Annotated in this window: 112 protein-coding genes, 1 tRNA gene and 1 riboswitch (2 of these 114 cut by a window edge); of the genes, 47 read left to right on the plus strand and 66 right to left on the minus strand. The window is 56.8% G+C overall.

Features of this window, described 5'->3' with window-relative positions; all coding sequences use genetic code 11:
• From BLT38_RS10140 to BLT38_RS10155, 4 genes are all read right to left on the minus strand, one after another.
• On the minus strand, positions 1-143 hold the 5' end (the start) of the coding sequence (locus BLT38_RS10140) for a TolC family protein (protein WP_083345059.1). 1,333 nt of this gene lie to the left of the window's left edge; 143 of the gene's 1,476 nt are visible here — the first part of the coding sequence; the start codon lies at positions 141-143; the stop codon falls past the left edge of the window.
• On the minus strand, positions 140-1,672 hold the full coding sequence (locus BLT38_RS10145) for a multicopper oxidase family protein (RefSeq protein WP_083347035.1): 1,533 nt from the start codon (positions 1,670-1,672) through the stop codon (positions 140-142). The genes BLT38_RS10140 and BLT38_RS10145 overlap by 4 nt, the downstream gene beginning before the upstream one ends.
• Before the next feature lie 112 nt (positions 1,673-1,784).
• Entirely contained in the window at positions 1,785-2,222 is a 438-nt protein-coding gene (locus tag BLT38_RS10150; RefSeq protein ID WP_083345060.1) for a hypothetical protein, read from the minus strand.
• 65 nt (positions 2,223-2,287) lie between these two features.
• Positions 2,288-3,820, minus strand: a complete 1,533-nt coding sequence (locus BLT38_RS10155) for a fumarate hydratase (RefSeq protein ID WP_083345061.1) — start codon at positions 3,818-3,820, stop codon at positions 2,288-2,290.
• Between the two features lie 176 nt (positions 3,821-3,996).
• Between BLT38_RS10155 and asnB the strand changes: the two genes are divergently transcribed.
• The gene (gene asnB / locus BLT38_RS10160) at positions 3,997-5,796 is read left to right on the plus strand and encodes an asparagine synthase (glutamine-hydrolyzing) (protein WP_083345062.1); all 1,800 of its coding nucleotides are present in this window, start codon (positions 3,997-3,999) and stop codon (positions 5,794-5,796) included.
• 27 nt (positions 5,797-5,823) lie between these two features.
• Positions 5,824-7,167 (plus strand): amidase, encoded by a 1,344-nt coding sequence (locus tag BLT38_RS10165; RefSeq protein WP_083345063.1) that lies wholly within the window; start codon positions 5,824-5,826, stop codon positions 7,165-7,167.
• 47 nt (positions 7,168-7,214) lie between these two features.
• Here BLT38_RS10165 and BLT38_RS10170 read toward each other — a convergent pair whose 3' ends face one another.
• A complete protein-coding gene (locus BLT38_RS10170; protein WP_172838223.1) occupies positions 7,215-7,646 on the minus strand; it encodes a carboxypeptidase-like regulatory domain-containing protein in 432 nt (143 codons plus the stop codon).
• A gap of 85 nt (positions 7,647-7,731) precedes the next feature.
• On the opposite strand from BLT38_RS10170, the gene BLT38_RS10175 reads away from it, so the two are divergent.
• Positions 7,732-9,132: an aspartate ammonia-lyase gene (locus BLT38_RS10175; protein WP_083345065.1), complete on the plus strand. Its 1,401-nt coding sequence runs from the start codon at positions 7,732-7,734 to the stop codon at positions 9,130-9,132.
• A 51-nt stretch (positions 9,133-9,183) separates the two neighbouring features.
• Here the strand turns inward: BLT38_RS10175 and BLT38_RS10180 are convergent, their stop codons facing one another.
• On the minus strand, positions 9,184-9,894 hold the full coding sequence (locus BLT38_RS10180; RefSeq protein ID WP_083345066.1) for a hypothetical protein: 711 nt from the start codon (positions 9,892-9,894) through the stop codon (positions 9,184-9,186).
• Between the two features lie 134 nt (positions 9,895-10,028).
• Between BLT38_RS10180 and BLT38_RS10185 the strand changes: the two genes are divergently transcribed.
• Complete coding sequence (locus BLT38_RS10185) at positions 10,029-10,631, plus strand: c-type cytochrome (protein ID WP_083345067.1); 603 nt, start codon at positions 10,029-10,031, stop codon at positions 10,629-10,631.
• A gap of 52 nt (positions 10,632-10,683) precedes the next feature.
• On the opposite strand, the gene BLT38_RS10190 is transcribed toward BLT38_RS10185, so the two are convergent.
• The gene (locus tag BLT38_RS10190; RefSeq protein ID WP_231966404.1) at positions 10,684-11,799 is read right to left on the minus strand and encodes a DUF481 domain-containing protein; all 1,116 of its coding nucleotides are present in this window, start codon (positions 11,797-11,799) and stop codon (positions 10,684-10,686) included.
• Positions 11,800-11,950: 151 nt separating this feature from the next.
• Here BLT38_RS10190 and BLT38_RS10195 point away from each other — a divergent pair, with 151 nt between their 5' ends.
• Both BLT38_RS10195 and BLT38_RS10200 read left to right on the plus strand, forming a co-directional pair.
• The gene (locus BLT38_RS10195) at positions 11,951-12,574 is read left to right on the plus strand and encodes a trimeric intracellular cation channel family protein (protein WP_231966405.1); all 624 of its coding nucleotides are present in this window, start codon (positions 11,951-11,953) and stop codon (positions 12,572-12,574) included.
• 212 nt (positions 12,575-12,786) lie between these two features.
• Positions 12,787-13,527 (plus strand): GvpL/GvpF family gas vesicle protein, encoded by a 741-nt coding sequence (locus tag BLT38_RS10200; protein ID WP_083345070.1) that lies wholly within the window; start codon positions 12,787-12,789, stop codon positions 13,525-13,527.
• A 61-nt stretch (positions 13,528-13,588) separates the two neighbouring features.
• Here the strand turns inward: BLT38_RS10200 and BLT38_RS10205 are convergent, their stop codons facing one another.
• The 3 genes from BLT38_RS10205 to BLT38_RS10215 all read right to left on the minus strand — a co-directional run bounded on the left by BLT38_RS10205 (position 13,589) and on the right by BLT38_RS10215 (position 15,956).
• The gene (locus BLT38_RS10205) at positions 13,589-13,807 is read right to left on the minus strand and encodes a hypothetical protein (RefSeq protein ID WP_083345071.1); all 219 of its coding nucleotides are present in this window, start codon (positions 13,805-13,807) and stop codon (positions 13,589-13,591) included.
• A 28-nt stretch (positions 13,808-13,835) separates the two neighbouring features.
• Positions 13,836-14,522 carry a CDP-diacylglycerol--glycerol-3-phosphate 3-phosphatidyltransferase gene (gene pgsA, locus BLT38_RS10210; RefSeq protein WP_083345072.1) on the minus strand — a complete coding sequence of 229 codons (687 nt, stop codon included), beginning with the start codon at positions 14,520-14,522 and terminating at the stop codon, positions 13,836-13,838.
• 138 nt (positions 14,523-14,660) lie between these two features.
• A complete protein-coding gene (locus BLT38_RS10215) occupies positions 14,661-15,956 on the minus strand; it encodes a Glu/Leu/Phe/Val family dehydrogenase (protein WP_083345073.1) in 1,296 nt (431 codons plus the stop codon).
• 233 nt (positions 15,957-16,189) lie between these two features.
• Here BLT38_RS10215 and BLT38_RS10220 point away from each other — a divergent pair, with 233 nt between their 5' ends.
• The 3 genes from BLT38_RS10220 to BLT38_RS10230 are packed head-to-tail and all read left to right on the plus strand — an operon-like array spanning position 16,190 to position 18,623.
• Positions 16,190-16,528 carry an L-rhamnose mutarotase gene (locus BLT38_RS10220; protein ID WP_083345074.1) on the plus strand — a complete coding sequence of 113 codons (339 nt, stop codon included), beginning with the start codon at positions 16,190-16,192 and terminating at the stop codon, positions 16,526-16,528.
• On the plus strand, positions 16,525-17,709 hold the full coding sequence (locus BLT38_RS10225; protein ID WP_083345075.1) for a TIM barrel protein: 1,185 nt from the start codon (positions 16,525-16,527) through the stop codon (positions 17,707-17,709). The genes BLT38_RS10220 and BLT38_RS10225 overlap by 4 nt, the downstream gene beginning before the upstream one ends.
• A 35-nt stretch (positions 17,710-17,744) precedes the next feature.
• Positions 17,745-18,623: a c-type cytochrome domain-containing protein gene (locus BLT38_RS10230; RefSeq protein WP_083345076.1), complete on the plus strand. Its 879-nt coding sequence runs from the start codon at positions 17,745-17,747 to the stop codon at positions 18,621-18,623.
• A gap of 60 nt (positions 18,624-18,683) precedes the next feature.
• On the opposite strand, the gene BLT38_RS10235 is transcribed toward BLT38_RS10230, so the two are convergent.
• Positions 18,684-18,899: a hypothetical protein gene (locus BLT38_RS10235; protein ID WP_083345077.1), complete on the minus strand. Its 216-nt coding sequence runs from the start codon at positions 18,897-18,899 to the stop codon at positions 18,684-18,686.
• Positions 18,900-19,005: 106 nt separating this feature from the next.
• On the opposite strand from BLT38_RS10235, the gene BLT38_RS10240 reads away from it, so the two are divergent.
• Genes BLT38_RS10240 through BLT38_RS10250 form a run of 3 tightly spaced genes read left to right on the plus strand, consistent with a single transcriptional unit; the run spans position 19,006 to position 21,504 of the window.
• Positions 19,006-20,151, plus strand: a complete 1,146-nt coding sequence (locus BLT38_RS10240) for a dipeptidase (protein ID WP_231966406.1) — start codon at positions 19,006-19,008, stop codon at positions 20,149-20,151.
• Positions 20,148-20,945 (plus strand): peptidylprolyl isomerase, encoded by a 798-nt coding sequence (locus BLT38_RS10245; protein ID WP_231966407.1) that lies wholly within the window; start codon positions 20,148-20,150, stop codon positions 20,943-20,945. Before BLT38_RS10240 ends, BLT38_RS10245 begins: the two co-directional genes overlap by 4 nt.
• A gap of 37 nt (positions 20,946-20,982) precedes the next feature.
• Positions 20,983-21,504, plus strand: a complete 522-nt coding sequence (locus BLT38_RS10250; RefSeq protein ID WP_047488509.1) for a peptidylprolyl isomerase — start codon at positions 20,983-20,985, stop codon at positions 21,502-21,504.
• Between the two features lie 54 nt (positions 21,505-21,558).
• Here the strand turns inward: BLT38_RS10250 and BLT38_RS10255 are convergent, their stop codons facing one another.
• The gene (locus BLT38_RS10255; protein WP_156785081.1) at positions 21,559-22,146 is read right to left on the minus strand and encodes a carboxymuconolactone decarboxylase family protein; all 588 of its coding nucleotides are present in this window, start codon (positions 22,144-22,146) and stop codon (positions 21,559-21,561) included.
• Here BLT38_RS10255 and BLT38_RS10260 point away from each other — a divergent pair.
• Positions 22,145-22,840 carry a TetR/AcrR family transcriptional regulator gene (locus tag BLT38_RS10260; protein WP_231966408.1) on the plus strand — a complete coding sequence of 232 codons (696 nt, stop codon included), beginning with the start codon at positions 22,145-22,147 and terminating at the stop codon, positions 22,838-22,840. The two genes, BLT38_RS10255 and BLT38_RS10260, sit on opposite strands and share 2 nt — an antisense overlap.
• An 82-nt stretch (positions 22,841-22,922) precedes the next feature.
• Here BLT38_RS10260 and BLT38_RS20955 read toward each other — a convergent pair whose 3' ends face one another.
• Both BLT38_RS20955 and BLT38_RS20960 read right to left on the minus strand, forming a co-directional pair.
• Positions 22,923-23,450, minus strand: coding sequence for an alpha/beta hydrolase (locus BLT38_RS20955; RefSeq protein ID WP_231966409.1), 528 nt, complete (start codon positions 23,448-23,450; stop codon positions 22,923-22,925).
• Positions 23,450-23,809, minus strand: coding sequence for an alpha/beta fold hydrolase (locus BLT38_RS20960; protein WP_231966410.1), 360 nt, complete (start codon positions 23,807-23,809; stop codon positions 23,450-23,452). The genes BLT38_RS20955 and BLT38_RS20960 overlap by 1 nt, the downstream gene beginning before the upstream one ends.
• A 24-nt stretch (positions 23,810-23,833) precedes the next feature.
• Between BLT38_RS20960 and BLT38_RS21040 the strand changes: the two genes are divergently transcribed.
• Positions 23,834-23,956: a hypothetical protein gene (locus BLT38_RS21040; RefSeq protein WP_269456812.1), complete on the plus strand. Its 123-nt coding sequence runs from the start codon at positions 23,834-23,836 to the stop codon at positions 23,954-23,956.
• A 56-nt stretch (positions 23,957-24,012) separates the two neighbouring features.
• Here BLT38_RS21040 and BLT38_RS10270 read toward each other — a convergent pair whose 3' ends face one another.
• The 4 genes from BLT38_RS10270 to BLT38_RS10285 all read right to left on the minus strand — a co-directional run bounded on the left by BLT38_RS10270 (position 24,013) and on the right by BLT38_RS10285 (position 27,160).
• Complete coding sequence (locus BLT38_RS10270; protein ID WP_083345080.1) at positions 24,013-24,744, minus strand: SDR family oxidoreductase; 732 nt, start codon at positions 24,742-24,744, stop codon at positions 24,013-24,015.
• Between the two features lie 86 nt (positions 24,745-24,830).
• Positions 24,831-25,211 carry a VOC family protein gene (locus BLT38_RS10275; protein WP_083345081.1) on the minus strand — a complete coding sequence of 127 codons (381 nt, stop codon included), beginning with the start codon at positions 25,209-25,211 and terminating at the stop codon, positions 24,831-24,833.
• Positions 25,212-25,397: 186 nt separating this feature from the next.
• Complete coding sequence (locus tag BLT38_RS10280; RefSeq protein WP_083345082.1) at positions 25,398-26,165, minus strand: heme-binding domain-containing protein; 768 nt, start codon at positions 26,163-26,165, stop codon at positions 25,398-25,400.
• Entirely contained in the window at positions 26,162-27,160 is a 999-nt protein-coding gene (locus BLT38_RS10285) for a metallophosphoesterase family protein (protein WP_231966411.1), read from the minus strand. Before BLT38_RS10285 ends, BLT38_RS10280 begins: the two co-directional genes overlap by 4 nt.
• A gap of 214 nt (positions 27,161-27,374) precedes the next feature.
• Between BLT38_RS10285 and BLT38_RS10290 the strand changes: the two genes are divergently transcribed.
• The 3 genes from BLT38_RS10290 to BLT38_RS10300 all read left to right on the plus strand — a co-directional run bounded on the left by BLT38_RS10290 (position 27,375) and on the right by BLT38_RS10300 (position 30,049).
• A complete protein-coding gene (locus tag BLT38_RS10290; protein WP_083345083.1) occupies positions 27,375-27,908 on the plus strand; it encodes a sigma-70 family RNA polymerase sigma factor in 534 nt (177 codons plus the stop codon).
• The gene (locus tag BLT38_RS10295) at positions 27,908-28,708 is read left to right on the plus strand and encodes an anti-sigma factor family protein (protein WP_172838390.1); all 801 of its coding nucleotides are present in this window, start codon (positions 27,908-27,910) and stop codon (positions 28,706-28,708) included. The genes BLT38_RS10290 and BLT38_RS10295 overlap by 1 nt, the downstream gene beginning before the upstream one ends.
• Positions 28,709-28,840: 132 nt before the next feature.
• Positions 28,841-30,049, plus strand: a complete 1,209-nt coding sequence (locus tag BLT38_RS10300) for a lactonase family protein (RefSeq protein ID WP_083345085.1) — start codon at positions 28,841-28,843, stop codon at positions 30,047-30,049.
• Here the strand turns inward: BLT38_RS10300 and mqo are convergent.
• The 5 genes from mqo to BLT38_RS10325 form a co-directional block, all read right to left on the minus strand.
• On the minus strand, positions 30,012-31,505 hold the full coding sequence (mqo, locus tag BLT38_RS10305) for a malate dehydrogenase (quinone) (RefSeq protein WP_083345086.1): 1,494 nt from the start codon (positions 31,503-31,505) through the stop codon (positions 30,012-30,014). The two genes, BLT38_RS10300 and mqo, sit on opposite strands and share 38 nt — an antisense overlap.
• 86 nt (positions 31,506-31,591) lie before the next feature.
• Positions 31,592-32,755, minus strand: coding sequence for a threonine synthase (locus BLT38_RS10310; RefSeq protein ID WP_083345087.1), 1,164 nt, complete (start codon positions 32,753-32,755; stop codon positions 31,592-31,594).
• 20 nt (positions 32,756-32,775) lie between these two features.
• Positions 32,776-33,327, minus strand: a complete 552-nt coding sequence (locus tag BLT38_RS10315) for a DNA-3-methyladenine glycosylase I (RefSeq protein ID WP_083345088.1) — start codon at positions 33,325-33,327, stop codon at positions 32,776-32,778.
• Positions 33,324-34,598 (minus strand): MFS transporter, encoded by a 1,275-nt coding sequence (locus BLT38_RS10320; RefSeq protein ID WP_083345089.1) that lies wholly within the window; start codon positions 34,596-34,598, stop codon positions 33,324-33,326. Before BLT38_RS10320 ends, BLT38_RS10315 begins: the two co-directional genes overlap by 4 nt.
• Positions 34,599-34,632: 34 nt before the next feature.
• Positions 34,633-35,787: a cystathionine beta-lyase gene (locus BLT38_RS10325; RefSeq protein WP_083345090.1), complete on the minus strand. Its 1,155-nt coding sequence runs from the start codon at positions 35,785-35,787 to the stop codon at positions 34,633-34,635.
• Between the two features lie 99 nt (positions 35,788-35,886).
• Between BLT38_RS10325 and BLT38_RS10330 the strand changes: the two genes are divergently transcribed.
• Both BLT38_RS10330 and ada read left to right on the plus strand, forming a co-directional pair.
• Positions 35,887-36,540 carry a flavin reductase family protein gene (locus tag BLT38_RS10330; protein ID WP_083347039.1) on the plus strand — a complete coding sequence of 218 codons (654 nt, stop codon included), beginning with the start codon at positions 35,887-35,889 and terminating at the stop codon, positions 36,538-36,540.
• 14 nt (positions 36,541-36,554) lie between these two features.
• Complete coding sequence (ada, locus tag BLT38_RS10335; RefSeq protein ID WP_083345091.1) at positions 36,555-37,658, plus strand: bifunctional DNA-binding transcriptional regulator/O6-methylguanine-DNA methyltransferase Ada; 1,104 nt, start codon at positions 36,555-36,557, stop codon at positions 37,656-37,658.
• 13 nt (positions 37,659-37,671) lie between these two features.
• On the opposite strand, the gene mqnE is transcribed toward ada, so the two are convergent.
• From mqnE to BLT38_RS10370, 7 genes are all read right to left on the minus strand, one after another.
• Complete coding sequence (gene mqnE / locus BLT38_RS10340) at positions 37,672-38,820, minus strand: aminofutalosine synthase MqnE (RefSeq protein ID WP_083345092.1); 1,149 nt, start codon at positions 38,818-38,820, stop codon at positions 37,672-37,674.
• A 71-nt stretch (positions 38,821-38,891) separates the two neighbouring features.
• Positions 38,892-39,599 carry a helix-turn-helix transcriptional regulator gene (locus tag BLT38_RS10345; RefSeq protein WP_083345093.1) on the minus strand — a complete coding sequence of 236 codons (708 nt, stop codon included), beginning with the start codon at positions 39,597-39,599 and terminating at the stop codon, positions 38,892-38,894.
• A gap of 21 nt (positions 39,600-39,620) precedes the next feature.
• Complete coding sequence (locus BLT38_RS10350) at positions 39,621-39,995, minus strand: VOC family protein (protein WP_083345094.1); 375 nt, start codon at positions 39,993-39,995, stop codon at positions 39,621-39,623.
• Positions 39,996-40,169: 174 nt separating this feature from the next.
• Positions 40,170-42,236, minus strand: a complete 2,067-nt coding sequence (locus tag BLT38_RS10355; RefSeq protein WP_083345095.1) for a WD40/YVTN/BNR-like repeat-containing protein — start codon at positions 42,234-42,236, stop codon at positions 40,170-40,172.
• Between the two features lie 300 nt (positions 42,237-42,536).
• Positions 42,537-44,177: an OmpA family protein gene (locus BLT38_RS10360; protein WP_083345096.1), complete on the minus strand. Its 1,641-nt coding sequence runs from the start codon at positions 44,175-44,177 to the stop codon at positions 42,537-42,539.
• A 236-nt stretch (positions 44,178-44,413) separates the two neighbouring features.
• Entirely contained in the window at positions 44,414-45,028 is a 615-nt protein-coding gene (locus BLT38_RS10365) for an NADH-quinone oxidoreductase subunit B (RefSeq protein WP_083347040.1), read from the minus strand.
• Between the two features lie 105 nt (positions 45,029-45,133).
• Positions 45,134-45,796, minus strand: a complete 663-nt coding sequence (locus BLT38_RS10370; protein ID WP_083345097.1) for a hypothetical protein — start codon at positions 45,794-45,796, stop codon at positions 45,134-45,136.
• A gap of 270 nt (positions 45,797-46,066) precedes the next feature.
• Between BLT38_RS10370 and BLT38_RS10375 the strand changes: the two genes are divergently transcribed.
• The 4 genes from BLT38_RS10375 to BLT38_RS10390 all read left to right on the plus strand — a co-directional run bounded on the left by BLT38_RS10375 (position 46,067) and on the right by BLT38_RS10390 (position 52,108).
• Positions 46,067-47,428 carry an ammonium transporter gene (locus tag BLT38_RS10375; RefSeq protein WP_231966879.1) on the plus strand — a complete coding sequence of 454 codons (1,362 nt, stop codon included), beginning with the start codon at positions 46,067-46,069 and terminating at the stop codon, positions 47,426-47,428.
• Positions 47,429-47,542: 114 nt separating this feature from the next.
• Positions 47,543-47,881 carry a P-II family nitrogen regulator gene (locus BLT38_RS10380; RefSeq protein WP_083345099.1) on the plus strand — a complete coding sequence of 113 codons (339 nt, stop codon included), beginning with the start codon at positions 47,543-47,545 and terminating at the stop codon, positions 47,879-47,881.
• Between the two features lie 149 nt (positions 47,882-48,030).
• Positions 48,031-50,604, plus strand: a complete 2,574-nt coding sequence (locus BLT38_RS10385; protein ID WP_083345100.1) for an HD domain-containing protein — start codon at positions 48,031-48,033, stop codon at positions 50,602-50,604.
• Between the two features lie 148 nt (positions 50,605-50,752).
• Complete coding sequence (locus BLT38_RS10390) at positions 50,753-52,108, plus strand: Gfo/Idh/MocA family protein (protein ID WP_083345101.1); 1,356 nt, start codon at positions 50,753-50,755, stop codon at positions 52,106-52,108.
• Between the two features lie 61 nt (positions 52,109-52,169).
• Here the strand turns inward: BLT38_RS10390 and BLT38_RS10395 are convergent, their stop codons facing one another.
• The gene (locus BLT38_RS10395) at positions 52,170-53,186 is read right to left on the minus strand and encodes an acetamidase/formamidase family protein (RefSeq protein ID WP_083345102.1); all 1,017 of its coding nucleotides are present in this window, start codon (positions 53,184-53,186) and stop codon (positions 52,170-52,172) included.
• 215 nt (positions 53,187-53,401) lie between these two features.
• Between BLT38_RS10395 and BLT38_RS10400 the strand changes: the two genes are divergently transcribed.
• Entirely contained in the window at positions 53,402-55,438 is a 2,037-nt protein-coding gene (locus BLT38_RS10400) for a beta-N-acetylhexosaminidase (RefSeq protein WP_083345103.1), read from the plus strand.
• Between the two features lie 62 nt (positions 55,439-55,500).
• Here the strand turns inward: BLT38_RS10400 and BLT38_RS10405 are convergent, their stop codons facing one another.
• Positions 55,501-55,764, minus strand: coding sequence for a hypothetical protein (locus BLT38_RS10405; protein WP_231966413.1), 264 nt, complete (start codon positions 55,762-55,764; stop codon positions 55,501-55,503).
• Between the two features lie 34 nt (positions 55,765-55,798).
• Here BLT38_RS10405 and BLT38_RS10410 point away from each other — a divergent pair, with 34 nt between their 5' ends.
• Complete coding sequence (locus tag BLT38_RS10410; protein WP_083345105.1) at positions 55,799-56,500, plus strand: ABC transporter ATP-binding protein; 702 nt, start codon at positions 55,799-55,801, stop codon at positions 56,498-56,500.
• Between the two features lie 335 nt (positions 56,501-56,835).
• Entirely contained in the window at positions 56,836-59,322 is a 2,487-nt protein-coding gene (locus tag BLT38_RS10415; protein WP_083345106.1) for an ATP-dependent Clp protease ATP-binding subunit, read from the plus strand.
• 64 nt (positions 59,323-59,386) lie between these two features.
• Here BLT38_RS10415 and BLT38_RS10420 read toward each other — a convergent pair whose 3' ends face one another.
• The 7 genes from BLT38_RS10420 to BLT38_RS10450 form a co-directional block, all read right to left on the minus strand.
• The gene (locus BLT38_RS10420; RefSeq protein WP_083345107.1) at positions 59,387-60,598 is read right to left on the minus strand and encodes a hypothetical protein; all 1,212 of its coding nucleotides are present in this window, start codon (positions 60,596-60,598) and stop codon (positions 59,387-59,389) included.
• Positions 60,599-60,644: 46 nt separating this feature from the next.
• On the minus strand, positions 60,645-61,916 hold the full coding sequence (locus tag BLT38_RS10425) for a hypothetical protein (protein ID WP_083345108.1): 1,272 nt from the start codon (positions 61,914-61,916) through the stop codon (positions 60,645-60,647).
• Entirely contained in the window at positions 61,892-63,472 is a 1,581-nt protein-coding gene (locus BLT38_RS10430; protein ID WP_083345109.1) for a UbiD family decarboxylase, read from the minus strand. Before BLT38_RS10430 ends, BLT38_RS10425 begins: the two co-directional genes overlap by 25 nt.
• Before the next feature lie 128 nt (positions 63,473-63,600).
• Positions 63,601-63,990, minus strand: coding sequence for a hypothetical protein (locus tag BLT38_RS10435; RefSeq protein ID WP_083345110.1), 390 nt, complete (start codon positions 63,988-63,990; stop codon positions 63,601-63,603).
• Between the two features lie 308 nt (positions 63,991-64,298).
• Positions 64,299-64,763 (minus strand): flagellar export chaperone FliS, encoded by a 465-nt coding sequence (fliS, locus tag BLT38_RS10440; protein ID WP_083345111.1) that lies wholly within the window; start codon positions 64,761-64,763, stop codon positions 64,299-64,301.
• 15 nt (positions 64,764-64,778) lie between these two features.
• Complete coding sequence (gene fliD / locus BLT38_RS10445; protein WP_083345112.1) at positions 64,779-66,140, minus strand: flagellar filament capping protein FliD; 1,362 nt, start codon at positions 66,138-66,140, stop codon at positions 64,779-64,781.
• 124 nt (positions 66,141-66,264) lie between these two features.
• Entirely contained in the window at positions 66,265-67,464 is a 1,200-nt protein-coding gene (locus BLT38_RS10450; protein WP_083345113.1) for a flagellin, read from the minus strand.
• 218 nt (positions 67,465-67,682) lie between these two features.
• Between BLT38_RS10450 and BLT38_RS10455 the strand changes: the two genes are divergently transcribed.
• Genes BLT38_RS10455 through BLT38_RS10465 form a run of 3 tightly spaced genes read left to right on the plus strand, consistent with a single transcriptional unit; the run spans position 67,683 to position 69,595 of the window.
• Entirely contained in the window at positions 67,683-67,934 is a 252-nt protein-coding gene (locus BLT38_RS10455; RefSeq protein WP_083345114.1) for a flagellar FlbD family protein, read from the plus strand.
• Positions 67,935-67,958: 24 nt separating this feature from the next.
• Positions 67,959-68,720 (plus strand): flagellar motor protein, encoded by a 762-nt coding sequence (locus tag BLT38_RS10460; protein WP_083345115.1) that lies wholly within the window; start codon positions 67,959-67,961, stop codon positions 68,718-68,720.
• Between the two features lie 2 nt (positions 68,721-68,722).
• On the plus strand, positions 68,723-69,595 hold the full coding sequence (locus tag BLT38_RS10465) for a flagellar motor protein MotB (RefSeq protein ID WP_083345116.1): 873 nt from the start codon (positions 68,723-68,725) through the stop codon (positions 69,593-69,595).
• 18 nt (positions 69,596-69,613) lie between these two features.
• Here BLT38_RS10465 and BLT38_RS10470 read toward each other — a convergent pair whose 3' ends face one another.
• Positions 69,614-70,255 (minus strand): DedA family protein, encoded by a 642-nt coding sequence (locus tag BLT38_RS10470; RefSeq protein WP_083345117.1) that lies wholly within the window; start codon positions 70,253-70,255, stop codon positions 69,614-69,616.
• Between the two features lie 72 nt (positions 70,256-70,327).
• On the opposite strand from BLT38_RS10470, the gene BLT38_RS10475 reads away from it, so the two are divergent.
• Both BLT38_RS10475 and nth read left to right on the plus strand, forming a co-directional pair.
• On the plus strand, positions 70,328-71,143 hold the full coding sequence (locus BLT38_RS10475) for a chlorite dismutase family protein (RefSeq protein WP_083345118.1): 816 nt from the start codon (positions 70,328-70,330) through the stop codon (positions 71,141-71,143).
• Between the two features lie 99 nt (positions 71,144-71,242).
• Complete coding sequence (nth, locus tag BLT38_RS10480) at positions 71,243-72,010, plus strand: endonuclease III (RefSeq protein ID WP_083345119.1); 768 nt, start codon at positions 71,243-71,245, stop codon at positions 72,008-72,010.
• A 48-nt stretch (positions 72,011-72,058) separates the two neighbouring features.
• Here the strand turns inward: nth and BLT38_RS10485 are convergent, their stop codons facing one another.
• The 5 genes from BLT38_RS10485 to BLT38_RS10505 all read right to left on the minus strand — a co-directional run bounded on the left by BLT38_RS10485 (position 72,059) and on the right by BLT38_RS10505 (position 77,914).
• Positions 72,059-73,678: an amino acid permease gene (locus tag BLT38_RS10485; protein WP_083345120.1), complete on the minus strand. Its 1,620-nt coding sequence runs from the start codon at positions 73,676-73,678 to the stop codon at positions 72,059-72,061.
• A gap of 30 nt (positions 73,679-73,708) precedes the next feature.
• Positions 73,709-75,250, minus strand: a complete 1,542-nt coding sequence (locus BLT38_RS10490) for an APC family permease (RefSeq protein WP_083345121.1) — start codon at positions 75,248-75,250, stop codon at positions 73,709-73,711.
• Positions 75,251-75,351: 101 nt separating this feature from the next.
• On the minus strand, positions 75,352-76,368 hold the full coding sequence (gene gnd, locus BLT38_RS10495) for a phosphogluconate dehydrogenase (NAD(+)-dependent, decarboxylating) (protein ID WP_083345122.1): 1,017 nt from the start codon (positions 76,366-76,368) through the stop codon (positions 75,352-75,354).
• A 164-nt stretch (positions 76,369-76,532) separates the two neighbouring features.
• Entirely contained in the window at positions 76,533-77,615 is a 1,083-nt protein-coding gene (locus tag BLT38_RS10500) for an NAD(P)H-dependent flavin oxidoreductase (protein ID WP_083345123.1), read from the minus strand.
• A 207-nt stretch (positions 77,616-77,822) separates the two neighbouring features.
• A tRNA-Ser gene (locus tag BLT38_RS10505) sits at positions 77,823-77,914 on the minus strand.
• Positions 77,915-78,080: 166 nt separating this feature from the next.
• Here BLT38_RS10505 and BLT38_RS10510 point away from each other — a divergent pair.
• The 3 genes from BLT38_RS10510 (at position 78,081) to BLT38_RS10520 (ending at position 79,942) form a co-directional block, all read left to right on the plus strand.
• The gene (locus tag BLT38_RS10510; protein WP_083345124.1) at positions 78,081-78,710 is read left to right on the plus strand and encodes an RNA polymerase sigma factor; all 630 of its coding nucleotides are present in this window, start codon (positions 78,081-78,083) and stop codon (positions 78,708-78,710) included.
• A 52-nt stretch (positions 78,711-78,762) separates the two neighbouring features.
• Complete coding sequence (locus BLT38_RS10515) at positions 78,763-79,023, plus strand: anti-sigma factor family protein (protein ID WP_083345125.1); 261 nt, start codon at positions 78,763-78,765, stop codon at positions 79,021-79,023.
• A 79-nt stretch (positions 79,024-79,102) separates the two neighbouring features.
• Positions 79,103-79,942 carry a hypothetical protein gene (locus BLT38_RS10520; RefSeq protein ID WP_083345126.1) on the plus strand — a complete coding sequence of 280 codons (840 nt, stop codon included), beginning with the start codon at positions 79,103-79,105 and terminating at the stop codon, positions 79,940-79,942.
• Between the two features lie 290 nt (positions 79,943-80,232).
• Here BLT38_RS10520 and BLT38_RS20510 read toward each other — a convergent pair whose 3' ends face one another.
• Positions 80,233-80,409 (minus strand): hypothetical protein, encoded by a 177-nt coding sequence (locus BLT38_RS20510; protein ID WP_156785083.1) that lies wholly within the window; start codon positions 80,407-80,409, stop codon positions 80,233-80,235.
• Between the two features lie 134 nt (positions 80,410-80,543).
• Here BLT38_RS20510 and BLT38_RS10525 point away from each other — a divergent pair, with 134 nt between their 5' ends.
• Positions 80,544-81,248 carry a hypothetical protein gene (locus BLT38_RS10525; protein ID WP_083345127.1) on the plus strand — a complete coding sequence of 235 codons (705 nt, stop codon included), beginning with the start codon at positions 80,544-80,546 and terminating at the stop codon, positions 81,246-81,248.
• Between the two features lie 84 nt (positions 81,249-81,332).
• Here BLT38_RS10525 and secA read toward each other — a convergent pair whose 3' ends face one another.
• From secA to BLT38_RS10545, 4 genes are all read right to left on the minus strand, one after another.
• The gene (gene secA, locus BLT38_RS10530; RefSeq protein ID WP_083345128.1) at positions 81,333-84,215 is read right to left on the minus strand and encodes a preprotein translocase subunit SecA; all 2,883 of its coding nucleotides are present in this window, start codon (positions 84,213-84,215) and stop codon (positions 81,333-81,335) included.
• Between the two features lie 96 nt (positions 84,216-84,311).
• Positions 84,312-84,608: a hypothetical protein gene (locus BLT38_RS10535; protein WP_083345129.1), complete on the minus strand. Its 297-nt coding sequence runs from the start codon at positions 84,606-84,608 to the stop codon at positions 84,312-84,314.
• A 55-nt stretch (positions 84,609-84,663) separates the two neighbouring features.
• Entirely contained in the window at positions 84,664-85,653 is a 990-nt protein-coding gene (locus tag BLT38_RS10540) for a tyrosine-type recombinase/integrase (RefSeq protein ID WP_083345130.1), read from the minus strand.
• Positions 85,650-86,591, minus strand: coding sequence for a tyrosine recombinase (locus BLT38_RS10545; RefSeq protein ID WP_083345131.1), 942 nt, complete (start codon positions 86,589-86,591; stop codon positions 85,650-85,652). Before BLT38_RS10545 ends, BLT38_RS10540 begins: the two co-directional genes overlap by 4 nt.
• A 78-nt stretch (positions 86,592-86,669) precedes the next feature.
• On the opposite strand from BLT38_RS10545, the gene BLT38_RS10550 reads away from it, so the two are divergent.
• A complete protein-coding gene (locus BLT38_RS10550; protein ID WP_231966415.1) occupies positions 86,670-87,158 on the plus strand; it encodes a metallophosphoesterase family protein in 489 nt (162 codons plus the stop codon).
• A gap of 5 nt (positions 87,159-87,163) precedes the next feature.
• Here the strand turns inward: BLT38_RS10550 and BLT38_RS10555 are convergent, their stop codons facing one another.
• From BLT38_RS10555 to BLT38_RS10565, 3 genes are read right to left on the minus strand one after another with little or no spacing between them, the layout of a single operon-like run.
• On the minus strand, positions 87,164-87,814 hold the full coding sequence (locus BLT38_RS10555) for a hypothetical protein (RefSeq protein ID WP_083345132.1): 651 nt from the start codon (positions 87,812-87,814) through the stop codon (positions 87,164-87,166).
• Between the two features lie 24 nt (positions 87,815-87,838).
• Positions 87,839-88,789 (minus strand): ABC transporter permease, encoded by a 951-nt coding sequence (locus BLT38_RS10560; protein WP_083345133.1) that lies wholly within the window; start codon positions 88,787-88,789, stop codon positions 87,839-87,841.
• The gene (locus tag BLT38_RS10565) at positions 88,786-90,207 is read right to left on the minus strand and encodes a hemolysin family protein (protein WP_083345134.1); all 1,422 of its coding nucleotides are present in this window, start codon (positions 90,205-90,207) and stop codon (positions 88,786-88,788) included. Before BLT38_RS10565 ends, BLT38_RS10560 begins: the two co-directional genes overlap by 4 nt.
• A gap of 85 nt (positions 90,208-90,292) precedes the next feature.
• Between BLT38_RS10565 and BLT38_RS10570 the strand changes: the two genes are divergently transcribed.
• Positions 90,293-90,655: a hypothetical protein gene (locus BLT38_RS10570; protein WP_156785084.1), complete on the plus strand. Its 363-nt coding sequence runs from the start codon at positions 90,293-90,295 to the stop codon at positions 90,653-90,655.
• A gap of 90 nt (positions 90,656-90,745) precedes the next feature.
• Positions 90,746-93,328, plus strand: coding sequence for a TonB-dependent receptor (locus BLT38_RS10575; protein WP_083345136.1), 2,583 nt, complete (start codon positions 90,746-90,748; stop codon positions 93,326-93,328).
• A gap of 73 nt (positions 93,329-93,401) precedes the next feature.
• On the opposite strand, the gene BLT38_RS10580 is transcribed toward BLT38_RS10575, so the two are convergent.
• Positions 93,402-94,379, minus strand: coding sequence for a glycosyltransferase family 2 protein (locus tag BLT38_RS10580; RefSeq protein ID WP_083345137.1), 978 nt, complete (start codon positions 94,377-94,379; stop codon positions 93,402-93,404).
• 97 nt (positions 94,380-94,476) lie between these two features.
• On the opposite strand from BLT38_RS10580, the gene BLT38_RS10585 reads away from it, so the two are divergent.
• Positions 94,477-95,067, plus strand: coding sequence for a hypothetical protein (locus BLT38_RS10585; protein WP_083345138.1), 591 nt, complete (start codon positions 94,477-94,479; stop codon positions 95,065-95,067).
• A 75-nt stretch (positions 95,068-95,142) separates the two neighbouring features.
• Here the strand turns inward: BLT38_RS10585 and BLT38_RS10590 are convergent, their stop codons facing one another.
• From BLT38_RS10590 to BLT38_RS10615, 6 genes are all read right to left on the minus strand, one after another.
• Positions 95,143-95,904, minus strand: coding sequence for a sulfite exporter TauE/SafE family protein (locus BLT38_RS10590; RefSeq protein ID WP_083345139.1), 762 nt, complete (start codon positions 95,902-95,904; stop codon positions 95,143-95,145).
• A 67-nt stretch (positions 95,905-95,971) separates the two neighbouring features.
• Positions 95,972-96,805: a phosphoadenylyl-sulfate reductase gene (locus BLT38_RS10595; RefSeq protein ID WP_083345140.1), complete on the minus strand. Its 834-nt coding sequence runs from the start codon at positions 96,803-96,805 to the stop codon at positions 95,972-95,974.
• Positions 96,805-98,394 carry a sulfate adenylyltransferase subunit CysN gene (gene cysN / locus BLT38_RS10600; protein ID WP_083345141.1) on the minus strand — a complete coding sequence of 530 codons (1,590 nt, stop codon included), beginning with the start codon at positions 98,392-98,394 and terminating at the stop codon, positions 96,805-96,807. The genes BLT38_RS10595 and cysN overlap by 1 nt, the downstream gene beginning before the upstream one ends.
• Entirely contained in the window at positions 98,395-99,342 is a 948-nt protein-coding gene (gene cysD / locus BLT38_RS10605) for a sulfate adenylyltransferase subunit CysD (protein WP_083345142.1), read from the minus strand. It abuts the gene before it with no gap.
• A 260-nt stretch (positions 99,343-99,602) separates the two neighbouring features.
• Positions 99,603-99,965, minus strand: a complete 363-nt coding sequence (locus BLT38_RS10610) for a YtxH domain-containing protein (RefSeq protein WP_083345143.1) — start codon at positions 99,963-99,965, stop codon at positions 99,603-99,605.
• 113 nt (positions 99,966-100,078) lie between these two features.
• Entirely contained in the window at positions 100,079-100,810 is a 732-nt protein-coding gene (locus tag BLT38_RS10615) for a uracil-DNA glycosylase (protein ID WP_083347042.1), read from the minus strand.
• A gap of 89 nt (positions 100,811-100,899) precedes the next feature.
• On the opposite strand from BLT38_RS10615, the gene BLT38_RS10620 reads away from it, so the two are divergent.
• The 3 genes from BLT38_RS10620 (at position 100,900) to clpP (ending at position 104,264) form a co-directional block, all read left to right on the plus strand.
• Positions 100,900-101,997: a hypothetical protein gene (locus tag BLT38_RS10620; RefSeq protein WP_156785085.1), complete on the plus strand. Its 1,098-nt coding sequence runs from the start codon at positions 100,900-100,902 to the stop codon at positions 101,995-101,997.
• Positions 101,998-102,139: 142 nt separating this feature from the next.
• Positions 102,140-103,504: a trigger factor gene (gene tig / locus BLT38_RS10625; RefSeq protein WP_231966417.1), complete on the plus strand. Its 1,365-nt coding sequence runs from the start codon at positions 102,140-102,142 to the stop codon at positions 103,502-103,504.
• 163 nt (positions 103,505-103,667) lie between these two features.
• Entirely contained in the window at positions 103,668-104,264 is a 597-nt protein-coding gene (clpP, locus tag BLT38_RS10630; protein ID WP_083345146.1) for an ATP-dependent Clp endopeptidase proteolytic subunit ClpP, read from the plus strand.
• A 45-nt stretch (positions 104,265-104,309) separates the two neighbouring features.
• Here the strand turns inward: clpP and BLT38_RS10635 are convergent, their stop codons facing one another.
• Both BLT38_RS10635 and BLT38_RS10640 read right to left on the minus strand, forming a co-directional pair.
• Positions 104,310-104,930 carry an FMN-binding negative transcriptional regulator gene (locus BLT38_RS10635; protein WP_083345147.1) on the minus strand — a complete coding sequence of 207 codons (621 nt, stop codon included), beginning with the start codon at positions 104,928-104,930 and terminating at the stop codon, positions 104,310-104,312.
• A gap of 26 nt (positions 104,931-104,956) precedes the next feature.
• The gene (locus BLT38_RS10640; protein ID WP_156785086.1) at positions 104,957-105,418 is read right to left on the minus strand and encodes a nuclear transport factor 2 family protein; all 462 of its coding nucleotides are present in this window, start codon (positions 105,416-105,418) and stop codon (positions 104,957-104,959) included.
• 252 nt (positions 105,419-105,670) lie between these two features.
• On the opposite strand from BLT38_RS10640, the gene clpX reads away from it, so the two are divergent.
• Entirely contained in the window at positions 105,671-106,951 is a 1,281-nt protein-coding gene (gene clpX, locus BLT38_RS10645) for an ATP-dependent Clp protease ATP-binding subunit ClpX (RefSeq protein ID WP_083345149.1), read from the plus strand.
• Between the two features lie 155 nt (positions 106,952-107,106).
• The gene (gene lon / locus BLT38_RS10650; RefSeq protein ID WP_083345150.1) at positions 107,107-109,533 is read left to right on the plus strand and encodes an endopeptidase La; all 2,427 of its coding nucleotides are present in this window, start codon (positions 107,107-107,109) and stop codon (positions 109,531-109,533) included.
• Between the two features lie 56 nt (positions 109,534-109,589).
• On the opposite strand, the gene BLT38_RS20515 is transcribed toward lon, so the two are convergent.
• Positions 109,590-109,733 carry a hypothetical protein gene (locus tag BLT38_RS20515; RefSeq protein ID WP_156785087.1) on the minus strand — a complete coding sequence of 48 codons (144 nt, stop codon included), beginning with the start codon at positions 109,731-109,733 and terminating at the stop codon, positions 109,590-109,592.
• Positions 109,734-109,919: 186 nt separating this feature from the next.
• On the opposite strand from BLT38_RS20515, the gene BLT38_RS10655 reads away from it, so the two are divergent.
• Positions 109,920-110,069, plus strand: a complete 150-nt coding sequence (locus BLT38_RS10655) for a DUF3309 family protein (RefSeq protein WP_083345151.1) — start codon at positions 109,920-109,922, stop codon at positions 110,067-110,069.
• Between the two features lie 74 nt (positions 110,070-110,143).
• On the opposite strand, the gene BLT38_RS10660 is transcribed toward BLT38_RS10655, so the two are convergent.
• From BLT38_RS10660 to BLT38_RS10670, 3 genes are all read right to left on the minus strand, one after another.
• On the minus strand, positions 110,144-110,425 hold the full coding sequence (locus tag BLT38_RS10660; protein WP_083345152.1) for a MoaD/ThiS family protein: 282 nt from the start codon (positions 110,423-110,425) through the stop codon (positions 110,144-110,146).
• A gap of 1 nt (position 110,426) precedes the next feature.
• Positions 110,427-111,719: a threonine synthase gene (gene thrC / locus BLT38_RS10665; RefSeq protein WP_083345153.1), complete on the minus strand. Its 1,293-nt coding sequence runs from the start codon at positions 111,717-111,719 to the stop codon at positions 110,427-110,429.
• 156 nt (positions 111,720-111,875) lie between these two features.
• A riboswitch (SAM riboswitch) is annotated at positions 111,876-111,979 on the minus strand.
• 146 nt (positions 111,980-112,125) lie between these two features.
• Positions 112,126-112,512 carry a response regulator transcription factor gene (locus BLT38_RS10670; RefSeq protein WP_083345154.1) on the minus strand — a complete coding sequence of 129 codons (387 nt, stop codon included), beginning with the start codon at positions 112,510-112,512 and terminating at the stop codon, positions 112,126-112,128.
• A gap of 214 nt (positions 112,513-112,726) precedes the next feature.
• Between BLT38_RS10670 and BLT38_RS10675 the strand changes: the two genes are divergently transcribed.
• Complete coding sequence (locus BLT38_RS10675; RefSeq protein ID WP_231966880.1) at positions 112,727-113,761, plus strand: homocysteine S-methyltransferase family protein; 1,035 nt, start codon at positions 112,727-112,729, stop codon at positions 113,759-113,761.
• A protein-coding gene (gene metH / locus BLT38_RS10680; protein WP_083345156.1) for a methionine synthase crosses the window boundary here: on the plus strand, positions 113,758-114,636 show its beginning. Its footprint extends 1,830 nt past the window's final position; the window shows 879 of its 2,709 coding nt (coding positions 1-879); its start codon is at positions 113,758-113,760; its stop codon lies beyond the right edge, outside the window. The genes BLT38_RS10675 and metH overlap by 4 nt, the downstream gene beginning before the upstream one ends.

The raw sequence follows: 114,636 nt of genomic DNA on the forward strand, positions 1-114,636 counted from the left end.
GGATACGCAAGAGCACTCCGGGCTGCAGGAGCACTTTGCTGCTGTTGCATTTCACCATGATCATGGTGCATGCCTTCCATAGATTGCGCTGCAGCCGCACCACTCACCATTACGCATGCCAATACCAGAGAATGCATCCTCATCGACGCACCTCCTCGGCCTTCGCAACAGCACTCGTTGCAGCACCGCCATACAATGAAGCGAATGGATCCTTCGGTCGATTCGCAGCCTTCATTGCAGCAATCACGCGATCATATTGTTCTGCAGGCAACACACGCACGAACGTCATCATGCCCTGCATGAAACGGCTCCAGCCTGCATTCAATCCGAGATTCTCTGGCCGATTGACCAACGCATCCATCTGCATCATCGGCCCTTCCATCAAAGCGTCTTGCGGATAGTTCGGCACGTTTTCTGCGTTTGGCGCAGCCTCCTGCATCTGCTGCATCATTCCTTCTTGGCTTGTATCAAAGGCTCCCTGCTGCTTGCGCTGTTGTGCGCTCATACGGGGCGAACCATCCATCTGCTGCTGCATCATGCCCATCATGGATGGGTCCATGTCTGTATTTGCAAGTGCAACATCACCATTGCGCATTGCAGGCTTCGTAGCCATATCCATATTCATGGGGCGCGTCATCGGTCCCACCTGCGTCACCATCTGATTCATCATGTGGTGCGGTAGATGGCAATGCAGCATCCAGTCGCCAGGATTGTCCGCAACAAACTCCACATCGCGCGCCTGTCCAACGCCAACCAACACAGTGTTTCCGGGCCACCACGCTGTCTCCGGAATTCGGCCACCTTCTGTGCCGGTGGTATAGAACGTGTGTCCATGCACATGCATCGGATGGTGATCCATGCCCATGTTCACAAAGCGAATGCGTATTCGCTCGCCCTGCTTCACGATGAGCGGCGTGGTTGCCGGGCTGGCTTTGCCGTTCAGCAGCAGCCAGTTGTACTCCATCTTCATGGTGTCGGGGATCGTCTGATTCGCAAGCAGAGCGAACTCCTGCAGATGGATGACGTAGTCCTTCTCGCAGTGCGGACGATACGGGACCTTCGGGTGCATGATCACCGCGCCCAGCATGCCTGCCATCTCCTGCATGGCCATGTGCGAGTGATAGAAGAAAGTGCCTTCCTGCTTGATGACGAAGTTATAGGTAAAGCTCTCACCAGGCTTGATGGGCGGTTGACTAATGCCCGGCATACCATCGTTGCCGATGGTGTCTTCAAATCCATGCCAATGGATTGACGTCGACTCAGGCAGTTCATTCTTATAAATCACGCGGATCTTATCGCCCTGCGTGACCTGAATCGTAGGCCCCGGCGCACTGCCGTTGAAGCCCCACACGTCCACCCACTTCTGCGGCGCAATCTGCTGGCGAAAGACACTCGCAGTCAGGCGAAACACCTTCACATCGCCGTCCATCTCGAATGGCAAGTCTCCCACTTCCGTGGTTATGACTGGAGCCGTGGCCAACGGCTTTGCGCCCGTATCCAATTTTGAAAGCGAGCCACTTGCTGTGCCCAGGTATCCGCCCTTCGCATGCACTTGCGGTCCTGCATTCTGCGGAACAGAGGCCATAACCTCCGCCTTGCTTTCGCGCCCAGTGGCAAGTAATGCTGCGGACCATGCAGCCGTGCGCTGCAGAAACGATCTGCGTGTCGACATCTTTAGAAACTCCATGCTGAAAACCAACGTGTACCAACGGCGCATAGCGACACACCGCAACGTCAGGCGTGCATAACTGCGCATTCATAAACACGCAGCAGCAGCCGACGTATTACACGCGCAACATGGAGGTCTGTTCGAGAGGAGAGAGTGGAACAGCAAGAGGATGATCTGCGGCATCCAGAGTGCGAGTAGCCGGCACAACCACATGCTCTGTGACGGGAAGAGTCACGGCCACCAGCAGTCCTGCATCATCCGTTAAAACGCGAGAGTCCGCAGAAGGAGGCAATGCCTGATGGCGGCAATTCATCTGCCCGCATCCAGCATCTGCATTGGGCAAATTGTTGTGCTCAGAACGCATGCCCTGGCAATGCTCCATACTGGAGTCCATCACCATGGCATCGTCATGCGATGTCACAGTGGCCTCATCCATCGCCGATGCAGCCATCGGCGGCATTGCCGACATAGCGCATAGCGACTCACAACGTGCCGTTCCCACAGAGAGCAGCAAGAGCAGGCAAAGCATCGCGTTGGCGATCGTCTTCCGCATTTCACTGTCCTCCTGCCTTCTAGGATGCACCAGAATCGCGTTCGATGCATTCCAAACTCGCATGCCTACTGAAGAATCGGCACACCGCCAAGGTCTTGCGAAGCCGCAATCCGCGCGGACCACTCTACCGGACCAGTCGTATGAACGCTGGTTCCATCCGCGCTAACTGCCACGGTCACAGGCATATCTACCACTTCAAATTCGTAGATCGCCTCCATTCCAAGGTCTTCAAATGCCAGCACCTTCGACGCCTTGATAGCCTTCGACACCAGGTACGCCGCGCCGCCAACGGCCATCAGATACACCGCGCCATTGTCCTTAATGGCTTCAATCGCCTGCGGTCCACGTTCGCTCTTACCCACCATGCCCAGAAGACCGGTCTGCTCCAGCATCTGCCGCGTGAACTTATCCATACGAGTCGCAGTCGTCGGTCCCGCTGGCCCCACCACTTCTTCACGCACCGGATCGACTGGGCCAACGTAGTAGATGAAGCGGTTCGTGAAATCGACTGGCAGCTTCTCATCACGGTTCAGCATGTCCGTCATGCGCTTGTGGGCAGCATCACGCCCCGTCAGGAGCTTGCCGTTTAGCAGCACGGTTTCCCCCGCCTGCCACGTCGCCACTTCTTCACGCGTCACCGTATCCAGATTCACGCGGCGCGCATTTGTGGGGTTGTAAGTCAGCTTCGGCCAATCTTCCAGCGACGGTGGATCAAGCTTCGCTGGCCCACTGCCGTCCAGATGAAAATGCACGTGCCGCGTGGCCGCACAATTCGGAATCATGGCAACGGGAAGATTCGCAGCGTGCGTTGGAGCGTCAAGAATCTTGATATCCAGCACAGTTGTAAGGCCACCAAGCCCCTGCGCTCCAATACCAAGAGCATTCACCTTGCGATAGAGCTCAATGCGCAGTTCCTCAGTCTTGTTCTGCGGACCACGCGCAATCAGGTCCTGCATGTCGATGGGTTCCATCAGCGACTGTTTAGCCAGGAGCATCGCCTTCTCCGCCGTGCCGCCGATGCCAATACCCAGCATTCCCGGCGGGCACCATCCAGCGCCCATCTGCGGCACCATCTTCAGCACCCAATCCACAATGCTGTCCGACGGGTTCAACATGGCGAACTTACTCTTCGCCTCGCTACCGCCGCCCTTCGCCGCCACGATTACATCCACCCCATTGCCAGCGACAAGTTCGGTGACCACAACCGCAGGCGTATTGTCCTTCGTGTTCTTGCGGCTGAAGGCAGGATCCGCCAACACCGACGCACGCAACGTGTTGTCCGGGTCCAGGTATGCGCGGCGCACGCCTTCATCACACATCTGTTGAACATCCAATGTGGCATCGGCAAACTGCACGCCCATGCCGATCTTCAGGAAAACAGACACAATCCCGGTGTCCTGGCAGATGGGGCGATGCCCCTCCGCACACATGCGGCTATTGATCAGGATCTGCGCCATCGCATCCTTGGCAGCCACAGACTCCTCCAGCTCATAGGCACGAGCGAGGTTCGTGATGTAGTCCACCGGGTGGTAGTAGCTGATGTACTGCAGCGCATCCGCAATGCTGCTGATGAAGTCTTCCTGCTTGATCTGCGTCATGACAACTCCATGGTAAGTCACTGGAAATTTGACCGGATGCAATCAGATTCCAGTTCGCAGAGGCTATCGAAAGATAGCCTATCTTAACCCCTTTGTTTGTGACCTAATAACGACAATTAACGACAAGTTCTGCAAGCACTGTAATTCTGGAAATCTCCTCCTCCCGGCGGTCTTTTATGTGTGGTATTGCAGGCTTCCTGGCTCTGAAAGAGCAGGCGTCCTCCCCGTTCGAAACACTGAACACGATGGCATACCCGATGAGAAACAGGGGGCCAGACGCGTATGGATCCTGGATAGGGCCGGAAAAAGAGGTCGGCATGGCCCACCGTCGCCTGTCGATCATTGATCCCACACAAGACTCTGACCAGCCGATGCATCTTCAGGGTGGCTCTCTCACCATCGTCTTCAATGGAGAGATCTATAACTTTCGTGAACTTCGCTCGCAATTGGAGTTTTACGGGCATCGCTTTCTGACTGAGAGCGACACGGAAGTCCTTCTCCACATGTACCAGCAATACGGGCTGGACATGCTTCCCATGCTTCGAGGGATGTACGCCTTCGCCATATGGGATCGAGATAGCCGAACGCTTGTGTTGGCGCGGGATCCTTTGGGCATCAAGCCCATGTACTACAGCGTGGTCGACGGCAAGTTTTGTTTTGCTTCGCAGGTGAAGTCACTCACGCCGCTACTGGACACCTACACCCCTGATCCCGCCGGCCAAGCAGCCTTCCTTTTGTGGGGTTCGGTTCCTGAGCCTTACACGCTTTACCGTGAGATTCGGTGCATGCCTGCGGGATCCGCGATGATCGTGGAGCCGGGATGCGAGCCTCGGATCATGCAGGGAGAGACGGTCAGCGACGTCTTTGCCGCGGCTGCGGAACAAGAGGTGACACAGGATTGGTCCGAGCGACAGCATATCCTCCGCGAAGCACTGATGGACTCCGTTTACGCCCATATGATCGCGGACGTTCCAGTAGCGCTCTTCCTATCGGCAGGGTTGGATTCCGCCACTATCGCGGGGTTGCTGAGCGAAAGAAAAGAAGGCTCTCCTGAGACAATGACGCTCGGTTTTACCGGCGGCAACATCGTAAATGAAACCAAACTAGCCAGCGAAATCGCCGATTTTTATGGCTTGGGACATAAGGAAAGGTATTTCGGCGCGAGAGAGTTCGCGCAAATGTACGAGGCGTTCGTAGAGGCAATGGACCAGCCCACGATCGACGGCATGAATGTCTTTATGATCAGCCGCATGGCCAAAGATTTTGGTTACAAAGTGGCCATCTCCGGCATAGGAGGCGACGAACTCTTTGCCGGTTATCCCAGCTTCCGTCAGGTCCCCTCGATGAAGCGGACGTTTCAGTGGGCGAATGGTATTCCCGGCATAGGGCAGACATTCAGGTGGCTATCCGCACCTTTACTACGTCGTATCACTTCCCCAAAATACGCAGGGCTGCTGGAATACGGCGCTAATATCCAGGGTTCCTATCTGCTCCGCCGTGGTCTTTTCATGCCATGGGAATTAAAGGAAGTAATGGATCCCGACATGGCCCGCGACGGATTGCGTGAACTGGAGAAGACAGGCCTGATTGGACTGCGGCTTCCGACGTCGATGCAATCTGACGATGTCGACAAAATGCATGTCCACATCCTTGAAATGACCATGTACATGCGGAACCAGTTATTGAGAGACGCTGATTGGGCCGGTATGGCAAACTCTGTCGAAATACGAGTTCCATTCGCCGACTGGAAACTGTTGAAGATCCTCGCGCCCTATATCGTGCACGGGGGCTTCACGAAACAGGATATGGTCGCTACCCCAACAAGACATTTGCCACCCCATATCCTCAATCGACCCAAGACGGGCTTTGCAGCTCCCGTCCGCGACTGGCTCAGTGCAGGCTTCCCAGGAGAAAAGCCAAAGCGTGGACTGAGAGGCTGGGCGCTTCATCTGCAAAAAGCGTTCGCTGTGGGATGATCATGACTCGCCCAATACAATCAGACAATGCGTCCGATTGGCGATGTTCTGCAACAACTTCACTCTGGAGTAACGACCAGCCGCATGCTGGTTGAACAATGCCTCACCAACATCGCCAATCCCGATGGCGAAGGTGCGCGCACGTTCACGCGCGTTAACGACAGAGCTCTGCAACAAGCCGATGAAGCCGACGCTCTGCTGCGCGAGGGCGATACAGCAAACAAGCCTCTGCTGGGACTCCCCATCTCCGTTAAGGACCTGTTCGATGTCGAAGGTGAAGTTACCACCGCAGGCTCGGTGGTTCTGAGCGAAGCTCCACCAGCCGATCAGGACGCGGCCATCATTGCACGTCTACGCGATGCAGGGGCTGTCATCATTGGACGCACGAACATGACAGAGTTCGCCTACAGCGGGCTCGGTTTAAATCCGCATTACGGCACTCCTGCTAACCCATGGGATCGCGCACATCGTCGCATACCTGGCGGCTCCTCCAGTGGCGCTGCGATCTCCGTGACAGATGACATGGCCATCGCAGCCATCGGAACTGATACAGGTGGTTCGGTGCGAATCCCGTCTGCGTTATGTGGACTTACTGGCTTCAAACCCACAGCTGGTCGCATTCCGCTACACGGCACGGTGCCACTGGCTCGCAGTCTTGATTCCGTCGGGCCGCTCGCAGTCACGGTGGATTGCTGCGCCCGATTGGATGCCGTGCTCTCAGGCGAGATCCATGCATCACACCCCCCACTACCTCTGCATAACCTCAAGTTCGGCGTTTTGCAGGGTTACGTTCTTGAAGGATTGGATGACACCACTGCCACCGCCTTCCACAATGCGTTAAACGCGTTGAAAGAAGCTGGCGCGACCACAGAACCAGTGGAATTCCCCGCGCTGGCGCGGATCCCTGCAAGCAACCAGACCGCTGCGGCGGAAGCCTATGCATGGCACCGACGCTCGCTTGCAACCAGCGGGCACCGCTACGATCCGCACGTCTCCACACGCATCCTGCACGGCGCCAACATGCTTGCCGCTGATTTGCTGGACTTGATGCAAGCACGCCGCGAAATCATCGCTGAATCCATGCAAGTCTTCGCTGGCTACGACGCCATCCTCCTGCCCACCACGCCCATCATCGCGCCCTCTATTGCCGACTTGGAACACGACGATGCAGCCTACTTCAATGCCAACGGACTAATGCTGCGCAACACCAGCATCTTCAACTTCCTCGATGGCTGCGGACTTTCCGTTCCCTGTCATCGCAACGGTGAAGCACCCGTTGGTCTGATGATTGCCGGGACTCACGGCAGCGACGCTCATATCCTGCGTGTCGGCTCAGCTATCGAAGTGGCTCTGACGCCATTACGCCAATAACAAAAGCCTCGCCGAAGCGAGGCTTTCTTATCCAGATGAAGAACCACCTACTCGATAGTTAGTTCGCGCGTAATCGTATCGCGCGTATCAAACTGACTGATCGTCTTCTGATCGGTCTTCTTCTCTTTCGATTCCGCCCAAAGCTGATAGTCCACGGTACGCGAAAGCTGCACGAAACGGAACTTGCCTGTCTCATCCACAGTGACGGATTTAACGTTCTTGTTGCCGTCGTTTTTGAGGTACACCACAGCGCCCTTCGCCGGTACGCCATCCTTGCCCTTCACCACACCGCTGACCACGCGTTCATGCACAACGGTCTTGGTGTCATACGTGCCAATTCCAAGGCCTTTCTCGCCGCCTGCGCCTGTCCCGTTCGCATTGCGGCTCATACCCGGAATAAATTGGGCGTGTGCACTCGCAACTCCGGCAAATGAGAACACTCCGGCAAGAAGGACCAAAGAAAAAGAGAAACGCTTCATGGGCATGATTTTACTCCCGCCGAGGGCAGTTTCGCACCCCTGTTTGCAGCGTGGCTAACATCTAATTTCATAAGGGAGATAGAGCATGAACACCCGCAGAGAAAAAGATTCGCTTGGCTATGTAGAGGTTCCGGCCGAAGCGTTGTACGGAGCGCAAACCGCTCGTGCCATTGAAAACTTCCCCATTAGCGGCCTCCGCGCCAATCCTTTTCTCGTCCGTGCTTTAGTGCTCATCAAATTGGCCGCAGCCAAGGTCAACGGCGACCTGGGACTGATCTCCTCAGAGCAATCGCAAGCAATCCAGCAGGCGGCTCAGGAAGTCCTCCACGGCCAACATCTCGACCAGTTCGTAGTGGACGTCTTCCAGGCTGGTGCAGGCGTCTCGCTACACATGAACACCAACGAAGTGCTCGCCAACCGAGCGTCGCAGATCCTTGGCGGCAATCTGGGCGAATACGCGCAGGCGCATCCGAACGACCACGTGAACTACGGCCAGAGCACCAACGACGTCTTCCCAACTGCCATGCGACTCTCTGCCCTACTAGCGTTGCACGAGCTTTATCCGGTGCTGGAATCGCTAACGGAAGGTCTGGAAACAAAGGCCGCCGAGTTTGACCACATTCTAAAATCTGGCCGCACCCACATGCAGGACGCGGTTCCCATTCGTTTGGGTCAAGAATTTGCAGCCTACGCCGTGGCCATCCGCCGCTCTAAAACCTTCATTGCTGAGGCCAGCGCCGGTCTTCGTGAACTGGGACTCGGCGGCTCAGCCGTTGGCACCGGCATCAACACCCATCCCAAGTATCGTTTTGCTGCCATTGATTTGTTAGCGAAACTAACGGGTGAACCCCTAATCGCTGCGGAAGACATGCGCTATGCCATGCAGTCCTGTGCGCCCATGGCCAGCGTCTCCGGTGCGCTACGTACGCTGGCGCTAGAAGTCGTCCGCATCTCCAACGACCTCCGTTTGCTATCTTCTGGCCCCAATACTGGTTTCCGAGAAATCGATCTCCCTGGGTTACAACCGGGCTCATCCATCATGCCGGGCAAGGTCAATCCGGTGCTGCCGGAACTCACCGCCATGGTTGGTTTTCAGGTTTGCGGTAATGATGCGGCGGTTGCTATGGCTGTCCAGGCAGGCCAGCTTGAATTGAATGTGATGATGCCCACCATGGCGCACAATGTTCTCCAGTCCATCACCATCCTCTCGAACACGCTGCGTGAGTTGGATCATCGCTGCATCCGCGGCATCACCGCCAACGAGGCTCGCTGTGCCTTCTACGCGCAATCTACGGTCTCGCTCGCCACGGCGCTCAATCCCTACATTGGCTATGCAAAAGCAGCGGAGGTCGTAAAAGAATCTATCGCTACCGGTCGATCCATCATCGACCTTGTACGTGAAAAAGGGCTGCTCACCGAGCATCAGATCAGCACCATCCTTGACGCACGTGCCATGACTGAACCGCGCGAAAAAGAAGACGCATAACGCAGACAGGCCGCCTCGAAGGGCGGCCCATGCTTAAAACATCTTGGGAAACTACCGCTTCGACTGACGTCCGAAGCGGTACACAACACCCGCCTGCACACCCAGGTTGTTCTGTACCGTTCCACCAAAGGTGGTGCCCACGTAGGTAGGCTGCACACGAACTGCCAGGTTGTTGTAGATGTTGTAATCCGCGATCACAGAAAGTGAATAAGCAAACTTCGCGTTGGAATCCGGCCACATGCCCAGGTCTTCCGAGCGCAGTCCCTTCGCATCGCCACCGAACTTGCTCATGGCCACACCGGCCACAGCGTTGGCGCTGAGTGTGTACTTTTCCTTGGCGTAAAAGCGGTACTGCGGACCCGCCATGAAGGTGTATTCGCTGATCTGCGGGCTATACACGCCATTCTTCACGTACAGGTTCGGAATGTTCGCATTGCCATAGAAGCCACGCACATCGCCCACAATACCCAGCGTGGGGCTGAGCTGATAGTTGGCGTTCATGAAGAAGTTCACTTCAGAAATCTTCTGCAGGTTCTGGCCAGTACGGAAACGAAGGAAGCCGCCGCCGCCCGCTACTTCCCAGCGGTGCGAGTAGGCGTCCGCGATATTGCGCGCGATGCGTGCCTGACGATTCGCGTTCTGGCGACGCGAGCTGCGGGTAGGCGTAGACGAAGTGGCCTGTGCGGTGGCCGTTGCGGCAAACAGGATGAACGCGGCGGAGGCGGCAAGCGCGCGCGGCGCCGGTGCGGTGAAACGGAACATCAACCAATACTCCTCAGGTGGCCCGGTGGCTTGCTACGTTGGACGGAAGCGGATAAAAATCCGGGACGACCCGGACGGACCACAACACCCATTAGAACATTCCCTGCCGGACACGCGCGAGAAAGAACCGAACCATGGCAAAACAGAGTAGAAATTCCGGCAGATCCAATCGTCGCGGCGGCAGCAACGGCGTCGGCAAGTTCATCTTTGGCATGTTTTTTGGAGCCGCCCTCACCTTGCTGACCATCGCTGCATGGATGCGTTTTGGTAAGCCTCCCGTCGCCGTTAGCGATGCGGCATCTCTCTGGGAGCCGCTGGTGGCCAGTGTCCCGGCCAATGCACGTGCAAAATCCGAGGCAAAAACGCCGCCGTTCCCTGCCAGCGAAGACACCTTTGAGGCTGCTGCAAAGCTCTACCGGCAGCAGTGTGTTTCATGCCACGGCGCGCCCGGGCAGAGCTCCACGACCGGCCGGGCCATGTCGCCTCGAGCACCACAATTCTTCTCGCCGCAGGACAAATCAGTCCTCGCAAGCCAGAAGCCAGGCGAGATTTACTGGAAGACTGCTTACGGTATTCGCCGCACCGGCATGCCCGCCTTCGGCAAGACGTTTACCGATACGCAACTATGGCAGATTAGCCTGCTTTTGCAGGCGTCCAACGGTGAACTACCCGATCCGGTTCGCGCTTTACTCACTGAGGGATTGCCCCCGCTGCAACCGACCGAAATCAAGCCTTAAACAAAAAAAGGCCCCGGCATCAACCGGGGCCTTTCGCATTCATGCACGTCGTTTATTTCAACGCGTACGTCAGTCCTGTTGTGAAAGTGAAACTGTTCTTCTGGTAACCGGGATCAGGGTTATTGATGTAGCTATCCAGAGCCGTCACATTCAACGACAACCGTTTGAATAACGGTGCAGCCAGATTCAGACTGCCGTTCGCGGAATATGCGTTGAAATCGTTCCACGCCGGCAGGTATGCCGCAGTCTGCGTTAATACCATCTTGTAAGGCAGAGACCTGCGGTACGCTTCGCTGAACGTTGAACCAAACAGATTCAGGTTCAACGTGGGATCGAAGTGGCCCTGCCGTTGATAGTGCGCATCCGCTTTCAGATCGAGCTGATGCAACGGCGTATTGAACACCGTCCAACCAAAACCACCACCATAGAGCTGATTTAACGCGATGCTCTGTGCGTAGTTATGATCGAACGCCACGGTGCCCAGCACATAGACGCGCTTTGAGATGTACTCATCGCGTTCGGCGTCCGCGTGCATAATGCTGGTCTTGGCCTGTACATCACCGCCAGTACCGCTGAGGACCGGCGGCGTGGTCAGAACGCCATAGTTTTCCAGGAAATTCGCCGTAGTTCTGTTACGTGTTCGCAAATACGGAATCACCGGAATCGTCCGGATTAGCGAAATGCCAGTGGAGATGGAACCACCGTGAACGGTCGCCTGCGTAAAGCTTGTGCCCAGATTTACAGCACCATTCCATCCCTGGAAGAAAGATGGGTCATGCGTCAGCGAGCTCTTGAAGGTCTTCTCATCCACGACAAGGGCGACGTCCTTCATCGGAACCGTCTGTGAAGGAACCTGGGGAGTCTCCTCCACGGTCAGGGTGTCCGTGGTGATCTCCACCGGGGCTGGCACCACCTTCCTCGATTGCGCAACCGGGACGCCATGCTTGAGAACAGCAAACGCGCCATGTGTCTTCAGATCTTTTATTTGTTTCAGTGGCACGGTAATCTCGCCGGCCATGTCGCTATTAAAAACGACACTGTCGCCGACACTTCGTACCATCGTGCCGCTGAGCTGATCACCGTTCGTAAAGATCAGGACATCCTTCTCGGGCGCCGCTTGCTGCGCCTTCAGCCCCATCCCTACACCGAGCACAAGCAGGCTGGCCACTCGCGCATTCATTCTCCTGGGCATGTAACGTGTCATGGTAGTTAGCATAGCTTGAGGTATTCTGATGCACTCCTTGCCGTTGTTAACCTGTCAAGTCCTGCAGGTTGGGCCCACGATACCAATACCTTTGCACCCGCAGCAGATCTCTGGCGTGTTTTTTCGCTTTTTTGAGGTCGCCGCCATCTCGCTGGGTGCACTTGGCGGGGTATTGGCCCTGCGTCGTGACCATACTTCGCGTTACGACGTGATTGGATTGCTGGGGTTGGGATTGCTAAGCGGCGTGGGAGGTGGACTGGTACGCGACATCATGCTGGGCGATGGGCCACCGCTTGCATTGATGCACCCTTCGTACCTTGCATACGCGCTTGCAGGTGCTGCCATCGGCATCTTCTTTGGACATACCGTAGGCGCTCGGATGCTGGCCTTCATGAATATCGTGGATGCGCTCGCACTAGGCCTCTTCACGGTTGCCGGCAGCACGCGAGCGATGAATGCCCACTTGGGCTTTCTGCCATGCCTGATGCTGGGCGTTACAACAGCCGTGGGCGGCGGTGCTCTGAAGGATTTATTCAGCGGTAAAACACCCGCCACGTTCCAGGAAGGCGAACTCTATGCCCTGGTCGCCACTTTTGCGGCCGCAGCATTTCTCGGGCTGGTCCGGGCAGGCGTTCCGATAAACCACGCGGCGTCTATCGGCACCACCATTGGCTTCGGCTTGAGGCTGCTTGCAATTCGGTATGGATGGCGGACTCGAGCAATCGGAACACTTTCGTAACCGAAACGTTTCGATCTCAAGTGCAGCCTGCAAATCCCTAAAGTGTCCTAAAGAAAGCCAGAAACACGGGCTTGCCAACTGTTTCTTTGTGCGCTTACTATTCGCTTCGCGTCGGGAGATTCACATTTCACCCAGACGCCCGAGACCCGGACAGGTCAAACCGTAACCATGGGGTTACCCATGTAACGGCGCGAATTGGGAGAGAAACAAAGATGTCGTGGTATGCCTATTGCATCGCGGAAAGGACTGCCTTTCCGGAGCTTCTTCGCCACCGTCGTCCGATGCCACTTGATGGAATCTCGGGCCTCTTCGGAAATCAAACCTTCGCCTTCCCCGCCAGTGACCTCGCCGTTGTCGTCTCGGAACACACCCCCGAAGACGAAGCACGCATGGACCAGCAAGCTCAGCGCGATCATGCGCGTGTGATTGCGGAGTGCTTCAAGCACGCCACGGTTCTTCCCTTCCGTTTCGGAACCCACTTTGAAGACGATGACGCTCTGCGTCGCTCCGTCCGCTCAAACCATCGCCACTTCATCCACAACGTGGAACGCCTGCGCGGCAAAGCCGAGATGCACCTTAAGGTGCTCGTCGACGACATCTGCGGAGAGTCTCACAAGATCGTTCAGGGCACCGTCGGCAAGGAATACCTTGCCAGCCTGCGCGAGAGCGCCAGTGCACAGCGTGAACGCCAGTCGAAGGCTCGCGCTCTGCAGGTACAGATGCAGCGCATGTTCCTCCCCGACGCAGAAGAAGTTACCTGCAAGCGCGCCGGCGAAGGCAAGATGTTGCTCGATATTGCCCACCTAGTGGACAAGAAGCACATCGAGCGCTACCAGAACAAGTACTCCACCGCCATGGACATGCTGAAGGACTGCCGTATGCAGCTCTCCGGCCCGTGGCCTCCGTATCACTTCGTGCAACGGCACCAGCCGCCGCACAACTCAGCCAACTAACAGGTTGGTCCTTAACAAAGAAAGCCCGCTTAAACGAGCGGGCTTTCCTACTTTGCAATCTTCATCTCTCAAGTACGGTAAGCCGGTCCACGGTCAGCTCTCGGATATGCAACGAATCGATACGCGCTTCAAGAATCCGTAACCGACGAATAGCCAGCGCTCCAACCGCAACAGCACCAATTGCGACTGCACCTACTGCCAACGCGCCAATTGCAAGAGAACCGGTGGCCATGGTTCCCACAGCAAGTGCGCCGCAGGACTCTTTCTTCCGTAGAGCCATACCGCACCTCCTTTTTGGTTTGAACTGACTAAGCGTTGCCTGCCGTGGGCCCAACTGCTGCCACAGTCTTCTTACGGCTCATGAGGCGGCTGCGCTTCTTACGCGATACCTGGCTGGCGTGATCCAACTTGCTCCAGAAAGCAACGAAGTAATCGATCGCGCTCAGGATGGATACAAACGTCATCCAGTAGATAGCGGTCACCGCGATGATGTGCACCGGAACAAAGAACCATCCGGTGTCATTTCGCCATCCCGGACCAACCCACCAGGCGTTCCATCCGCGATCAAGAATTGCAGCGACTACCGAAACTATTTGCAGCACCGTCTTCAGCTTGCCAACTTCACTGGCGTCGATTGTGAACCCTTCGTTTGCGGCAATCGAACGGAGACCGCTGACCAGGAACTCGCGACCAATGACCAGCACCGCGATCCAGGGTTTCACAACGTGCGGATTGAAGCTGACAAGGCAAACATATCCGGCCGTCACCAGCATCTTGTCCGCCAGCGGGTCCAGCAACATACCGATAGTAGTGATCTGTCCGCGTTTACGGGCAAGGTAGCCGTCCAACCCATCCGTGATGGCCGCCAGAATAAACAGCAGCGACGCAGCCACTTCCTGCGCATGCCCCGTGATCGGCGAGCTTGCGGAGAGCAGCCAGATAAGCAGCGGAAGGCAAGCTATCCGGCTCATCGTAATGGAATTGGGCAGATTCAAACGGAATGTACCTGGCCGCAATCAGGCACCATGCCCGACAGCGACGTCAACATGATTCTTGCACAAGGAACCCAAAAGCAGAACGTAGCAACCGCGACGACTTCCGCCGCGATCGCTACGCACTCATCTCCTACGTTGTTAAGCGTAGATACCGCGCTGTTTCGTCGTATAAGCCACACGATCAATCGCCAGCATGTACGCCGCAATGCGGTTGTTCACGCCATGCGCCTCTGCGTATCGAATCACGTCGGAAAAGCTTTGAGTCATAAGGCGATCGAGCCGGTCATTTACTTCATCTTCCGTCCAGAAGTAGCCCATGCGATCCTGCACCCATTCGAAGTAGCTGGCAGTGACGCCACCCGCATTCGCAAGAATGTCCGGCACGACGAACACGCCATTCTTCTCCAGGATGTCGTCCGCTGCAGGCGTCGTGGGACCGTTCGCGCCTTCCACAAGAATCTTTGCTTTCACTGCACCGGCATTGCGGCTGGTGATCACATTCTCATGCGCTGCGGGAATCAGAATCTCGCACTCAGCGGTCAACAGTTCTTCGCTATTCGCCTCGGATGCGCCACTGAAATTGCGAATCGAACCGTTCTTCTTGCGATGCTCGACCAATGCAGGAATGTTGATGCCGTCCGCGTTATATAGACCACCATCCCACTCCGCGATGCCGATCACCTTGTAGCCTTTTTCGCGCAACAACAGAGCAGCATTCGATCCCACATTACCAAATCCCTGAACGACTACGCGGCAATCCGCAGGCTTCATATTCAGGTACTGCAGAGCCTGATCGCAGGCCACGGAGACACCGCGCCCTGTTGCCGCTGAACGCCCACGCGAGCCGCCAATATTGATAGGCTTGCCCGTCACCACACTGGTAACGGTCTGCCGCATATGCATGGAGTAGGTATCCATGATCCACGCCATCGTCTGTTCGTTCGTATTTACGTCCGGTGCAGGAACGTCCTTCTCCGGGCCAAACACGTCGATCATCTCGGCGGTATAACGACGCGTCAGCCGCTCCAGTTCCCCCTGGCTCATTTTCTTCGGATCACAAATGACGCCGCCCTTTGCGCCACCGAACGGGATATTCACCACGGCGCACTTCCACGTCATCCAGCTTGCCAGCGCGCGTACCTCGTCCAACGACACATCCGGCGCGTACCGAATACCGCCCTTTGCAGGTCCTCGCGCCATCGAATGCTGCACACGATAGCCAGTGAAAACCTCAATACGGCCATCGTCCATCATTACCGGGAAGTGCACAATGATCTCGCGATTCGGCTGGCTCAACACTTTCCAGATCCCTGCGTCCAGATCCAGTTTCTTTGCCGCAAATTCAAAGCGGGCGGCCTGAGCCTCCCACGGGTTCATTTCCTTTTCCAAAGCTGCTTCTGCTGCAGCCTGTTCCAGATCAGCCGTTACTGCCATACTTCTACGCCTTCTTTCCTTCGTCTCCTCCGGTCACGCAGGGCCGCAGAAGACCACTTCAGTTGGACGCCTCAAAACCTGCCACAGGTGCATGAACAATCCGCGACATACGGCCATTTGGCGGCCAAACCGGCGAAGTATAAGCATCCAGCCAAACAATGAGCAAGGCATGCCAGGCGCTGTGTATCGTATCGGCTAACAGCGTTTAATCTTCTTGCGGAGGAATTTCGCACGTGCCACGGTACGCCTATCAGCTCCGCATCCGCGAAGGCTGCGAAGACGAATACGATCGCCGCCATGTGGCCGTCTGGCCGGAGTTGCTAAAAGACCTTGCAGACGCAGGCGTGCACGAATACTCCATCTTCCGCCGCGACCAGCAACTGTTCCTGTACCTTCACGTGGATAGCTTCGATGCCTTCCTCGCCCGCATGGCAACCAGCGAAGCGAACAAGCGTTGGCAGGCCATGATGGCCGACATCTTTGAACCCGTACCCGATCTTGCACCGGGCGAACGTTACGCCATGATGCCCGAAGTCTTCTACATGCCCGGCCACCCCGAAGGAACCGAATGAACGACGCACAGCAAAAAGTCTTTGCCGCACTCGACCACTTCCGCATCGAGCTTCCCTCCTGGGGATTCGCCAACACCGGTACACGCTTCGGCAAATTCATCCAGCCCGGTGCCGCCACCAACATCGCGGAAAAGTTTGCAGATGCGGGCATGGTGAACAAGCTCACCGGCGTAGCACCCACCGTGGCGTTACACGTTCTTTGGGATCTGCCCAAGGGTGAAGGCTCCGTCAACGAGATTCGTCAGCTTGAACAACAGCATGGTATCCGCTCTGGCTCCATCAATCCAAACCTGTTTCAGGATCAGGTGTACAAGTTCGGCTCGCTCTGCAACCCGGATCCCTCCGTCCGCAAACAAGCCACCGATCACATGATTGAAAGCGTGCAGATTGCCAAAGCACTCGGCTCGCGCGACATCTCCCTGTGGCTCTCCGATGGCGCGAACTATCCCGGCACGCAAAGCATTCAACGCCGTATTGGTTGGCTGACCGAGGCTCTCGCTGCAACGCACGCAGAGCTCGCGACAGACCAGCGCCTTCTCGTCGAATACAAACCCTTCGAACCAGCCTTCTACTTCACTGACCTCGCGGATTGGGGCATGGCGTACACGATGGCCAAGCAGGCAGGCCCACAGGCCGTCGTGCTCGTCGATACCGGCCATCATGCTCTGGGCACCAACATTGAACAGATCGTGGCGTGGCTGCTGCATCTCGGCGCGCTCGGCGGCTTTCACTTCAACGATCGCAAGTTCGCCGACGATGACCTCACTCTCGGCTCCATCGACCCGTATCAGGTCTTCCGCATCTTCCACGAAATTCACGCACACACCGCCAGCGGCGGTCGCAGCGACATCGCCTACATGATCGACCAGAGTCACAACCTGAAGGGCAAGATGGAAGCGATGGTGCAGACCGTCGCCACCGCCCAGGAGCTCTATGCCCGTGCCGCACTCGTGGACCAAGCAAAGCTCTCAGAACTGCAGGACGCCTGTGCGTTGGTGGAAGCTGAGGAACTCTTCCGCAACGCATTCTTCACCGACGTTCGTCCGTTGGTGCAGGCGTGGCGCTCCTCCAAAGGCCTGCCAGCCGATCCGCTTGTCGCACTGAAGGAAAGTGGCTATGTGGACACCATCAGCCGCGAGCGAGCCGCAAAGAACGCCAGCAGCGGGGGCTCGTACGCCTGAGCCGCCCACGGAGTCATGGTCTAAGCTCAAAGCAGATGCAGACGCAGGAAGAACAGCTTTACACCACCAATAGACCTCACCCCAAGGTATGGATTGCCAGCACTGCGGCGATCCTCTTGCTGCTCTCTCTGCCGTCCATTCTGCCGCCGGACGGCCAGACTCACTCCGGCCAGTTCCTTGGTCGTTTCCATGTCGGCCTGATTCATCTGCCTATTGGTCTGCTGTTCCTGGTTCCTGTCTTTGACCTTGCCGCAAAGAAGCGCCCCGCGCTGCAGCAGGCAGCATCGATCACGCTCAACATCGCAGCCGTGACAGGCTTCCTCTCTGCACTGCTCGGAATCGTCCTGGCACACGCCGGGGCCTTCTCTGCGGATCAGGTACGCACGCATCTGTGGACCGGAATCGTGCTCGCCGTCGCAGCCATCGTCCTCACCATGCTGCGCACGTTCCTTCCTCAGCGAGCATTGCTGAGCATCCCTCTCGCTTTGCTTACCCTCTGGACCGCCCACACCGGCGGCAAAATCGTCTATGGCGACGACTGGCTCACAGAGTTCGCACCACACCTGGCGCCATCGCGCAGCTATCCTGCAGTCGATCCAGAAGGCGTCTATGCAAAACAGGTGCAGCCCATCCTGAACGCCAACTGCGTAAAGTGCCATGGCTCTACGGAGCGCAAAGGAAATCTTCGCCTGGATAGCTACGCGCACCTACTGGATGGTGGCTCCAGCGGCGACATCGTGAGCGCGGGTCATCCCGAACGCAGCATCCTGCTGCACCGCATCACTCTTCCTCCAAACGACCCGAAGCTGATGCCCAAGAAGGGCGAACCGCTCACCACGGCGGAAATCGAAACCCTCCGCGCATGGATTACTGCTGGAGCTTCACCATCCGCCACGCCAACCACACAGCCATGAGACACGAAAGGCCCCGCGACGGGGGATCGCGGAGCCAATGCGTTCGTGTCTGGAGAAGGGTTACTTGGTAAAGATGTCTCCGTCGTTATGTGCCTGGCGATTCATCCCGCGACGTGCGGAATCCTCCGCAGCGCGATCGATGCCCGATTGGTGTCCGCTCTCGGCACGTTCCAGCGAATTCACACCCGGACGCGCTGGCGTATCTGGCGTGTTTACCTTTTCCTTTGCAACTCCCTCGCCTTCACCTGCAAATCCATTTCCAGTCAAACCGCTCATTGTCCGTCACCTCGCCCAACATAGACGCGTAGACCCAGGGATTGGTTTGCCACGCCATTCCACGGCAACCCAGCAAACCGCATGAAACATTCGCAAGCGAGCTAACATGAAACAGATGAGAAACTTCCTCGAAGAAGCGAAAGCGCTCCATGACAGCGGCATCGTGCTGGACGGCCATGCAGATACGCCTCAACGCTTCGTCGACGAGGACTGGAACTGGGTTGGTTCACCGCTTGGGATGGGTCAACTCTCTGCGGAGACAGCCAACGAAGGACATCTGCATGGAGGGTTTCTCATTGCATGGCCGGAGCCCGATGCCTGGACAGGAAAGTTCGCCGAACGCACCCGCACTCTCATCGCCGGTATTCATCAGCAAGCCGCGAAGCAGCCGGAAGCCATCACCATATGCATCACCGCAGAGGAAGTACGCAACGCCAAACATAACGGCCAATACGCTGCGCTGATTGGTATCGAGGGTGGCCACGCTATCGAAAACAGCCTCGACAACCTGCGTGAATTCCATTCCAACGGCGCGCGCTACATGACCCTCACCTGGGCCAACGCGAACGACTGGTGCGGCTCCAGCGGCTTTGGGGGCGACGGCGGCTTAACCGCCTTCGGTCGCAACGTGGTCCGCGAGATGAACCGCCTCGGCATGCTTGTGGACGTCTCCCACGTCAGCGATGCCGCCTTCCATGACGTTCTGGAAACATCATGGGCGCCGATCATCGCCTCACATTCGTCGTCACGCCACATCTGCCAGGCAGCCCGCAACCTTACCGACAACATGGCGCGGAGACTCGCGGCCAAAGGCGGCATAGTGATGGTGAACTTCTTCGCAGGCTTCCTTAGCGACGCATGGCGTGAAGCCTGGAATGCGATGAAGCCAGAGCGAAATGCCGCGCTCGACAAGGCCCGCGAGCAATTCCGCGCACAGGGGAAGCCGTTCCTTTTCTTTGATGAACTCGCAATCGAGCGCGAGTTCGCCCGCCGCATCCCACCGGTTCCCTTGTCAGTCCTGGTCGACCACTTCGACCATCTGTTGCGCGTCATCGGACCGAAACATGTCGGCATTGGTTCCGACTTCGACGGCATCTCCCTCTCGGTAGAAGGCATGGAAACTGCCGCCGATTTGCCGAAGCTTACTGCCGCACTTCTGGAACGGGGATGGTCCGCTGACGACCTTCGCGGGCTACTGGGCGAAAACCTTTTGCGTGTGCTGAAACAGGCCGAGGACTTTGCCGCCGCGTGACCGGTTCCACCGCGCAGCGTATTCTGGATTACGGCATGATGTTCCGACTTGCGCCCCTATCTCTCTTCGCGATTCTCGCCGCTGCTCCGGTAGCGGCACTGGCACAGGCAGGGTCCCCTGTACCGCCTGCCCAGCAGCAGAATCCTCCGGCAAAGCCTGCGGACGACCTGCCGGATTCACCCGGAGCCGCCGAAGGCCTCGGCGTTCCGCCTGCACCGAACGGCCCTACGGCCGTCATTGACACCACGATGGGTCGCCTGACCTGCCAGTTCTTCCAGACTGAGTCACCCAAGACTGTGGAGAACTTCATCGGTCTGGCCACTGGCACCAAGGACTTCACCGATCCCTCAACCGGCCAGAAGATGCACGGTGTGCCCTTCTACGACGGCACTACCTTCCACCGCGTCATTGCCAACTTCATGATCCAGGGCGGCGACCGCGCTGGAACGGGCGCTGGCGACGCTGGCTACTACATCGGCGAAGAGCGTTCCCCCGGTCTGCGTTTTGACCGGGAAGGTCGTCTTGCCATGGCCAATGCTGGCCCCAACACTGGCAGCACGCAGTTTTTCATCACTGAAGCGCCCGTTCCGGAACTGAACGGGAAACACACCATCTTCGGTCAGTGCGATCCGCATTCGGTGCTGGTCGTGCAGTCCATCGCCCGCGTGGAAAAGAACTCGCAGGATAAACCTGTAACGCCCGTGACAATCAAGCACGTCACAATTGTTCCGGAGGGTGGCACCATTCCGCCGGATCCAATGGCGACCCAGCCTGCCACACCTGCAGCGCAGTAGGCATCCAACGTCGTACAGCAATAGAAAGGAAACACCCATGGCAGATCGCACACCAGGTACCTACGCCGTCTTCAACACCAGCGAAGGCACCATCGTCACGCGTCTCTTTGAGAAGGATGCACCGGAGACCGTTGCCAACTTCATCGGCCTGGCTGAGGGCACTAAGAAGTGGGAGAGCCGCAGCAAGAAGGGCGACAAGCTCTATGACGGCACCATCTTCCACCGCGTAATCCCTGAGTTCATGATCCAGGGCGGCGATCCGGAAGGCACCGGCATGGGCGGCCCCGGCTATCGCTTTGCAGACGAGACCAAGGGCTCGCCGCACGGCTTCCAGGAGACCGGCAAGCTGGCCATGGCGAACGCTGGCCCCAACACCAACGGCTCGCAGTTCTTCATTACCGTTGCTCCTACCACCTGGCTCACCGGACGCCACACCATCTTCGGTGAAGTCGTGGAAGGCTACGACATCGTGGAGAAGGTCAGCAAGGTCGCACGTGATGGCATGGACCGCCCCAAGAAGCCCGTCGTACTCGAATCGGTAGTTATCGAGCGCGTCTAGCTCACAAAGCACAGCAAGGAAACGGCCCGCATCTGCGGGCCGTTTTTCTGTTTGCTACACAGTCGGAGCGGGCTTACCGTTGCTTCCTCGAACAATCTTGCTCTGGTCAAACAAGCGCAGCACGGGAAAGTCGATATCCGTTCGCGCGACCTTCCAGAAGTAGTTGGTCAGGAAGTTCAGAATCAGGTGACCGAAGACCTCCGCAATATCTTCATCACTCCAGCCAGCAGCTTTCACCGCGTCCACCTCTGCATCTGTAAGGTCGCCCTTGTAGCGAACAACAAGCAGAACAAAGTCGAGCAACGCCTGCTCCTTTGCATCGCTGGACTTACCATGCCGTGCCAGCTCAATATCCTCATCGGTTAGCTTCTGCTGCTTCGCCACCGCTGCCAGAAGCGAGATGCAGTATTCGCAGCCATTCTCTTCTCCAATCGCCAAGCCAATCTTTCGCGCCAGCTGTTTGCTGAATCGGCCCTCGGTCAGGTTCTGAAATAGCGTCAGGTAGCTGCTCATCATGGCGGTGGAATTGGTCATTGCCGACATGAGCAGAGGATGCTTTCCGAACTTCGCGCGCGTGGCGTCGAAGATCTCCTTCTGGGCTTGGGTGGCGGTTTCCGGGGTGAGTACATGAATGCGAGCCATGAGTGACGTCTCCTTGATTTATACCGATCGTTCGGTTTCATTCATAGATATCTCCACACGAGAGTCATGTCAATTGGAACTTTACCGAATGTTCGGTTATCGTAGAGGCAGGAGAGCGGCAATGCCCCAGGTTCGAAAAATAGAAGACGCGGAGTTGATGCAGCGATTGGCGCGCATCTTCAAAGACGTGGGCTATGAAGCTGCGTCTCTGGCGGTTCTGGCCAACGCCACCGGCCTAAAGAAGGCGAGCCTCTACCACCGCTTTCCCTTGGGCAAAGAGCAGATGGCGGAAGAAGTATTGGCCTTCACAAATCAAATTCTCGACACACACGTATTCCCGGTGCTTAGTGACGTAACGCGGCCGGAGAAAAAGATGAGTTCGTTTGTCCGGGTAATCGACGAGTTCTACCTGAACGGCAACGAATCCTGCCTGCTGAATCTTCTTTGCCCGCCGCGTGGCGAAGAGAGCGCTCGCGCCAAGGCCATCGCTGCCACGTTCAAGCGATTGATCGATGCATTGACGCACGTCGCAGAAGAAACAGGAGCCCCAAAGAAGCTGGCAAAAGCCCGAGCGGAGCATGCACTAGTCGAACTGCACGGGGCGCTCGTACTCGCTCGTGCAACCGGAGACGACAAGGTCTTCCAGCGCATGCTGACTCGCCTTCCCACGATCATCCTGACAAGCGATTCATAAATACAAAAGAAATGGCCCACTTCGGCAGGCCATTTCTTTTGCGAATCGCGATTCATCACATCTCACAAGCCGACGTGTCGTTCTATTTCTGACCGACGTGTTCCGCCAGAAACTCACGCATCGACGCTGAGATCTCCTGCAAATGAGTCTCAAGAGCAAAGTGTCCTGTTGGAAGGAGCGTCACCTTAGCGTTCGGAATATCTTTTTTGAACGCTTCTGCTCCAGCAGGAATAAAGTATGGGTCGAACTTTCCCCACACCGCGAGCAGCGGAGGTTTCGCAGTGCGAAAGTACTCCTGAAACTTGGGGTACAGTTTCACGTTGTTGGCGTAATCGAGGAAGAGATCGAGTTGAATATCTACGTTCCCCGGACGCGCCAGCAACGCAGCATCCAACGTGTAACTTTCCGGCTTGATCAGGCTTGGGTCCGGTATTCCAACGGAATACTCATGACGCATTCCTTCGAAATTCAAACCGGCGCGGATTGCGTTCCGATTCTCCATCGTTGGTTCGCGCCAGTAGCGCTGAAGGGGCTGCCACGCATCGCCCAGGCCTTCTTCGTAAGCATTGCCGTTCTGAGAGACGATGGCCGTCACCCGCTCAGGAGCCATCAACGCCAGTCGGAAGCAGTGGGCGCTCCGTAATCAAAAACGTACATCGCGTAACGGTTTAGCTTCAGAGCCTCAGTGAACGCGAAGATCGTCTTTGCCAACGCCTCGAAGGTGTACTTATAACCGCGACTCGCAGGGACTTCAGTAAAGCCGAAACCCGGCAGGTCTGGAGCGATCACATGGTAGCGGTCGGCAAGGCGCGGAATCAGTTCCCGATATTGAAACGATGACGTGGGAAATCCATGAAGCAAGAGGACAACCGGAGCGTTGGAGGGGCCTGCTTCGCGATAAAACACATTCACGCCATCGACTTCAACGCGATGGTGAGAGGTGAGCGGAATATTTGGAAGGTCAGTCATAGAGTTTTCCTTCGGAACGTTGACTTGCTGATTGAAATTGAACAAGGCAATCTTGCGACGAAACGCATCAACACCGAAAACAGCGGATGCCACGAAGCTGCGGCGATCAAAGTTCAAGGGGCACCTACTTTTGCTGCTTATCGTTGAGGGACTGCGAACGCGACTACGTCCGCTGCAGCCGCTCATACAATACGCCGTACCAACTACCAGGGATATGAACCGTCCTTGTGAAAGAAACCGCCCGTGGAGCTGTCGTCAGGCTGTTGAGCAAATCGCACAATTGCCTCTGCGCCTTCTTCGATGGTCTGCGTACCGCTGTTACCGTTCAGGTCCGTAGCGGTGTAGCCGGGGCAGATAGAGTTCACCTTGATCTTCGTATCGCGCAGCTCCCATGCAAGGTCAACAGTGAACATATTCAGCGCTGCTTTTGATGCGTTGTATCCAAGTGGCTTCACGGGATAGAACGGCGAGTTTGCATCGCTGTTAAGTCCAAGAGAGCCCAGGCCGCTGGAGACATTGATGATGCGTGCACTTTCCGCGCCGCGCAGTAGCGGCAACAGCGGCTGCGTGAACTCCACAGTGCCGAAGAAATTAATTTCGAAGGTGCGCTTCAGCGCTTCGCTGGTGACCGTGCTTGCTGGACTATCACCGCCCGTCAAATCGAAGATGCCAGCATTGTTGATGAGCACATCCAGATGGCCAAATTCTTTCTGTATCTGACCGGCCAGCGCTGACGCTGTCTCAGCCGCACGATCCAGATCGGCGACAACATAGCGAACATCTAAACCCTCGCTACGAAGCTTCGCCGCAGCTTCTTCGCCACGCTTGGCATCGCGAGCGCCCAGCAGAACGGTAAACCCAGCGTGGCCCAACTGCCGAGCCACTTCAAACCCAATGCCTTTGTTCGCGCCTGTGATTAGAACAACCTTCGACATGCTGTCTCCTTGTGCTTCATGAGCAGGAGTTAGACGCGACGGAAGAAGCCGGGATTCGTCTTTCTTCGAATGCCGGCAGACACGACCTAAAGTGGCTTGCCAATCTCCCACCGATGGCCGAAGGGATCCATCAACGAACCGTCACGCCATCCATAGTCGTGGTCCTGCATGGGCGAGCGAACAACCGCGCCAGCAGCCACAGCCTGATTGAATACCGCGTCTGGATCGTCAACGATAAGCATCAACCGTACCGCAGTCCCACCGAGCAGCGCAGGCGAGGGATTGCCGATCGCTTCATCTGCGGGATGCACCCAGAACTCAATGCCGTGTACGAGGAGCTGCGCCACCATGTCGTCGGCAGGAGGCGTGGCCCAGCCAGTTTCAGCGCCGAATGCTTTCCCATAGAAAGCAATGGCGTCTCGGACATCCCCAGGAATATGCAGCATGGCTGAAAAACGGGCGGTCATAAGAACACCAACATACTCTTGTCTTGAGACGGCGAGCAAAATAATCTCTCGTGAACTGTGGCGTTGCATCTCTGCGAAACTCGCGCCGCTCCAGAAAGCACGTGTCATCAGTTCTGTGCGTGAACACACAACCGATGACACGAAGAAGAGAACCTTGTGTCAGACAGTTTCAACCAAAATCACGAATCAAAGTCCGCGTTTGAAATACGCAATTACATCCGCCCGTTCCTGTGCTTTGGGAAGATGAAAGTCCATCTGGTTCCCGGGCACCACGGTATCCGGGTCATTCAGCCATTTCTCTAACGTCGCTTCGTTCCATGTGATGCCCGACGCATGCAACGCCTCGGAATACCGGAAACCCGCAACGCTTCCAGCTTTGCTACCAAACACACCGGCCAGTGGAGGCCCCTCTCGATTCCCTCCTACTGCGTGGCAGCCAGTGCATCGCTTTTGAAAGACCAACTTCCCACGTGCCGCGTCGCCATCAGCATGTGTCTCGACCTGTGAGGCGGTATCAGCTTGCATGCCCGCCAGTGCAGCAATATCTACCGGTGTGAGTTGCGACTCCCAGTGAAGAATGAGGTACTGCAACGGCGCCATCTCTCCGTTCTTCGCCTCATGAATAATCTTTCCAATCATCACCTGTTGATCATCGGGCGACATCTGATCCCAAAGCGACAGGTTCATCTTCTTCCGGGCCTCGACAACATCCCGCTCCATCAGCCATGACCCCGGAGCAAGTCGAGCGTAGATAGGCCAGCGCGTTTCATTCGAATGGCAGTTGGCACACTTGGCAATTAAAACGGCCTTCGCCTCTTCTGGCATCGAGGCATGAGTCAACAACGTGTCGAGCCCTTTCGATGGCTCGACACGTGGATTCCCAAAGGGATGAAACAATCCCAAACCAATAACCAGGGTTACAAGCAACACAATTAGTACAATGGAATACTTCAAGCGCCCTCCGCCAGTGTGTGGTCCACAACAGCAAGGTGGCTACGCCCGCGAACAAGCTTGACGTTGGTTACGCCAAGTACACTTTTGAGCTTGCCCGGCGGCACCGCCATGGGCCCGGGATTCGGCGCGCTGCCCGGAGCGGGTTGCGGAAAGGCCGTGGCCATCGCCGTATGGAACGCAACGTTCCCTTCCACCTTCTGCACTACCTGGTGGATGTGGCCATTCAAAACGGTGACCGATCCGAAACGCTTGAGCAATGCGAGTGCCTGCGCTCCGTCAGAAGTGCCCCAGCCCCACTTCTCGTACACCATCCACAGAGGAATATGTGCAAACACCACGATGGGCGTGGAGGAACCGAGCCGAGCAAGATCCGCCTTCAGCCATGCAAGTTGCTCTGCACCAAGATTGCCCAACGCGTCCACCTGAACGCAGTTGTTCAACCCAATAAAATGAACGCCTTTGTAGTCATAGCTATACCAGCCACTGCCCAGCGTTCCCTTGCCGTAGTGCTGTTTGTATAGCGCGCCGTCATCCAATGAAAAGTCATGCTCGCCCGGTACATAAAACACCTCAGACACCTTGGCGCTCTTAATCACCTGCGAGGCCGTATCAAACTCTGACGCCTTGGAGTTCTGCGTTATGTCACCGGTATGAATCATGAAGTCGGGTGCCTTCATTCCCGCTGGAACCGTGTTGATCTTGTTGATCGCCAGCTGCAGTGTTCCGGTTACGTCCGGGTTCGCGCCTTTGTTAAACCCGATATGGCTATCGCTGATTTGAACAAAGGAAAAATCCTCGTTCTTGACTGCACCTGCACCGGCTTTCGCAGCCTGCGCCAGCAGCCTTGACGTGGGAACGCCTCCCGTCATCGTCCACAGCAGACCTGTGCCTGCCCATGCCATGCATCCCAGAAAATTACGGCGATCAATCCCGTCGCTCGAAGGCTGTGCCTGCGTCTCCGGGACTACGGTGTCGTGTTGAAAGCGATTCATCATTCAGCTCCAGTGGGTTTACATACCCGCACCATGGAGAACCGCCAAGCCCGGAGTTTATTCCCGTTTCATCGCGTTTTTATTTCCCAAAAGAAATGTAGAAACAGCGGGAATAAACCATGCAGAATTTAGTTCTGGAATACGTGCAGTCCTCCATACTGAAGAAACAGCCGGTTTCGTCGTCACACAGGACTCTGCATTCTGAGGACTCCGCATCATGCTCGCCCAAGATCGTAGTGCGCTTTTTGAAGAGCTCGCACTGCCGCTACTACCGTCTCTCTATAGCCACTCATTCTGGCTGTGCCGCAATCATGCGGAGGCAGAGGACATCGTGCAGGAGACGATCTCCAAAGCACTCCGCGCTTTCGATTCGTTTCAGACAGACACCAACTTCAAGGCGTGGGTCTTCCGCATTCTGCGCAACACCTTTCTTACTTCGCGTACGGCTATCGCAACCGCGCGCACAGTCTTTCTGGAAGATCATCTGGATCAGGTGGACGTCACCGACGCGAGCCCAACACCCGAAGATGTGCTGCTTCGCCTCGATAATGAGGCCGCATTGTCAGAAGCACTCGAACGCCTGCACCCCCAGCTCCGCGAAGTGCTCATGCTGTGTGAAGTGGAGGGGCTGAAATACAAGGAGATTGCAATGGTTCTCGATGTTCCCATTGGCACGGTCATGTCGCGCATCTCGCGTGCACGCCGAACCCTGCAGGAACAACTGCGAGAGCAATTGGGAGGTTCGCTGTGATGCAAGGGGAAAACCATCTGAGCGCTCTGGAGGTCAGTGCCTTCATCGACGGCGAGCTGCCTGCAAGCGAGGCACAGACGCTCGAACAGCACGTCACCACCTGCCATGCATGTGCATTGAGTGTGGTCTCCGCAATGCGACTGAAGTCTTCCACCACACGACTGTCTCCACGCTTCGCTGCACCGACAGAAGCTCTCAACAGGCTTACGGCACAGCTCCGCAGAGAAACATCAACGGCGACAAAAGCAGAAGCAGAAACAGAAACACCAAAGAAGACAGCGCGTGTCATTCCTTTTCCTACATGGGCGTGGAGCGCACTCGCCGCGACACTCATCCTTGGAGTGTCTCTCCTGGGATGGAAGGCAATGAACCCGCCCAGCACACTCTCTGCGGAGTTGCTCGATCAACACCTTGCGGCCTTATCAAGCGGCTCTGAACCAGAAGTTATTTCAAGTGATCGACACACGGTAAAACCCTGGTTCCAGGGCAAGCTTCCCTTCAGCTTCAACATCCCTGAGGTATTTCCATCAGGCACCATATTGAAGGGTGGCGATCTCACCTTTGTTCATGGCCAACCTGCCGCACTATTGCTCTTCACGGTGGGCAAACATCAGGCGTCCGTGTTCCTGACTCAGCATCCTTTAAATCCAAACAAGTTCTCATCCACTGCAGAGCAATCCGGATTCACGATCCAGTACGCCACAACGCAGGCGCTTTATATCACTGCTGTAAGTGACGTGAATCCGACCAACCTTGCAGAGCTTGTCTCCGCATTAGTGAATGCGCAGTCGCCTCATTAGGCACTTAGAAAAATCTCGATCCGCACTCTTCATTTTTGCCTATGCGGGAATAAACAACGTACTCGCAAGTTATCTGTATTAGCCGGCTGATATCCAGGGTTGTCAGCCGGCCCATACAGGAGAACTTGATCCATGAAGACGTTGTTTTGGTTTGTTTACAGATTCGTATTTCCGTTCATTGTGTTCGCGCTGATTACGGGATGCGGCAGCAACGGTTCCATGATGACGTCTTCGCCAAATCCCTCCCCCAGTCCTCAACCCACGCGAGTGCCCAACCTGGTCATCGTCGCAAACCGCGATAACAACAGCCTCTCAACGTACGCCATCGCTCCTTCGACTGGCGAACTCCAGTTCCGTGACACCGTTGCAAGTGGAGGAGGCGGACCAATTGCGCTCGCCGCCCATCCATCCGGTAACTTCATCTATGTCGCGAACCTGATTGCGACAGATGACAGTGGAGGAGGCGGGGGCGTCACTGCGTTTTCCGTCGATGCAAACACAGGAGCGTTAACGTCCATTGGTGCTTCAGTCGCTGCAGGCTCCGGCCCGCGCACCGTAACCGTCCATCCCAACGGCAAATTCCTGTATGGAACCAGCCTGCTCTCAAACAATATCTTCGCCTATGCAATCAATCCCATTACCGGTGCACTTAGTCCGATCGGTTCTCCCGTAGCCACAGGTCAAGCTCCTGTATCGCTGTCACTGGACACCACCGGAAGATACGCTTACGTCGTCAATGCAGATGACAATACGATCTCAACATTCGCAATTGATGCAGACACAGGTACGCTCACCTCGTCAGGCAGTCCTGTCCCAACTGCAAGCTTCGATCCATCCTTCATTCTGGTGCATGCCTCTGGCAAGTTTGCCTATGTAGCCAATGCGGTTTCACAGACGATCTCTACCTTCTCCATCGACCCCACAAACGGAGCGCTTACATTGATGGGCAGCCCGGCTGCCAGTTGCGGCACCTTTCCAACAGCCTTAGCCGCAGATTCCCAGGGAAGGTTTCTGTATGTTTCGAATATTGGCACTGGAGACATCTGCACATTCGCAGTCAATGCGACAACTGGTGTACTTTATTCCGTTGGTCTGCCTGTCCATGCAAGCGACGCACCTACCTCCATGGGTATAGACCCATCCGGCAGTTACCTCTTCGTGAGCAAAGCGCAATCAAACAGCATTTCGGAGTTTGCAATCGATTCGACAGCTGGCGCGCTCACAGCCACAGGCACACCAATCCCCACAGGGAAAACGCCATCGGCCGTGATCATACTGGACAAGCAGGTTACAGGCGCAGCTTCTACCGCAGTTGCAACAATCGACCCGTATGCTCCGTGACCCTCGCCAGCAGCTCAGGCTCCTTCGCCATGGAACGTCCATAGCTCGGGATGAACTCTTGCAAGGCCGCTGGTGTACGAGCCTCTTCCGGAACAACAGACGTCCCACGAGTAATCAGCTCAAGCATGATCGATACCGCGGTGGAAGCGCCCGGTGAAGCGCCCAGCAGCGCGGCCAACGATCCATCCGCACTACGGATCACTTCAGTGCCAAACTCCAGTCGTCCACCAGCTTTCGCATCTGGCTTGATGATCTGCACGCGCTGCCCTGCAATCTCCAGCACCCAGTCTTCACCGCGCGCCGTCGGCACAAACTCTCGAAGTGCATTCACGCGATCTTCCTGCGACTGCATCACCTGGCCAACCAGATACTTCGTCAGATCCAGATTGTGCGCGCCCGCGCCCAGCATGGAAACCAGGTTGCCGGTGCCAACCGAAAGCGGCAAATCCAGAAACGAACCAAACTTCAAGAACTTCGTAGTGAATCCGGCGAAGGGTCCAAACAGCAGTTCCTTCTTGCCATCGATCACGCGCGTGTCCAGATGAGGCACGCTCATGGGAGGCGCCCCCAACGCGGGCTTGCCATACACCTTCGCCGCATGACGCTCAATTACATCGCGATTCGTACAACGCAGCCACTGCCCACTGACCGGGAAACCACCGTAGCCGCGGCCCTCGGGGATACCTGACTTCTGCAGCAGCGGCAACGCTCCGCCACCCGCACCAAGAAACACAAAACGCGACGTGATGCGGCTGCGCTTGCCTGTGGCAAGGTCTTCTACTTCCACATACCAACGCCTATCCGGCAACTGCGTCAGTTCCGTCACACGATGCCGCATGACTACCTGGCTTCCCTGCTGCTCCAGCGAGCCAAACAACATGCGTGTCAATGCGCCAAAGTTGAGATCGGTACCAAACTCCGCGCGTGTAGCCGCCACAGGTTCACTCGGGTCCCGTTGCTCCATCATTAGCGGAATCCACTGCTTCAGCACCGCAGGATCGTCCGAGAACTGCATGCCCTGAAACAACGAACATTGCTGCATGGCGTTATAACGCTTACGCAGAAACTCAACCGACTCCGCGCCTGAGACAAAGCTCATATGCGGCACGGGATTGATGAACTGCTTCGGATCTGAGATCAGCCCACGCTCCACCAGCGCTGCCCAGAACTGCCGTGAGTGCTGAAACTGCTCATTGATCTTGATAGCGCGATCAATCGAAATGGAGCCGTCTTTGCCTTCGGGCGTGTAGTTCAGTTCGCACAATGCCGCATGGCCCGTGCCCGCGTTATTCCACGCGTCAGAACTCTCGACGGCGACGCGATCTTGCGATTCCACCACGGTCAGTTGCAAAGAAGGAACCAGCGTCTTGAGCAGAGTGCCCAGCGTGGCAGACATAATTCCGGCGCCCACCAGCAATACGTCAGTTTCAGCGGGCAGTAGTGCAGTCTCAGACATGAAAAAAGCCTATCAGCGTGAAAACACGAGCGGCAATGCGATCACCGGACAGATCGTTCGATGATCGCACGCCTATCTCGGAATCGTTATACTGCGTGATGCGCACGCTGCATGACGTTCAGTACATCCGTGTATTTGTTGCCCGTGCCGGTGTTGAAGATCACCACACGGTCGGTCTTCTTCAGGAATCCATTCTCGATTAGGCGGTCATATGCAGCGGTTGCCGCAGCGCCTTCCGGCGACAGCAGAATGCCCTCATTGCGGCCCCAATCCTGAATCGACGCAAAAATCTCGTTATCCGTCTGCGAAATCACGGTACCGCCGCTCTCGCGCACCACGTCCAGAATGATGTAGTCACCATATGGCTTCGGCACGCGCAGACCGCTAGCCAGCGTATGCGCGTTCTGGAACATCTCGCTGGCGTCTTTGCCCTCGCGATACGCCTTCGTAACCGGCTCGCATCCCGCAGCCTGGCAGGCAATCATTTTGGGACGCTTACCAGACACCCAGCCAAGCTCCTCCATCTCAAGGAACGCCTTCCACATGCCAATCAGGCCAACGCCGCCGCCGGTGGGATAGAACACAGCGTCGGGGTACTCCCAGCCAAGCTGTTCGACCAGTTCGTAGCCCATGGTCTTTTTGCCTTCCACGCGAAAGGGTTCCTTCAGCGTGGACACATCAAACCATCCCTCTTCTTCCTTGCGAGAGGCCACAATCTTCGCGCAGTCGCTGATCAGGCCATCCACCAGCGTCATGTGTGCGCCATAGGCAATGCACTCCACCTGGTTGGCCAGAGGCACATCCTGCGGCATGAATACATGCGCCTCAATGCCAGCCGCGGCAGCATACGCGGCACAAGCACCGCCTGCATTCCCTGCGCTAGGCACGGCCACCTTCTGCACGCCATAGTGCTTCATCATGGTCATGCAAAGGCTCATACCACGCGCCTTGAATGTGCCCGTGGGGTTAGCGCCTTCTTCTTTCAAAAGCACATTCGGATTGCGGCGCGACGCCATGATCGGCGTCCATCCTTCGGCCAGTGTCACCGGCAGAGCATCAGGAAGTACCGGCGAATAACGCCACATGCTATCGGTTTGCGGCAGGCTATCGCGGACAGCGGTTCCCTTGAACTCCGAAAGGTCATACCGCACATAAAACGTACCGGCACACACGGGGCAGACTGTCCGCGGCACATCGGCGCTTTCGCGATGCTGACAACGCGAACACTCCAGAAAAGCAATCTTAGGCATACCACTTCAGGATAGTGGATTTACACCTGTTTGCGCCGGAAGCAATGCGCCACATGGTCATTCACAATGCCCACAGCCTGCATCCACGCATACGTGATCGAAGGTCCTACGAACTTGAACCCGCGCCGTTTCAGCTCCTTAGAGATCGTGCGCGAAAGCTCGGTCTCCGAGACCACCGTTCCGTCGCCGCGCAGTGCCTTGCCCTTGGTAAAACTCCAGCAGAAATCGGCAAAATCCTCGCCCTTTTTCTGCATATCCAGGTAGATCTGCGCACCTTTGATCGTGGCTTCAATCTTCGCGCGCGAACGCACAATACCCGGATTCGCGAGCAGAATCTCAATCTCCCGTTCGCCGAACTTCGCCACCTTCTTCGGATCGAAGTCGAGAAAAGCCTCGCGAAAATTCTCCCGCTTGCGCAGAATAATGGTCCACGACAGGCCTGCCTGGAATCCTTCCAGCATCAGGCACTCCCACAGCATGCGGCCATCATGCACCGGCACGCCCCACTCTTCATCGTGGTACACCGTCTCCAGTGGATCCCGCTCACTCCATTTGCAACGCTGCTTTGTCATGCTGCCTCTTTCTTCGGCTGCAGAATGCCCAGTTCCTCGTACCGCGCACGCATCTCCACCCGCATCGCGCCTGTCTGTGACCAGAACCAAGCGCCCGCCAGCAGCACGCACACACCACTGAATAGCAACGTATGTGGAGCGCCTATCCGGTGCGCAAGTGCACCTGCGAGCAGGCTTCCAAACGGCGTCATACCGATGAAGGCCATCGTATAGAAACTCATCACACGGCCACGCTTTTCTTCTGGCGCGAGAGTCTGAATGATCGTATTGCTGCCTGCAAGTCCCGTCATCATTCCCAGGCCCATGAACGCCATCGCAATCACGGAGAGTACTGGCCAATGAGACAAGCCAAACACGATGATCGCGACTCCAAACAGCGCACCGCCCTGCTGAATCCTCTTCAACAAACCAAGCGCATTCTTACGCGATGCAAGCTGAATAGCGCCCGCGAGTGCACCAGTTGCACTCGCGGTGGTCAGCAGGCCAAGCATGTGTGGCCCACCATGCAGTACCTGCGCCGCAAACAGCGGCAGCAGGGCCATCTGCGACATGCCCATCAGACTTGTAATCGCGAACAGGAGAAGGATATTGCGTATCGGGATAAAGCGCGTGACATATCCCCAGCCTTCGCTTAGCTGTGCTGCCATGGAAGGCCGATAGTGATCCCCCGGCGCGTCTGGCGTAATCCGCATCATCAGCAATGACGCAATCACAGCAAGATAAGACACACCATCGATGGCAAAACACCATCCCTCCCCCATGCGTGCAATGACGACCGCAGCAACGGAAGGCCCTACAAGGCGGGCCACATTTACCGTGGATGAGTTCAGCGCAATTGCATTGCTCAGGTCTTCCTTATCGGGCACCATCTTTGTCACAAACGATTGCCGAGCAGGCATATCGAATGCATCAATCAATCCCTGCAACGCCGCCAACGCAATGATCTCGTTGATGGTGATGATGCCTGCCAGCGTCAGCGCAGCCAACGCCAGCGACTGCCCGGCTGCGGCTACCTGCGTCATCACCAGCAGTTTGCGGCGATCCATGCGGTCCACCCACACACCCGCAAACGGCGACAGCGCGAATGTAAGAATCTGCCCGGCAAATCCAACTAAGCCCAACAGAAAGGCAGAATGCGTGAGCCGATAGGTAAGCCATGACAACGCTAAGCGCGTCATCCATGTACCCATCAGCGAGATGCACTGGCCAGAAAGATACAGCCGATAGTTGCGGTGTCGCAACGCGCGCGTTGTATGCGCGAACGGGCTCATCGATGGCTTCTTATGCGTCTCTTCTGTCAACGAATCATCCCAACAAGGAAAGCGAGCGTTCCAGATCTTCAATTAAATCGGAAGGCTCTTCAAGTCCTATGTTCAGACGAACAATACGGCCATGATGATTCGCGTCGATGCGCGTCAGTGTGGGATATGCCATGACAAGACTGTTCACACCACCCCAGCTCCAACCAATCTTGAACAGCTCTAAACGATCGACAAACGCATTCACCTGATCCGGCGAATAGCGCGGCGAAAACAGCATCGAGAACACACTTGCAGATCCCGTAAAGTCTCGCTTCCAGATCTCATGTCCCGGGCAAGAAGGCAGCGCAGGATGCAGCACCACATCAATCTCGCTGCGCTCCGTAAGCCACTTCGCAATCTCCAACGTGGAACGCTCCATCTTCTCCAACCGTACTACGAGCGTCTGCAAACCACGCAGCGCAAGCGAGCATTCATCAGGCGAAACGCTTAAGCCAAGCATCCGTCGCGTGGCACCCACACGCTCATAACCATCTTCGGTTGCCACTGAAACAGAACCAAGCAACAGATCGCTATGGCCGCCGACATACTTCGTTAGTGCCTGCACACTCACGTCCACGCCATGCGCAAACGCATCGAACAACACGCCCGCGGCATAGGTGTTATCGATCGCCACCACAACACCACGCGCGTGCGCTGCGGCAACAATTGCGGGCACATCCTGTACTTCCATCGTGATGGAGCCTGGGCTCTCGCACCAGATCAACGTCGTGTTGTCGCGGATCAACGATGCAATGCCGCCGCCAATCGTGGCGTCATAAAGCTCCGCCTCCACGCCATAGCGGCCCAGCAGATTCCTCGCCGCTTCCACGTTTGGCCCATACGCCTGCACGGGAATCAGGATGTGATCACCTGCCTTTGTAAAAGCCAAATCGACCAGTGCAATGGCCGACATTCCACTGGGAGCCAGAAATGTATGCCGCGCACCCTCCATCGCAGCGATGCGTGCCGCTAGTTCCATCGCGGTGGGCGTGCCATAAATGCCGTAGGAATAGCCAATCTCACTCTGCCGCCAACCATCGCGTATACCTTCCATCGAAGGAAACACAACCGTCGATCCGCGATGCGTCGCAGAGGCAAGTGATTCAAAGTTTTCGGGAAGCTCGGGCTTCGCGTGCAGCAAACGGGTACGCCAATCCATACATCAAGCCTATCGAATACGTGGTCACCGCGCAGAAAAGCGAATTACACAGCAAGAAACGGAGTGTGGCGATGCGGCCCTGCCGAGCATGATGACAACATGCACATCGCCGTGGAACCATCGATTCTTTACATTGGAACGCCAATCGTCCTCGTCAGCACGCGCAATGCGGACGGTTCAAACAATCTTGCGCCCATGTCCTCCGCGTGGTGGCTGGGGTGGAACTGCATGCTAGGTTTAGGGGCAAAGGGGCACACCGCACAAAACCTACTGCGCGAGCGGGAATGCGTTCTGAACCTTCCGTCCGACGCCATGGTGGGCCATGTGGACCGGCTGGCCAAGCTGACCGGATCTGATCCCGTACCACCCCATAAACAGTCCATGGGCTACCGGCACTATAAGGACAAATTCGGTATCAGCGGCCTCACTGAGCAGGCTTCTGAAAGCGTCAACTCCCCTCGCGTGGCAGAGTGCCCTCTTCAGATGGAAGCCGTTCTGGAGCAGGTCCACGACTTCGGCCACCGTCCCGACAAAGCGCCTGGAGCGCTCGCATTCGAGGTTCGCATCGTCCGGATGCACGCACATCCGTCGCTGCTGGTTCCTGGTCGAGACAACCACATCGATCCCGATCGCTGGCGCCCGCTCATGATGAGTTTCTGCCGCTTTTATGGCCTATCCGGCGAACTTTCAAACTCTACCCTGGCCAGCATTCCGGAAGAATCGTACCGGCCAGTCCCACACATGAAACGATAGAAAGGAAGGCGCACATGAAACGGAAAGTAGCCAACACGAAAGCATCCCCGGAGGAAGCGCAATCCATCCTTAGCGACGCCCGCTGGGACGCGATTGTCCGCCGGGATCGCCAGGCCGACGGAGCATTCGTTTATTCCGTACGCAGCACAGGTGTCTTCTGCCGTCCGGGCTGCTCCTCTCGAACGCCTCGACCTGAAAACGTCAGCTTTCACGCGAACGCGCAGGACGCCATACGCGCAGGGTTCCGACCCTGCCAGCGCTGTAAGCCAAACCAGAATGCAGATCCATCTACGGAAGCCGTCGCCACCCTATGCCGCGTAATTGAGAACACAATTGCGGCAGGTGATCCAGCACCGCAACTCGAGGACTTGGCAAAGCAAGTTGGTCTCAGCCAGTTTTATCTGCACCGCCAGTTCCGTGCAGCCACCGGGCTAACACCTAAGCAATATGCAACCGCCTGCCGCGCGAAACAGCTGCAGAAGAACCTGAAAGGAAGCGCTACCGTGACCGACACCATCTACGAAACCGGCTTCAATTCCTCCAGCCGCTTCTATCAGGCAGCCGCAAACACGCTTGGCATGACACCCACGCAGTTCCGCAAAGGCGGCCTGAACACTGACATCACATACGCTATTGGTCCATCCACTTTGGGAATGGTGCTGGTAGCGCGCAGCCCTCGTGGCATCTGCGCCATTCTCATGGGCGACGCGGAGGAAACGCTTCTCGACGATCTACAGCAACGCTTTCCTCAGGCGACGCTATTGCCGGGTGATGCTGATTTTTCAGAAACGCTGGAAAAGGTTGTGGCATGGACAGAGCGGCCGCGCAACAACCACATTAACCTACCGCTGGATATCCGCGGCACAGCCTTCCAGCAACGTGTCTGGCAAGCACTGCAAGCGATTCCAGCAGGTGAAACAGCAAGCTACGCAGAGATCGCACAACGCATCGGCAATCCACGCTCCGTACGCGCTGTGGCGCAGGCATGCGCCTCCAACGCGCTAGCAGTCGCAATTCCCTGCCATCGTGTGGTCAAGAGCGACGGCGCACTCTCCGGCTATCGCTGGGGTGTCGATCGCAAAAAAGAGCTGCTCAGACGTGAGCAGCTCAGTCACTAACAAGCTGAAGCGCTTAAACGCTGATAACGAACGTATCTTCAGTGCGCGTCACGCGGTTGTACAGCGTGTCGCGTTCCACTGGTTCACGTCCGGCTTCGCGGATCAGACGTTCGAGCTCAGCGCGACGCATGCCCTGCGGCGTGGTTGCGCCAGCCTCGTGATAGATACGCTCTTCCACTACCGTACCGTCGATATCATCAGCACCAAAGCGCAGCGAGATCTGCGCCATCTTCGGCGTCACCATCTGCCAATAGCTCTTGATGTGCGAGAAGTTATCCAGCAGCAAACGGCCAACGGCAATCTGCCGCATATCGTCAAAGCCGGTCGTCTTCGGCAGGTGTCCCAGCACCGTGTTTTCGGGATGAAACGCCAGAGGAATAAACGTCTGGAATCCGCCTGTACGATCCTGCACTTCGCGCAGCTTCAGGATGTGATCCACGCGGTCTTCTTCGTTCTCCACATGGCCGTAGAGCATCGTAGCGTTCGAACGAAGACCGGCGTTGTGTACCATCTCCGCTGTCTCCAGCCACTCGCTACCATCAATCTTGTGGTCGCAGATGATGTGACGCACGCGATCCGCAAAAATCTCGGCGCCACCACCGGGGCACGAATCCACACCGGCTTCCTTCATCTTCACCAGCGTGTCAGGAATGGAAAGCTTTGCGCGCTTCGCGAGGAAGGCGACTTCCACCATGGTGAACGCCTTGATGTGAACCTTCGGGAAGCGTTCCTTCAGGCCCTTCACCAGATCAAGGAAGTATTCAAACGGCAGGTCGGGATGCAAACCACCCACGATGTGAAATTCGGTGACCGCTTCGCTGTATCCCTTGCCCGCACTCTCCCATGCTTCCTCGAGTGCCATGGTGTATGTGCCGGCCTCGCCCTTCTTGCGCGCAAAGGCGCACAGACGGCAGGTAGCCACGCACACATTCGTCGGATTGATGTGGCGATTCACATTGAAGTACGTCAGATCGCCGTGCATGCGCTCGCGCACCAGATTCGCAAGCCAACCCACGGCCAGAATGTCAGGCGACCGGTACAGCGTCAGCCCATCGTCCGCAGTCAAACGCTGCTGTGCCAGCACCTTTTCGGCAATGGGCCATAGTGCGGCATCGTCAGTCTGAAACTCGTGGCGGGGACGGCCAGTGGGCGATTCGGTCATAACTCTAGTGTATTCCTCGCACCCAAACTTCGTAATAGAAACTCACTCCAAAGCGTCTGGTGTGGGGAGCATTACCCCTTCTTTTCCGGATACTTCGCTCGTACCATGCGCAGGAAATCGTCCAGCCGCTGGCCGCGTTTCTGAATAAACACTCGGTCTGTAACCACCTCACCATGAATGCGATCCATGCGGAAGGTGCGGAAGTCATTGCGTAGCTCACACCATGCCGCAAGAGTCCAAAAGCCGCTCCAGAATGCGAGCGCCAGCGGTCGGACCGAACGATACTCCGCCTGCGAAGTCTCTTCGCCGAGCCGGGTGTACCAAAACTCAACGACAGTCTTCCCCCGGCATGCTCGATGCAATAAATCGAGCAGGCGGCGATGCTCTTTGCTCATTGCAAAGGGCGAGGCATACAACGCAATAGAATCGAGATGTTCGCTCAGTTCCGGCGGCAATACCGCCTCAATACGAGCGAGCGCATTCTTCGCCGCAACGAACGACTCTTCCCCGCCCCAGGCCTGCACCAGGCGGGCGCCCACTACCAACGCCGTTAATTCGTCCGCAGTGAACATTAGTGGAGGAAGATCAAACTCGCGCCGCAGCGTGTAGCCAACGCCTGCTTCGCCCTCAATCGGCTGACCGGCAAGCTGGAGATCGCGAACATCGCGATAGATCGTGCGCTCTGATACCTGAAGCCGCTCTGCAAGAGCATGAGCAGTCTTCAGGCGACCGGAGCGCAGCAGTTGCACAATGCGAAAGAGACGATCGGCTCGCCTCATCGCACGTTACCTGGCATCGAGTTAGAAACGAGTACTGTGCAAACCAACGTGATTTCCTTCTGAATCGATCAGGCATGCAAAGAAGCCAAAGCCACCTGGAATCTCCGTACGAGGAACAGTGATCTTCGCGCCCAGCCCTTCCGCGCGTTTCACGCTAACGTCCAGCTTGCCATCTGCATTCAAAAAGACCAGCGCTCCATCAGCGGAAGGCTTACTAGCCTCGCGATATGTAAGGCATCCACTAACACCCTCTTCGCCGCGCGGAAATACCTTGCTGGCCTCGCCGTACGGGATCAACTGTACGTCCAGCACGCTCTCATAAAACTTCGTGGCGCGTTCTAGGTCCGCCGTGGGAATTTCGAACCAGGTAATCGCATTGTTCGTGAACTTGCTCATGACATTTTCTCCTCAGGGTCAGGATCATGTGTTCGCTGACCACGAGCCCAAGGTAAGAAAACGCTCCTGCCACCATTGTGTCAGGAGGATGTCAGCAGAAGAAGATTTTCTTTCTGAAACAGAACAGGGAGGACAAGCGTCCTCCCTGTTCTTACTGCTGTTGTCTTACTCCGATTAGCGACGCTGGGCTTCCAACGGCTTCTCTGGCGAGTCGACCATCCGAGGCGCCAGTACGATGCCGTCAAATGGAGTAATACCGATCAGGTGATCGCCTACAGCTCGCGTCGTACGCAACGGCCAACCTGCATCCTGGTAGGTGACCTTCATGTTGTTTGTGTTCACCGAAAAGACCAGCGTGCTGGGACGGTTCGCTGTCACAAGAACACGCTTGCTCTCACTGTCATAGTGAATGCCCGACACATTCGGTACATAAAGTCCCTTTTGCGTATGCCACGAGCTTCCATCATTCTCAGACAGCCAGACACCTTCACGACCACCCACCCAGACGCGACCGCCATCATCCACAGCGGCTGCGGTCAGATATGTCAATTCCGTCGGAGCCTGGATCACATGGAAGTTCGCACCGCTGTCAGTGGAAATCGCGATCTTATGCAGATCAGCCACCACGACGCGTGCTCCTTCAGACTTCACAATGCGCCAGGGTTCTCCCGTTGCAGTGCGAATATGGTTCCAGGTCAGACCGTTGTCCGTAGAGTTCAGCAGGCCTTCTTCCGTCGCTGCAAACACGGTATTCCCATTCACTGCAAATGCAAATACACCGGAGTTCGCTTCCTGAGGAGGCGTGTTGTGCGGAGGTGCAATCCGTGGCGGCTTGCTACGTGCACGAGCTGCTGCTGAAGCTGCGGCAGCCTTTCCCGCGCGCGTTTTGGATGTTGGTGCTGCCGCCTTCTTCTGCGCATCCGGATCAGGCAACGGAGGTAACGCGAGCGTCAGACCAGAGGTCTTCCAAACGTTTCCATCCCAACGCATGATGCCGTGCCGAGTTCCGGCCAGCATGGTTCCGTCCGGAGCCTGTACGAGCGAGAAGACGTCGGAACCGTTCAAACCAGCGCTCTTCTGTACCCACGAAAGACCGCCATCCTGGCTTTCAAATACACCACCGGCCATCTTGTCGTTGATCACACCGACATAGACGTGAGCCGGATTCTTGCGATCCTGCGCGACGGCTGTGATCTGCCTCTGCGTGAATCCGGTATTCGCCGGCGCAAAGGTCTGACCGCCGTCGTTTGAAATCAAGACACCGGTACGATCGGTAGCCAACAGCACGCGATTGCTGTTTTGCGGGTCTATGCTCACGTCGTTGATGATCCAGCTGGGATCGCCATAACGTGCGAAGGTGTGGCCAGCGTCCGTGGTTCTCCACAGACCTTCCGTCGTTCCAGCAAACACGGTGTTGGGGCTCTTCGAGTCTTCCATCAACACACGCGTACGCCGCGCCGTGGACGGGATGCCCTGCACCTTCACGTACTTCATGCCCTGATCATTCGAGCGATAGATGCCCGAGCATGCCGAGAGATATACGTTCGATGGATTGGTCGGGTCCACGATGATGGAGAACACATCGGAGTCATCGATGATGCCCTCCTTCATGTTCTGCCACGTTGCACCACCATCAGACGTGCGCCACGGCAGATGCCATGTTCCGGCGTACATCCGGTTCGGGTCCTTGGGATCAAATGCGACGGATTCTACTTCGTGAATTTCGCGGCTACCCGGAGGGCTGATCAGTTTCCAGTGATCGCCGCCATCTTCGCTGCGAAATACACCTTCCTGCACGGTTCCAATGAGCATCAACTTCGGGTTCGAAGGCGAAACAGTCATGGAGCGGATGGACTTGCCCTTCATGTCTGCATTTTCGGTCCACGTCTTACCAGCATCGTTGCTGACATAGAGGCCACCATCAGCACTGCTGAGAACCCATCCTGCAGCTAGAACGCGATTGGCATTCGTTGGATCGACGATCAGGTTGTCAAACACCAGGTCGTCGCGCTTACCAACGTCGGCCAGAAACTTCCAGGTATTGCCACCGTCATGTGTGTCGTAAACCGTCCCACTCACCGTTCCAAGGTAGATGTGGTTGTGGTCATGCGGATCCTGGGCAAACGCTCGCGCGTCCCCTCCGTACGGGCCGTAAGGCAGCCATTTGGACTGCGCCGTGGCAAGGGAGAGGAAGGAGGCGGACAAGGCGAGAGGGGCACAAAGGCGAAAAAGAGACTTCATTGTTTTCCTATACGAATGAACCTATGACAATTCTAGTTGCCTAACCAGTAAACAGATCCCTCTGGGGTATCTCCTGAGCTAATGTCATTTACTACCAAGTATCGGAAGTTGCGCCATGTCAAAAAATGGCTACTAATAACGTCCTGAAACGAAGATGTCAAACTGGAACCCTTTACCGATAAGAAGTGGAATGAATCACTTCGTGAGACGGTCATTTGAAGGTTGCCGTGGTTCGGAAATTCCGAGCACAAAAGCAGAAGGGCTGGCCTCACGGCCAGCCCTTCTGGGTTTAGATAAGGACTACTTCTTGTGCTTACGGGCGGGAGCGGTGCGGGGCTGAACCTTTACCGTGCTCTCGTCAACCGAGGTACCCAGATCGGACGGCGTGGAAGCGCCAGCCGGGATCAGCTCGGAGGTTACCGTGTTCGCACCAGCTGTACCCGTGTAGACCGAGATACGGGATGCATCCACACCCTTCTCGCCAACCAGGTAAGCCTTCGTGTTCACAGCGCGCTCTGCAGCCAGCTTGTCGGCATTCTTCACCTTCTTGCTGGGTGCTGCGTTGCCAGTCAGAGCCAGCTTCGCCGACGAATCACGCTGCAGGTTCAGAGCGATATCGTCCAGGCAGGCCTTCGCTTCGTTGTCCACGCGAGCTGGACGACGGGTGTCCTTATCGAACGTGATCGAGCAAAGTGCGCTTGCCTGCGGAGCGGGCGGCGGCGGCGGCGGTGCGATCACACTGACCGTCGTCGTGGCAGAGGCGTTGCGGCCCTTGTCATCGGAGACGTTGCAGGTAACAGTGATCGTGCCCGGAGCTGCGCCGGTGGTCGACAGGGTGGCAGTGGTGCCGCTACCCGAAACCGAACCCGTGGTCGAGCTGTAGCTGTAGGTGTAGTTCACCGGCTTGCCATAGGAGTCCGAAACCACCGAGGTGATCGTGGACGATCCACCAGGCTGAACCGACGACGGCGAAGCCGAGCAGCTCAGTGCCAGTGCAGGAATCGGATTGATGGTGAAAGGAGCCGCGCACTCTGCAAAGCGACCAGCCTTCATGCTCTCGGTCACGGTGCCCTTAGCGTTGTAGCTGCCAGGGTTCATGCCGGTCGTGTCGACGGTAGCCGTGTTGCTGGTGCCTGAGATCTTGCCACCGTCGGAGGTCCACGCATAGGTCGCGGTCTTCTTCGGGTTTACGTTTGCGGCAGTTCCGGTCACAGTGATCGGGTCACCTGCGTACACGCTCGAGGGGCTGGCAACGCAGGAGTACGTTACAGGCGGCGGCGGTACGATGTGGCCGAAGTGCAGCAGGATACCCGAGGAAAGCTGTGCGGAACTGACGTTCGCACGGCCACCAAAGTTACCGTTCGCTGGGCCGTAATCCTCGTGAATGTAGGTGTAATCAGCCTGGAACAGGCGGATGCCGAACATACCATCATGCCAGGGGAGGTTGTAGTCCATACCACCACCAGCAACGAGGGCAGGACCCCACTGATATCCGTGAGAGTAGAACGGGGTACCGGCAGCGAGATCGGAATTTGGGCCACCCAGACGGGCAGCTCCAGCCATCGCGTGACCGAAGAATGTCACCGACTCGGTCGGCAGACGGAAGATCGGACCGGCAGTCACCAGAGGCATCAGAGCATCGTTCTTGCCGCTCGGATGAAATGCTGTAGAAACCTCAACACCGGCATACTTGTTGAAGTAGTAGGCGCCGCTAACAATCGCACCCTTGTCGATCGACGAATAGGTGAGCCCCTGAGGCTTCAGCGATCCATGACCACTCCAGTACGAATAACCCAGGAAAACATCAACGCGTGATGGGTTCGGGCCCTGCGGTGCCGGCGCGGCCGGGGTTGTTTGCGCACCCAGGCTTGCAGCGCCCAGGCTGACTGCGCTGGCGGCCAAAAGTGACCTGCCCAGTTTGCGAAACGGCTGAGAAAACATGCGACTTATCCTCCGCGGAATATCTAATGCCACTTTGTGAGCTCATAACCAAGGCTCACTTGCTAAAGAATGCGATTGAAGTGTATAGCAGCATCTCTCTCACGAAAAGAAATATCTGCACAATAACCGATTCACTTGTTCAACTGATGCTGGTTTACATCAGTACTGCGTTCAAAGCGTCCTTTGCCGAATCCAATCAGTAAACTTTCCGGCAAATGGCGCAATCCTTGTATTTCCTATGCGATGTTCAAACTGTCCTTAATGCTGCCTCGCTCCCGTTGAATTTTTTCCTGGAGCAAAGTAATGGCATACAGAAGCTGTTCAGGACGCGGCGGGCATCCGGGCACGTAAATGTCGACCGGAACGATCTGGTTTACGCCTTGAAGTAGTGCATAGTTGTTAAACACTCCACCGCTGGTGGCGCAGGCGCCCATGCTGATAACCCACTTGGGTTCGGGCATCTGTTCATACAGTCTCCGAATCACCGGAGCCATCTTCTGCGACACGCGGCCAGCGACCACCATCAGATCGCTCTGACGTGGTGACGGACGAAACACCTCCGCACCGAAACGGGCGATGTCGTAACGAGAGCCGCCCATGCTCATCATCTCGATGGCGCAGCAGGCAAGGCCGAAGGTCATGGGCCAGACCGAATTCTTACGAACCCAGTTCACTGCAGCGTCCATGCTGGCCAGAACAACGCCTTCCGGCTGTTCTGGGCCCCAGTTCACCTCGCGCAGTTTTTCCTGGTTCTTGCCCATCGAATCCAGTGAGCCGAAAAAATAACGATCGGATCCTTGCGGTGCTGCCGGGCGTCCGCTACTGGAAGTCTCTTCTGGGGATGTCTTCATGTGCTTCATTTTATGCCACGAAGCCGCATGCGGATACGCCAGCTTGAGTAAAGGTGTCATAAATAACGACAGTTTTACTAGTTGACTTGACGTGATATCTGCGCATCAATGCGTTGGCCTTCTCTGATCATCACCCACCCGAACACGGAACCGCATCCATAGAATCCGTCCCAGCTTCGACGGAGGCGCGCTGGTGTCAACGGTATGGGCAGTCTGCGAAAAGTGCTGGGCAACCGTCGCCGCCATTAGGCCTTGATCTGCCGATCCGCCTGCAATTCTCGCGTCAAGTATCTGCAGCGTGGCAGTGCATGCCTCGGCCAACAGAGGAAACAGCGCCGCTCCTGCGGCAGGGCGGTTCGGCTCTTTCAACGTGGCATCGTATGCCTTCGTGGCAATCGACATCTGCTGGGCTGACGTGAAGAAGTGGAACTCCCGTGGGTTCCAGGCCACTGCGTCCTGCGCACGAAAACTAAAATCGGTTGATATCAACAATGGGTTCGGTGAACGATACGGTGGCGTAGCCAGCTCTGCAAAATCATGCGGCCCACGCGCTCCGGATCCAGGCAACACACGCACAATCCATCCCGATGCGATGTTCTCCAGCAAAAAGGTCTGCTGCGGCCCCAAAGCATGGCGAAAACTGTTCCCTGCCTGCACTTCACCTTCGAACGTCAGAGCAAGGCACCCCTTCTGCGCCACCGCCTGCATTCCCACTCCCAACACGATGGCGACACGCAAAACTGCGCCTTGACCACGTCGCAAATACAAAATCTGTCACCTCTCCGTAACTGTCCTGTACAGTAAACGAAACGAACCATCGCAACGCACCGATTCATCATGGCTTGATAGGCCGCGATGAACAACCGCATCGCACTGTCCTGTGATGTGGCTGACCTCCTTACCTCATCCGTCAGGAAATCTTGCCTCATGCGTGTACCAGGCCGAGCCCTCTGTCGACTCCTCTCTGTGGTTCTGTTCGCCGCCACCGCCTTCACCCTGCCTGCAATGGCACAGACCGTACCGGCCCCAGAACACGGCATGTCCGCCGCGGCTCCTGCTGCCGATGCCCGCATCGCCGCACTGGAGAAGCAGAATGCTGACCTTGCCACTTCGGTCGCAGCAGCCCAATCTGCCGGCGACAACGCGTGGATGCTTGTCAGCGCCGCACTCGTGTTGATGATGAGCGCCCCTGGCCTGGCCCTCTTCTACGGTGGCCTGGTGCGTCGCAAGAACATTCTCGGCACCATGATGCAGACGTTTGCCATGATGGGCGTCATCACGGTCCTCTGGGCTGTCTGCGGCTATTCGTTAGCCTTTGGTGAGAACACAGGCGTCCTTGGCAGCTTCATCGGCTCCTTTCATAACGTCTTCCTGCATGGCGTTGGGCTGATCCCGGACGGTACGTATGTCACGACGGTTCCGCTGCAGACCTTTATGGTCTACCAGCTCATGTTCGCCATCATCACCCCGGCACTCATCACCGGATCAATTGCAGAGCGCGTCAAGTTCTCTGGCATCCTCGCCTTCCTCGTTCTGTGGGCAATCTTCGTCTACAGCCCCATGGCGCACATGGTTTGGGGTAAGGGTGGCCTGCTGAACGCAGCGCTCGGCGGCAAGTTCCCCTGCCTCGACTTTGCAGGCGGCACCGTCGTCCACGTCACCAGCGGCGTCTCAGCGCTCGTTTTCTGCCTCTACCTCGGCAAGCGCAAGGGATTCCCGAAGGAGCCCATGCCGCCCCACTCGCTGGTGCTTAGCTTCATCGGCGCTGCCCTGCTGTGGGTAGGCTGGTTCGGATTCAATGCCGGTTCTGCCTTGAACGCAAGCTCGCTGGCCACCTCCGCTTTCGTCGCCACTCACTTCGGTGCGGCAGCAGCCGCCTGCGGGTGGACCATCGCTGAGTGGATCAAGCACGGCAAGCCCACCGCCCTCGGCGCCATCTCCGGTGCTGTTGCTGGCCTGGTCGGTATCACGCCTGCTGCTGGTTTCGTCACACCGATCTCCGCACTCTGGATCGGCCTGCTCACCGGCATCTTCTGCTTCCTGATGGTCTTCATTGTGAAGAACAAGTTTGGCTACGATGACTCACTGGATGCCTTCGGCGTTCACGGCGCGGGCGGTACCTTCGGGGCCCTCCTCACTGGCATCTTCGCCAACTCCGCAATCAATCCCATTTTGGGCAAGGGTCACGCCACCGGTCTTCTGGAAGGTAACGCGCACCAGCTCCTAAACCAGGCTGTGGGTATTGGCCTTGCATGGGTCATCTCCATCGTGGGGACGCTGGTTCTGCTGATCGTCGTGGATAAAACCATCGGACTGCGCGTCTCTGCTGAAGATGAGGCCACCGGTCTGGACCTCTCGCAACATGGCGAAGAGGGCTACCACGCGGAGCCGGCCTACTAGGGGGAATCAGCATGGGTGCTGTCGTTTCATAGAACAGGGGGCGACAGCACCCCATCCTTTCAAGCACAATGACCAGCGTTCGCATCGTACTTGCGAAGAAGGATCGGAAAGACCATGCAGAAGATTGAAGCAATTATCCAGCCGGGCAAGCTTGACGCTGTTAAGGAAGCGCTCATTGAAGCCGGTATCGAAGGCATCACCATCCTGGAAGCCCGCGGCCATGGCCGTCAGAAGGGCCACACCGAGTTCTACCGCGGCCGTGAATACGCGGTTGATCTGTTGCCTAAGATCAAACTCGAAACCGTTGTCTCCGATGAACTGGCGGAGAAGGCTGTGAACGCCATCATTGGCGCGGCTCAGACAGGCTCCATCGGCGACGGCAAAATCTTTATCACCCGTGTCGACGACGCGATTCGCATCCGCAACGAAGACCGCGGCGAAGCCGCACTGTAGTCACATCAAGAGCAAGAAGGAACGTAGCGCTCGCAACCCGCGAACGCTGCGTTTGTTCTTTTCAGTTCATCCTCTGAACCATCGCTCTCCCACGCAAGACGTATTTTGATGACTAGCTGAGTCGCCAACTCGCTGCTATTGTGAAATTCATGACCAGCGCAGAGTCCGCACGCCTCGCCTATCAGGGACGCATGGCAGCGCTGAAGGCTGCCTTCGCCGACCGCGCCGAATCCGGCGTTGGATTGATACGCTCACGCGCTTCTGCCGCTGACGACTTGGTCAGCGCTCTCTGGCAACTACACTCCCACGAAATTGGCGCAGGCATTGCGGCCTTCGCAGTGGGCGGCTACGGGCGTCAGGAACTCTTCCCTGCCTCAGACCTCGATTTGCTATTTGTGGTCGCGGATGCAGCCAAGGAAAAGGCCTCAAAGCCCATCATTCGCCAGATCAATCAGCAGCTATGGGACAGTGGCATCCGCGTCTCCGCTACCACGCGCGCCCTCGCCGAATGCGACAAATACGATCCCGAGAACGCTGAGTTCACGCTCTCTCTGCTCGATGCGCGCTTCATTGCCGGCGACAAAACTCTCTCAGCAAAGCTGCTGGACGACTGCATTCCGAAGATGCTGGAACGAGAACACCGCAACCTGTCGCAGCGGCTTCTCGAACTCACACAGGAACGTCACGCACGTTACGGCAATACTCTCTTCCACCTGGAACCCAATATCAAGGAGTGCCCCGGTGGTCTACGTGATGCCAATGTCTGCGGTTGGTTAGCCAAACTAACCAACACAGCGCCGTCATCCTCGCTCGAATTCCGCGAGGCCTTTGCCTTCCTCACATCGATCCGTTGTTTTCTGCACATCCGCTCCAACCGTGACAGCAATGCGCTGGACTGGAAGACACAGGACGCAGCAGCAGCCGAAGGTGTCGGCGTGCCTAATGGACCACCGCGTGACGCAGCACACTGGATGCAGCTCTATTTTCGCCATGCGCGTGTCATCGCGCGGCAGCTGGAACAACAGACAGACGCCATGCCCCGCGCCCGTTCCATCCTGAAACAGACGCGTGACTTTCTTACCCGCCGCCCTGTCACAGACAACCTGGGCATGCGCGTGGAACGTGGGCGGATTGTGCTGGACGAAGCTACTCCTGGCTACGATCCTGCGACAGACTCCGATGTGATGATGCGGGCTTTCCAGTCCGTTGCGGAGACTGGCACACGTCTCAGTAGCACCGCTGAGCAGCGCCTGGAAGAAGCGTTGCCCTTGCTCTCTGCACAGCTCGACGAAGGTACAGCCCTCTGGCACAAACTACGTCTCATCTTCCTGGGCGAACATGCAGGACTCGCGCTGCGATCCATGCATGCTCTCGGCATCCTCGAGCTGCTTATCCCGGAGTTCCACGGCATCGACGCGCTCGTCATTCGCGATGCCTACCATCGCTACACAGTTGACGAACACACCTTCGTCCTCATCGACACGCTGCATGGTTTGCCTACGCCAGAACAGTCGCCCATGGCCGAGTGGAAGAAGCGCTTCGCCGTCATCCTGCGCGACCTGCAACATCAGGACCTGCTCTACCTTGCATCGCTGTTGCATGACACGGGCAAGGGACGCTCCACGGGCGAACACGCGACGGAAAGTATGCGTCTCGCACAAAGCGTAGTCACACGCCTTGAAATGGATGAGTTTGAATCCGGACTCGTACTCGGTCTCATTCAGAACCATCTCGATATGTCGTCTGCGCTACGTCGCGACATCTTCGACGCGGAGACCATTCGCACATTCGCGGAAAAAGTTCAGACTCCTGAAGAGCTGCGCATGATCACTCTCTTCACCTACGCAGACATTCAGGCCGTTCATCCCGATGCGCTCACACCATGGAAGGCCGAAAACCTGTGGCGGCTCTACATTGCCACGTCCAACTTCCTTGATCGCAACATTGACGATGAGCGCTTCGACTCGCGTGTATCCAGCGAGCTTGTCCGTCGCATTACGCAACTGCTTCCCGGTGAGAGCCGTGAAGTCCTGCAATTCGTCGAAGGCTTCCCGCAGCGCTATCTGCGCACGCGCAGCCCAGAACAGATCCGCACGCACTACACCATGAGCAAACGCCTCGCGGAAGACGCCGTACAACTCGACTTCCATTGGACACCCGCACACAGCGACATCACGCTCGTTACGCCCGACCGTCAGTTGCTCTTCGCGCGCATCGCTGGGGTGCTTGCCGCATGGGGCATGAACATCATCACGGCTGACGCGTTCTCCAACGCGCACGGCATTGTCGTGGACAGCTTCCGCTTTACCGATAGCTTCCGCACACTTGAGATGAACCCCGGCGAACGCGATCACCTCATCCGCGATCTACACGACGCCATCGCGGATCCCGCTGTCGCAGCGAAGATGATTGCCAATCGCAAGCGTTCGCGTCGCCGCACGCCGCTGGTAGAGGTAAAAACCTCCGTCGAGTTCGACACAGAATCCTCCACACACTCAACGATTCTGCAGGTCGTCGCGCAGGACCTTCCCGGCTTGCTCTATGCCATCAGCACTACGCTTGGCGAAGCGCGCTGCAGCATCGAAGTGGCCGTCATTGATACGGAAGGCGACACCGCGATCGACGTCTTCTACCTCACGCATGAAGACGCTCCGCTCGAGGGCGACGAACTTCCCGCGCTCAAACAGAAGCTGCTTACAGCCATCGAAGCCAACGCCTCCTAACGCCTTCGAAGCATGCTGGGAGAAGAAGCAACTGAGCCGTTCTCACAGCTTTCTTTGCCCAATGAAGCTGTCTGGGCACGGCCTCTCTGACAGAACGCTCACACTCCTGCGATACTGACGCACATCCGTTGATACAGGAGACGAACTGATGTCAGAGTCTTTGCCCCCCATCGATAGCTCGCGCCGTGACTTCCTGCGGCTCGGCACCGCCACCACGGTGGGTCTTGCCCTTGCTGCACAGATGCACGCTGCGCCGGTTACCAATGCGCAAACAATGATCAACGTCCCGTTTGCAAAGAGCAATGCGCGTATTGCCATTGTTGGTCTTGGAGGTCGTGGCACATCGCTACTGAAGAACCTGGTCGCTACGGATGCACAGATCGTTGCGCTTTGCGACATCGTGGAAAGCAAGGTCCGCGCCGCGCAGCAGATTGCCAGCAAGGCCGGCAAAGGCACACCGGAAATCTTTTACGGCAATGACCACAGCTTCGAAAAGCTGATGAAGCGTACGGATATTGATCTGGTCATCGTCTCCACATCATGGGCCTGGCACGCACCCATCAGCATCGCCGCCATGGAAAGCGGCAAGCACGCTGCCATGGAAGTTCCCGGCGTCACCACGATTGAAGACTGCTGGAAGGTTATCGACACTTCCGAGCGCACGCGCCGCCACTGCATGATTCTTGAGAATTGCTGTTATGGCTACAACGAAACACTCATCCTGCGCATGGCCCACGCAGGCGCGCTGGGCGAGCTGCTCTACGGCGAAGGTGCATACCTCCACGATCTCCGCGAAATTCTCTTCGCGAATGAAGGTGAAGGCTTATGGCGGCGCGAGGACCACACGAAACGCGACGGAAATCTATATCCCACACACGGCCTTGGGCCCATCGCTAACTGCATGCAGGTGCAGCGCGGCGACCGCTTTCACCACCTGGTCAGCATGAGCACCATGCAGCGCGGCCTTGAGATCTATCGCAAGGAACACATCCCCGCGAACGATCCCAAGTGGAAAGAGAAGTATGTCTGCGGCGACATGAACGTTTCCATGATCAAGACGGAAAAAGGTCGCACCATCACCGTGAAACACGATGTGGTAAACCCGCGCCCGTACAGCCGTGTGAACATGCTCACCGGAACCAAAGGCCTCTTCGAAGACTATCCACCGCGCATTTACGTGGAAGGTCAAAAGGGCGGCGAGGCCTACGGCACACTCGACGCATGGAAGCAGTACGAGCATCCGCTGTGGAGCAAGGAAGGCGATGCTGCTCGTAAATCCGGTGGCCACGGCGGCATGGACTACATCATGCTCTACCGCCTGGTGCAATGCCTCAAGCAGGGCCTCGCGCCCGACATGGATGTGTACGATTGCGCAGCATGGGGCTGCATCTATCCGCTTAGCGTGCAGTCCGTCGCACGCGGCAGTGCCCCCGTCGATGTCCCGGATTTCACACGAGGCAAGTGGCAGGTGCGCACCGCCTCGCAAATCGCCACATCCGTCTAGCGGCAACGCATTGCAACAAAATCAACTTCGCACCTGTGACCCCAGAGTCAGAAAGCTGGGGTCATTTGGTTGCGGTAAAGATTTTCTTCGGACACATAGCGTGCACACCCACATTTCCGTCGACAAGTTGGGTGATATCCAGATCGACAGCCACGCTCGCAAGCATGTAAGCGTCCTCGGGCTTCATCCCTTTTGTCTCCACCAGGAAGTCGATCATGTCACGTAGTGCGTGTTCTGTCGCTTCCTTCAGATCGGGGCTAAATCCCATCGTGATGTAGTAGTCGGGGGTTTCAGCACGCGGCCATTTCAGCGTCTGCTTCTTATGCACCACAAATCGGAAGGTGCCTGTCAGGTAGGTCTCCAAAGCGGTGATGTCCACTTCGCCGTTCCCTTGTGCGGCGTGTCCATCTCCGGCTTCAAACAGCGCGCCCTTAGCCGCAACAGGGATATACAGAGTGGTGCCAGCCACCAGCTCTTTGTTGTCCATATTGCCTGCATGCGCAAAAGGTGGAGCAGAGTCGATCTTCCCACCCGATGGCGCAACGCCCATGCTCCCAAAGAAGGGATGAAGCGGAATATCAATGCCCGGCGCAAAGTGCCCAATCATCTTGTCGCGATCAAGCGGGATGATACGGCTGCGACTAAAGGGAAATTCCATGGGGAGAAAACCGCGGTGCAAACCAAACCCGTTGCAGGCAAAGTTCGTATCCAGATTGATCTTCAGAATCTGGACTTCAAGCACATCTCCCGGCTCAGCCTCAGCAATCGCGACTGGGCCAGTGAGAATATGGCCTCCCGGACCGCGGTCCTTCACCTCTTTGTAGATGGCGTCGGTATACGGTGGAATATCTTCCGGCTTCACACCGCCGCGTTCCATGCGTTCCCGCGATCCACAGGTGGAGAGCGTCTGCATCGTGACGGTATCACCACTGTGTACCGTCAGTGCGGGCTTCGCCATTCCGGAGTAATAGCCCCACGCCACAGTATCCGGCTTGGCCTCAAGCGTGTAAGACGACTGCGCCATTCCACAACTGGCAACGCTGAACAGAACTGCAGTAGCAGCAAGAAAACGCGTCATAGGAGATCTTCCTTCAAGGCGAGAGATGAACTGTCTGGGATGAGCTGCACTCAGTATCAGGGCAGTTCACCAGAAAAACCAGACGATGTCTTCCGCCGCAGCATCGAAGCACCGCAGCGCGCAAGAAGGCCCTCACCAAGTACACTCAACCCGCAGCCGCAAACGTCATCTCAAAGACGGTTAAACCGCCAGGTATTCAGCCGGAGAAGCAATTCATGAAGCTCATCGCCGCATCGTTACTTGCAATCACATGCCTCGCCACTCCTGCCCAATCCACCTTTATCAACACGCTCATGCCGCAGCCTCAGCACATCACGGTAGCGAATGGCCGTCTCCTACTCACAGACAGCTTCCGCATCGAAACTGGCGCATCGCACAATCCCATCCTGCAACGAGCCACGGAACGCCTGCTGCAGCGTCTGGAAGCAAAGACCGCACTTCAACTCACCTCAGGCGCAGGGACCAACGCACTCCACATCACGGTGGATGACAGTACGGCAACGCGCCCCGTCTTCGGCCAGGACGAAAGCTACTCGCTGAAAGTGGAAGCTAACGGCATCCAGCTCCACGCCAAGACCATCTTCGGTGCGATGTATGGCATGGAAACGCTCTTCCAACTTCTGCAGGGCAGCGGCAAAGACTTCTTCTTTCCCACCGCCACCATCGACGACGCACCGCGCTTTCCATGGCGTGGTCTCATGATCGATCCCGGCCGCCACTTCCTTTCCGTCGACACTGTTCTACGCACCATCGACGGCATGGCCGCGACCAAGCTCAATGTGCTCCACTGGCACCTGACGGAAGATCAGGGCTTCCGCATTGAGAGCAAGCGATTCCCAAAGCTGCATCAGCTCGGTTCTAACGGCCAGTACTACACGCAGGAACAGATCAAGCAAGTCATTGCCTACGCCACCGACCGTGGCATCCGCGTATTGCCTGAGTTCGACATGCCTGGCCACACCACAACGTGGATGGTTGCCTATCCCGAACTCGGCAGCCGCAAGCCCGGCGCAACTTACACCATCGCTGACAGCAACGGAGTGAAAGACCCTGTCTTCGATCCGACGAAGGAATCCACCTATAAGTTCCTCGACGCCTACTTCGCGGAGATGACTGCACTCTTTCCTGACGAGTACATGCACATTGGCGGCGACGAGAACAACGGCAAGGACTGGGGCGCGAACGCCGACATCCAGGCCTACATGAAGGCGCACAACATCCCCACCACGGCCGCGTTGCAAACAGCCTTCAATCACCGCCTGCAAACCATCGTGACCAAGTACCACAAGAAAATGGTCGGTTGGGACGAGATCCTGCAGCCCGATCTACCGCCTGACGTCATCATTCAGAACTGGCACGGTCCCGAGTTCTTGATCAATGCCGCGAAACAGGGGCATCAGGGCTTCCTCTCGCAACCGTTCTATCTGGACCATATGCGTTCTGCGGAAGAGGTCTACTCCTACGACCCCATCCCTGCAGGCAGCAACCTCACACCAGCGCAGGCCAAACTGGTACTCGGAGGCGAAATCTGCATGTGGGGTGAGCAGGTGGACGACCTCGCCATTGACTCGCGTATCTGGCCACGTGGTGCCGTTATTGCAGAACGCTTCTGGTCCCCTGCCACCACACGCGACGTAGCCGACATGTACCGCCGCCTCGGCCCTATGCAGCTTCGTCTTGACGCTCTCGGCCTGCAAAACATAAGCGGCCCCCAGCGCGGCCTCCGCCAACTCGCAGGACCGAACCCGGTGGAGCAACAGGCGCTCGCCACCTTTGACTCCGTACTGCAACCCGTCGACTTCCATGAGCGCTATGCGGAGCAGCACACCGGCCCATCGACGCCCTTCGGTCGTCTCGTCGACTTCACCGTGCCTGACCCGCCGATGCGCTACGAGTTTGCCGCTGCGGTCAACGAGTACCTTCATTCCGCAGACAAGTCACGGCGTATGATCCGTGCAAATCAACTAAGTCACACGTTTTTACGTTGGCGTGAGGCTTCCATGGCTGTGGACAGACTTGCGCAAAATAGCCCGCTCATCGCGGAAGAAGTCGAACGTCGTCGTCAGTTTCGTGCCATCGCGGAGATGGGACTGAGTGCCGTGTTAACGATGCAGGCGAACAAGCCCGCTGAGGCAGATTGGCTCAGCGCCCAGAAACAAGTCTTAACAGATGCAGCAAAGCACACCGAGCTAGTCGACTTCGTTATTCTCAAGCCACTCAACGACCTCGTAGAAGCCACACAGGCCCCGTAGAACCAACGAGCGCTCGCGGTGGATTCGCTGCGAGCGCTGAGTTCTGCTCTTTGCATCCTCACCTAAACTTTATCCAGCAACGCGGAGATCATCTCCACTCTCTCCTGCGCAATCGAACCGCGAAACACGGGGCGACCGGCCCGCCGATACCAATACTCGGCGTTTGACTGGTCGCCTTCTTCGCGGTGCAACAGCGCATGCACCCACGCCGAGTCACGATCCTCGTCCTCCTGTGCCTCTTCATGCGCGGCATTCCAATCGCCATGCGCGGCATGCCACAGCGCTCGGAGTGCATGCCCTTTCACTTCGTCTAAAGACCCAGCCACAAACTCGTCCACATTCCGCATAGGATGAGAATAGATGCTCGCCGCTGCCAACCCGATCGTTGTCGTAAAAGACCTCACCAAGAGCTACACCACAGGCACCGGCACACTCACCCTCTTCCGTGATCTCAGCTTCACCGTCGCCACCGGTGAAATGCTCGCCATCATCGGCGCAAGCGGCGCGGGCAAATCCACGCTGCTGCACATGCTCGCAGCCATGGATAGCCCCACCTCTGGCGACGTCCTCATCGACGGCACTTCCCTTGCCTCGCTCAAACCCGCCGAGCAGGCTGACTTCCGCAACCGCACCATCGGATACGTCTGGCAGGCACACTACCTGCTGCCGGAGTTCACTGCGGAAGAGAACGTGGCGATGCCGCTGCTGGCCCGTGGCGAATCACAGCCGGAGGCCCATGAGAAGGCCCGCCGCTGGCTGACGGAAGTGGGCCTTGCAGCCCGCGCCAGCCATCGTTCCGGCGAACTCTCCGGCGGCGAGCAGCAGCGCGTCTCCCTGGCCCGTGCGCTGGTTACGGAGCCGAAGCTGCTACTGGCGGACGAGCCCACCGGTAACCTCGACGCCGCCACCGGCGACTCCATCTTTGATCTGCTCCGTCGCCTGCACGCTACCCATGGCACAACCACCGTTATGGTCACGCACAACCACCAGATCGCCGCCCGCTGCGACCGAACTCTGGTTCTGCACGAGGGACATCTGATCCCGTCTGAAATACCCGCCTAGCGGGTAATTCGTTCTATCCCGCGAAGATGCGCGAAGGACAGCCAGAACGGGACGGTCTGCGCACCCTTTTCCCACAGCTTGCGTCCAATAAGGACGTTTCAGGAGCGTGCTTCTCCTGTTATCGTGTTGCCTAAGTTTCAGGGCAGTACGGGGTACCAGTCAGGTCGGGTACACTGGAAGCACAAAAGATGTGGGAATGGCTTCGGCGGCGTGCATTCGCCGGGGTTCTTCCAGGGGTTCCCGCATCATGGCGCTTTTTGGCGGATGCGGGAACGGGCAGTGAACCAATGGCCTTCTGCGTGGCAGCACGTCACGACGGAGGAGCTAGGGGGAGCATGTTCGAGCGTTATACCGAAAAAGCGCGGCGCGTTATCTTCTTCGCGCGCTACGAAGCAAGCCAGTTCGGCTCACCTTACATTGAGACGGAGCACCTTCTTCTTGGCCTGCTCCGCGAAGACAAGGCGCTGACCAACCGGTTCCTCCGTTCGCACGCATCGGTGGAATCCATCCGCAAACAGATTGAAGGTCACACCACCATTCGCGAGAAGGTGTCGACGTCGGTCGACCTGCCGCTCTCGAACGAGTGCAAGCGGGTCCTCGCCTACGCTGCGGAAGAAGCCGAGCGTCTTTCGCACAAGCACATCGGCACGGAGCATCTGCTCCTCGGTTTGCTGCGCGAAGAGAAGTGCTTCGCTGCGGAAATCCTGATGGAACGCGGCCTGCGCCTGCCCACCATCCGCGAGGAATTGCAGCGCACAACACAGGAAAAGCCCACCCCGCAGGCATCGTCCAGCAAGCAGCAGCGCCAGCAGCAGCAGAACGGCGAGCAGTCCATGCTGGCTGAGTTCTCGCGCGACCTGACGCAGGCCGCCATGGACCAGCAGCTTGACCCGCTGGTAGGCCGCGACGGCGAAGTGGAACGCGTCATCCAGATCCTCTGCCGCCGCACCAAGAACAATCCGGTGCTCATCGGCGAACCCGGCGTTGGTAAGACCGCCATCGTCGAAGGCCTTGCGCAGAAGATTGCTGACGGCGAAGTCCCCAGCTTCCTGGCGGACAAGCGCGTCCTCTCGCTCGATCTGTCGCTGATCGTCGCTGGCACCAAGTACCGCGGCCAGTTTGAAGAGCGTCTGAAGACCATCATGAAAGAGCTGATGGAGAATCAGAACTCCATCGTCTTCATCGACGAACTGCACACTCTCGTAGGCGCAGGCTCTGCGGAAGGATCGCTGGACGCTGCCAACATCCTCAAGCCTGCACTCTCGCGCGGCGAGATTCAATGCATCGGCGCCACCACGCCTGCGGAATTCCGCAAGAGCATCGAAAAGGATCGCTCACTGGAACGCCGTTTCCAGGCTGTGAAGGTGCCGCCTCCGAACGAAGAAGATGCCATCAAGATCATCATGGGCATCAAGGAGAAGTACGAGAAGTTCCACGCCGTCACCTACACCGACGATGCGATCACTTACTCGGTCACGCACTCCAATCGCTACATCCCGGATCGTTTCCTGCCGGACAAGGCCATCGATCTGATCGACGAGGCTGGTGCGCGCGTAAAGCTGCGTCAAACCACGCTTCCCGAAGAGCTCACCGAAGTTCAGAAGCGCATCAAGTTCATCGTGCACCGCATGGAAAACGCCATCGCGAACCACGAGTTTGAGAAGGCGCGCTTCTACTCTGACGAAGAGCGTAAAGAGCGTGAAAACCTCCGCGCACTCCGCGAGCGCTACCACCTCGACGACTCCTCGGCAGGCGTCGTTACCAAGGAAGATATTGAGGACGTGGTCAGCCGCTGGACCGGCGTGCCCATCACTTCACTCAAGGAAGAAGAGCAGCAGAAGCTGCTTCGCGTGGAAGAGGAGCTGCACAAGCGCGTTATCTCGCAGGACAAGGCCATCAGCGCCCTATCCCGCGCGATCCGCCGCTCCCGTGCAGGCCTCAAGAATCCCTCGCGCCCCATCGGTTCGTTCCTCTTCCTAGGCCCCACCGGCGTCGGCAAGACGGAAATGGCACGCACTCTGGCCCAGTTCCTCTTCGGGTCAGACAAAGCGCTTATCCGCTTCGATATGTCGGAGTTCATGGAGAAGCATTCCGTCAGCAAGCTGATCGGTTCGCCTCCGGGATACGTGGGTTACGAGGAGGGTGGCCAGCTCACCGAGCGCGTCAAGCGTCAGCCCTACTCCGTCGTACTGCTCGACGAAGTCGAAAAGGCGCATCCGGATGTCTTCAACCTGCTGCTGCAGGTCTTTGAAGACGGCCACCTGACCGACGGCCTCGGCAACACGGTCGACTTCAAGAACACGATCCTCATCATGACGTCGAACATCGGCGCTAAGCACCTCATGAAGCGTGAGGGCCTCGGCTTCCAATCGAACAAGGATGAGGTTGTGCTCGAGAAGATGGAGGAGATGGTGAAGGGCGAAGTCAAGCGCACCTTCAACCCCGAATTCATCAACCGTCTCGACGAGATCATCGTCTTCACGGCACTCTCTGACAGCGACCTGATGCAGATCCTAGAACTGCTGGTGCAGACCCTGAACACCAACCTGGTGCACAAGGCCATCACCATCAGCGTCAACGACGACGCGAAGAAGTGGATCCTCGACAAGACGCTTACAGACCGCAGCTACGGAGCACGTCCGCTCCGCCGCGCTCTGCAACGTTACATCGAAGACCCGCTCTCGGAAGCGCTCATCGCGGGCCAGATCACGGCACGCCCAGCCTTCCTCGAGGTCTACCTCGATAACAACCAACTCTTCTACCGTCCTGTTGCGCAGGAAGGCGAAGAGCAGGCTGAAGGCGCCGCACTCGCCATCATGTAGTCCGGAACAAAACGAAACAAAGAAGGGAGGCCGCAAGGCCTCCCTTCTCTTTGCAACATGCACTTCAATGAATAGATCCCGTCGGCTTCAGATTCCTATTTGCAAACGCAACATACTGCGACCAATCAAAGGGCATCATGTCATGTTGCCCAGTCCGCAGGTGATAGCCAACGTGATCGCCGATGGATGTATCCAGGGGCGGCGGAAAACTTCCCGTAACACCCTTCAATCCATAGAGCGCGTACACCTTCCCTGCTTCCTGAGCAGACAGAAACTCGCCCTTGGGATCACTCCACCAATCGTCACTCGCACTCGCCACATACAGCGCACGCGGCGCGATCAACGACAGCAGTTCATGTTGATCCATCGGCATGGCGGCTGCGTTGTTATTGAAGTCGCGAAAACGAGCCACAAACCAGTGCGGAAACGCCGTATTCAGGATTTGCGTCGTTTCACCAAAGTCTCTACGAGCCAATGCCGCTCCGCCTTCGCCAGAATCGTTCAATACCACCATCGCGAAGCGAATGTCATTCGCGCCCGCCCACAGCGCGGCTTTCCCGATACGTGAATGCCCCACCACGATGATGCGGTGCGTATCCACTTCAGGCAGCGTCAACAGATAATCCTGAATGCGGCTCATGCCCCACGCCCATACGCCAAGTGTGGCCCACTCCTGCGGTTGAATATGCAACGGTCCCGCCAGCGTTGAACGGACACCCGTCTTCCATCCATCAGGATTGTCTGCTTCAAGATCGCCGTACCAGGCAGTCGCCACACCGTAACCAGCAGCGATTAACTGCGCAAAGGGCCCGCGATCTTCTTCTCGCTTTCGCGTAGCAGCATCGGCAGACAGAGGAGGAACGACAGCGAAATTCAGGCCAACGAACACAGGCACCTTACCCGCAACATGCGTCGGCAGATACAGCAACACATGCATCACCGGAGCACCATCCGAAGGCCCAAGAAACACACTCACATCGGAACGAACCGCTGCACCATCCAACGCATTCCTATCCACGGAATCCACGCGATAGTGCATACCAGCAGGTGCGCCCGGCATGCGCCCATACTCGTTGTCCGCAAACAGCTTCAGCAGATACGCGCGTTGCTTTTGCCATTGCTTTACCGTGCGCACCGTCTTGCCATCGGGAGTCGTAAACGCAGACGGTAGCGTATAGGGCTGCACTTTACTTTCATCTTTATTCGTCTTCTGCGCCCCTGCACACAACAGAGCCCCAGCCACCAGAAGCCCTACACGAGCCCAGGAAAACGCCATACTTCGTCAGCCCTCTTCACGTCTTCAAACATCGCTAGAAACGGCTTTAATGTGTCGCTGTCATGGGCTTCAGATTCCGATTGGCAAACGCGACATACTGAGTCCAGTCAAACGGCGTAATGTCATGCTTCCCTGTCCGCAGGTGGTAACCAATGCGATCGCCAATGGAAGTATTCAAGGGCGGCGGAAAGTTACCCGAAACGCCATGCAGACCGTACAGCGCATAGACCTTGCCTGCTTCCTGAGCGGATAGGAATTCGCCTCTCGGATCAGCCCACTTATCTTCCGAAGCACTTGCCACGTACAGCGGTCGAGGTGCAATCAACGACAGCAGTTCATGCTGATCTACCGGCAATGAGTCAGCCTTGCCGTTGAAGTTTCGGAACTGCGGAATAAACCAATGCGGGAACGCCCGATTCAGATCCTCAGTTGTCTCACCGAAATTCCTACGCGCCAGTGCTGCTCCACCTTCGCCAGAATCGTTCGATACCACCATTGCGAAACGCGTATCGTTCGCACCTGCCCACAAGCAGGCCTTTCCTAAACGCGAATGCCCAGTAGCGATAATCCGCTGAGAATCAACCTGCGGCAGTGTCAGAAGATAATCCTGAATGCGACTCATGCCCCATGCCCACACGCCGATTGCGGCCCATTCCTGCGGCTGAATATGCAGCGAATCAGCGAGCGTGGTGCGAACGCCCGTCTTCCACCCATCGGGCGTATCCACTTCCACATCGCCATACCAGGCTGTGGCCACACCGTATCCCGAGCCGACAAGTTCTGCGTACGGCCACCGGCTCGCCTGATCGCCACGAACCGGCGATTTGCCATCACTCTTCTGTGCTGCTAACCAGTTCGGCTGAATCGTGATGCTTGGGTCAGTGCTGGTCGAGTGATTTCCCAGAAAGTTCAGCCCCACAAATACTGGCACTTTCCCCGCAGCATGCGCCGGAAGATAAAGCAACACATGCATCACTGGCGCATTGTCCGAGGGGCTTAGAAACACGCTAACTTCCGAACGCACCGCCGCCCCACCCAGTGCGTTCTTATCGACAGACTCCACACGATAGTGCATTCCCGCAGGAGCAGCAGGCATACGACCGTAGACATTCTCAGCAAATATCTTCAGCAGAAACGAGCGCTGCTTCTGCCAATCCTTCACCGTTCGAACCGTCGTGCCGTTCGGCGTCGTCAGTGCAGATGGCAGCGTGTACAGCTGCACCTTGCTCTCATCCAGATTCGTCTTTGCTGTCTGCGCATGCGCCAACAGCATCGAACCTGCCAGAACAATCCCTACTCGAGTCCAAGCGAACGCCATATGTCATCCACTCTCTTCTTCACAGGTTCAGGCATCTCAAGCATCTCTGGCCATGGACGCGTGAATCCTTCCGCAGCCCACTTCCGTGTAGCATCAATGCCCATCTTGCTGCCGAAGTTCGGGAGACGCGACGCGTGATCCAGCGAATCTACCGGCCCCAACGTGAATTGAATGTCGCGTTCCGGGTCAATGTTGTTGGCGACGCGCAACACTACTTCGCCCACGTCCTGCACATCGCAGTCTTCATCAACAACGACAATGCATTTGGTAAACATCGCCTGCCCAAGTGCCCAGATGCCGTTCATCACCTTACGCGCCTGTCCTGCATAACTCTTGCGGATGGAGATCAGCATCAGGTTATGCGCTACACCCTCGGGCGGCAGATTGATGTCTACAATCTCCGGCATCGTCAGTTTGATCAACGGCAGGAAGATACGCTCCACGGCCTTCGCCATCCACGCATCTTCCATAGGAGGCTTGCCCACAATGGTCGCCGCATAGATTGGGTCTTTGCGGTGCGTAATCGCGGTCAGGTGAAAGACCGGGTATTCCTCCGGCATCGTGTAGAAACCAGTGTGATCTCCGAACGGCCCTTCCATGCGCAGTTCTGCAAGATCAACATAGCCTTCCAGGATGTACTCCGCATGTGCGGGCACCTCCAGGTCAACCGTCTCGGCCTTCACTAACTCGACAGGTTTACCGCGCAGGAATCCAGCGATCAGAAATTCCTCAATCTCAGGCGGTGCGGGCACAATTGCGCTGAAGGTCAGCGCTGGATCAGCGCCTATCGCAACAGCAACCTCCATCCGCTCGCCGCGAATCTTTGAAAGCGTGACTCCATTCAGCGATGCTGAATTTTCCGCAGCTGTCGTGCCACCTGCCGTCATCGCCATCAGCTTCACACGCTCTGCGTCCGTCGTCGCAGTGGCACGCAAACGATCTCGCAGATGCTCCGCAGCATTCTTCTGCCGCTGCCAATGCATGCCGGTGGTGCGCTCGTCATACACCTGCATCCGGTACATTCCCACATTGCGCTTGCCAGAACGCGGATCGCGCGTCATCACCAACGGCAGCGTAATGAACTTGCCCGCATCGCCCGGCCACGTCCGCAGAATAGGCAGGGCGGAAAGATCAATCTCCGCTCCCGTCTTGACGACTTCTTTGCACGTCGCCTGTTTGCGCTCAATGACCTTCGGGAAGAACGAACCGACCTCTGCCAGCATGGGCAGCATCTTCAGCTTGTCCATAAAGCCAGTCGGCACTTCTGGCTTCAGCAGCGACTGCAGCCGATCCGCGATCGCATCCAGTGACTCGCACTCCAGCGCCATCTGCATCTTGCGGAGACTGCCGAACTGGTTCATCAGGACCTTCGCGCCTGGATAGCCCTTCACGTTCTCAAATAACAGAGCAGGACCTCCCTTGCCGCCATTCATCTTCGCGGCACGATCAGCAATCTCTGCCATCTCCAGGTCGGTATCCACTTCAACGCGGATACGCTTCAGTTCCCCGCTCTTCTCCAGGCGCGTCAACCACTCGCGCAGGTCGCGATAAGCCATGCGACAGTCACTCCCTTGGACCGCTCCAGGCGGCCCGAACAAGTCTCATGGTATCGCGCAGATAAGCCCCAAAACGAAAAGATGCCCGCCGAAGCGGACACCTTTGTCTTCCCAATCAAACGCTAGGTCTAAGCAGCGCGATGAACAGCCGCACCAGAAGCCAGCTTTTCGTTCACCTTCGACACCACGCCCGTCAACGACGCGACACGCTCTTCCGTGCTGGCATCGGAGTCGACACGCTCGCTGGCAACGCCATTCAGGCTGGCCAGACGCGTTACCTCACGCTCCAATGCGGACAATCCCACAACTGATCCGGTAGACGGTGCGCCTTCCAATTCCGTACGCGACACAGAACCGCGGTGCATCCACTCTTCCAGGTCGCTGGTCCGGGCCAGAACCACGTTGCTGGGCGCGCCCGGCGGACGATGGATTGGCAGATCAAGAGTCTTCTCCCACCGCTGCACGGTGCGTACACCCTTGCCAAAGAAGTGGGCGATCTCTTTCCACGAACTCAGCATTTTGCTCAAATCTTCACCTCATCATGCCGAATTCGGTCAAATTCGGTCACTTATTCAGACGCGCCAGCCATCCATTAGGTTTCTCTTTCCGTTCAAACGGCATTTTTATGCCGTCAACGAGCCATTTCGAGCCAAGAGTGCCAACGTGTCATTTGGGAGGCGTATGAAACACCCCACTTTAGATTGGAGACTATCACTTTTGGCCCGAATAAAGAGGAAATCCAAGCGATTTGACCCTCAAAACCGCAGGTCCCGAGATTCCCGCCAAGAGCCTGCGTAACGCATCTATCTTGCTGATTTTGAGCTGATTAAGCACTCCAACCGATAGACAGGCCGGCCGTCGGATGCTGGGGTACCACGACCGGAACACCCCGACGTTCGGCAGAGGTCCGCAATTCTCGTGGCAGGGCCCGATTTGCCGCCGGATCCTTCGCCACCACCACCCACGCCTCTTTCACATTGCGAACGCAGGCAATTACTTTTTGCATTTCTTCTGACGATCCCGAGTGCGATGCCTCCAGAGTCATCGTGAACATGGCGGCGTAGAAGTCCGAAAGTGCTTTCGCCGGTTCACCACCGATGTCAGGCCGCAGGCGCGCTTCCAGGTACATCAGGATGTCCAGCGCGCGTTTGACGGCATAGCGGCGTTCGATCACATCGTCCGCGTCACACGCAGCGGCCGCACGATACAGAAAGCGAATCCAGCCGTCGTACAGCGCCACAATCAGTTCCACTCCGGTGGCCCCGGAAAGCGCCTGCTCCTGATAGTTCATCTCTGTGATTCTCCTTTAGCTCGATTGGCCATAGCCGGTAATGGCGGCATAGATCTGCTTGATCTCATTCAACTGCTGTGGAATCGCCTGCAGTATCTCGTTCGCCGCATTCAATTCAGTCGTAAGCGACGTCTGGTAGGTTGCCAGCCGCGCCTCCAGCTTCGTCTTGTTGTCAGCCAGCGACGATTCTTCCGAAGTGTTCTGTGCCGCACGCAATGCCAGCGCGCCGTTGCCACTGTTGCCCAGTCCACTCAATACGGCCGTGAGGTTCTGTCCGAAGTCACCCACATTCATGAAGAAGTTTGAGATCCCTGTGAAGTTTGTCGAGAGCGCGCTGCTCAACGCGGATGTATCGAGACTCAACTGTCCGTTCGTGCCGACAGTAATGCCGAGTTGAGCAAGGTTGCTGCTCTTGCCGCTGTTCCCCGTCGAAAAGGCCAATGCGGTTGAGAGTTGCGACTGTATCAACGACAGAACTTGATCTCCGAACAAGGGTTCCGCATTACCGGAAGAATCCTTCGTCTCCTGACCGGAAAGCGCCGAAGTTAGCGTGTTGTATGCGGAGATGAAGTTATTCAATGCTGTAGAGATCGACCCCGTGTCGTTCGCGATCTCCATCGTCACGTTCGTGCTGGATGTGCCGACGAGCTGAAAGGTGATGCCCGAGAGCGCATTGGAAACTGTGTTGGAACTGCTCGTCAGCGAAATACCATCGAGCGTGTACGCGGCATCGGCGCCGGTGGCCGTGGCCTTCATGGAGATGCCGTTGCCATTGGAATCGGTCAGGCTTGACGTATCCAACGTCATGTTGCCAACTGCGCCACTCGTATTGCTTGTCAGCGAAAGATAGGAACCTGAACTATCTGTGATCACCGTTGCTGTCACACCCACATCCAGATCGTTTATCGATTTCGCGAGTGTGGACATGGTGTTGTTTGTCGAATCGATGGTGATGGTGGTTGCTGTTCCACTGCCCACCTGAATACTCAGGGAACCGTTCAGTGTTGCGCCTGGCGCCACCGCGCTGGAATGCTGCTGGCTTGTCGTTGCCAGTTGCGAAACCGTCAACGTATGTGTTCCTGCAGCGGAGAGCGAAGTCGCATCTGTCAGTGAAACCACGCTGCTGTCACTGGTCGCTCCTTCTTTCTGAGCAAAGGCACCGTCAAAAGACGTAAGCGTCGCCAGCGCACTTGAGAGCGACGACATGTCCGTCCCCAATGTGCTCAAAACCGTGTCCTGCGACTGCAAAGTGGTTGTGCGCGTGGCCCATGCGGTCTCGGGTGTGCGCATGTTCGTCATGATGCTATTCACCGTGCTGGTTACATCAAAACCATCACCACTGGTGGCCGATCCGAAATTGATCCCGACAACGGACACGCGGAACCCTCCTGACACAAACCCTTCGCACGCTAAGGGCCAAGCAGAGCACAGCCATTCTTAGTCGTGCATAAGAATGGCGCGGACAGCAGGTACACCGTCCGCGCCATCTGCCTTCCTACGATTACTGCAGCAGCTTCGTGACTTCCTGCTGCACGCTGTTGGCCTGCGCCAGAGCGCTGATACCGGTCTGCGACAGCACCTGGTACTTCGACAGATTGGAAGCAGCCTGACCATAATCGGTGGCGCGGATGTTGTCCTCGGCCGCAGTCAGGTTGGTCTGTTCGTTGCTCGCAACGGACTGTGCAGAGGCAAGCTGGTTGATGTTCGCGCCGATGGTGCCACGCTGGAAGGCCACGTCACCGATGGCCGTCGTAAGTGCAGTCAACACGTTCTTTGCGGAGCTTGCCGTCAGCGCGCTCACGGTGGAAGCGGTAAAGTCCACACCTGCACCCGAACCGCTGGCAGGAGTCGTGTCACTCAGAGTCGTGCCTGTTGTGGCAAGATCGCTCGATGCGGCCGTTGGGCCGGAGATTGTCAACGCTCCCGTGGTGGAATTATAGGCAGCGGTAATACCAGCACCTTGATAGGTGGTGTCAGCGTTGATCTGCGTTGCAAGTGCAGACATCGATGTACCTGCCGCGATGGTAATGCTGTGGGAGCTACCCGTACCGACAGCAAGTGCCAGGGTTCCCGATACCGTGTCTGTTGTAGCGCCGAGCGTCAGCGTCGTCGTCGAAGCCGCGGATGAAGAGGATGCGGTTGGTGCAGTCAGTGAAACAGCTGCAGAGGTGCTCGTGGCTGCGGATGTTCCCACGCTGCTGGTGGACAGAGTGCCCACGGTGTCGCTATAGGTCGCCGAGCCCGCTGTGGTGCCATCCGACACGAAGAAGTTGCGTGCCGTTCCTGAGAACACGGAGGTTCCGTTAAAGTTCGTGGTGGTGCCGATGTTGTTAATCTGCGTCAGAATATTCTGATATTCCTGGTTTGCAGACGATACCTGCGACGAGCTCAACGTACCGTTAGCCGCCTGCGTTGCCAGTGTGACAGCGCGGTTCAGCAACGAGGTCACCTGCGAGAGTGCTCCATCTGCTGTCTGCAATAGACCAGTAGCGTCGCTTGCATTGCGGCTTGACTTCGCCAGCGCAGTTTCATTTGCGGCAAGACCATCTGCAACAGCAAGGCCTGCAGCGTCGTCCGCACCGCTGTTGATGCGCGAACCTGACGACAACTGTTGCAGCGTCTTGGACAGGTTGTTCTGGGTTGCGCTCAGGTTGTTCTGAGCGTAGATGGCCGAGATGTTATTTAGTACACCGAGGGACATGTGCGTTTCTCCTGATTCAGCGAGACTGTGAAGTGAATTCCTGACGCCGGTTCCCCTGGCGCTCACAACACTCATCGGCCCTTCCGCGCATCCCATGAGAAAAAACTTCGCCGGTTTCAGGTTGCGACGTTACAGTTGCTGACTTCCGTGCATGACGGAACGATGACTCATCCATTTCTTCATTCTGCCGATACAAAGAGCGAATTCAGAAGGACGTCATGATTGAACTCACGCGCCTTAACGGCCACACCTTTGTTGTGAACAGCGACCTCATCAAACTGGCCGAATCCATACCAGACACCACACTCACGCTTGTCACTGGTGAAAAGATCGTCGTGCTGGAAACCTGCGCTGACGTACTCACCCGCACGCTTCACTATCGCGCCAGCGTATTGCGCCACGCATGGCCTTCTGCCGATGCAGCGATGACCGCACACCATGCACTGCACACTGCACAACATAACTCCTAACTTTTTCGGAGACGGAGAAAAACAATGGATATCGCAAGCGTCGGCGGCATTGTCATAGCCCTCGTTGCCATCCTCGGCGCCATGATCATGGAAGGCGGCAACCTGGGTCAGATCACGCAGCTCACGGCTGCTATGATCGTGCTCGGCGGCACCATCGGTGCATGCGCTGTGCAGTTCCCGCTGAATGTTCTCATCGCCTCCGCAAAAGGCATTGTCCGCGTTTTTCTGCACAAAGGTACGGATGAAGATGCGGTGTTGAAACAGATCGTGGAATTTGCAAACAAGGCGCGTAAGAGCGGCATCGTCTCTTTGGACGCCGATCTTGCAACCGTCAAAGACCCGTTCTTAAAACAGGGACTCATGCTTGCTGTGGATGGCACAGAATCCAGTGAGGTCCGCAAGATCATGCAACTTGAGATCGATAACAAGAGCGAGATGGAAGAGAAGATTTCCGCTGTGCTGGAATCAGCAGGCGCGTTTGCACCTACCGTCGGAATTATCGGCGCTGTGCTTGGGCTCATTCAAGTCATGCAGCATCTCGACAACATTGACGAAGTAGGCAAAGGCATCGCTGTCGCTTTTGTCGCCACAATCTACGGTGTGTCTCTCGCAAACCTCTTCTGCCTACCGGCTGCGGGTAAATTGAAGATCCGCCACAAAGAGCACTTGATGATGCAGGAGATGATGCTCGAAGGTGTCATCAGCATCCTGGAAGGCCTGAATCCACGCATGATTGAAACCAAGTTGAGGACCTACCTGGCGCATGGCCATGCAGAGGCAGCCTGACCATGAGCAAGAAGAAAAAGCACGCCGAACATGTCAATCACGAACGATGGCTCGTCTCCTGGGCGGATCTTCTTACGCTGCTCTTCGCCTTCTTTGTTGTCATGTTTGCATCCAGTGCGAGCGACAAGAAAAAGGCAGCAAGGATGGCTGCAGCGATGCAGACCGCGTTTCAACAAACCGGTGTCTTCGATGCTCATGCAAAGACACCGCCACTCGCACCGGGGGCAGGCACCAGTGATGGCGCCCCTATGCCGCTCGAGATGCCCTTGGAAACCCCAACCGTGGAGGGCAGCAAAAGCGATGGCAAGCGTGATGACGTGCGAAGCGAAATGGCCAAGGCACTCGCAGTCGCGGTGCAGCAACACGTGGTTACGATCCGTAGCAATGACGAGGGAACAACGCTATCACTCGACAGCGCAGGCTTCTTCGATTCGGGGAGCGCGGAAGTAAAACCTTCAGCGCTGGCAATCCTCACAAAGATCGCGAAGGCTCTTCCAACTTGCCCAACGCGCATTGAAGGCCATACCGATAATCAGCCCATACACACAGTCCAGTTCCGCTCCAATTGGGAACTCTCCACTGCTCGCGCAGCATCCATCGCACAAGTGCTGATGATGAGCAGCATCAATTCGCCAGCGAATTTCTCTCTCGCTGGTTACGGCGAATTTCATCCCATCGCAGGCAACAATACGGCTGAAGGACGCGCCGCCAATCGCCGCGTGGACATCGTCCTGCTGCGTACCAAAGCAACGATCCCCGTCACCAGCAACAATCACAATGCAACAGAAAAGCCTCGCAGCATCTCTGCCAGCGAGGCTCCTCCACTACCGTTTGCGATGAAGACGATCTCGTCACGTGAAGCGCCTTCACGATGACTCGCTCTACAAAGTTGCTTAAACCTCTACGGGCGCGTTGCGATTCTTCAGGTGCGTCCAGACAAACCACACGATCGCAACAAGGATAACTAGAATGATGGCCGCATCTGCCTTATGCAGGATCTGTTTCAGTGTGCTGTGCGGATCATTCCAGCTTGCGCCTGCCTTCATGCCCACATACGCCAGCGCAAAGCACCACGGCCAGGAACCGATGAATGTGTAGATATGGAAGCGAAGTTGCGGCATGCGCGCGATGCCTGCTGGCAACGCAATAAACGTACGCACAACTGGCAGTAGTCGACCAACCAGCACTGTGATCTCGCCGTACTTCTGGAAGTAGTGATCCACACGATCCAGATCTTTGTGGCTCATCAACACGTAACGGCCAAACCGCTCTACCAGCGGACGACCGCCATGCGCGCCAATCCAATACGCAATCACCGAACCAAGATTGCAGCCGATTGCGCCAGCCGTCGCTGCCAGATAGAGATTCATCTTGCCCAGGCTCACCACGTATCCGGCAAACGGCATTATGATTTCGCTCGGGAGCGGAATGCAGGCGGACTCAATCGCCATCAGCAGCGCCACGCCGGGATATCCAATCGTAGCGATCAGGTGAGTGACGTAGGGCAGCAGGAAGTCAATGATCTTTTCGGTCATGTCGGCTTTCTTTCAATGGCTCGCGAGTTTGGGGAAACTTCGCTGAGTATACCCGGCTGATATTCTTAAGGTATGGCAGAAACGAACGCGCCCGAAACAACCGCCGCCCACACCGTCACTCCCGTCGCCGGACCGCCGGCCGGTTACGGATCGCAGCCCTCGGGCCGTCCGCAGCACACACATGGCGGCGGAGCACCCGTAAAACGCCAGATTGTCGCTTTCTCCTTCTACCGTATCCTCCCGGAATGGAAGCGTCTTCCTGCCGCTGAAAAGGACGCACACAAGGCTGCCTTCATCGCCGTGATTGAAAAGTGGCAGAAGCCTGGTGAGTTCCTCACCATGACCTACTCCACCGTAGGCACGCGTGGCGATGTGGACATGCTCGTCTGGTCCATCTGCTACTCCGTGGAAGAGATGAACCGGATGCGCAGCGAACTGCTCGCGACACCGCTCGGTGGTTACATCGAAATCCCGCACCACTTCCTCTCCATGACGAAGCGTTCGCAGTACCAGATCGATCGCGAGGATGAGAGCGAAGCAGAAAGCCGTGGCGCGATTCGCCCCGGTGGTCACAAATACATCTTTGTCTATCCCTTCTGGAAGACGCGCCCGTGGTACATGCTTTCTATGGAAGAGCGCCGTCGCCTGATGGACGAACACATCCGCGTCGGCCTTGCTTATCCGCGCGTGAAGCTCAACACGACTTACTCCTTCGGCATCGACGATCAGGAGTTCGTGGTGGCTTTCGAAACCAACTTCCCAGAAGACTTCGTCGACCTCGTACAGCAGCTCCGCGAAACCGAAGCCAGCATGTACACACTGAAGGACTTCCCCATCTTCTCCTGCGTCCGCATGACGCCAGAAGCGATGCTCGATAGCATCGGCTAAATCAGGACATCGCGTCAAAACCGCAAGCCCCATTCGTGAATCCATCACGAGTGGGGCTTGTCATTTCAACGAACAGTTCAACCGGCTACAATCCCCAACATGACAAAGGCCGCCAAGAAGACCCCGGCAAAGAAGTCCGCAGCCAAAGCCGTTGCCGCGCGCAAGATCGCAGCAAGCGAACCTGTCTCTACGAAAAAGGCTCTCGGCAAGACGAAGAATCCGCTCGCACCCGAGCGCGTCCACGCGATCATTGACGCGCTGGACCGCACTTATCCCAACGCGACATGTGCTCTGAACCATCACAACGCGTGGGAGCTTCTTGTTGCCACCATTCTCTCGGCGCAATGCACAGATGTACGTGTGAACATGGTCACGCCAGCACTCTTCCATGCTTATCCCACGCCGCGCGACATGGCACAGGCCACGCCGGAAGCCATCCAGCCCATCATCGCTTCCCTGTCCTTCTTCCGCATGAAGGCGAAGTCTCTTGTGGGTGCAGCCAAGATGGTCACGGAACAATTTGGCGGTAACGTCCCGCAAACAATGGACGAGATGTTGCGCATCCCCGGCGCTGCGCGCAAGACCAGCAACGTTGTGCTGGGCACTTGGTTCGGTATCCCTACTGGCGTTGTCGTAGACACGCATGTTCTGCGCTTGTCCCGTCGCCTGGAACTCACCACCAACGACGACGCGGTCAAAGTCGAACGCGACCTGATGCAGATCATCCCGCAGGATCACTGGATCAGCTTCTCGCATGAACTGATCTACCACGGCCGCCAGATCTGCGAAGCCCGTAAACCAAAGTGCGTTGACTGCTCTTTAGAGACTCTCTGCAACTCCAGCGACAAGACCTGGGCTTCCCACTAGCCAAAGAAAAAGCCCTCCTACTCGGAGGGCTTTTCGTACTTCAGTTGCTTAGAGGTGATCCACCGGTTCGGGATCAGGCAGTCCCAGCTGCACGCGGCTGTTCTTGCGCGAGTAAGTGAAGTACACCACCATACCGATCACCAGCCATCCGATCAGACGAACCCAGTTCCAGATGCCCAGTTTGTACATCATGTAGCCGTTGAACAACACACCGAGCACCGGCACTACCGGAATCGGCCATACCAACGGCGCACGGAACGGACGCTCACGATCCGGATCGGTCTTGCGCAGCACCATGATCGCAATGCACACGATCACGAACGCCAGCAACGTTCCAATGTTCACCATCTTGCCGATATCGTCGATTGGCGTAACGGAACCCACAATCGCAGCCAGCACGCCAGCCAGAATCGTCGCCTTCCACGGTGTGCGGAACTTCGGATGGATCGAGCCAAAGAACTTGTTCGGCAGCAGACCATCCTTCGCCATCGCATACAGCACACGCGACTGTCCCAGCAGCATGACAAGCATGACGCTTGTAAGGCCAGCCAATGCGCCAATCGTAATGATGTTCGCAGCCCATGCCAGGTTATGCGACAGGAACGCGCTTACGACCGGTGCTTCAATGTTGATGTCGGGCCAGTAAACCATACCCGTCAGTACGGCCGCGACGCCGATGTAAAGCACAGTGCAGATAATCAGCGAAAGGATGATGCCGATAGGCAGATCACGCTGCGGGTTCTTGGCTTCCTGTGCTGTCGTCGACACAGCATCAAAGCCGATATAGCTGAAGAAGATCAGTCCGGCTGCAGTACCAATGCCGCCTACGCCCATGGGTGCAAAAGTGTGCCAGTCACCACCCCAGTTTGAGTGGCTGATGTAATGCGATCCCAGGCCGATGACGAACAGCACTACCGCGACCTTCATCACAACGATGCCCGCGTTGAACTTCGCCGACTCCTGAATTCCCACCACCAAAATCGCAGTAATGATCAGCGCGATAATGAACGCCGGCAGGTTGAATCCAATCTCCATGCCGAACAGATGAGGCGCATTCAACAAAGTATGTGCCTGTTCCGTCAATGCGGCCGGAGCCGCCAGCTTCAGAGCCTCAAGCGCATCCGAAAACGCCTTCGTTCCTGCAATCAATTCTGGATGCTGCGCATGCAACATTGCACGTGCCACCTGGTCAGTCGCGGTACGCAGACCTGTCCAGTGGTCATACGCCAGCCACAAGGGAAACTTGATGCCGAAGATGTTCAGGAATTCGATGAAGTGATTCGACCATCCACCTGACACCGTCGAGGCACCCATCGCATATTCCAGCGTCAGGTCCCAGCCGATGATCCACGCGAAAATCTCGCCCAGCGTTGCATACGCATAGGTGTAGGCAGAACCCGCCAGCGGAATCATTGCAGCGAACTCCGCATAGCAGAGACCCGCAAACACACAGCCCAGGCCGCTCAGTACATAGGACAGGATCAAGGCCGGTCCCGCATTGTGCGCGCCGATGCCCGCAAGCACAAAGATGCCCGCGCCGATGACCGCGCCAACACCCAGCGAAGTCAAAGCAAACGGTCCAAGCGACCGTTGCAGTGTGTGGGCGCCCTCTTCGCGTGCCTCCGCGAGCAGGACATCCATGGTTTTACGGGCAAAAAGATTCGCCATCAGTCGGGTTACCTCTAGAACAAAATCAAACTACGCGGCAGCAGACGCAGAGCGTCCCCGCCAAAGGAAATACACCGGGAGTCCCAGCAGCACCAGGATCAGCCCCGGCCAGGTGTATTGCGGCTTATATCGCAAGAGTACAACACAGATGAAGCTTGCCATTACGATGTACAACCCCGGCAACACGGGATATCCAATGGCTCGGTACGGGCGCTCCGCGTCGGGACGCGTTTTGCGTAACCGGAACAGCGCCACAATCGTCAGGATGTAAAACACCAGCACTGCAAAGATCACATAATCCAGCAGTTGCCCGTACGACCCCGACAGACAGAGCAGACAGGTCCACGCCCATTGGACCCAAAGGCTTACCACCGGAGCTTTTGACTTGGGTGAAAGCTTTCCAGCCGCCTTAAAAAACAGACCGTCCTGGCTCATCGTGTAATAAACACGAGCGCCGCTCAACAGCATGCCGTTTGCGCAGCCAAAGGTGCTGATCATGACCGCCAACGCCATGATCCGCGCGCCATACCCGGCAAATGCCTGCTCCATCACCGCCGTGGCCACACGATCTTCGCTGGCAAACTGGATGCCCCGTTGCAGAATTGTTCCGCCGTCAGCCATACCGTGGAGCGGAAGCACCGCCAGGTAGATGAAGTTCACTGCGATATACAGCAACAGAACCACACCCGTGCCAATCGCCAGACTCAACGGCAGATTCCGCTTCGGATTCGTTATCTCGCCTGCGGTAAAGGTGACGTTATTCCATGCGTCGGATGAGAACAGCGAGCCGACCTGCACCACAGCAATCACGGTCAGAAACCCAACCATCGCTGTCGGGCCGCCGACTCCCACCTGCACTGGGTGCAGTGTGTGGACACCTGCCCCGGCCCAGAAGCTTCCATTGGCAAAGTTCGCAGCAATCGCCGTGGCATTCTTCGCCATCAGGCCAAGCCCAACCACCAGCAACAACGCGAAAATCTTGGCACTGGTGAAGATGTTCTGAATGAGTGCGCCGAGCTTCACACCGAAGCTGTTCAGGAGAGTCAGCAAGGTCAGAATGATGATGGCGGCAAAGTTTGCGGTTGAGAGCCCCACCTCCATGTTGCCCAGCACCATCGGCCCCACGGGCCATGCCGGAACATGCGCGATATGCCAGATCCAGTGGCTTGCCGAGACGCTTGGCACGAACACACCTAAAAACTTGCCGAAAGCCACGGCCACTGCGGCAATGGTGCCGCACTGAATTACCAGGAACAGCGTCCAGCCGTACAGAAAGCCCCACATGGGCCCCAGGCCTTCGCGCAGATACACATACTGACCGCCCGCCTTCGGCATCATGGCAGCCAGTTCGCCGTAGCTCAGCGCACCGATCAGGGTCATCGCAGCCGTTACCAGCCACGCCGCGATCAATAACGCGGGGGATTGCACTCCCCGCGCCATCTCAGCGGGAACAATGAAAATGCCACTGCCTACCATCGAACCCATCACGATGGCAGTCGCAGAGAACAATCCGAGGCCCTTGACGAACTCTGTCGTCTGGGTCGGTTCAGGTGAGGAGACAATATTGGACACGGTGTTGCTCTGTTGTAACAGAGCGGGTCATCATCCGCCACCCAAACGTCCCCAGACCGGTCCCGTCCCACATGGACACACGCATCTGGCCAGTTTTCCGGCTACGCTTTCTTCTCTTCATGGCCGCCAAACTGAAACCGCATGGCGGATAGCAACTTATCAGCGAAGACGCTGCCTTCGCGGGAGGTGAACCGGGCGTAGAGGGCCGTGGTAAGGATGTCTGCAGGAACACCCTCGTCAATAGCAGCGATAGACGTCCAACGCCCCTCACCGGAATCTGAGACCCTTCCGCCAAACTCCGTAAGTTCCGGCGATGCGGCCAGCGCGGTAGCCGTCAGATCCAAGAGCCATGATGAGACGACACTGCCACGACGCCAGACCTCTGCAATCTCCGGCAATGCAAAGTCGTATTGATACAGCTCGGGGTTTCGCATCGGAGTGGTTTCAGCGTCGGTTGAATCGACCGTTTTGCCTGCGTTTGCGTGCTTCAGGATGTTCAGGCCTTCGGCATACGCGCCCATGATCCCGTATTCGATCCCGTTATGAACCATCTTGACGAAGTGGCCCGCACCCGAAGGTCCGCAGTGCAGGTAGCCATCTTCCGCGGTGCTGGCGGGGAGCCTTTCTCGACCCGGCGTGCGATCTACGCTGCCACGTCCCGGAGCGAGGGATTTGAAGATGGGATCCAGTGTTTTCACGGATGCCTCGTCGCCACCGATCATCAGGCAATACCCACGTTCGAGGCCGAAGACACCTCCGCTCGTTCCAACATCGATCCACTTCACACCGGATTCAGCAACTTCTTTCGCACGACGGATGTCGTCAACGTAATACGAGTTCCCACCATCGATCAGGATGTCGTTGGCGCTGAAGTGGGGAAGGATCTGCGCAACAGTTTCATCGACTGCTCCCGCCGGCACCATCAGCCACAGCGCACGCGGCGGAGTGAGACGTTCGACAAGTTCTTCAATGGAAGCCACGCCCGTGGCGCCGTACGCTGCAACCTTCGCAACGGTAGCAGGGGTGCGTGCGTAGACAACGCATTCGTGGCCTGCGTTTATGAGCCGCCGCACCATGTTGCTTCCCATCCTGCCGAGTCCGATCATTCCGATCTGCATAGGACGCCACCTTATCTTTTTAGGAAATGACTTTCGCCCATTAGAAGGCGAGGCGGACCAAGATGATGCGTGCAAGTTGTGAAATTCTTCGCACAGATCGAATGCGTCGTCGCTGATTACCGGACGAGTCATCTCACTTATGAGAGGATTTGCGCTCCCAATCACTAGCGGTCGATCTTGTCTTCCACACTCTCAACAAGTTCCGTCAGCAGCTTTTCTACGCTGGTGCATTGAGTAAGATTCGCACTTTGACCAGCCCAGAGAGCAAGCAGTTCAGCATCTCCGGCTTCTTGAGCAGGAAGTGCCAGACTCCGCATGAGTCCTCTCTGCAACGGGTAAGGCAGAATCTCCACGTTGGGTCGATTGAGTGTCTCCAGAAGCTCATTGTGGATGCCACGAGCGAGCCTTCCCGTAAAGCCACGGGTCAGCGAGGTGTGCTTGGCTTTGCCACTGAGAATCGCTTCCCGGTGAACCGGATGCGCACCAGATTCCTCACAACCTAAGAAAACTGTTCCCATCTGAACCCCTTCAGCACCGAGCGCGAAGGCGGCTGCGATGCCACGTCCGTCAGCAATGCCTCCCGCTGCGATGACGGGAATACTTATTTGATCCACTGTTTGCGGAACCAGGGAGATCGTCCCGGTAAGAGAGTCCTCGGATGAGCGCAGGAATGATCCTCGATGCCCGCCTGCTTCGAAGCCTGACGCAACAACCAAATCAATGCCAGCTTGTTCCAATGCGGATGCTTCGTCAGGCGTGGTCGCCGTTCCTATAGTGATCACGCCTTTCCTGCGCGCCTCATCGAGAATCTCTTTGGGAGGGATACCGTAGATGAACGAAAACACGGGCACGTCTGCATCGAACAGAGCACGTGCCTGATCTTCAAACCGGATCGCTTTGTATGGGGAGTAACTTGGCGTTGTTCCGCCAACCTTCTTGATATGTGGGGACAGATGCGACAGCGCTCTTTGGAAGGCGGCATCATCCGAAGTATGAGCTCCTTGATCTTCCATTGAGCCCCATAGATTCATGGCGAACGGCTTCGAGGTCAAAGAACGAATCTCCGCAATTCGCTCGTCGATCACGGACGGTTCAAGACCATGGGCTCCGAAAGAGCCGAGTCCCCCGAAGTTGGACACTGCGGCCGTCAGGCGTTGCGATGGAAAACCGCCAAGCGGTCCCTGGATCAGTGGATATACGATGCCAAGCTTCTCGGCAACGCGGGTCTGATTCCATGTCTTTGACATAGGTCCTCTGAAAAGGTCTGACCTAGATACGACTCCCGTCGACGCTATACGGATTCACGTTGGCTGAGCGACCAAAGGCTCAGTGACTGACTGCAAAACCGTGGCGAAAAGCAGATTAATGCGGACAGGAAAGTCCAGCCCTCGAAAATGTCACACAGTAAGTAACAGCTTGAGTGGCCGCTGAATCTAAAGCAATTAGGAAGGAAATGGCGGAGAGTGAGGGATTCGAACCCCCGATAGGATTGCTCCTATGTCTGATTTCGAGTCAGGTGCATTCAACCGGGCTCTGCCAACTCTCCGACTTACCCAGTATATTCGTTGCGCGGGTTAGTGGCAATGAACCCCAACCACATCTGCTTCGTGGAAATCGTGCCTTCTCATGGCCTTACCCAGCCTGAAAATCCGCGTGTTTGCAAAAGGTTTGGTTGATGGGACGAATGGCGCCAAGTACACTGACTGGGACGCATGCCAACGGTAGCCGAACAGACCGGAACAGAAGAGATTCACCCCGACGTTGCGCTGGTTGAAGCCGCGCGCAACGGTGACGACGCCGCGTTTGAAAAGCTGGTACGGCAGTATGACCGCCAGATATTCCGCGTAGCGCAGCACATCACGCAAAACCGCGAAGACGCTGAGGATATTACTCAGGACGTCTTCATGAAGGCTTACGGCAAGCTGGACCAGTTCCAGGGCAACAGCAAGTTCTCCACTTGGCTGACGCGTATCGCCGTGAATGAGAGCCTGATGCGGCTGCGGAAACGCAAAACCAGCCGTACCGTCTCCATGGACCAGGAAGTGCAGACGGAAGAGGGGTCCATCCCCCGTGATTTCGCCGATTGGACACCTGATCCTGAGCAGCAGTACAGTTCTTCCGAGCTTGGAGACATCCTGCAGAAGACGATTTCAGGTTTGTCGCCAGGTTTCCGCACCGTTTTCACCCTCCGCGACATCGAAAACTTGTCGACGGAAGAAACGGCAGAGGCGCTCGGATTGAGTGTCCCGGCGGTTAAGTCGAGACTGCTACGGGCAAGGCTTCAACTGCGTGAGCGTTTGAGCCGATACCTGAAGCGCAAGGATGGGAGCGTCAGACCGTGAAGCTGCTCTTTGGTCAATTCGATACGCACACACAGACCCGCGGAGGCGTCCGATGACCTGCACGGAATTTCTGGCTCAAATGACGGATTACTTCGACGGACAGGTTGAACCTGAGTTGTTGTCGGAAATTCAGTCTCATCTCTGCGAGTGCCACCACTGCGAAGTTCTTGTGGACACCACTCGACAGACAATCCGCGTCTATCGGAATCACGAGGTCTATGACCTGACGGAAGACGTGCGCGAACGCACAGTGCAGCGAATTCTGGCCGCTTGTACAGGACGAAAGTCCATCTCCGCTGAAGGACAGCGATAGCCTTTTTTCTTTACTTTGAGGCACCCTTCACGTAGGGTTTGCGTGTTGCACTACGCTTTCCCTCCCGAGAGGGTTGTTCATGTCTCTGCCTGATCCTCCCAGCGCCCGCGATCGTCGCGTTTCGCCAACCGGCGAACGCCGTTCCACAGATACGTCTCATGCAAATCGCTCTGGTCGGCGCGCAATGGATAGCTCGCCCAGGCGGCGCAGCACCGATCCGCAGATTCGGCGTCGCCGCGAAGACCACAAATCCGGGAACTCCGCTTTTGGCGCACTTCTTATCGTTGTGGTTGCCGTTTTGTTTCTGGGCTATGTCTACAACGTGGCAGGCTTTGCCACCGCTGCGGATAATTTCTTTTCCACGTTGAATAGCTCCGCGCAAAGCGAAAACAGTGCCGTCGTCAAAATCATGGAAGTTGTCTACCCTGCCATCGGACTGATCGTGGCAGCCTTGATGGTGTTTGGCATCCTACGGTTTCTCTATCGAAGCATTCGTGGTGCTAAGAAGACCCGCAAGCTTGCAGGACGCGAAGTCATCACTCTGGAGAAGTTCCGTCAGATCACAGAAGCCAGGGGGATTCGCCCAAGGATCTCAACACAGGCTTACCAGCTCCTTCTTCCCTATTACGCCAGTAGCATGCGAGCTCGATTGGATGATCGTCTCGTTGAGGATTTGAACATGACTCCGGAGCAGGTGCAGGACACATACGGCAACCTTCTCCGCAATACAGATCGCAAGGAATCGCCCGGCACGCAGCCAAGCATTCTCACCGTGATGGATCTGCTGAACGCGGTGCAGTCGGCAAAGCGGCAGTCGCTCATGGATTCTGTGAAGCGTCCTGTTGTACGCATTTCAGCCATTCGGCGCGCGCAAGCCGCCGCGAAAGACAGCGACAAGGATTTCACAACATCCCAGTAACCACTGCGTGATAATCCGGGGTCTGATACGTTCATAGAGGCTCCCACACTCTGCGCCCATGGACACGACCCAAGCAAGCTCTTCCCTGCCGCGCAGGCTCCCCCGACAGCCCAAAGCGGCACCTTATCCCGTCAAAAGAGCGACGGATAATAGTTCTCTTGCTCCGAATATCTCTTATTTCACCGAAGAGATCGAAGCCCTCCGCCCGCCTCAACCAGAAGTGCGCGCTGTAGCGCCTTCTCCGCCTGCGCCGACGCAAGACGTTCCGTCCCACACGGAGATTGTGCAACTCACGTCCATGGCAGACCGTGGGTCGCAAGAGCAGTCGTTGGCGAAAGCTGCGCCTGTTCCAGCGTCGGAAAGTCGTCGGAATCGTCCATCAAACGACGATCCGAAGCCCGGATACGCGCGCCCGTCTGGCATCTCGCGATCTCGGCCTTCACGCCCTTCAGGCTTGTCTGGATCACGTCCCTCTGTCAGTGTTCCGGCGGTACCTGAAGCTCGCAATCGCGCGGTGTCCGAAACACATGAAACCGCATCTCCCCGTGTTTCCAAAGAGCTCTCCGCTTCAACTTTCCTTAAGCCGTCGCCTGAAGTGCGAATGCAAGATACCGCGAGCCGCCTGCCTGTAGCAGCACGTAACGATGACTCATCAGCCGCCTCGGCTCCGATAAGCCGTGTCGCAAAAAACACCAGCCGCCGCGTGGCGCACAAGCGGAAGATTTCTGCGGGCGTCGCTCTCGCCGTGCTTTCGGGTGTTCTGGTGGCGTATTCCTTTACGGTCGGCAGCATTGAAAATGAAGTGGATCGCCTGATTGTGAACTCGGAGAGCATGCCCGCGTTCGTCAAATCGCTGCTGCCCTGGCTTCCCTTGCTTCCGCTCATCCTTCTGCTGGGCACAGTCCTCTGGATTCTCGCTGGCATGATCGGGTTGCGGCGGACCAGACGTCGACCAAATACTTTGGTTGCCAGCGGTGAAGCGTCAGCCGAACAACGCAAAGCGAAGCGTCGTAAATCTCCTTTGGAACAGTTCCGTGACGAGGCAGAAAAGGAAGGCATTGGGAAAGATGCTGCATATCAGGCATGGCGTCTGCTGCAGAGATACGGCCCAGACAGCCACATACTTTCGGTCTATGACGATCTGCAAGTCACGCTCAGCATGACTCAGCACCAGATTCAGGGCGTCTACAAACATCTTGTCCCGGCAAATGAAAAACCGGTCTCAGTCCGTTCAGTACTTGACCTGATGCGATTGGCAAACTCTCCGCCGCGGAACACTGCGCAGCACCAAAAGACCGCGCAATAGAGTTCACACACTGTCGATAACTCTGGGCACTTCCTGTAAAAGAGAAACGCCGCAAGCATTGTTGCTTGCGGCGTTTCTCTTTTCTTACCGGCGGCGCTTTGGCTTCTGTCCGCTGGTCGCTTTCTGCGGAGCGTACTGTTGCCGTTGCGGTCCGCGGCTGGTTGGGAACTGCGGCGGTTCTGGCTGGCGAGGCTGCTCTTCCACTTCGCTGCCACCGCTCATGCGCATGGGCGGCGGAGTCTGAGGAAGCTGCGGCGGAGGCGGTGCCACCGGCTGTGCTGCCATGCTTCGCAGAGCCTCCAACTGCTCCAGCGACTCAATCGGAATGCCATCCGGACCAACGATCTGCATGCGGTACAGGTTGCGCAATGTGTCTTCCTGGAAGCGCTGCATCATGGCTTCAAACATCTCGAAGGATTCCTTCTTGTAGGCCACCAGCGGATCCTGCTGCGCGTAACCACGCAGGCCGATGCCTTCCTTCAGATGGTCCATCGCAAGAAGATGGTCCTTCCACAGACCGTCCAGCGTGCTGAGCATGATGACGCGCTCGTGATATCGCAGAGTGTCCGGCCCAAGGATCTGTTCCTTCACCTCAAAGCGCTGCTTCAGGCCTTCAAACAGAGTGTCACCAAGCTCGTGGCGATTCAATGCCGCGAAGTCCACCTGCGGGAAGTCTGTGCCGAAGATGTCGACCAGCTTCGTCTTCATCTCAGTGACGTTCCACTGATCAGCATGAACATTGGCAGGAGCCGTCTCATCCAGAATGTTCGACAGCGCCGTGGCCGTGTAGTCCTCTAGGACGAGTTCCTTCTGGTCTACGCCTTCAAGCAGGTTGTGACGCAGACCGTAGACTGCCTCACGCTGCTTGTTCATCACGTCGTCATATTCCAGAACGTGTTTACGCGATTCAAAGTTCTGCGTTTCCACGGCCTTCTGCGCAGCGGCGATACGGTTGGTGATCATGCCGCTTTCAATCGGCACACCCTCTTCCATACCCAGACGCTGCAGCAGCGTGCTGACCCACTCACGCGCGAAGATGCGCATCAGGTCGTCTTCCAGTGACAGGTAGAAACGCGCTGCACCCGGATCGCCCTGACGGCCCGCACGTCCACGAAGCTGGTTATCGACACGACGGCTTTCGTGACGCTCCGTACCAATGATGAAGAGACCGCCAGCCTCCAAAACTGCCTCATGCTCACGCTTGCAGTCAGTGGCGAAGTGATCCAACGCGTTATCCCACTCTGCCTGCGTGCACTCATGCTCTTCGTTCTGGTAGTAGAAGCGGTACATGCCCGGTGCTGCAACAGGTGCAATCTCACCTTCCACAGTGGCCAGCGGCTTCGCGACGCCGCTCTTTGCCAGCTCCTGACGCGCCATAAACTCGGCATTGCCGCCCAGCAGAATGTCGGTACCACGACCCGCCATGTTGGTGGCGATAGTCACCATGCCCAGACGTCCGGCCTGCGCAACGATCTCCGCTTCGCGTTCGTGGAACTTCGCGTTCAGAACAACGTGGCGCACACCCTTGCGCTTCAGAATTTCGCTCAGGATTTCCGACTTCTCGATCGAAGTCGTACCCACCAGTACCGGCTGCTTGTTCGCGTGCAGACGATCAATCTCATCTGCCACGGCAAAGTACTTTTCTTTCGCCGTGCGATACACCACGTCCGGGTGCTCAATGCGCTGCATGATGCGGTTGGTCGGGATGACTGTGATTTCGAGCTTGTAGATGTTGTCGAATTCGGCGGCTTCCGTCTCCGCCGTACCGGTCATGCCGGAGAGCTTCTTGTACATACGGAAGTAGTTCTGGAAGGTGATAGTGGCGAGCGTCTGATCTTCCTTGCGGATGTTGACGCCTTCCTTCGCTTCCACGGCCTGGTGTAGTCCATCGGACCAGCGGCGACCCGGCATCAGACGGCCCGTGAACTCGTCCACGATGATGATTTCGCCGTCCTTCACCACGTACTCTACGTCGCGCTTGTAGAGGTTGTGGGCCTTGATCGCAGTCTCCACGTGGTGCTTCAGATCCCAGTTCTCGGGGTCAGCAATGTTACCGATGCCGAGCAGGCCTTCGATCTTTTCCCAACCCTCATCCGTCACAGTGATGGAGCGAGCCTTCTCGTCTACCGTGAAGTCTCCGGTGTAAATCTTCTGTTCCAGCGTCTCCGTGAACTCACCCAACTCAAGCTCTGGGATGATTACATTCACGCGCTCGTACTTGTCAGTGGTCTGGTCTGTGGGGCCAGAGATGATGAGCGGCGTACGCGCTTCGTCAATCAGGATCGAGTCCACTTCGTCCACGATGGACATGTAGTGTCCACGCTGAACAAGTTCGCTCAGTTCGAACTTCATGTTGTCGCGTAGGTAGTCGAAGCCGAACTCGTTGTTCGTACCGTAGGTGATGTCTGCGGCATACGCTGCACGGCGTTCGCGGTCGTCAAGATCATGAACAATGACACCAACGGTCATGCCGAGAAAGCCGTAAATCTTGCCCATCCACTCGGCGTCGCGCTTAGCCAGATAGTCGTTCACGGTAACCACGTGAACACCGCGACCAGCGAGCGCGTTCAGGTAGCAAGGCAGTGTGGCGACTAGCGTCTTACCTTCACCCGTACGCATTTCAGCGATCTTGCCCTGGTGAAGAACGGTGCCGCCGATCATCTGCACGTCGAAGTGACGCATACCCACCACACGGCGGCCAGCTTCGCGAACCACAGCGAAGGCTTCCGGCAGAAGCTCGTCCAGAACCACCTTCTCTTCGGCAATGCGTTCATCGCGATCAACAATGTCAGCGGTACGCGTGGCAATGCGTTCGCGGAACTCCACCGTTTTGGCGCGAAGCTGTTCGTCGGTGAGCGCCTGAAGAGCGGGTTCGAAGCCATTGATCTGATCGAGGATGGGCTGCATGCGCTTCACAGCGCGTTCGTTGGAGGTGCCAAACAGTTTGGCGAGAGTCTTGTTAAACACAGGGGTCGTCCTTGCTGGTACGGAAAATAGCGCGATCAAGAGGGCGCGGTGCAATTAGCAACCGCGATAACGTACGGCACTCTCATCTACGGCGCGCTACAGGCTGTTTCCAGTCACAGCGTGCACGTGCGCTGTTTGAACCGCGGCATCATTTACCGGGCGAACAACGCCATGCTCACATGACGTAGCAGCCGTAAAGCTTTGGGGTTCTTCGCTAGCCGGACCGGTCGTGACAGGCTCAGATTCTTCAATTGCTGCCTGAAGCAGCAGATTGCGAACAAAGACGCCACCGGGAGTCCGTGCCGGTTCCACGCTGCTGGCACGCGCGTCAGACACTGCCAGGCTCGAAAGCAGCAGCAACAGACACGCGAAATGAACGGCGCGGGAACGCATGTGCTTCCTAGTTTAGACGAATGACGGGCTTGGTGCATCTACCCAACCCGAGACGCTAATTTGCCCGTGGATGCGTCTCGTCATACACCTGCTGCACCTGCCCCACGGTGAGCTGCGTGTACCGCTGCGTGGTGGAAAGTCGTTCATGACCAAGGAGTTCCTGAATCGCTCGCAGATCAGCGCCCTCCTCCAGCATGTGTGTGCCGAAGGCGTGACGCAGCGTGTGCGGGTGAACATCGGCGGGTAGGCCGCGCTGGATGGCGATGGACTTCACAATGCGTCCCACGGAACGGGTTGTCAGGCGCGCTGAGCCGCGGGCTGACTGATTGATGAGCAGCGGACCGTCTGCGATGAGGGCTGCTTTTCCATTGCGCAGCTTTGCTTCTCGATGCGGAAGATAGGCGCGGACGGCTTCCGCAGCAGCATCGCCTAGAGGAACATAGCGCTCTTTGCGACCTTTGCCTCGAACCAGGATCGCATCGTTGGACCAATAAATGTCGCGCAGGTTAATGCCAACAAGCTCTGAATTACGGATACCGCAGCCGTAAAGCAGTTCCCAGATCACGCGGTCACGCTCAGGCCAGCCGGTGTATTCCTCGCCCACAGACTTGGCGAATTTCTTGCCAGCCTTCTTTACCGCGCGTGGCGTAGCACTGACATTCTCAATGGCATCCAGAACGCGATTGACCTCTTCCGCCGACGGCACTCGCGGCAGGTGCTTTGGTAGCTTCGGCGTGGCTACGAGCGTTGCCGGATTCTGTTCGACAATACCCTCTTTGGCCATCCAACGAAACCACGAGCGGACGGCTGCAAGCGCCCGCGCCGCCGACGCCTTCGTCAGCCCACGGTCATACAAAACCGCCAGGTACGCTCGAACATGCGTGTGTTCAACAGAACGAATGTCGCCTTGTTCCCCAAGCGTTTCCACCAGCCACGCGGCAAAGTTTTGCACCTCACGCGTGTAGGCGCGGACGGTGTGTTCGCTAGCACCGCGTTCGTTCTCCAGTACGGTGACGAAACGGCTGCTTAGGTCGGATAGGCTCATGAGGCACGCGCCTCCGCACCATGGCGGCGAGCGCGCGGATGGTGCAGTCGATGCACTTCTTTCAAACGTCCAAGCGCAAGATGCGTGTAAACCTGCGTGGTGCTGATGTCGGCATGGCCCAGAAGCGTTTGCACGCTGCGTAAGTCGGCGCCATGTTCCACCATGTGTGTCGCGCAACTGTGGCGAAGCTTATGCGGGCTGGCCTGTGAATTCGTCGACTTCACAATCGACCACACTACCTGCGTCGTCAACGGTTTTCCGCGTACGGAGAGGAATAACGTCCGCTGCAGTCCCTTGCCAGCGAGTTGCGAACGCCCGCGTTGCAGATATTCTTCAAGCGCTCTGCACGCGGTCGCGCCCAACGGCACAATCCGTTCTTTATCGCCTTTTCCACGCACCTGCGCACGTTGCTGATCCAGATGCAAGTCTTCCACGCGAAGGGTGACAATCTCACCGGCGCGCAGACCACCTGCGTACAGCAGTTCCATCAGGGCGTGGTCACGCAATGAAAGTGCATCAGCCTGTGGGTGATGCGCGGCCACACCGGTCATCTCCAACATCCGCGAAACATCTTCTTCCGCCAGCGATTTCGGCAGGACTTTCCAAGTGCTTGGCGCTTCAATGTTGACCGTAGGGTCGTGGCTCATGCGTTTGTCCAGCAGCATCCATTTGTAAAAGCCGCGCAGGCAGCTCAACTTGCGCGCAATGGAACGATCCGTGCGGTCGTGCGTGCGCAGATGCTCCATCCACGCTGCCACATCTTCCCGCTTTGCTGACGCAAGCAGGCCGTCGGTCACTTCCAGATGCTCGCAAAACTGTTCCAGATCACGCAGATACGCCTCGCAAGTCAGCGGGCGCAGCCCCTTTTCCACGCGCAGCATGGTCATGTATTCGCGCAGGAGCTGGGAGTTGCGGCTGCTTGTCGTGGACGGCTGCATCGCATCATTGATTATGGGTCTGCCGCCGCCGCAGGGCGAGAGGCGGAACCTAACTCGTCATAACCACGGAGGCCAACCATGCGTGACACTGAAATCATGAATGGAACGGTCCGCGTGGGCGTGATTTCTGATACGCACGGCCTCCTGCGCCCGGAAGTCCCTCCCCTGCTGGAAGGTGTGGACTACATCCTGCACGCAGGTGACGTGGGCGACATCCATATCCTTCACCGCCTTGCGATGATTGCACCCGTCACAGCGATCCGCGGCAATGTCGATACCATCGGCCCATGCGCGGCGTTATCTGCCACAGACCTGATCGAAATCGGCAACACATCCATCTACATGGTGCATTCCATCCATGATCTGGACATTAAGCCGGAAGCGGCAGGAGTCCGCGTGGTGGTGAGTGGCCACACGCACAAACCTGCGGCAGATGAACGCAATGGCGTGCTGTACCTGAACCCCGGCAGCATCGGTCCCCGACGCTTTCGCCTGCCTGTCTCGATGGCTATTCTTCATCTGAACGGCGACAGCGTTCGAGTGGAGTTTGTCACGCTGGATAGTTAGTTCTCTTACCGATCGATCTGAATCGATCCCAGGATGTTTGCCAGCCGCGTATTCACATCGCCAAGCTGCTGCGAGTTCATTTCCACCGCACCGCTCGACTCTCCACAAAACGTGTTTACCACCAGATCAAAGCGCAGGCATGTATTGCCCTTCAGCGTGGTGAAGACTTCATTGCGCGATTCCGTACACACCCCGCCATGCTGATCCTGCCCGTGCTTGAATGTAATGCCAGCAGTCGTCACATCCGGCTTCGGCTTTAGCTTTCCCGTGGTCGCCAATGCACTACAGCTTTGCGCATTAGCATTCGGCACGACGGAGAAATAGAACAACGCACCCGAGAAGGTCGTTGGTGGATACGGGTTGTAGTTGATAGCCGAAACGCCACGCACTCGCATACTGCTTGTCGCGCTGCGAACATCCTTCTCCAGATCAGACAGGACGCCATCCTTGCGCTCCGTATCCCACCCCGCCGGAATATGGTACGTAACGTGATATTTCGAATCACGAAACACCGATGCGGCAGGCTGCGGGTTTGCAGGTTCGTCAGGTACGGTAAATCCCTTCAGATCCTGCGAACCCTTCGGCTTTGCCTGCTGTGCAGCAAGAGAAGACGAGAGAAACAACAAAGCAATCGCAGTTGCAGTGGAAGAACGCATACGTGGTGAGTCTACCGCGTTCTGCTATGAGCGTCGCAGCCGTGGATTGGCGAGCGTATACAGCAGGTCAGTGAGCAGATTGGCTGCAAGGTACGTTAGGCCGATCGTCAATGTGCATCCCTGCACCAACGCGTAGTCGCGGTTGGAGATAGCGGAAAGCGTCAAACGCCCGATGCCCGGCCACGAGAAAATCGTCTCCGTCACAATCGCGCCTGCCAGCAGCGATCCGAACTGCAATCCCACCACGGTCAATACAGGCACCAGCGCGTTACGCAACGCATGTTTGTAAACCACGGTGCGTTCCGGCAATCCTTTTGCACGGGCTGTGCGGATATAGTCCTGCCCAAGCTCCTCCAGCATGGACGTGCGCACCATACGCGTGAGAATGGCAGCCAAGGAAAGGCCCAATGTAATGGATGGCAAAACAAGGTGCAGCATCGTGCTCGTTCCCAACAATGGTCCTGTGCCCGCGCCGGAAACTGGTAGCCATCCCAACGCAATGGAAAACACGAGGATCAGAATCGGTCCTAGAGCGAAATTTGGGAATGACAATCCCACCAGAGAAACGCCACCAAGGATCCTGTCGGTAGCTTTGCCGCGATGTAACGCCGATCCGACGCCGGCAGGCACTGCTAACAGAATCGCCAGCAACAGCGACGTGAGCGACATCAGCAGCGTATACGGATATCGCGCCAGCACCAGCGTGGTTACTGAATCCTTCAGCCGGATAGAACGCCCAAGATCGCCGTGCAGGACGCCCTTCCAATACAGCAGATACTGCGTATGAAGAGGTAGGTCGAGTCCCAGTTGATGGCGAAAGGCCGACAGATCCGTGGAACTTGCACCTTCCCCCATCATCTGTGCCACGGGATCACCCGGCACCAGATGAATCAGTAAGAAAACTAATGACACGATGATCCACAACACCGGCAGGGTGAGCAGCACGCGTTTCACGATGGGCCACAGAGACTTCATGCCTCGTTGCGTTCTTCCTGCACAGAGTCGACACTTTCCTTCGGCGGATCCGGCATGATCTGCACCCGGATACGGCTGATGCGACGGCCATTCATCTCCAATACGCGAAACACACGGCCTCCATAGATCACATCTTCGCCTGTCTTGGGCAGATGTCCAAGCTGCGCCAGCATGAAGCCTGCGAGCGTCTCAATTCCAGCCTCGCGCGGAAAGTGCCAATGCAATTGTGTGGTCAGATCGCGCAGCGTCACCGTGCCATCCAGATCCACACTGCCATGGTGGTCTGGGGTTGGAAGATTACGCGCCGCGAGATCGAACTCATCCTGCAGCTCTCCCACCACCTGTTCCAGAACATCTTCCGCTGTAACCAAACCAACCGTAGAACCGAACTCATCCACCACGATTGCGATCTGACGTCTCCGCTGCTGAAACTCCTGCAGCACCTCGACGGCAAGCTTCGTTTCCGGCACCACCATGACATCACGGACGACGTTACGCAGCGGTACAGAAGGCGCTTGTAAAGCGGCCGGGAGGCGGTTGTCGCGACGATAGTGCATCAACCGCGAAATGTCTTTGGAGTACACCACGCCGATAATGTGCTCCGTTCCTAGAACCGGGTCGTATACGGGCACACGTGAGTGCTGCTCTTCAATGATGCGTGCTGACGCAAGCTCCACCGGCATATCCGCTGGCAACGCAAAGATGCGTCCGCGCGGTGTCATAATTTCGCGCACAGTGACGTGGTTCAGGTCGATAGCGTGATGAATCATCTGCTCCTGAAACTCGGGCAGTAGTCCATTCCGCCGCGTGGCAGTGGCCACCATCTTCAGTTCTTCCGGCGAATGCACCTCGCCGCCTTCGCTACGCAATGGCATACGGAACACACGCAGAACCAGCGCGGTCGAGCCCTTCAGGAAGCGAACCGCCGGCAGCGCAATACGGATGAAAACATCCATCGGCCCGGCTACAGCCAGCGCCAGCCTTTCACTGCGTTGGAGCGCAATCGATTTCGGCACCTGCTCTCCCAGCAGCACTTCCAGGTAAGTAATGATGGAAAACGCCAGGATGATCGCCACAATGTGGCTGATGGCGGCCTCGTGCAACGCAAAGACTTTCCAACGCTGCAGAAAGGAGGCCTGTCCAAAAAGCTGTTCTAACACCTGCGCGACGGCGCTCTCTCCGAGGTAGCCAAGAGCCAGCGAGCAGAGTGTAACCCCAAGCTGATTTGCCGCCAGAAAATCGTCAATCTCCTGCTTGAGCCGCAGCGCTGTAGCGGCGCCGATGCGTCCACTACGCACCATGTGTTCCAGGCGTGTTTCTCGCACGGACACAATGGCAAACTCCGCCGCAACGAAGAACGCGTTCGCCAGGATCAGAATGGCGACGGTCATCAGGCGGAACAGGGCCGATTCGAGCATGGAGTCGAGTGTACTGGACGGAAAGTTATGCCGTCGGACTTCAATGGTTCGTGAATTGTGTAATCTAAAACAGAGCACTCGAAGAATGATGGCCGAACTACAGATCGCAAGCGGCACCACGCGTTTTCAACGCGTATGCGCTGTGCTGTGCCTGTTTCTTCTACTCTTCTCGGTTGCACACACTGTCTTCGGCCACTCGGAAGTTTTGAGAGCTCCGCAAGTAGGCGCTACCGGCTCGTCCGATAACTCCGTTCTTCATGCACTGACCACGGACACGCCAGACACCTGCGCACTTTGCGTTGCGATCACGACCATTGTGGTCATGGCAGTCCTGACGCTTGGTGCGCCGCGTCCGTCGCGTCCACGCACGCCAGTGCTGCTACAGCTTTCCGGAACAGTCACCGGATGGCATCCTTCTCTTTTCTCGCGGCCTCCTCCAGCCCGTTGATTCGCGTCGCCCGGTAGCTTACTGCTGCCGCTTTGCTGCTTCCATGCAGCATTTACGCTGATTTGCTTTCAACACTTTGAGGAGTTCTCCATGCGCATGGGCCGATTTGCCCTCATGCTCTCCCTTCCAGTAGCAGCTATTGCCGCTGGCATTCCTGCTGTTGCTCAATCCACCGCCGGTACCGTAACAGGCATCGTTACAGACGCCAGCGGCGCAGCCATTCCCAACGCGACCGTTCTCATCGCGAATCCCGTCAGCGGCCTGAACCGCACCGCGACGAGTGACACCACGGGCCGTTATACCTTTACGAATCTGCCGTTCAATCGCTACCACATTGAAGTTTCGGCAACAGGCTTCTCCAGTACAACCAGCGACGTCCAGGTGCGCACCGGCAACGCGACACAACTCGATCTGCAATTGAAGGTCGGCGCGGCGTCGCAGGAGATCACCGTTGAGTCTGATGATGTGCTGAACACCTCGGCACAACAATCCACCACCATTGACCGCGATCTGTTTACGAAACTGCCGCTGGTCAGCACCTCTTCTCCACTCTCCAGCCTCGTTACGCTGAGCACACCCGGTATCGCATCCGACTCAAACGGCCTCTTCCATCCGCTTGGCGAGCACGCCGACACGACCTTCGCCATCGACGGTCAGCCCATCAGCGACCAGCAGAGCCGCGTTTTTGGCAATCAGCCGTCACCCAACATCATCCAATCAGTCAACGTCATCAACGGCATTGCGCCCGCGGAATATGGCGATAAGACCAGCCTCGTGGTGGAAACCACCACGCGTTCCGGTCTGGGACTGGCCAAGCCTACGGGCACAGTGGGACTAAGCTATGGCACCTTCGGTTCGGTCACGCCATCACTTGCTGTCGGCTTTGGTGGCAAAACTGTAGGCGACTTCCTTTCCATCGACGGCTATCGCAGCGGCCGCTATCTGGATAGCCCGGAATATCGTCCGATCCATGACGTTGGCAACAGCATCAACATCTTCAATCGCAGCGACTACCATCCGACTGATGCAGATGCATTGCAGTTGAACCTGTCGTTCTCACGTTCGTGGTTCCAGCAGCCCAATCAATACGACCAGCCCAACCAGGATCAGCGCGCGAAGATCATCTCTTTCAACATTGCGCCAAGCTGGACACACACCATCAGCCCCAACAGCCTGATCACGGTTTCACCCTATCTGCGCCAGGACAACTTCCACTACTACCCCAGCAATGACGTCTTCAACGACACGCCAGTAACGCTGTCGCAATCGCGCCGTTTGCAGAACGCTGGCCTCCGCGCGGACTACACGCTCAACAAGGGCATTCACACGTTGAAAGCCGGAGCGACCTTGTACCACACCTTCCTTACAGAAGGCTTTGGCCTCGGCGTTACGGATGCGACGTTTAATGCGCCATGCGTTGATGCTGACGGCAATCCTGTCACGGATCCTTCCATCACAAGCCCCACGCAATGCGGCGTGGGCAATGACTACACGGCGAACGACAGCTATGCACCAGGCCTCGCACCGTACGATCTGACGCGTGGTGGTTCCATCTATCGCTTCCACGGCCATACCGATATCAAGCAGGAAGCCGTATATTTCTCAGACAACATCATGTGGCACGACTGGAACGTACAGTTGGGCGTGCGTGGGGACAACTACAACGGCTTGAGCAGCCGTTCCAAGGTTGAGCCGCGTATCAATGTCGCGTATCACGTGCATCCCAGCGGCACCGTTCTGCGGTTGGGATGGGGACAATTCTTCCTCACCCCATATAACGAAAACCTGATTGTCAGCAGCACGACGGGCGTTGGTGGTTTGCAGAGCACGGCAGGCGACCAGCTTAAGGACGTGGCTTTGAAGCCGGCATCACGCAACCAGTACACCGCTGGATTCGAGCAGTCCTTTGGTCGCTACCTGGTTGTGAACGGTGAGTATTTCTGGAAGTACACGGACCGCGATTTTGACTTTGACGTGGTTCTGAATTCTCCGCTGGCCTTTCCCATTCAGTGGCAGAAGTCCAAAATCGATGGCTTCGGTATCAAGGTCACCATGCCGGCATACCACGGCGTCTCTGCATATTCGGTGCTGGGACACACGCGTTCTCGCTTCTTTGGTCCGGAGGTTGGTGGCGTGCTCTCCAACGATCCCACGATCAACACCAGCAGCGTGTTTCGTATCGATCACGATCAGGCCTTCCAGCAATCCACCAATCTGCAGTACCAGTACAAGCACGGTCCCTACTTCGGCCTAACCTGGCGCTATGAAAGCGGCCTGGTGGCTGGCTCCGTAACGGATCCTGAAACGGCGTTGGGCTTCACACCGGATCAGCAGCAGCAGATTCAGCTCACCTGCGGCAATGTTCGTGCGACCCTTGCGAATCCCATCACCAGCTGCTCCCCTGGCCAGCTCTATTCCCCGCTGGTGAAGATTCCGGCTCCTGGGACGGAGAATGACGACAAGAACCCGCCGCGCATTGCTCCGCGTACGCTGTTCGATGGTCAGCTTGGTTGGGACAACGTGCTGCATAAGGATCGTCTGAAGACGAACCTTTCCATCACAGCCACAAACCTGACGAACAAGACTGCTCTGTACAACTTCCTGTCGACGTTCAGCGGAACGCACTACGTTTCGCCACGAACGGTCACTGGACAGGTCTCGTTCAACTTCTAACGCTGCTCTTGCACACTAAAAACGAAAACGTCCGCGAATGATTCGCGGACGTTTTCGTTTGCCTTTAAATCTTTTACGAGAGCATCGTCTCTTCCGAAGACCGCAGCCGCACCATGCGTTCCACTGCATAGGGCGCGCGGTTCTGTGGCGAATAGAAGTGGCGCACCTGAAGTTCACCCAGCAGACCAATTCCAATCAGCTGCACACCCGCCAAGATCAACACAGAAGCCACAATGAACCATGGCCCATGTTGATGCAGAATTGCGCCACCACGAAGCAGCTTCATCAGCAGCAATCCCAGCGACATCATCATGCCCATCAACACACTGAGCGCGCCGTAGCTGCCGAAAAAATGCAGCGGCCGAGTCATGTACTTCAACAGAAAACGGATAGTCAACAAATCAAGAAACACGCGAAAAGTACGCGTGATGCCATAGTGGCTTTTCCCTGCGCCGCGAGGTGGATTCGAGATCGGAATTTCGCAGATCGAAGCTCCCCACCATGATGCCAATGCAGGAATGAACCGGTGCATCTGGCCGTACAGCGGAATGCTCTGGATCACTTCACGACGATAGGCCTTAAACGTGGTTCCAAAATCATGGATTTTCACGCCGCTAAGTTTGGCCACCATCCAGTTCGCCAGGCGTGATGGGATGCGGCGCAAGACAAAACTGTCTAGGCGTTGGGCACGCCAACCGCTCACCACGTCATAGCCCTCTTCCAGTTTTGCCAGGAAGTTTGGAATCTCGCTCGGGTCATGTTGCAGATCGCCATCCATGGCAAGCACGAAGTCGCCCTGAGCATTGTCAAAGCCGGCGGCCAAGGCAGACGTCTGACCAAAGTTACGGCGCAGCTTGATGACTAGAACTCGGCTATCAACCGCCGCAATCTCTTCCAACAGACGATAAGTGCGATCGCGCGATCCATCATCCACGAAGATAATTTCGAAGCGATCCCCCACGTGCTCCATGACATTTTTCAATTGGTCATAGAGCGTGGTGACATTCTCCTCTTCATCATGGAACGGAACGACGATGGAATACTTGAACACATCCCGATTTTACGCCCTTGCGCAAGAGGAATCTGCCTGGATTCCTCCCTGAGTTCGCCATCGACTTGTATCTCATTCAGCCACAAGATGATGACAAATGGCGACACAACCCTACACGGAAGAGCCTGTCCTGGAGCACGGCGACTCGGAAGAGATGACCGCCGTAGAGGAGTTCCATGAAGCACCGACACCCCGACGGTGGTACCTTGGAAGCGATATGGGTAAGAAGCTTGTTGGCGTCATCGTTCTCGTTTTGATCGCTGCAGGAGCATGGTATGCCTACCATCGGCGTGCGAGCCAGGTGGGTGACGGCGCCATTAAGTTTGAGGATACGAGTGCCCTGACAGACGAGTCGAAGCCCACGACGTCAGAGTCATCCAGCATCGTCACAACACCTTCTGACACATCCAAGCGAAACATCGTACAGCCCACAACGAATGTGCAGCCACCGATGACTGGCACCGTTGCGGCTGCTGCTCCCACGGCGGCAACACCTGCGACGGACAGCATCTCGGCAAATCCCACCAACGGAATGGCATTCACCGGCAGCGGAAAGTATCAGGTATATCGCCAAGGCAATCTGACCTGGCGCGTGGATACTGAAACAGGCCGCACCTGCATTCTGTTCGCCACCATGGAAGAGTGGCGTAAGCCGATTGTTTATCAGCACGGCTGCAACAACAGCTAATAGCGATAGCTCTTCGAGAAATAAGTAAGGACATGGCTTTCGCCATGCCCTTAAAACGTTTGCTTATGAACGCCGCTAGCGGATGGGATGAATCGCGTTGTTGTAGATAAACTGCGCGCCGATAATCAGCAGCCACACCCAAAGCGCAAACCGCAGTGGACGCTTGGGGATAAACTTCGCTGACCACGTTCCTACGATCACACCGAAGATGCCGCCAATCACAAGCTCCTTCAGCAGTGAGGCATCATGCGCTCCGCTGAACATGTGAGCGCCGCTGCCCACTAGCGACAGAGCAAAGCCAAACAAAATATCCGTGCCCACCACCTGGGCAGGCGCAAGGTTCGTCAACGACAGCAGCGCGGCGGTACCCAACGCACCAGCACCAGCAGACGAAAAGCCTACTTCAGCGCCTACGGGGAACATCAACAACGGCATGCAGAAACGGCAATCGCGCGGCTTTTCACGTTGAGAGATGGGGCGGAAAGAGAAGATGATCTGATAGATCGCCGTCAGCACAAGCACCGCACCGAGCAGGCCGTTCATGATGTGCTGCGAACCTTTGCTGACCAGATGCGCAAGGAACAACGAACCCAGCAGAACGCCCGGCAATCCGCCCAACAGCATCCATCCCAGCACACGCCAGTTCACCTGCTTACGGATGATCTGCGTGGGCACGAGGAACAGTTTTACAGCTGCCGAAAACACCAGCCCGGTCGTGACAGCAACCGCTGTTGGTACTCCAAGGAACAGGATGAGCAAGGGCGTGGTGATGGTGCCTGCGCCCACGCCGGTCAAAGCGATAAACATCGCAATGACAAATCCAATCAGGTAATGCATCGTCTGCTTTCGTGAACAGACTGCGGAAGAATTACGCAGCCAGGAAAATCGTTCGTTTTCCTAAGAATCAGTGCGCAGCATCCGGATTGGCCGTGTCCGTGGCCTGGATATGGATGCCGCATTCCACCTTCTTTCCTCCCCAGCGGCCCGATCGAGGATCGTTCGGGTCCGTGGGGAGGGTGGTACATGGCTGACATCCAATGGACGTATACCCCAGGTCGTACAGGGGCAGCAGTGGAATGTTGAAGTGCGCGCTCAACTGCCACACATCGCGCGTAGTCCAGTCCGCGAAGGGGCTGAGCTTACGCACAATCGTGTCCGGCTTCACGGCAAAATCATCGATCTCTTTCAACGCGGTACGGCTGCGCGCTTGCTCGCGGCGCAATCCTGTGAGCCACACCTTGTAGTTCGCGACGGCGTCGAACAGCGGCTCCACTTTGCGCAGACCGCAGCAGCGATTGGGCTCTGTTTGATAGAGCAGTCCAAACTCCGACTCCTGCTCCGCAACTGTCTTCTTGGGCAGCAGATTCGTCAGGTTCAAGTTCCACTCGCGCGTCATGCGATCGCGATATTCGTAGGTCTCGGGGAAGTGATAACCCGTCTCCAAGAACAGCACTGGAATGTTCGGGCGAAGCTCCAGGGCAAGATGCAACAAGAGCACATCCTCCGCCTGAAATGAGCATGTAAGGCACGCTTCGCCTTCGCCAACGCCTTCCAACTCTGTGCGCAGTAACTCACGCACATGCGCAAGCTGCGCCAACAACTCAGGACGAAGCTCCGGCAGATTGCCATCGCCGGTAACTACCGGTGCGCCGCCATGGCGTTCCGTTTCACGCTCGGCGCGGAGGATCTCTTTCTCATGCTCACGCGAGACGATGCCGGGAGTAGTCGAGGTCTCCATTACACATCCTCCTTCAGCAAGCCAGCCTGTCGCAGTGCATCCAGTGCAAGATCGAGCGTTTCTCTCGTGCCTTCAAGACGCAATGCGTGCGAGGGCTTCAGAATCACGTCTTCCACATGGTGTGCACCATGTCCTGACGAAGCCGCTGCTGCACCGCGAATCATGCCAGCAGCCACCGTTGCATTGCTCTGCGGATCAATCAGTACGAAGCTGCCGGTATGACGATCCTCAGAGTAGCTATCGAATGCGATAGGCTGCAGCGTTTCCACCACAACCGCGCCAATGCCATTCAGATGGAGCGATGCGCTCTCCGTCTGCGATGCCGAAGCATCCGTCAGATTGATCGCGTGCAACACCTCAGGAACACGCGCCGGAACGCTTCGGCTTCCCTGCTTGAGCAGGTAACGACGCGTGGTGTCCAGCGGTGTCTCGTTCATCCACACCAGCGCTGCATTCAATCGCGGCGCGACGTGCGGAAGCGACGCGGCAGCAGCCAGCAAATCGCCACGGCTGATATCGATTTCGTCTTCCAGCACTACCGTGACTGACAGCGGTGCGAATGCTTCCGCAAGGTCACCGTCGAAGGTAACGATGCGGCTTACGCGGCTTCTCTTGCCCGAAGGCAGAGCAACAAGTTCATCACCAACGCGAATAGTGCCTGAGGCAATCTGTCCTGCAAAGCCGCGGAAATCAAGGTTCGGACGCACCACACGCTGCACATGCATGCGGAAGGGCGCTTCCGTAATCACCTGCGACGACGGAATTGACTCCAGCAGCCCAAGCAACGGCTGGCCGCTGTACCAGGGCGTCTTCGCACTGGCGTGAACCACGTTGTCACCCTCAAGCGCGCTTACAGGTACAAAGTGCAATACGGTATCGTCGTGGCCGTCGACATCCAGTCCATAGAAGAAGTCGCGGAAGTCCTGCGTGATCTGCGTGAAGACAGCCTCGCTGTAATCCACCAGATCCATCTTGTTGACTGCAACAATCACATGCCGCACACCAAGCAGAGCGGTGATGTACGCGTGACGGCGCGACTGAATCAGTACGCCTTTGCGCGCATCCACCAGCACTACTGCAACGTCAGCCGTGCTGGCGCCTGTTGCCATGTTGCGCGTGTACTGCTCGTGGCCTGGCGTGTCCGCAATGATGAACTTGCGGCGCGGCGTGGAGAAGTAGCGATAGGCAACATCAATCGTGATGCCCTGTTCGCGTTCCGCACGTAGGCCATCCGTCAACAGTGCAAGATCAAGTACGCCCGGAGCCGTGGTTCCCTTGCCCTCAATGGAACGCACCTGGTCGTCATAAACCGATTGAGTGTCATAGAGCAGACGCCCGATCAGTGTGGACTTTCCATCATCGACAGAACCTGCGGTGGAGAAGCGCAGCAAATCCTTGCCACGTTCTTCTGCAAGGTACTCTTCCACGTTGAAGTTCTCAGCAAACGACGGCGATACCGCAACTGGCTCAGGCTCCGGCGTGTGGCCCTTCAACGGCGTATACACAGCCACGTTTTCGTTCCACACTTCCGGCTCACCAGCAGGTGCGCCATTCGCTGCAATTTCCACGAGGTTATTTCGAGCGCTCATTTAGAAATATCCCTCGCGCTTCTTGATCTCCATGGAACCTTCCTGGTCGTGGTCAATCACGCGGTTTGCGCGTTCCGACGACTTAAAGCCGAGAATCTCTTCGATGATTTTGGGGATGGTGTCAGCCTCACTGCGAATGGCGCCCGTGCATGGGCTGCAACCCAGGGAACGCAGGCGGCACTTCACCATCTGCGGCTTCTCGCCCGGTCGCGCAACGAAGTCCTGCTCAATGGGCAGCAAAGCATCGCCGCGGACGTACATGGGGCGTTCCTTCGCAAAGTACAGATCCACTACTGGAATGTTTTCTTCGTGGATGTACTGCCATACATCCATCTCCGTCCAGTTGCTCAACGGGAACACGCGAATGCTTTCGCCTGGATGGATGCGCGAGTTGTACAGGTTCCAAAGCTCAGGCCGCTGATTCTTCGGGTCCCACTGACCGGCCTTATCGCGGAAGGAATAGATACGTTCCTTCGCGCGCGACTTCTCTTCATCGCGTCGAGCACCGCCAAAAGCCGCCGTGAAGCCATAGTGGCTCAAGCCATCCAAAAGCGCCTGCGTCTTCAGCAAACCGCAGCAGCGCTTCGTGTCCAGTGCGATGGGATTTGTTCCGGCAGCCAGCGCCGGTTCATTGCGCCAAACCAGCAGTTCCGCACCAATGCTCTTGGCCATGTTGTCGCGGAACTCAAGCATCTCGTGAAACTTATATCCGGTATCGATGTGCAGTAGTGGGAATGGAATCGGGCCAGGGTAGAAAGCCTTCTGCGCCAATCGCAGCATGACCGAGGAATCTTTGCCGATGGAGTACAGCATGACCGGCTTTTCAAACTCTGCGGCTACTTCACGCAGAATGTGAATGCTCTCCGCCTCCAACAGACGCAGATGACTAAGCCGCGGCGATTGCGGTGGTGCTGAGGCCTGCGACGATAACAGTGAAGCTGTTCCCATTGAATCCCTGTGTAACAAGAAATGTGCGCGGGTGCGCTGTGCGAATCAGTGTTTGTGTGGGGGTGAAGCGTTCCGGCAGAAGAGCGGATCTAGCGCACGCGACAACACACGGCCACGGGACAGGCCGGACAACAGTTGCGGCATTGACAACAAGCGCGCATGCGTATCTATGAGACTAACAGAGAGCTCGAATCGATTCAAAAAGCAATCGAGCCCCGCCGAAGCGATGGGCTCGATTGCACTTGCATCAAAAAATCGAATTACACCAGCTTGCGGACCTTCTTCGTTGCGGACTCCACGCCATCGATCGCTGAATCCGTGGCGGATGCAAGTCGCTCTTTCGCATCAGAATAAATATCTTCCAGCGCATCTGAGGCTTTGGAGTAAACCTCGTCAAGCTGCTTCACGCCCTTCTTGTAAGCGTGCGAGGCTTCTTTGGATAGCCGCTCTGCCCTGTCCTTCACGTAGTCTGCAGCGTCTTCCAATGCATCTTCCGCATCGCCGTAAGCGCGACCAATCTTTTTACGCGTGGTCTTCCCATCGTGCGGTGCGTATACCAAAGCCACCACCGCGCCTACAGTAAGACCGGTGATAAAGGCTGTCCAGAAAGTCTTATTGCTCATGGTCGAAAGTGCCTCTCTTCTTTTTGTCTGCTGCACTTCGCAGCAAAATTCGTCGAACCCGTTCCTTTATCGTGTGATGAACAAGAGATGGCTCAGGTTGTTCTGGCAACAGATCATGAAAGCCCAGCGAGTTCACGTGCACGCACAAAGATGCGTGTGAACATCGCCTTGTCTAGTCGCCCAGTGTTCGTATTGCGCAACGAAGGGTGATAGCTGGCAAGCAACGTAATGCCATTCGGTAGTTTGTGTTCCGCACCGTGCGCAAAGCCATACTCGCGACGTGACGAGATGACTCCTTGCCCGATGAGAAAGTTTAGATACCCGTCAAATGCAATCCGTCCAAGGGCGACGACGACGCGCAACTTGCGCAAAGTCTGAATCTCCGTGGCCAGAAACGGCGCACAGTTACGAATCTCCTGTGGTGTTGGCTTATCTCCAGGCGGCGCGCAACGGCAGATGGAACAAATACGGCATCCTCGCAGCTTCAATCCGTCAGTTCGAGATGTCGCATCCGGCTGCGTCGCGAATCCCGTCTCGTACAACACGGGATACATGAAATAGCCGGCGCCATCGCCAGTGAACGGGCGGCCAGTGCGGTTGGCTCCATGCGCTCCCGGCGCAAGTCCCACGATCAGCACACGCGCGTTTGCGTCGCCAAAACCTGGTACGGGGAGCGTCCAGTAATTCCAATCCATGTAAGCACGCCGCTTCGTCTCTCCCAGGGCGGTGCAATACTCCCGCAAACGCGGGCAGCGCGTACAGGACACAATCTGTTCATTTAAAACGGCAAACTCGGCAGTGGCAGAGCGACTTGTAGGTACGGACTTCTGGAGCTTTGATGGCATGGTGGACCACATGATGGTAGCGTGAGTGGTGGCACGCCTGCGTTTTGAGCCTTTGAAAACGCGGTGCATCCCTGATGCAAAGGAATTCTGTGAGCAGCTCCAATAACGGCGAACGACGGCGCAAAAAGCGATTTAGCCTGGCCAGTTCCGGCCTGCTGACAGCTCTGATCCTTGCAGTTGTACTCGGTATTCTCGGCATTGTCTGGGTGGCGCACCTGCATGGAAGACTGCACAAGCTCAGCACGGTTGAAGTTCCTCCAGATAGCGCGGTTTTGCCTCGCCCAGGCGGTCAGGATGTAATCGAAGTCCATCGCATCTCACCCGCCTCTGGAGTTACACCTCAGTTTGTGGGCCTTTCCGTGATGCCCGGCGTAGGCATGGGGATTCTGCAGCTCTCATTGGATCTCCCGGGTCGCGATCCGCAGGACCTGCTCCTGGGAACACCCATTCCGTCCATTGCGCCACTGCTAATGCCGAATACTGGTGCACCTAAAGCATCGCTGAAATACTCGCCTATCTCACTGAAGGTCTTTCCACAGACAGGTCCTTCAGAGGGAGGGGAAATTTTGGCCACGCAGGCGGCTCAGGACGCCCATAATGACATGACCCCAGGTGGTACCGGTGCCACCGCCGATTTTTCCCCCGAGCCCACCCCGGGCCCCAGTGGCATAGCCCCGCCACCGTCAGGCATTCAGACGAAGGTCTCCACGACCATCTCAGACCGTGGTTATGACCTCTCCATCACGGCCAAAAACGTCTCTGATGATCCAAAATCAGTTGTGCTTTCCTGGACGCCGCAGTTTGCGATTCCGGCAAAGGGTCTTGGCAGCCTGAGGATTACTCCCCCGGAAACCGCCGAAAATGCAGAAAAGGCTGTGGAGATTCCCATAAATACACCGAATTTCCATCGGACATGGCAGGGCCTGAAGTACTCCTATTTGAGCAGCGGACCAGAGCTCCGGCTGCACAACGTGGCGGACGGGTATGTCTTACGATTGATGGCTTTAACGCCCAGCATTCGGAATTTCCGGGTAGATGTCCCCCAGGATGCAAACTCGGTCGCAATCACCTTCAGCACCGAAGGACCCGATGGAGCCAAGACGGTTGTGGGACCCGGCGAAACCCTCCAGTGGCGCCTGAGAATCCAGGTGGCGCCGAACAATTCCTACTCCCCGGCCGGCAATTAAACGCAGCGCGTTTGACCCTCTTCGCCGCTGTCCGTACCATGGTGGATGACGGCAAATCCGCACGCGGCCACACCGCCGCAGCACGCCGCAGAGACTCATCCAGAAGGCACCGATTTTGACTCCGAACGAGACAGTAGAAGCAGTGGCCGAGACCACCCCCGTGGAGACGGCAGAACAGCACACGCACGACCACGATCACGCTGGTCACAACCACGTTCATGGCCCCGCGCTGAACCCCGAACTGACCAAGGAAATCAGCGTCGAAGTTCCGGCCAACGATGTGGACAAGGCCTTCGGCAAAGTGGTGAAGCGTTACCAGAAGCTCGCCCGCATCCCTGGCTTCCGTCCGGGCAAGGTGCCTGAGGCGACCATCCGCAATCGCTTTGCTCGCGAAGTTCGTCAGGAAGTCATGGACCTCCTGGTGCAGGACCGCTTCCGCACCGAGATCGAGTCCAAGGGCCTGAGCCCGGTTTCCCAGCCGCAGATCGTTGAGCTGAACCTGAACGAAGGTCAGCCGCTGCGCTTCCGTGCACAGTTTGAAGTCATGCCCGGCTTCGACATCAGCGGATACGAGACGGTCACCGTCATCAAGGCCGATCCCGCACTGACTGAGCAGGAATTCGACATCGAGCTGGATCGCGTTCTGGATGCACACGCAACCATTGAACCGGTGGAAGAAGATCGTGAACTGGTCGATGGCGACTGGGCTGAGATCACCTTCAAGGGCGTTCGTCGCAAGGCCGAAGGCGACACCACTGTGCAGGAAGCCGACGAGATCGACGGCGAAGATGTTCTGGTGGAAATCGGCGGCAAGAACACCCTACCCGCATTCAGCGATGCTCTGCGTGGCAAGAAGACTGGCGCTGAGTTTGAGCTGGAAGTGAACTACCCCAGCGACTTCGGCGACGTTCGCCTGGCCGGCCTGACGATTGACTACAGCGTCACGCTGAAATCCATCAAGCGCAAGGTCTACCCCGAGAAGAACGACGAGTTCGCGAAGCAGCTTGGCGATTACGAGACCTGGGATGCCTTCCTGACTGGCCTGCGTGAGAACGCGACCTCAGGCAAGAAGCAGAATGCGGAGAACGAAGACAAGGGCAAGCTGGTCGACACCCTGGTCGAGAAGTTCTCGTTCCCCGTTCCCGAGGCGTTCATCCAGCAGCAGATCGACGTCCGTCTGGATCGCGGCCTCCGTGCGCTTGCCCAGCAGGGCATGACGCGCGAGCAGATGCAGCAGCTTGACTTCAACAGCCTGCGCGCCGCACAGCGTGAAGAAGCCATCAAGGAAGTAAAGGCGTCGCTCATCCTGGACAAGATCGCGGAAGCGACCAACGTTCAGGTGAAGGACGATGATGTGGAGCGCGAGCTGATGATCCTCAGCTTCCAGACCCGTCAGCCGCAGGACGTTCTTCGTCAGCAGATGACGCAGGATGGTTCACTGCAACGCATGCGTGAGCAGATGCGCCGCGAAGCTACCGCGACGGCTCTGTACGAAAAACTGGCATAACCTGATTCAAAAGAAAACGGCTTTAGCAACTGCGGGAGGATTCCCTCAGAGGCTAAAGCCGTTATTCTATGGACACGCATTTTGGCACGTAGCGAAATGCAGCGAAGCGTGAGTCGATGTGACTCGCGAAGCATCAAGAGCAACAACGGAAACGAGGAGATACATGGGTCTGATTCCAATGGTGCTCGAGCAGACGAGCCGGGGCGAACGCTCCTATGACATTTACAGCCGTCTGCTGCGCGACAACATCATCTTTCTGGGAACTCCGATCGATGACAACGTTGCAAACCTGATCATTGCGCAGTTGCTCTTCCTGTCCGGTGAAGATCCGGAGAAGGACATCCAGCTTTACATCAACTCTCCGGGTGGATCGGTCAGCGCAGGCATGGCCATCTACGACACCATGCAGTACATCAAGAATGACGTCTCCACGCTGTGCATTGGCCAGGCCGCCAGCATGGGCGCCTTCCTGTTGATGGCGGGTAAGAAGGGTAAGCGTTTCGCTCTGCCGAACTCGCGCATCCTCATTCACCAGCCGCTGATCATGGGACACGGCATCCAGGGTCAGGCCACCGAGATCGACATTCATGCACGTGAGATTCTGCGTCTCCGCGAGCGCATGAACAAGATCATGGCAGAGCACACCGGCCAGAGCTTCGATCAGATCGAACGCGATACTGACCGTGACTTCACGATGGGCGCGGATCAGGCCAAGGATTACGGTTTGATCGACGACATCATCACCCGCCCTCGTACGTAAGAGAACGATCACAGAACGAAGAAGCCCGGCAATCGCCGGGCTTTCTTATTTCCTCAGAGGTATGAGGTCGGCCACATCGTCCCTGCCCTGCTCTCGCAACCCAGCGGCAACGCCCTCACGGTCGGCAAGTGGACGGTTCTGACTCATCTTTCGCTTCCCTTGCAGACGCGTAATCGCCATGCGGAAACCAACGATGCCGCGCAACTGACCACGGATGAAATCCTCCGGTGCATCACTCACCTGCCACGCGCCACCGATTCTACCTTCGTGATGTTGCGTCAATCGCGTTACCAGATCAAGCAGACCTGCCTCGTCCTGAAAGAATTCTGGCGCGCCATAGGCATGAATGGAGTCGTAGTTCCAAGTGGGTACCACCTTACCCGTCTCCTGCTTGGTGGCATACCAACTGGGCGTGATGTAGGCGTCAACACCTGCAAACAGTGTCAGTGCTTCCCCCACTACCGGCGCACTCGCTTGCGGATTTGCCTTTGCCAGATGCCCGTAAAGCGTTCCAAACTCGCCTTCGTCGCGTACAAGGATCAATGGCAATGGTGTGGCAAGAAGTTCCGTTCCGTTCCATGTAACCAGATTCGCAAGCCCTACGGAATCGATGGCTTCATGGATTGCAGGTAAATCCCGCATCTCAAAATGTGGCGGTAGATACATGCATTCACTATACGAAGTGCCGGCAGCTACTTCGATTGCGGATGGCGAATGCCCGTGTAGTGCGCGCCCAGCAGCTTCCACGTCCCATTCTCTCGCTGTGCAATAAACGAGCCACGCATTTCCATGGAGCGAGTGCCTCCGTCTGGCTGCGGCATCTGGTAGGTGAACTTCACAATCTCAATCGCTGTGTCACCAAACATGCGCACACTAATGTCGCTGGTGGACATTGGAGGCCAATCTGTCTTCTTTTCCGGGGTATAGAAGCTCAGAAAGCGATCATGTTCATCCACTTCACCTGCCGGCGATACTTCCACGTAACTCTCGCTGATCATCTTCGCGAGCGAGGTTGCATCATAGCTCTGCTCTGCTTTCAGGAAGTTATCGACGAGTTGCTTCACCACCGCATCTTCACCAACGCGCGGCAACGCATAGGCACTGGTTACGGCCGTCAACATCAGAACAGCAAACATTCCCTTAATCCGCTTCAACTTCTTAAACCTCTCATGCACGCAGACAGATACGTGAAATGACGTCCTTTGGTTCCGGTCATCCCATTGGACGTCGCGGCCTGTGCCGAGGATTCACAGGGAGGTTTTCGGGCCCAAATTCCTGGAAAGATGTGGATTTCTCGTTCGAAATGGCGCCAAGTTCGGCACTTGGCCCTTCCACGTGGGTTATTGACGAGGTGTAAACTGAATCTCTGTCAGGTCCTTTCCCCCTGGCAAGGAGTTCTCGACTCGATGAAAACTTCCAAGGGCTCTGACGACTCGCTACGGTGCTCGTTCTGCCATAAGTCGCAGGATGCAGTGGCGAAGCTGATCTCTTCCCCATCGGATTACCCACGCGCGTACATCTGCGACGAGTGCGTTGCTGTCTGCAACTCCATTCTGGAAGACGACCGCGCAGAGACCACGCCCGGATCGGCTCCGGCGCATCTGCCGAAGCCGCACGAGGTGAAGGCATTCCTCGATGAGTACGTCATCGGCCAGGATCTCACCAAGAAGAAGCTTGCCGTAGCGGTCTACAACCACTACAAGCGCATCCAGATGAACCGCACGCGCGGTAACGACGTTGAGCTTGCTAAGTCGAATATCCTTCTCGTTGGCCCAACGGGCAGCGGCAAGACCCTGCTGGCACAGACACTGGCGAAGATGCTGGATGTTCCCTTCGCGATTGTTGACGCCACCACGCTGACTGAAGCTGGCTATGTGGGTGAAGACGTAGAAAACATCATCCTGAAGCTGCTGCAGGCTGCTGACGGCGACGTGACACGCGCACAACAGGGCATCATCTACATCGACGAAATCGATAAGATCGGCCGCAAGGACGAGAACCCATCGATTACGCGCGACGTGAGCGGAGAAGGTGTACAGCAGGCTCTGTTGAAGATGCTTGAAGGCACTGTTGCCAATGTTCCGCCACAGGGTGGCCGCAAGCATCCTCACCAGGAGTTCACTATCGTAGATACGACGAACATCCTGTTCATCTGCGGTGGTGCTTTCGTAGGCCTGGAAAAGGTCATTGCACGCCGTATCGGTAAGAAGGCTCTTGGCTTCAAGACCACAGTCGAAGGCAAGGAAGCAGAAGTTACTCCTATCCGTCCACAGCGCGACACGGAGATGCTGCGTCAGGCAGAACCGCAGGATCTGCTGAAGTATGGCTTGATTCCCGAATTCGTCGGTCGTCTGCCCGTGCTGGGAATCCTGGATGAATTGGACGAAGCGGCGCTGATCGATATTCTGACCCGCCCACGCAACGCCATCCTGAAGCAGTACGCGAAGCTGTTCGAGTTTGAAGGTGTGAAGGTCACTTGGACGCCGGAAGCAGCACAAGCCATCGCCCATGAGGCTTTGAACCGCAAGGTGGGTGCTCGTGGTCTACGCATGATTCTGGAAGAACTGATGCTGGACCTGATGTACACCGTGCCAACGAACAAGAAGATCAAGGAGCTGGAGATTACGGCAGAAATGGTGAAGAACCGTACTGTCGCCTTGCCTTTGCCCCTTGAAAAAGCTGGCTGATATCTAAAAGCAGAACGCGGCGACCATCACGGTCGCCGCGTTCTGTTTTGCATCTGATTTCCCCGCAAACTTACACCCCACAAAGGCAGTACAATCACCGGAAGCGTCACACGTCGCATCCTGCGCTGTGTTGCCACGTCTAATGAGGGAGACCCATGCCGAAACAGACTGATCAGCCCCACGGCGAAGTACGTAAACTCCCCATGATGCCCATCCGCGACATGGTCATCTTTCCGCACATGATGACCCCGTTTGTCGTAGGACGCGAATCAAGCGTGCGCGCGCTGGACGAAGCGCTTACGGGCGACCGTAAGATCTTCCTCGCCACGCAGCATGATGCCAGCATCGACGAACCCACTTCCGACGACATCTACGAGACAGGCACTATCGGCAACATTGTGCAGTCCGTCAAGATGCCCGATGGCAACATTAAGGTCCTGGTGGAAGGCGTCGAACGCGCCCGCACCATGGAACTGAACGACGAAGACGGTTTCTTCGTCGCCACCGTGCGCACTGGCAAGACTGAACTTGTCGTTACGCCGCAGATTGAGCAGTTGATGCAGGTTGTGCAGCAGCGTTTTGAGCAACATCTGAAGCTGCAGCAGAGCCTGAACTACGAGACGATGGTGGCCAGCGTTCGCACAGACGATCCCACCAAGCTGGCAGACGTGATCGCCGCAAACCTGCAGCTCTCCATTGAAGAGAAGCAGGAACTACTGGATCTTTTCGATCCCGCACAGCGCCTCTCCAAGATCGCTGACGTACTCGACATTGCAATCGAAAAGCTCAACATGGACCGCACCGTGCAATCGCGCGTGAAGCGGCAGATGGAGCGCGCGCAGAAAGAGTACTACCTCAACGAGAAAATCAAGGCCATCCAGAAGGAACTGGGGCGCGGCGAAAAGTCCGAGTGGGACGAGCTGAAGAAGAAGATTGAAGCCGCTGGCATGCCGAAGGAAGCCTTTGACAAGGCGATCCAGGAGCTTAAGAAGCTTGAGGCCATGCCGCCCATGTCCGCGGAATCCACTGTCAGCCGCAACTATCTTGACTGGCTTCTGGCCGTGCCGTGGAAGAAGAAGTCCAAGGACATCCGCAACATTGAACATGCGGAAACCATTCTGAACGAAGACCACTACGGACTGCCGAAGATCAAGGACCGCATCCTTGAGTTCCTCGCAGTACGACAGTTAGTGAAGAATCCTAAGGGTTCCATCCTTTGCTTCGTAGGACCTCCGGGTGTGGGTAAAACATCGCTCGGCATGAGCATTGCCAAGGCTACCGGACGCAAGTTCGTCCGCATGTCTCTTGGTGGCGTCCGTGACGAAGCTGAGATCCGCGGTCACCGTCGTACGTACATCGGTTCCCTGCCCGGTCAGATCATCCAATCGATGAAGAAGGCTGGAACGAAGAACCCCGTGATCATGCTCGACGAAGTGGACAAGATGGCCAGCGACTTCCGTGGCGATCCGTCGGCAGCGTTGTTGGAAGTTCTCGATCCTGAGCAGAACGCGACCTTCCAGGATCATTACCTCGACGTGGAATATGACCTGTCGCAGGTGCTCTTCGTAGCCACGGCAAACGTGCTGCACACGATTCCCGGCCCGCTGCAGGACCGTATGGAAATCCTGCGTCTGCACGGCTACACGGAAGTCGAGAAACTGGAAATCGCCAAGCAGTACCTGGTCAAGAAGCAGATGGAAGCTACCGGCCTCACGGCGGACAACATCGAGTTCTCCGACGAAGGCCTGAAGGAGCTCATCCGCAGCTACACCCGCGAAGCTGGCGTTCGTAACCTGGAACGCGAGATTGGCAACGTCTGCCGCAAGGCAGTGCGTCGTGTAGTGAAGGAAGGCACGAAGCACAAGAAAGAGTCCATCACCGCAGAGAACATTGCGGATTACCTTGGCCCTCAAAAGTTCCGCGACTCGATCATGCAAGAGAAGAGCGAAGTGGGCCTTGTTACCGGCCTGGCATGGACAGAGGTTGGTGGAAGCATTCTGCAGACCGAAGTTCAGGTGCTGGACGGTAAGGGCAAGCTCACCACCACAGGTCAGCTTGGCGATGTGATGCAGGAGTCGGCACAGGCTGCGCTCAGCTACGTACGTTCGCGTGCGCAGCATCTCGGCCTGCCCAAGGATTTCTACCGCAACATCGACATCCACGTACACGTTCCAGAAGGTGCTATCCCCAAGGATGGTCCCTCCGCAGGTATCACATTGGCTACGGCGCTCACCTCTGCGTTGACCATGATTCCTGTGCGACGCGACATCGCTATGACCGGCGAAGTCACACTACGCGGTAAGGTGTTGCCGATTGGTGGATTGAAAGAGAAGCTTCTTGCAGCGCACCGCGCGGGCATCCGCGAAGCCGTCATGCCCAAGGACAACGAAAAGGACTACGCCGAATTGCCTCAACTCATCAAGGATGAGATGAAGCTCCACTTCGTCGCGGAGATGGACGACGTCCTGAAGCTGGCGCTGGAAGGCCCCTTGCCAAAGCTGGAAGACGAAAAGCCCGAGGCGCTCAATAACAAGATGCCGCCTCCGAATGCACTTCGCCCTGCTACGGAAGCAAGACAGTAACAAGAGGCAAGCATTTGAAAGGGGCTGACATCATGTCGGCCCCTTCCCTTTTCACGTCACTTCTTGCTGCTGAACAGGCCACCAATCAACGAAATGACCCATACGATAGCCAGGATGTGAATTGCCAGGCTGGCACCGTGGGTGAAGATTTCGCCAAGCAGCCAGATCAGAAACAAAACACCTGCAATTGCCAGAAACATAAACCCTTCCTCCTACTCCGTCTCTGCGGATAAATACCCTGCAATAGAAGCGCGTGTGGAAGTAGTGGTTGTATGTACTTTCACAAAATCAAATTAGGCATGATGAGGAAACGCATTTAGAAGCACCGCGCATCTAGTCTCCTGTCGCGCAACTTGCGCACACGAATTCGAAAGGAGACCACCCCCATGTTGATCCTTCTCATCATTCTTCTTCTGCTTGCATTTGGTACGTCCCCCATCCTTCCCTACAGCCGTGGTTGGGGCTACTATCCCAGCGGCGGTCTCGGCCTTCTGGCGATCATTGTGCTGATTGTCCTGCTGATGCATGGTGTCTGAGTTCGAGCAACAAATTGCCTAAAAGAAAACGGGAGCCATCTGGCTCCCGTTTCTGTCTACATTGAAAAGTAAGCTTACTTGCATCCACCTGCAATCGAAGGGATGAACATCACTTCATCACGATCCTGGAACTGGTAGGTATCGCCGCCCAGGAAGCGGATATCTTCGTCATTCACATACACGTTGATGAACTTACGCAGCGTGCCGTCCTCGTCCTTGATGTGCGTGCCCAGCTCCGGGAACTTCACTCCCAAATCTTCCACCAGCGCGGGCAGCGTTGCTGCCTCAGACTGCACCTGCTTTGTTCCTGACGTGTGCCGCGCAAAGGCGGCGGGAAGCATTACTCGAATTGCCAACTTAGTTTCCTCCTGCAAGTGCCAGTTCCGGCTCTGCAGTTGATGCAGCAACTCCGTCCAGCTCGTTGATGTACTCTTCAAAGTCCGTCAGACGCGGACGCACTGCACGGCCCAGCGTAAAGCGGTCAGCCACACAATCGGTCGTCTTCAGACCATTGCCCGTGATGAAGACGACAGTCAGTTCATCCGCTGCGATGCGGCCCTGCGCAATCAGCTTCGCGGTTACAGCAGTCGTGACGCCACCAGCCGTCTCCGTGAAGATGCCTTCGGTCTCCGCCAGCTCCTGAATGCCGCTGACCACTTCGATGTCCGAAACATCCTCAGCCCATCCGCCTGTCTCGCGGATCATGCGCGATGCAAAAGGACCATCCGCAGGATTGCCAATCGCCAGCGAACGCGCAATCGTGGAAGGCTTCTGCGGCGTGATGGTTTCGGTATTGTTCTTCACTGCCTGCGCAATGGGCGAGCATCCCGTAGCCTGCGCACCGAAGAAGCGCACATGCTTCTTCTCCACCAGGCCGAGGTAGACCAGCTCGTCAAATGCCTTCTTGATCTTGCGGATCAGAGAACCACCGGCCATCGGAACCACGACGTTATCCGGCAGCTTCCATCCCAACTGCTCTGCAATTTCAAAGCCCACAGACTTGGAACCTTCTGCGTAGTAAGGACGCAGATTCACATTCACGAAGCCCCAGTTGTATTGATCGGCGATCAGGCTGCACAGTCGATTTACGTGGTCATAGTTACCGTCGATACGCACCAGACGCGCACCGTAAATGAGCGTGTTCAAGATCTTCGCAGGCTCAAGATCAGCGGGAACGAGGATGCAAGCCTTCATGCCAAGTCGAGCTGACTGCGCCGCCACCGAGTTCGCCAGGTTGCCCGTGGAAGAGCAGCCAACGACTTCAAAACCAAATGCACGTGCATTCGCCAGCGCAACTGCCACCACGCGATCCTTAAAGCTCAGCGTAGGAAAGCAGACCGCATCATTCTTCACGTACAGGTTCTGCGACCCAAGACGCTTGCCCAAATTCTTAGCGCGCACCAGCGGCGTAAATCCAACCGGAAGATCCGGTTCAAATCCTTCAGGAATGGGCAACAGTGAGCGATAGCGCCACATGTTGTCCGGCCCTGCTTCAACAATCTTCTTCGTGAACAATGGCTTTGCAGCCTCAAGGTCGTAGCGCACTTCCAGCGGAGTAAACGACTCGTCGCAGATGCTCAGCGGCTGGTTGCCATAGCTCTTACCCGATTCCTTCGAGTAAAGCTCATACGGTGTACACGCAGACGACATAGAACCCTTCTTCCAAGGGTGGAAGAAAGACAATGCATGCGACGCTCTCTTTGGATTTGGCGCGTTCCATGGCGATGGACGACGCCGCGCGGAAGGAAGTCTGATTAGACGGTCATACTGCTGGTCCGACCAAGGTGCGGAGAAGCTGTATCCCGAATCTCATGTTCCCCGGTTCCCCAGGAGAGAGTTGACACCGGTACAGACCTCGTCCGGTTGTCGTGGCGTCGCAGGGCTCATCCCTCAACCACTCTTCATGAAATCCGAATCTGCTTGATGCAATTGCAGAAAAGGATGTTGCTTCTTTATACCAATGCGCCGAAGTCCATGCAACCCCGTTTCAAGACCGAGACGGGAGAGGCAGCAAATTAACGAGAATCAGCGGCTCGTGAGCCCCGATTCGGTTGGCCTAGCTGCCCGTATGGGACAGGATGGTGCGAACACCCGACACAAAGCGATGAGGATCAAACTCCGTGCGCAGGATTTCGTCCGGGCAATCCGTCAATACCGCCACTCGCCAGTTGCACACAAACGCCACAACCTGTTCCGGCTGGTCTGTCTTGATTTCAGAGCAAAGGCTCTCGGCAGCTTTCACCTTGTCCTCGCCCTCAACATCAATCAGCACCAGGTCGTATTGCTTGGCCCAGAACAGAGTGAGGCCCTCGGCGGTGGACAGCGTGGAATCTACTTCGAATCCGGAAAGTCGTAGGATCTGATCGCGTAAAGGACGCAGCGTCTCTCGCGAACAGATATGCAGGATATTTTTTGTCGGAGTTTCAGAAGGGATCAAAGGCATATTTAGCCATCGTCTGTATGCCTCTTTGCACGTGAAAGAGGCGTCAGTGCAGATGCATTCTCAGTGTACAAAACCAGACGCCACGTGTGAAAGGGGGCTTCCGGCGCGTCGCATCTCACTCCGGTATCATCAAATCTTCACCATGTTTTCGAGCAGCGATCAACATTCTTTGCGTAAAGTCCTCCAGGAGCGCATCGCCATCATCGATGGCGCTATGGGCACCACCATCCGTACCTACGGGATGACGGAAGCCGACATGCGCGGTGAACGCTTCAAAGACGCCCCCAAAGACCTGCTGAACAACGGTGATCTCTTCTCGCTCACGCAGCCAGATATGATCTGCGACATCCATCGCCGGTTCCTTGTGGCGGGCGCAGACATCGTGGAAACGAACACGTTTTCAGCCACCGGCATCGCTCAGAGCGAGTTCTTTGTGGAAGATCCGCGCGAACACGGCGGACGCAAAGACCCTGACTTCTACCAGAAGATTCTTGAGAATAAGTTCCTCAACGACTTGGCATGGGAGATCAACGAAGTCTCAGCGCTGCAATGCCGCGAATGGGCGGACAACGTGGCCAGCGATGATGGCCGCCAGCGCTTTGTTGCAGGCGCTATCGGCCCTCTGACGGTATCGTTGTCCAACTCGCCAGATGCTGACGATCCTGGCTTCCGCGTTGTGACATTTGATCAGGTTCGTGAAGCCTACAAGCTGCAGACACGTGCACTGATTGCGGGTAAAGTCGACACCCTGCTCGTCGAAACCATCTTCGATTCGCTCAACGCGAAGGCCGCGCTTGTGGCCATCCGCGAAGTCTTTGACGAAGACAAAGTCGAGCTTCCGGTGATGATCTCCGCGGCCGTTGGACGCGGTGGTGAGACGATGATCTCCGCCCAGACAGTCGAAGCTTTCTGGAACGCGGTGAGTCACGTGAATCCGCTGTCTGTTGGCTTGAACTGTTCCATCGGCCCGGACCTCATGTTCCCCTTCCTTAGCGAACTGGCAGCCAAGGCCCACACCGCCATCAGCGCTTACCCCAATGCCGGCCTGCCCAACCCGTTGTCTCCCACGGGCTTCGATCTGGAACCGGAAGACATGGCACGCTTCCTCGGCGACTTCGCAAAGAATGGCCTCATCAACATTGCAGGCGGATGCTGCGGCAATACCCCCGAGCACATCGCCGCCATCGCTAAAGCGCTGGAAGGCAAGCACCCGCGTGAGTACGCATTGGAATTGGCAGGAGCACGATGATTCCGCAACGCCCCCTCCGGCTTTCCGGATCGCAACCCTTCACACAACAACCCGGTGTCTTCATTATGCTGGGCGAGCGTACCAACGTCGCGGGTTCTCCGAAGTTTGCCAAGCTCATCAAGGAAGGCAAGTACGAAGACGCCGTCGCGATCGCGCGGCAGCAGGTAGAGAACGGTGCCAACGTCATCGACATCTGCATGGACGAGGGCATGATCGACGGAGTCGCAGCGATGAGTCGCTTCCTGCAACTCCTCGCCAGCGAGCCCGAAGTAGCCAAGGTCCCCTTCATGGTGGACTCCTCTAAGTGGGAGGTCATTGAAGCTGGCCTGAAGTGCCTGCAAGGCAAAGGAATCGTCAATTCCATCTCGCTGAAGGAAGGCGAAGAGAAATTCCTGCAGAACGCACGCACCGTACGCAAATTCGGTGCTGCTGTTGTTGTGATGGCCTTTGATGAGCAGGGTCAGGCCGCAACATACGAAGACAAGATCCGCATCTGCGAACGCGCTTACCGCCTGCTTGTGGACGCTGTCCACTTCCCTCCGGAAGACATCATCTTCGACCCCAACATCCTCACCGTGGCCACAGGCATGGAGGAGCACAACAACTACGCCGTGGACTTCATCAACGCCACGCGTTGGATCAAGCAGAACCTGCCGCATGCCAAGGTGAGCGGCGGTGTCTCCAATATCTCCTTCAGCTTCCGCGGCAACAACAAGGTGCGCGAAGCGATGCACTCGGCGTTCCTCTACTACGCCATCGGTGCAGGCATGGACATGGGCATCGTCAATGCCGGCATGCTTGAGGTCTATGAAGAGATCGAGCCAGAGCTGAAGGAGCTGGTCGAAGATGTTCTGCTCAATCGCCGTCCTGATGCA

The sequence above is a fragment of the Terriglobus roseus genome (assembly GCF_900102185.1).
Lineage (GTDB): Bacteria > Acidobacteriota > Terriglobia > Terriglobales > Acidobacteriaceae > Terriglobus > Terriglobus roseus_A.

Bases quoted from the DNA above. Each gene is read 5' to 3' on its own strand.
- BLT38_RS10345 (WP_083345093.1), bottom strand. From the start codon at position 39,599: ATGAGGCGAGCCGATCGTCTCTTTCGCATTGTGCAACTGCTGCGCTCC.
- BLT38_RS10205 (WP_083345071.1), bottom strand. From the start codon at position 13,807: ATGGCTCTACGGAAGAAAGAGTCCTGCGGCGCACTTGCTGTGGGAACC.
- BLT38_RS10560 (WP_083345133.1), bottom strand. From the start codon at position 88,789: ATGAAGTCTCTGTGGCCCATCGTGAAACGCGTGCTGCTCACCCTGCCG.
- BLT38_RS10295 (WP_172838390.1), top strand. From the start codon at position 27,908: ATGCAAGGGGAAAACCATCTGAGCGCTCTGGAGGTCAGTGCCTTCATC.
- BLT38_RS10430 (WP_083345109.1), bottom strand. From the start codon at position 63,472: ATGGCTTATCGCGACCTGCGCGAGTGGTTGACGCGCCTGGAGAAGAGC.
- BLT38_RS10310 (WP_083345087.1), bottom strand. From the start codon at position 32,755: ATGCCTAAGATTGCTTTTCTGGAGTGTTCGCGTTGTCAGCATCGCGAA.
- mqnE (WP_083345092.1), bottom strand. From the start codon at position 38,820: ATGACCGAATCGCCCACTGGCCGTCCCCGCCACGAGTTTCAGACTGAC.
- lon (WP_083345150.1), top strand. From the start codon at position 107,107: ATGCCGAAACAGACTGATCAGCCCCACGGCGAAGTACGTAAACTCCCC.
- BLT38_RS10180 (WP_083345066.1), bottom strand. From the start codon at position 9,894: ATGTTCCGTTTCACCGCACCGGCGCCGCGCGCGCTTGCCGCCTCCGCC.
- BLT38_RS10325 (WP_083345090.1), bottom strand. From the start codon at position 35,787: ATGGATTGGCGTACCCGTTTGCTGCACGCGAAGCCCGAGCTTCCCGAA.
- BLT38_RS10595 (WP_083345140.1), bottom strand. From the start codon at position 96,805: ATGGAGACCTCGACTACTCCCGGCATCGTCTCGCGTGAGCATGAGAAA.
- BLT38_RS10635 (WP_083345147.1), bottom strand. From the start codon at position 104,930: ATGTATCTACCGCCACATTTTGAGATGCGGGATTTACCTGCAATCCAT.
- BLT38_RS10485 (WP_083345120.1), bottom strand. From the start codon at position 73,678: ATGGCGAATCTTTTTGCCCGTAAAACCATGGATGTCCTGCTCGCGGAG.
- mqo (WP_083345086.1), bottom strand. From the start codon at position 31,505: ATGTCTGAGACTGCACTACTGCCCGCTGAAACTGACGTATTGCTGGTG.
- BLT38_RS20515 (WP_156785087.1), bottom strand. From the start codon at position 109,733: ATGTTTCTGGCAATTGCAGGTGTTTTGTTTCTGATCTGGCTGCTTGGC.
- BLT38_RS10385 (WP_083345100.1), top strand. From the start codon at position 48,031: ATGACCAGCGCAGAGTCCGCACGCCTCGCCTATCAGGGACGCATGGCA.
- BLT38_RS10155 (WP_083345061.1), bottom strand. From the start codon at position 3,820: ATGACGCAGATCAAGCAGGAAGACTTCATCAGCAGCATTGCGGATGCG.
- BLT38_RS10360 (WP_083345096.1), bottom strand. From the start codon at position 44,177: ATGTTTTCTCAGCCGTTTCGCAAACTGGGCAGGTCACTTTTGGCCGCC.
- BLT38_RS10365 (WP_083347040.1), bottom strand. From the start codon at position 45,028: ATGAAGACATCCCCAGAAGAGACTTCCAGTAGCGGACGCCCGGCAGCA.
- BLT38_RS10165 (WP_083345063.1), top strand. From the start codon at position 5,824: ATGCGTCCGATTGGCGATGTTCTGCAACAACTTCACTCTGGAGTAACG.
- BLT38_RS10415 (WP_083345106.1), top strand. From the start codon at position 56,836: ATGTTCGAGCGTTATACCGAAAAAGCGCGGCGCGTTATCTTCTTCGCG.
- BLT38_RS10500 (WP_083345123.1), bottom strand. From the start codon at position 77,615: ATGTCAAAGACATGGAATCAGACCCGCGTTGCCGAGAAGCTTGGCATC.
- BLT38_RS10550 (WP_231966415.1), top strand. From the start codon at position 86,670: ATGCGTGACACTGAAATCATGAATGGAACGGTCCGCGTGGGCGTGATT.
- BLT38_RS10315 (WP_083345088.1), bottom strand. From the start codon at position 33,327: ATGACAAAGCAGCGTTGCAAATGGAGTGAGCGGGATCCACTGGAGACG.
- ada (WP_083345091.1), top strand. From the start codon at position 36,555: ATGAAACGGAAAGTAGCCAACACGAAAGCATCCCCGGAGGAAGCGCAA.
- BLT38_RS10240 (WP_231966406.1), top strand. From the start codon at position 19,006: ATGAAACAGATGAGAAACTTCCTCGAAGAAGCGAAAGCGCTCCATGAC.
- BLT38_RS10255 (WP_156785081.1), bottom strand. From the start codon at position 22,146: ATGGCTCGCATTCATGTACTCACCCCGGAAACCGCCACCCAAGCCCAG.
- thrC (WP_083345153.1), bottom strand. From the start codon at position 111,719: ATGTCGTCTGCGTGTACACCGTATGAGCTTTACTCGAAGGAATCGGGT.
- BLT38_RS10380 (WP_083345099.1), top strand. From the start codon at position 47,543: ATGCAGAAGATTGAAGCAATTATCCAGCCGGGCAAGCTTGACGCTGTT.
- BLT38_RS10545 (WP_083345131.1), bottom strand. From the start codon at position 86,591: ATGCAGCCGTCCACGACAAGCAGCCGCAACTCCCAGCTCCTGCGCGAA.
- BLT38_RS10425 (WP_083345108.1), bottom strand. From the start codon at position 61,916: ATGGCGTTCGCTTGGACTCGAGTAGGGATTGTTCTGGCAGGTTCGATG.
- BLT38_RS10250 (WP_047488509.1), top strand. From the start codon at position 20,983: ATGGCAGATCGCACACCAGGTACCTACGCCGTCTTCAACACCAGCGAA.
- BLT38_RS10570 (WP_156785084.1), top strand. From the start codon at position 90,293: ATGATGGCCGAACTACAGATCGCAAGCGGCACCACGCGTTTTCAACGC.
- BLT38_RS10390 (WP_083345101.1), top strand. From the start codon at position 50,753: ATGTCAGAGTCTTTGCCCCCCATCGATAGCTCGCGCCGTGACTTCCTG.
- clpP (WP_083345146.1), top strand. From the start codon at position 103,668: ATGGGTCTGATTCCAATGGTGCTCGAGCAGACGAGCCGGGGCGAACGC.
- BLT38_RS10655 (WP_083345151.1), top strand. From the start codon at position 109,920: ATGTTGATCCTTCTCATCATTCTTCTTCTGCTTGCATTTGGTACGTCC.
- BLT38_RS10615 (WP_083347042.1), bottom strand. From the start codon at position 100,810: ATGCCATCAAAGCTCCAGAAGTCCGTACCTACAAGTCGCTCTGCCACT.
- BLT38_RS10535 (WP_083345129.1), bottom strand. From the start codon at position 84,608: ATGCGTTCCCGCGCCGTTCATTTCGCGTGTCTGTTGCTGCTGCTTTCG.
- BLT38_RS10475 (WP_083345118.1), top strand. From the start codon at position 70,328: ATGGCAGAAACGAACGCGCCCGAAACAACCGCCGCCCACACCGTCACT.
- BLT38_RS10590 (WP_083345139.1), bottom strand. From the start codon at position 95,904: ATGCATTACCTGATTGGATTTGTCATTGCGATGTTTATCGCTTTGACC.
- BLT38_RS10610 (WP_083345143.1), bottom strand. From the start codon at position 99,965: ATGAGCAATAAGACTTTCTGGACAGCCTTTATCACCGGTCTTACTGTA.
- BLT38_RS10150 (WP_083345060.1), bottom strand. From the start codon at position 2,222: ATGCGGAAGACGATCGCCAACGCGATGCTTTGCCTGCTCTTGCTGCTC.
- BLT38_RS10200 (WP_083345070.1), top strand. From the start codon at position 12,787: ATGTCGTGGTATGCCTATTGCATCGCGGAAAGGACTGCCTTTCCGGAG.
- BLT38_RS10350 (WP_083345094.1), bottom strand. From the start codon at position 39,995: ATGAGCAAGTTCACGAACAATGCGATTACCTGGTTCGAAATTCCCACG.
- BLT38_RS10410 (WP_083345105.1), top strand. From the start codon at position 55,799: ATGCTCGCCGCTGCCAACCCGATCGTTGTCGTAAAAGACCTCACCAAG.
- BLT38_RS10540 (WP_083345130.1), bottom strand. From the start codon at position 85,653: ATGAGCCTATCCGACCTAAGCAGCCGTTTCGTCACCGTACTGGAGAAC.
- BLT38_RS10215 (WP_083345073.1), bottom strand. From the start codon at position 15,956: ATGGCAGTAACGGCTGATCTGGAACAGGCTGCAGCAGAAGCAGCTTTG.
- BLT38_RS10465 (WP_083345116.1), top strand. From the start codon at position 68,723: ATGAGCAAGAAGAAAAAGCACGCCGAACATGTCAATCACGAACGATGG.
- cysD (WP_083345142.1), bottom strand. From the start codon at position 99,342: ATGGGAACAGCTTCACTGTTATCGTCGCAGGCCTCAGCACCACCGCAA.
- BLT38_RS10510 (WP_083345124.1), top strand. From the start codon at position 78,081: ATGCCAACGGTAGCCGAACAGACCGGAACAGAAGAGATTCACCCCGAC.
- BLT38_RS10300 (WP_083345085.1), top strand. From the start codon at position 28,841: ATGAAGACGTTGTTTTGGTTTGTTTACAGATTCGTATTTCCGTTCATT.
- BLT38_RS10185 (WP_083345067.1), top strand. From the start codon at position 10,029: ATGGCAAAACAGAGTAGAAATTCCGGCAGATCCAATCGTCGCGGCGGC.
- BLT38_RS10355 (WP_083345095.1), bottom strand. From the start codon at position 42,236: ATGAAGTCTCTTTTTCGCCTTTGTGCCCCTCTCGCCTTGTCCGCCTCC.
- BLT38_RS10515 (WP_083345125.1), top strand. From the start codon at position 78,763: ATGACCTGCACGGAATTTCTGGCTCAAATGACGGATTACTTCGACGGA.
- BLT38_RS10470 (WP_083345117.1), bottom strand. From the start codon at position 70,255: ATGACCGAAAAGATCATTGACTTCCTGCTGCCCTACGTCACTCACCTG.
- BLT38_RS10460 (WP_083345115.1), top strand. From the start codon at position 67,959: ATGGATATCGCAAGCGTCGGCGGCATTGTCATAGCCCTCGTTGCCATC.
- fliS (WP_083345111.1), bottom strand. From the start codon at position 64,763: ATGAACTATCAGGAGCAGGCGCTTTCCGGGGCCACCGGAGTGGAACTG.
- BLT38_RS10170 (WP_172838223.1), bottom strand. From the start codon at position 7,646: ATGAAGCGTTTCTCTTTTTCTTTGGTCCTTCTTGCCGGAGTGTTCTCA.
- BLT38_RS10525 (WP_083345127.1), top strand. From the start codon at position 80,544: ATGCAAGATACCGCGAGCCGCCTGCCTGTAGCAGCACGTAACGATGAC.
- BLT38_RS10435 (WP_083345110.1), bottom strand. From the start codon at position 63,990: ATGCTGAGTTCGTGGAAAGAGATCGCCCACTTCTTTGGCAAGGGTGTA.
- BLT38_RS10175 (WP_083345065.1), top strand. From the start codon at position 7,732: ATGAACACCCGCAGAGAAAAAGATTCGCTTGGCTATGTAGAGGTTCCG.
- cysN (WP_083345141.1), bottom strand. From the start codon at position 98,394: ATGAGCGCTCGAAATAACCTCGTGGAAATTGCAGCGAATGGCGCACCT.
- BLT38_RS10565 (WP_083345134.1), bottom strand. From the start codon at position 90,207: ATGCTCGAATCGGCCCTGTTCCGCCTGATGACCGTCGCCATTCTGATC.
- BLT38_RS10290 (WP_083345083.1), top strand. From the start codon at position 27,375: ATGCTCGCCCAAGATCGTAGTGCGCTTTTTGAAGAGCTCGCACTGCCG.
- BLT38_RS10225 (WP_083345075.1), top strand. From the start codon at position 16,525: ATGAACGACGCACAGCAAAAAGTCTTTGCCGCACTCGACCACTTCCGC.
- nth (WP_083345119.1), top strand. From the start codon at position 71,243: ATGACAAAGGCCGCCAAGAAGACCCCGGCAAAGAAGTCCGCAGCCAAA.
- BLT38_RS10670 (WP_083345154.1), bottom strand. From the start codon at position 112,512: ATGCCTTTGATCCCTTCTGAAACTCCGACAAAAAATATCCTGCATATC.
- BLT38_RS10520 (WP_083345126.1), top strand. From the start codon at position 79,103: ATGTCTCTGCCTGATCCTCCCAGCGCCCGCGATCGTCGCGTTTCGCCA.
- BLT38_RS10230 (WP_083345076.1), top strand. From the start codon at position 17,745: ATGCAGACGCAGGAAGAACAGCTTTACACCACCAATAGACCTCACCCC.
- BLT38_RS10145 (WP_083347035.1), bottom strand. From the start codon at position 1,672: ATGTCGACACGCAGATCGTTTCTGCAGCGCACGGCTGCATGGTCCGCA.
- BLT38_RS10420 (WP_083345107.1), bottom strand. From the start codon at position 60,598: ATGGCGTTTTCCTGGGCTCGTGTAGGGCTTCTGGTGGCTGGGGCTCTG.
- BLT38_RS10320 (WP_083345089.1), bottom strand. From the start codon at position 34,598: ATGAGCCCGTTCGCGCATACAACGCGCGCGTTGCGACACCGCAACTAT.
- BLT38_RS10275 (WP_083345081.1), bottom strand. From the start codon at position 25,211: ATGACCGCCCGTTTTTCAGCCATGCTGCATATTCCTGGGGATGTCCGA.
- BLT38_RS10400 (WP_083345103.1), top strand. From the start codon at position 53,402: ATGAAGCTCATCGCCGCATCGTTACTTGCAATCACATGCCTCGCCACT.
- asnB (WP_083345062.1), top strand. From the start codon at position 3,997: ATGTGTGGTATTGCAGGCTTCCTGGCTCTGAAAGAGCAGGCGTCCTCC.
- BLT38_RS20960 (WP_231966410.1), bottom strand. From the start codon at position 23,809: ATGACTGACCTTCCAAATATTCCGCTCACCTCTCACCATCGCGTTGAA.
- gnd (WP_083345122.1), bottom strand. From the start codon at position 76,368: ATGCAGATCGGAATGATCGGACTCGGCAGGATGGGAAGCAACATGGTG.
- BLT38_RS10675 (WP_231966880.1), top strand. From the start codon at position 112,727: ATGGGCACCACCATCCGTACCTACGGGATGACGGAAGCCGACATGCGC.
- BLT38_RS10585 (WP_083345138.1), top strand. From the start codon at position 94,477: ATGGCGACACAACCCTACACGGAAGAGCCTGTCCTGGAGCACGGCGAC.
- BLT38_RS10375 (WP_231966879.1), top strand. From the start codon at position 46,067: ATGTCCGCCGCGGCTCCTGCTGCCGATGCCCGCATCGCCGCACTGGAG.
- BLT38_RS10260 (WP_231966408.1), top strand. From the start codon at position 22,145: ATGAGTGACGTCTCCTTGATTTATACCGATCGTTCGGTTTCATTCATA.
- BLT38_RS10395 (WP_083345102.1), bottom strand. From the start codon at position 53,186: ATGACGCGTTTTCTTGCTGCTACTGCAGTTCTGTTCAGCGTTGCCAGT.
- BLT38_RS10330 (WP_083347039.1), top strand. From the start codon at position 35,887: ATGCACATCGCCGTGGAACCATCGATTCTTTACATTGGAACGCCAATC.
- BLT38_RS20955 (WP_231966409.1), bottom strand. From the start codon at position 23,450: ATGGCTCCTGAGCGGGTGACGGCCATCGTCTCTCAGAACGGCAATGCT.
- BLT38_RS10285 (WP_231966411.1), bottom strand. From the start codon at position 27,160: ATGATGAATCGCTTTCAACACGACACCGTAGTCCCGGAGACGCAGGCA.
- BLT38_RS10450 (WP_083345113.1), bottom strand. From the start codon at position 67,464: ATGTCCCTCGGTGTACTAAATAACATCTCGGCCATCTACGCTCAGAAC.
- clpX (WP_083345149.1), top strand. From the start codon at position 105,671: ATGAAAACTTCCAAGGGCTCTGACGACTCGCTACGGTGCTCGTTCTGC.
- BLT38_RS10455 (WP_083345114.1), top strand. From the start codon at position 67,683: ATGATTGAACTCACGCGCCTTAACGGCCACACCTTTGTTGTGAACAGC.
- BLT38_RS10555 (WP_083345132.1), bottom strand. From the start codon at position 87,814: ATGCGTTCTTCCACTGCAACTGCGATTGCTTTGTTGTTTCTCTCGTCT.
- BLT38_RS10270 (WP_083345080.1), bottom strand. From the start codon at position 24,744: ATGTCGAAGGTTGTTCTAATCACAGGCGCGAACAAAGGCATTGGGTTT.
- BLT38_RS10235 (WP_083345077.1), bottom strand. From the start codon at position 18,899: ATGAGCGGTTTGACTGGAAATGGATTTGCAGGTGAAGGCGAGGGAGTT.
- BLT38_RS10575 (WP_083345136.1), top strand. From the start codon at position 90,746: ATGCGCATGGGCCGATTTGCCCTCATGCTCTCCCTTCCAGTAGCAGCT.